The following is a 97,622-nucleotide window of genomic DNA, read 5'->3' as shown; positions in this document are numbered from 1 at the left end:
CCCGGCGCCCGCGCCGGCCCAGCAGGCCGCACCCGCCGCGCCGGCCGCGGCCGCCGCGCCCGCGGGCGAGGCCGCAGGCACCCCGGTGCTGCTGCCCGCGCTCGGCGAGAGCGTCCAGGAAGGCACCATCACCCGCTGGCTCAAGCAGGTCGGCGACACCGTCGCCGCCGACGAGCCGCTGCTCGAGGTGTCGACGGACAAGGTCGACACCGAGATCCCCGCGCCGGTCGGCGGCGTACTGCTGGCCATCCACGTGGCCGAGGACGAGACCGTCGAGGTCGGCGCCCAGCTCGCGGTGATCGGTGCGCCGGGTGCGGCTCCGGCCGCTGCCCCGGCTACCGCTCCGGCGGCTCCGGCTCCCGCCGCTCCGGCCCCGGCCCCCGCGCCTGCTCCGGCGCCCGCCGCGCAGGCTCCGGCTCCGGCCGCTCCCCCGGCTCCCGCGCCGGCCGCGCAGGCTCCCGCGTCGGCCGCCGCCGAGGCCGAGGGCGAAGCCGCGTACGTCACGCCGCTGGTGCGCAAGCTGGCCGCCGAGCACAACGTGGACCTGTCCACCGTGTCCGGCACCGGCATCGGCGGGCGCATCCGCAAGCAGGACGTGCTCGACGCCGCGCGCACCCAGGCCCCGGCACCCGCCGCCGCCCCGGCCGCGGCCGCCAAGCCGGCCACGGCCGTCGAGGCGTCGCCGCTGCGCGGCCAGACGGTGCCGATGACGCGCATCCGCAAGGCGATCGCCAAGCACATGGTCGACTCGCTGCAGGTGTCGGCGCAGCTGACCACCGTGGTCGAGGTGGACGTCACCAACATCATGCGGCTGCGCACCAAGGCGAAGAACGACTTCCTGGCGCGCGAGGGCGTGAAGCTCTCGCCGATGCCGTTCTTCGTCAAGGCCGCCGCCGAGGCCCTCAAGGGCCACCCGGTGCTCAACGCGCGCGTCAACGACGACGACACGATCACCTACCACGCGGTGGAGAACATCGGCGTCGCCGTGGACACCGAGCGCGGCCTGATGGTGCCGGTCATCCACGACGCGGGCGACCTGAACATCGCCGGCATCGCCAAGAAGACCGCGGACCTGGCGGCGCGCACCCGCGCCGGACAGGTCAAGCCGGACGAGCTGGCGGGCGGGACCTTCACGGTCACCAACACCGGCTCGCGCGGTGCCCTGTTCGACACGCCGATCCTCAACCAGCCGCAGGTGGGCATGCTGGGTGTCGGTGCGACGGTGCGCCGCCCGGTCGTGATCCAGTCGGCCGAGCTGGGCGAGACGATCGCGATCCGCGACATGGTCTACCTGGCCCTGTCGTACGACCACCGCATCGTCGACGGCGCGGACGCCGCACGGTTCCTGACCACGCTCAAGGCCCGCCTGGAAGAAGGCGCGTTCGAGGGCGACCTGGGTCTCTGACCCGGAACCGAGTGCGCATCGCCCGCGAGGGCGGTCCCGGCCACGCGCCGGGGCCGCCCTCGCGGCTTCCCCGCCTTCGGTGCCCGGGGGTGGCACGATGACGGCATGCGTATCGCCGTCGCCGGTTCGTCGGGGCTCATCGGTGCCCCGCTCGTCCGCGCCCTCCTCGCCGACGGCCACGAGGTCGTGCGGCTGGTCCGCCATGCCCCGCAGGCCGCCGACGAGGCCCGCTGGGACCCCAAGGGCGGCATGGTCGACGCCGCCGCCCTGAGCGGCACCGACGCGGTGGTGAACCTCGCGGGTGCGGGAGTGGGCGACCGCCGGTGGACGGCCGCCTACAAGCGCGAACTCCGCGATTCGCGGATCCTCGGGACGTCGACGCTCGCCCGCGCGATGGCGGCGATGGACGAGCCCCCGAAGGTGTTCCTGGCCGGCTCCGCGGTGGGCATCTACGGCGACACCGGCGACCGCGTGGTCGACGAGTCCGAGCCGCCCGGCTCCGGGTTCCTGGCCGACCTGTCGGTCGACTGGGAGGCCGCCGCGCGGCCCGCGGTGAAAGCCGGGGTGCGGGTGGCGCATCTGCGCACCGGGCTGGTGGTGACGGGCAAGGGCGGTGCGTTCGGGCCGCTGTTCCGGATCTTCCGGCTGGGCCTCGGCGGACGGCTCGGTTCGGGGCGCCAGTACTGGAGTTTCGTGTCACTCGCCGACGAGGTCTCCGCGATCCGGTTCCTGCTGACCGCGGACGGCGTGCGCGGCCCGGTCAACCTCACCGCCCCGCAGCCGCTGACGAACGCCGAGGCCACCAAGGCGATGGGGCGGGCGCTGCACCGTCCGGCGGTGTTCCCGGTACCGGGGTTCGCGCTCCAGGCGGCCTTGGGCGAGTTCGCCGACGACGTGCTCACCGGGCAGCGCGCCGTGCCGCATGTGCTGACCGACGCGGGCTTCACGTTCGCGCATCCGACGTTCGACCTCGCGCTCACCGCGGCCTTGGGCCCCTCGTCCTCGTCGTCCTCGTCGTCCTCGTCGTCCTGATCGCGCGGCGCGGAATCCGCGCCGCGCGCCGATGACGGTGATCGATTCCGTACGTTTTCCCGCCGCAATACCGGAGTTCACCGGGACGGACGATCAACTTCCGCTTACCGTTTGCCAATTCCTGACCGTTCCGGCGCGCTCGGCGGATACTGCGCGCTTTCCTGCGGTTGCGTTGGGTATGAGTCCAAGGCGACCGCGCGGCCGCCCGCGCCGCGCTCCGGGCACCGGGAGGGGACACCGTGGCCGAGGCACACCGCAGCGATGTGATCGTCGTAGGGGCAGGGATCGCCGGACTCAGCGCGGCCCGACGGCTGGCCGAGGCCGGGGTCGACGTGGTGGTGCTGGAAGCCGGCGACCGGCCGGGGGGCCGCGTGCGGACCGACGTGGTCGACGGCTTCCGCATCGACAACGGCCTGCAGACCCTGGCGACGGCATATCCCCAGGTCGCGGCCCGGATCGACCTGGCCCGACTGGACCTGCGGGCGTTCGCGCCGGGCGTCCGGGTGCCGGGCGGCGGGGCCGTGCTCGACGGCGTGTGGCACACGGGCGGACGGCGCATCGGAGACATCCGCCGGGTCCGCGGCGCGCTCGGGGCGCTGCGGACCGGCGGACTTCCGGCCACCGCGGACCGCGCCCGGGTCGCCGCCGCGCTCGGACGCGCGTCGGCGATGCCGGTGGCGCGGATCCTCGCCGCGGCGGACGGGCCCGCCGCGGAGGCCGGGTGGCCCCGGGCGTTGCGGCCGCTGCTCACGGCGCTCCTGCACGACCCGGAGCTGGCCTCGTCGCGGCGTTTCGCCGACCTGGAGCTGCGCTCGTATCTGCGCGGCCGCTCCGCGGTCCCGGCGCTCGGCATGGGCGCCGTCCCGGAGCAGCTCGCCGCGGCGCTGCCGCCCGGCACGGTGCGCTACGGGGTGCGCGTCACCGCGGTCGCCACCGACCGGGTGGCGACCGACGTGGCCGGCGAGATCCGGGCCCGCGCGGTGATCCTGGCGACCGACCCGGCGACCGCCGTCGAGCTGCTGCCGGGCTTGCGGCGCCCGGCGCTCCACCGGCTGACCACGCTGTGGCACGTCGTCCCGCAGGCGCCGACGACCGAGCCGGTGCTGATCGTGGACGGCGACGATCCGGGCCCGCTCAGCCACACGGCGGTGATCAGCGAGATCGCCCCGACGTACTCCCCCGACCGGCGTGCCCTGGTGTGCTCGACGGTGCTGGGGCACGACGGCACCGAGCCGGCCAAGCTCGAACTCGTGGTGCGGGAACGCCTGTCCGCGGTCTACGGCGGGACCGGCCGGGACTGGACGCACCTGACGACCCGCCACCTCCCGGCCGCGGTGCCGGTCGTGGAACCGGGCCACAACTTCCGGCGCCCGGTGCGGGTGCTCGCCGGGCTCTACGTGTGCGGCGACCACCGCGACTCCAGTTCGCTGCAAGGCGCACTGGCGTCCGGCCGCCGCGCGGCCCGCTCCGCACTCGCCGACCTGGGCGCGCTGACCGCGTTCGCGGAGGGCGCGCGCCCGGGCGGCAAGGCCCCTGCGGCCTGACCGGCTCCCGACCCGGCCTGAGGGCGGGGAGCGGCACGCCTGCCGCTCCCCCGTCCGGTCACCGGGCTGCCGGTCGCCGGACCTGTCCGGTCACCGCGCCGGACGCAGGAACTCCCGCGTGCGTTCGGTGAAGTCGCGGACCGCCGGCGAGTCCCGGTACGGCGACAACCGCAGCGAGAACTCCCGGACGTAGTCGACCGCGCGGGCCGACCGCAGACCGCCCGCCTGCTCGGTGGCGGCCGCCGACACCTCGCACGCCTGGTCGAGTTCGCCCAGCCCGAGCAGCGCGGTGGCCAGCACCGTGCCGCAGAACAGCCGGCTGCGCGCGTACTCCTCCTCCCGGAGCTTCAACGACCGCTCGGCGAACTCCTTGGCTCTGCGGTGGTCCTCCAGGTCCCGGAAGCAGTGCGCGTGCTCGTCGTGCAGCTGGGCCTCGTCCATGTGCCGTACCCATTCCGGGTCTTCGCCCGGCGGCCCGGCCTGCCCGAACGCCTGCTCGGCGCGCACCAGCGACGCCATGCAGGACCGGCTGTCGGCGAGCAGCCCGTGGCCGCGCGCCTCGACCGCGTGCAGCATGAACCGCACCCGCGGCGAGGCCGCGGCCGTGGTGCCCTGCTGCGCGACCCGGGCGAGTTGCACCGCCTCGCGGCCGTGCCCGAGGTAGATCGCCTGGCGGCTCATGGTGGCCAGCACGTAGGCACCCAACTCCCGGTCGCCCGAGGCTTGGGCGAGCCGCAGCGCCTGCACGAAGTACCGCTGGGCCATGCCGTGGATGCCGATGTCGTACGCCATCCAACCCACAAGCCGGGTCAACAGCGCCGCCGCGCCGAAGAGTTCGCACCCGACTTCGCCGGCGTACGAACCGCGCAGCATCGTCGCCACCTCGGTGTCGAGATAGCGCACGAGTGCCTGCCGCGCGTGGCCGCCGCCGTAGGTGTTGTCGAGCCGCCGGAACGCTTCGCCGACGGCTCTCACCGCGGACACGTCGCCGAGGCTGACGCGGCCTCCTTCGGCCCGGGCCGGTTGCTCGTCGCCCGCGCCGATGAGCCAGTCACGGCTCGGCACGACCAACGCGCCCGGGGTGAAAGCGGCTTCCACAAGGGCGGGCCGATGCGCGGAATCGGCCTGCCACATGCCGGAGACGATGTCGACGGCTTCGGCGGGACCGGTTGCGTACTCCAGTCCCGCATAGTCGGGACGGCACCCCGCCATGCCGAGGTCCTCGGCACTCAGTTTCCGGGAAAGCCGTTGGGTGAACACTTCCGCCAGCAGTATCGGCACGATGCCCCGTGGGTGCTGGCCGCGCAGCCAACGCGCCACGGAGGTTTTGTCGTACCGCAGGTCGAGACCTTGCTCGGCACCGAGCTGGTCGACCCGGCGGGCGAGGCCGGCGTGCGAGAAACCGGCTTCTTCCACCAGGGAAGCCAGCCGGTGGTTGGGACGCCGTTCGGCCCTGGTCGTCATTCGCTAGTACGCCTCCCGCAGAGGGGATGGGATCGCGCGAGAATTTAGCGACCAAGAACAAGCAGGAATCGCCATTTCGGCGAGAACGACCCTTTCAGGTGATGGCTCCGGTGTTGCGCGCCCAATTCGCGCCACCCAGTGCGCTGGTGCCCTCGGTACCTGCGCTGTTGTGCCATACGGCGCCGTCCGGCAACATGCGCGGCACGCGGTTCCGCCGTCTAGGCTGTGGCCCGCCGGGGGGCATTCCGAAAGCCATATCAAGTCATCATCCAGTCACGTTCAGTCGACGTTATTTCGGGCGGGGGTTGCGGCGTGGGCCGGCACGGTGACCGGGCGGCGGACGGCGGCACGAGCGGCCGGCGCGGGCGTGGGGACGGAACGGCACAAGGGGTGGCGCTGCCGCTCGTCATCGCCGCCGTGGTGTGCTTGCTGGCGACCTCCGGAGTGTGGCTTTTCCGCGGCGGGGACTCGGGCAAGGACAAGACCCCGATCGGCCTCAACGTGCCGAGCGTGACGGTGTCGCAGCCGGAGCCGACCCAAGTGCCCGGGACGGCTACGGGAAGCCCGTCGGCGGCACCGGAGACGACGGGGACGGCGAGCGCGTCCGCCAAGCCGACGAAGACGACCGCGGCGCCGACCACGAAGCCGCCCTCGACCACCGCAAAGCCGCCGACTTCGGCGCCTCCGCCGCCCACGACGGCTCCACCGAAACCTTATGCGGCATCAGGGTCCGCCAGTTACGACCGGTGGAACGACTACGTGACCCTGACGGTCACCGTGTCCAATCCCAACAGTGCGCCGCTGGGCCAGTGGACGGTCGGCGTCGGTGGCAGCCGGGTCAGCGGTGCCTGGATGCAGAGCGGACCGCCCGGCGCTCAAGGCACGCGAAAAGGCGCGACCGGCTCCGGACCGGTCGCCGGCGGCACCAGCTTCCGTCTGGTGTTCGTCGTGGAGTACCAGCGAAACCGGCCGTCGTCGATCACGGTCGACGTCAACGGCGCCACCACCAACATCGACGTCGACGACGGCTGGTAGGCCCGCGGCAGGCCCCGGCGAGCCGCGCCAAGCCCCTCGCCCGACCCCACTCCCGCCCGGCCGTACCCTTGTCCCGTGGCTGACTTGCACTTCGTTCACGCCGGCATCGGCGACCAGGCCGTTCCCTACCAGGACGCGTGGGACGAGCAGCGGCGCGTGCACGCCGCCGTCGTCGCCGGTGAACTGCCGGACACGTGCCTCCTCCTCGAACACCCTCCCGTCTACACCGCCGGGCGCCGCACCGAGGACGCCGAGCGTCCGGTCGACGGCACTCCCGTCGTCGACGTCGACCGCGGCGGCAAGATCACCTGGCACGGCCCCGGCCAGCTGGTCGGCTACCCGATCGTGCGGCTGACCGAGCCGGTCGACGTGGTCGCGCACGTGCGCCGCCTCGAAGAAGCCCTCATCCGCGCCTGCGCCGAATTCGGCCTGGAGACCACCCGGATCGAAGGCCGCAGCGGCGTGTGGGTGCTGGGCGACCCGGTGCCCGCCCCAGCCCCGTCCGGCGGTCTGAACCTGCGGCTCGACGCCCGGATCGCGGCGCCGGACCCGCGGGCCCACCCGGAGTTCGACCCGCGGCTCGCCGGGCCCGAGTACGCGCCGTCCAACGCCGGCCAGCGCGGCGACGACCGCAAGCTCGCGGCGATCGGCGTCCGGGTCTCCCGCAAGGTGACCATGCACGGCTTCGCCCTCAACTGCGACCCCGACATGACGTGGTACGACCGGATCATCCCGTGCGGCATCCGCGACGCGGGCGTCTCGTCGCTCAGCGAGGAGCTGGGCCGCCCGGTGCCGGTCGCCGAGGTGCTGCCGGTCGTGCAGCGGCACATGGCCGCGGTCTTCGCGCCGTTGGGCGTCTGACGGGAATCACCGGCCGACCCGGCACGTTGCCGGTTCCGGACGGCCGAAACCCGGGGCGTACCCTGGAGGCACCGCCCGCGCCGAGCCGAACCGGCTACCACTCCGTACAAGGGAGTTCGTGTGTCCGCTGTCGCACCCGACGGCCGCAAGATGCTTCGCCTCGAAGTCCGCAACGCCGAGACCCCCATCGAGCGCAAGCCGTCCTGGATCAAGACCCGCGCGAAGATGGGCCCGGAGTACACCGAGCTGAAGGGCTTGGTGCGCCGCGAAGGCCTGCACACGGTGTGCGAGGAAGCCGGCTGTCCGAACATCTACGAGTGCTGGGAAGACCGCGAGGCGACGTTCCTCATCGGCGGCGACCAGTGCACGCGGCGCTGCGACTTCTGCCAGATCGACACCGGCAAGCCGGCCGAGCTGGACCGCGACGAGCCGCGCCGGGTCGCCGAGTCGGTCCAGGCGATGGGCCTGAAATACGCGACGGTCACCGGCGTCGCCCGCGACGACCTGCCGGACGGCGGGGCCTGGCTGTACGCCGAGACCACCCGGCAGATCCACACGCTGAACCCGGGCACCGGCGTCGAGCTGCTGATCCCGGACTTCACCGCGCAGCCCGACCAGCTCGCCGAGGTCTTCTCGTCGCGCCCCGAGGTGCTCGCGCACAACATCGAGACCGTGCCGCGGATCTTCAAGCGGATCCGCCCCGGCTTCCGGTACGAGCGCTCGCTGCAGGTCATCACCGCGGCGCGCGAGGCCGGCCTGGTCACCAAGTCCAACCTGATCCTGGGCATGGGCGAGGAGCGGGACGAGATCAGCCAGGCGATGCAGGACCTGTTCGACGCGGGCTGCGAGCTGCTGACGATCACCCAGTACCTGCGGCCGACGGTGCGCCACCACCCGGTGGAGCGGTGGGTCAAGCCGGAGGAGTTCGTCGGGCTCAAGGAGGAGGCCGAGGACATCGGCTTCGCCGGGGTCATGTCCGGGCCGCTGGTCCGCTCGTCGTACCGCGCGGGGCGGCTGTACCGCCAGGCGCTGGACCGGCGCGAAACGGGCGCGACGGCGCACGCATGAGGCGCGCGCGAGGGCGTGCGCGGATTTCGCGCGGCGGCATCCGGCTGGTCTTCGTGAGCCGAACGACCGAATCCGCAAAGGTCGCGTTTCAGTTGTTCACGATGGTTTGACCCTTAGGTCATGCCCTGGTAACACAGGGTGGCGAGGGTGGAACGCACCGCGCCAGACGCCTTCACACACCTATCCGGACCCGGTTCCCGGGCCGGTGACAGGGGGACAGCAGCCATGCAGGTCGGCAAGGTCGGAGACGTTCCGTTCGGCCGGATCGCCCGCGGCAACGCCGCCGCGGTGCGGGATGCGATCGAGCGGGGGGCGTCGGCCCGGAAGGCCACCGTGGGGGCGGTGCTGCGTACCGTCGAGTCGTTGTTCTTGTTCCAGGGCGGCCAGCGCACCGCGCGGCGCAACGCGTGGGACGCGGTGTGCGACGACCGCCGCCGGGCCCGCGCCCGCGCCGAGGCGACGGACCTGTTGGAACGGCTCGCGAACGAGGCGCCCGCGCCCCGCGTGAGCACCGTCCGGGTCTGACCTCAGGGGCCGCCGTATCAAGGCGGCCCCGCCCCCGCCGAACCCGGGACGCGCCTGGGTATCCTGTGCGCATGGCGAGCAAGGAATCATCGGAGAAGAGCGGCCGGCTTCAGCAGATCCGGCTCGCCTACCAGATGACAAAGAAGTCCGACTCGAAGGTCGGACTGGTCGTGGCGGCGTGGGGCCTGGGCGTCCTCGGGGTGTTCCTGGCGATCGGCTTCCTGATCGACCACCCCATCATCCTCGGCATCCTCGGCTTCCTCTTCGGCATCGTCGCGGCGGCGTTCGTCTTCGGGCGGCGCGCCGAGAAGGCGGTGCTGGGGCAGATGGAAGGCACTCCCGGTGCCGCGGCGGCGGTGCTGCAGTCGCTCCGGCGCGGCTGGGCCGTGACGCCGACGGTGGCCGTCACCCGCAACCAGGACGTCGTGCACCGGGCGGTCGGCCAGGCCGGGATCGTGCTGGTCGGCGAAGGCCAGCCGAGCCGGGTGGCGAACCTGCTGGCGGCCGAGAAGCGCAAGATGTCGCGCGTCGCCGAAGGCGTCGTGGTGACCGACATCATCGTCGGCGACGACGAGGGCCAGGTGCCGCTGCGCAAGCTCCAGGGCCACATGATGAAGCTGCCGCGCACCATGTCGAAGGCCCAGGTCGGCACGGTCAACGACCGGCTGCGGGCGCTCGGCGGGCTGCTGGACAACATGCCGGTGCCAAAGGGCCCGATGCCGAAGAACGCGCGCATGCCGCGCGGTCCGCGCCGCTGACCCGGCCCTTCCGAGATTCACCCCCACCAACGCAACGGCGGTGGCGTGCGACCCCTGCGGGTCGCGGCGCCACCGCCGTTCTTCGTGGTACGTGTGGTCAGGCCCGGATCACCGCGGTGCCGACCGCCTTGTCGTGCAGGCCGCGGCCGTCGCGGTCCCATATGGCCGCCGGGAAGACCATGCAGAGCAGCAGCGTGCGCAGCACGACGGCGAGCGGGGTCAGGTACGGGCGGGTGACGGAGACCACGCGGAGGCCCATGATGCGCTTGCCGACGGTGTAGCCGAGGGTGCTGACCAGCAGCAGGTTCTCCGCGGCGAACACGGCGAGCGTGCCGAAGCTGGTGCCGGTCGCGTTGAGCTGCCCGTGGCCGAGGAACGCGAGGGCGATCACATAGGAGAGCCCCCAGTCGATCGCCAGGGCGCCGAGGCGGCGTCCGGTGGAGGCGAGCGAACCGGGGCCGTCCTCCGGAAGGCCCAGGCGCTTGCCGCTGTACCCGAAGTCGTCGGGCTCGGGGGCGGGAGTGCTCGCCGGGCGCGGCCGGGCGGGCTTCGCGCCGCCCTGGGGCGCCTGGCTCCCCTGGGCTCGGGATGCGGTGGTGCGCGCGGGCTTCGGCTCGGTGCCGGCCGGCGCGGCGGGCTTGGGTGCGGCGGTCCCGCGTCGTTTCCTGTCCACCCCACCAAGGTAGATGAGTGACGTGGGCTACATCCCCACCGGGGCAAACGTGCAGGATGCGGCAAGATCCGTCCGGTGGCAACCGTAGTGGCCCGATTGGGCGACCGCGTAACTTGTGTGAAACATTCGGGACACCGGCGGGAAACCGCCTCGTCCTACCTTCGGGACCAGTGGCCAGCGGGGAGAAGGGCCGCCCCCGAGAACGAGAAGCTACCCGAGCCCGGAGCCGGGTCGAGGAGGCATGGATGTTCAACAACGCCGACGAGGTGTCGCGGTACATCACCGACAACGACGTGAAGTTCGTCGATGTCCGGTTCTGCGACCTGCCTGGCGTCATGCAGCACTTCACGATCCCGGCCGAGATCTTCGAGCCGGCGGAGACGCTCGCGTTCGACGGCTCTTCGATCCGCGGCTTCCAGGCGATCCACGAGTCCGACATGGCCCTGCGCCCGGACCTGTCGACGGCCCGGATGGACCCGTTCCGCAAGGACAAGACGCTCAACATCAACTTCTTCATCCACGACCCGCTCACGGATGAGGAGTACAGCCGCGACCCGCGCAACGTCGCGAAGAAGGCCGAGCGCTACCTGGCCGGCACCGGCCTCGCGGACACCGCGTTCTTCGGCCCCGAGGCCGAGTTCTACGTGTTCGACGACGTGCGTTTCGAGACGAACCAGCACGAGTCGTACTACCACATCGACTCGGTCGCGGGCGCCTGGAACACCGGCCGCGTCGAGCAGGGCGGCAACCGCGGTTACAAGGTCCGCTACAAGGGCGGCTACTTCCCGGCCCCGCCGGTCGACCACTTCGCCGACCTGCGCGCCGAGATCTCCCTCGAGCTGGCCGCCGCGGGCCTCGAGGTCGAGCGCCAGCACCACGAGGTCGGCACCGCCGGCCAGGCCGAGATCAACTACAAGTTCAACACCCTGCTGGGTGCGGCCGACGACCTGATGCTCTTCAAGTACATCGTGAAGAACGTCGCGTGGCGCAACGGCAAGACCGCCACCTTCATGCCGAAGCCGATCTTCGGTGACAACGGCTCGGGCATGCACTGCCACCAGTCGCTGTGGAAGGACGGCGCGCCGCTGTTCTACGACGAGGTCGGCTACGCGGGCCTGTCGGACATGGCGCGCTACTACATCGGCGGTCTGCTGAAGCACGCCCCGTCGCTGCTCGCCTTCACGAACCCGACGATCAACTCGTACCACCGCCTGGTCCCGGGCTTCGAGGCGCCGGTCAACCTGGTCTACTCGCAGCGCAACCGCTCGGCGTGCATCCGCATCCCGATCACCGGTTCGAACCCGAAGGCCAAGCGCATCGAGTTCCGCGTGCCGGACCCGTCGTCGAACCCGTACCTGGCCTTCTCCGCGATGCTGATGGCGGGCCTGGACGGCATCAAGAACAAGATCGAGCCGCTGGAGCCGGTCGACAAGGACCTGTACGAGCTGGCGCCCGAGGAGCACTCGGCCGTTCCGCAGGTCCCGGGCTCGCTCCCCGAGGTGCTGAACGCGCTCGAGGACGACCACGAGTACCTCCTCGAAGGCGGCGTGTTCACGTCGGACCTCATCGAGACCTGGGTCGACTACAAGCGCACCAACGAGGTCGACCCGATCCGTCTGCGCCCGCACCCGCACGAGTTCGAGATGTACTTCGACCTCTGATCGGCCCGCTCACCCGCTGAGCCCGCCGCACTCGAAAGCCCCCGCCATGACTCGCTCTGGCGGGGGCTTTCGGATTTCCGACGTGCTGCGTGCGGCCGCCCGCGGCGGGACTCTTCAGCGCGCCCGGCCGCGCGGCTTCAGCGGGGTGGCCGGGAGGGACGGGGCGTCCAGGCGGGGGGCGTGGTAGCCGTGGACGGTGCCGAAGCGTTCGTCGGCCTGCCACTGCCGGCGGCCCTCCGCGATCTCGTCGTGCGTGCGGGCGACGAAGTTCCACCACATGACGATCTCTTCGTCGAACGGCTCGCCACCGATGAGGACGACGTTGGCGGCCGCGTCGGCGCGCAAGTGGAGGTCCCCGCGGCCGCAGCCGAGGTAGAGCAGCGAGCCGACCGGGAGGGCGACGCCGTCGACGACCGCGCCGGGTTCGTTGGCGATGGCGGCGTACTCGAAGTCGCGGTTCAGCGGGATGCGGACGTCGGCGCCCGCGGCGAGGGTCAGGTCGGCGCCGGCCAGCGGCGTGTAGGCGGTGCCCGGCGACGAGGCGCCGTCGAACTCGCCCATGATGACCGTGCCGTCGAGCCCGGGCGCGGAGAACGTCGGCAGTTCGGTGTGGTGCTCCCAGGCCGGCGCCGTGTTGCGGTGCGCGTCCGGCAGCGCGACCCACAGTTGGACGCCGTGCAGGAACGTCGGGTGCGGGTCCGGGGATTCCTCGGAGTGCGCGATGCCGCGGCCGGACGTCATCAGGCCGAGGTGGCCGGGCAGGACGTGGGCCAGGCTGCCGACGCTGTCGCGGTGCAGGACCTCGCCCTGGCGCAGCCACGACACGGTCTGGAGGCCCATGTGCGGGTGCGGCGCGACTTGCATGCCTTCCTGGCCCGCGACGTCGTCGGGGCCGTACTGGTCGGCGAAGCACCAGGCGCCGACCATGCGGCGGCCGAGGGTGGGCAGGACGCGCCGGACGGGGTGCCCGGTGCCCAGGCTCACCTCGCGGCCGGCGATCAGTTCGTGGACGGGCTCCGCGGAGACGCCGTCGCGGCCGCCGCAGACCCGGACGGCGGGATGGGTGTCGAGGTCGCTCATGGCGCAACCGTAACCTCGGCGGCCGGTGCGGCGGCGAACGTCTCGCCGCCGACCACGCGGAGCAGTTCGAGCTGCGCCGCGTACGGCGAGCCCGGCGGCGGCGTGAAGATCAGCAGCTGCTGGTCCTCGCTCGGCGTGAGGAGGCGTTCGAGCCCGAGGTCGACGAGTCCGACGACCGGGTGCAGGACGCGCATGCGGCTGCTGCGCCGCACTCCGACCTCGTGCCGGTCCCACAGCACGGCGAACTCCGGGCTGGCCGCGCGCAGCCGGGCGACCAGCCGGGTACTGGCCGGGTCGTAGGACCTGCGGGCGACGGCCGCGCGCAGGTCGGCGACCTGGATCCGGGCCTGGTGCTCGTGGTCCTCGGCGGGGTAGGCGGCGCGGACCGCGGGGTCGGTGAACCACCGCCACACGACGTTGCGGCCGTGCTCGGAGACCGTGCAGACGCCGCCGAACAGCTCCTGCGCGAGGGTGTTCTGGGCGAGCAGGTCGCCGAGGTCGCTGAGGATCTGCGCGGGCGTGTCCTCGATGCGGTCGAGGAGGTGCCGCAGCGCCGGGCTGATGGTCTCGCCCGCGTGCCGTCCGGCGGGCGGGCGGTGCCCGGCGAGCAGGTAGAGGTGGTCGCGCTCGTCGTCGTTGAGCCGCAGCGCGCGGGCGAGCGCGCCGAGCATCTGGGTGGACGGCTGCGGGCTGCGGGCCTGTTCGAGGCGCATGTAGTAGTCCGGGGACATGCCGGCCAGCGCGGTGACTTCTTCGCGGCGGAGCCCGGGGGTGCGGCGGCGGCTGCCTTCCGGGAGCCCGACGTCGGCGGGGCGGAGGCGTTCGCGGGAGCGGCGCAGGAAGTCGGCCAGCTCGCGGCGGTCCATGTCCATGCCCATGATGGTGCGCCCTCCCGGAGGCGGTAACCAGGGACCCGCGATCCTAGCCAGCGCGGTCCTCTCCCTCACCGGGTCAAGGGCTGGCACGGTCGTGGTGTTCCCGACAACGAAGCGGACGGGGCGATCCCGCCCCGTCCCCATGATTTAACTACACGGTTCAGTCATTTCTCAATACTGAACGGTGTGGTTCAGTCGTCGTACCCCCGAGGAGATCCCATGCCCGCCGTCGTCCGATTCGCCGCCCACGGTCCCGCCGACGTCCTCGCCGTCGCCGACGCCCCGCTCCCCTTGCCCGGCCCGCGCCAGGTCCGCATCCGGGTGCGTGCCGCGGGGGTCAATCCGCTCGACTGGAAGATCCGCGCGGGCCTGCTCGCCGCGGTGTTCCCCGTGGAGCTGCCGCACGTGCCCGGCCAAGACGTCGCGGGCGTCGTCGACGCGGTCGGCGCCGACGTGGCCGAGTGGGCCGTCGGCGACCCCGTGTTCGGCATGGGCACCGCCACGTACGCGGAGTACGCCCTGGCCGGCGCCGACCGCCTGGCCCGTAAGCCCGACACCCTCCCGTGGGACCTCGCCGGCGCGCTGCCGACCGCCGCGGACGCCGCGTTCCGTGCGCTCGCCGAGGTCAAGGCGCAGGCCGGCGACACCGTGCTGGTGCACGCCGCCGCGGGCGGCGTGGGCACCCTCGCACTCCAGTTCGCACGGGCCGAGGGCATCCGCGTCATCGGCACCGCGAGCGATGCCAACCACGCCTACGTGCGCGGGCTGGGCGCCGAGCCGGTCGTGTACGGCGCAGGCCTTGCCGACCGGGTCCGGGCCCTGGCGCCGTCCGGCGTGGACGCCGCGGTGGACCTGGTCGGCGGCGGCGTGGTCGGCGTCTCGGTCGCGCTGACCGGCGATCCGGCGCGCGTGGTGAGCATCGTCGACCCGGCGGACGCGGGCGCACACGGCGTCCGGTTCTCCAGCGGGCACGACGGCGAGGACTACCTGCGGCAGGCGCTGGAGCGCGCCGCGGAGCTGCACGCCGAGGGGCGCCTCACGGTGCCGATCGCGGGCGTCTACCCGCTCGCCGACGCGGCCGCCGCACACCGGGCGAGCGAGACGGGACACGTCCGCGGCAAGCTCGTTCTGACCGCGGCCTGACCCCCTCCGGAGGTACCGCGCACGGGGCCCGCAGCACGCCTGCGGGTCCCCGGCCTGCCGCTTCCCTCACCCGGGCTCATCTCCCGGAGGTACACGCCACGGGCGGAACCCTCCCTGCGGGTGAGGAGGGCAGGCGCCCTCTCTGGCAGACTTGGACTCTATGGGGGAAACACCGACCCAGGAGCGTCCGCTGCCCACGCCGTCCCCGAAATCGCGTGCGGCGCAGCTCCGTACGTATATGCGCACACCGCGCCGCCCGCGCTTCGTCGTCGAACTGGCGCTGGTCGCCCTCAGCTACTGGGTCTACTCCCTCATTCGCAACGCGGTGCCGAACCGCGAGTCGCTGGCGATCCAACGGGCGTGGGACCTTCTCGACTTCGAGAAGTCGCTGCACATCGACATCGAGCACACGATCAACCACGCGGTCAACAGCGTGACCTGGCTGATCGTCTGCATGAACTACTACTACGCCACGCTGCACTTCATCATCACCATCGGTGTGCTTGTGTGGTTGTTCCACTGGCATCCCGGGCGATATCGGGCAGTTCGCACCGTCCTGTTCCTCACGACCGGACTGGCGCTGTTCGGCTACTTCTTCTACGCGCTGGCTCCGCCGCGCCTGCTGCCCGGCGGCGACTTCATCGACACGGTGCTGGTGCACCACACATGGGGCTCGCTCGCGTCCGGTGACATGAAGAGCGTGTCCAACCAGTACGCCGCGATGCCGTCGATGCACATCGGCTGGTCGACGTGGTGCGCGCTCGCGATCTGGAAGTTCGCGAGGCCGATGTGGGTGCGGGTGCTCGGGCTCATCTACCCGCTGTTCACGTTGGTCGTCATCATGGCGACCGGCAACCACTTCCTGCTCGACGCCGTCGGCGGATGGATCACACTGGCCGCCGGGTTCGGCATCCAGTGCCTGGTCAACGGGCACTCCGCGTACAAGTTCCCGCGCTACCCGCCGGACGATCCGCGGTCGCGCGAGAAACACGACGAACCGCCCGGCGGTCAGCGCGAACCGGCCGGCGCCTCGTCGACCTCGCCGTAGAACACCCGGTCGACCACGGCGCGGGCATGCCGGGTGATGCGCCGGTAGTCCTCGATGACGGTGCCCGCGCCGACCGCGCCGTCGCCCGTGCCGCGGTAGCCGAGCAGGCGCCCGACTCCGGCGAGTTCCCGCACGTCCGAGGGGAACGTGTCGGACGGGCGGCCGCGCACGACCATCACCGCATTGCGCACCCGGGTGGCTTCCAGCCAGGCCTCGTCGAGGACCTTGGCGTCCTGGGCGTCCAGCACGCCGGCTTCGGCCGCCGCGGCGAGCCCGTCGCGGGTGCCCGTGGTCCGCAGTTCCGGGATGGCGTGGCCGTGCTGCATCTGGAGGAGCTGGGCGACCCATTCCACGTCGGCCAGGCCGCCGCGGCCCAGCTTGGTGTTGGTGGTCGGGTCGGCGCCGCGCGGGAGGCGTTCGGCTTCGATCCGGGCCTTCATGCGGCGGATCTCGCGGACGTCGGCGTCGGTGAGCCCGTGCTCCGGCCAGCGCAGCGGCGCGATCATCTCGAGGAAGCGGGCGCCGAGGTCGGCGTCCCCGGCGACCGGTGCGGCGCGCAGCAGCGCCTGGCTCTCCCACAGCTTCGACCAGCGCTCGTAGTAGGCGCGGTACGACGCGAGGGTGCGCACCAGCGGCCCTTGGCGGCCTTCCGGGCGCAGGTCGGCGTCGACGACCAGCGGCGGATCGGTCGCGGGGAGCTGGAGCAGGCGGCGCATCTCGTTGGCGATCGCGTGCGCCTGCTTGGCGGCGGCGGTTTCGTCGACGCCTTCCACGGGCTCGTGGACGAACAGCACGTCGGCGTCGCTCGCGTAACCCTGCTCGTGGCCGCCGAAGCGGCCCATCGCGATGACCGCGAGGCGGGTGCCGACGGCGGTGCCGGTGTCGCGGGCGTAGCCGTCGGCGGCGGCGCGCAGGGCGCCGCTGAGCGTGACCGCGGTGACGTCCGACAGGGCGCGGCCGACCGCGTCCACATCGAGGTGGCCGAGCACGTCGGCCGCGACGATCCGGAAGAGTTCGCGGCGCCGGACGCTCCGCGCGATCTGCACGGCGACCTCGGCGCTGGGCGCCCGCCCGACCGCGGCCTGGACCTCCGCTTCCAGCGCGGCGCGTGAGCGCGGCCGCAGCCCGTCCGGGTCCCCGAGCAGCGCGACCGCCTCGGGGGCGCGCAGCAGGAGGTCGGGGGCGAGGCGGCCGGAGGCGAGGACGCGCGCCATGTTCTCCGCGGCCGCGCCGCCCGCCGAGCCCGCGCCCGAGTCGCGCAGCAGCCGCAGGTACCAGTGGGTGTTGCCGAGCGCGTCGGACACCTGGCGGAACGCCAGCAGGCCCGCGTCGGGGTCGGCGGAGTCGGCGAACCAGCCGAGCATGACCGGCAGCAGGGTGCGCTGGATCGCGGCGCGGCGGCTGACGCCGGAGGCCAGCGCTTCGAGGTGGCGCAGCGCGCCGGCCGGGTCGGCGTAGCCGAGGGCTTCGAAGCGCTGCGCGGCGGCCGTCGGGGTCAGCCGGGTCTCGCCGGGCTGGAGGCGGGCGACGGCGTCGAGGAGCGGCCGGTAGAAGAGCTTCTCGTGGAGGCGCCGTACTTCGTGCTGGGTGCGCCGCCAGGTGGCCTCGAGTTCGCCGACGGGGTTGCTGCGGTACCCGAGCGACCGGCCGAGGCGGCGCATGTCGGCCGGGTCGGTGGGCAGCAGATGGGTGCGGCGCAGCCGGAACAGCTGGATGCGGTGTTCGAGCAGGCGCAGGAAGCGGTACGCCTCGTCGAGTGAAGCCCCGTCGGCGCGCCCGACGTAGCCCTCCGTGGACAGCGCGCCCAGTGCGTGGAGGGTCGAACCGCTGCGCAGCGAGGCGTCGGCGCGGCCGTGCACGAGCTGGAGGAGCTGGACGGCGAATTCGATGTCGCGCAGGCCGCCGGGCCCGAGCTTGAGTTCGCGTTCGACTTCGCCGTGCGGGATGGAGTCGACGACGCGGCGGCGCATGGCCTGGACGTCGGGCACGAAGTTGTCGCGTTGCGCGGCGGTCCACACGAGCGGGGCGATGCTGTCGGCGTAGCGCTTGCCGAGGGCGAGGTCGCCGGCCACCGGGCGGGCTTTGAGCAGGGCTTGGAACTCCCAGGTCTTGGCCCAGCGCTCGTAGTAGGCCATGTGGCTGGCGAGGGTGCGGACGAGCGGCCCGTTGCGGCCTTCCGGGCGCAGGTTGGCGTCGACCGGCCAGATGCTGCCTTCCCGGGTGGTCGCGGAGCAGGCCCGCATCAGGGCGGCGGCGAGGCGGCCGGCGGCGGCGAGGGCGGGGCCTTCGTCGACGCCGGGGGGTGCTTCGGCGACGAAGACGACGTCGACGTCGCTGACGTAGTTGAGTTCGCGGCCGCCGCATTTGCCCATGCCGATGACGGCGAGGCGGCATTGCGCGGCGTCGGCGGGGTGATCGCGGCGGGAGATGTCGAGGGCCGCGTCGAGCGTGGCGCCGGCCAGATCCGCGAGTTCCGCGGCGACCTGGGCGACGTCGGCGGTGCCGCAGACGTCGCGGGCGGCGATGGAGAGCAGGCAGCGGCGGTAGGCGACGCGCAGCGTGTCGAGCGCCTCTTCGCCGGTCGGCGCGCCGTGCGCGCGGTCTTCGAGTGCGGCGGCGAGGGTGCGCCGGAAGTACTCGGGAGTGGGGTGCGCGTCCTGGACGTCGTAGGTGACGAGGGTGCGCCAGTCCTCGGGGTGGCGCGCGAGGTGGTCGCCGAGCGCGGCGCTGACGCCGAGCACGCCGAGGAGCCGGTCGCGCAGCGGTTTCGCGGAGGCCAGCGTGGACAGCAGCACCGCGCGGTCGTCGGCGGCTTCGGCCAGCCGGACGAGGCCGAGCAGGGCCAGGTCGGGGTCGGCGGTCGCGGACAGCGCTTCGAGGAGGAGCGGGTCTTCGCGTATTCCGGCGAGGGCGGGGTCCTCGAGCCGGCGGGCGGCCGCCGCGGCGTCGGTGAAACCCAGCCTGACCAGGCGTGCGGTCGAGACGCCCCCGGATCCCGGGTCCCAAGTGGTCACCAGGCGAGCGTATCCGCGGAGCCGCCGCGACCCAACAGGCGACCCGCCGTCCGGACGCACGCACGGCCGCCGGAGGGAAGCCTCCGGCGGCCGTACGGCTCGGGCGTGTCGCCGGCCATCGAGTCCCCCGACCGCGATGTCCGGCAGTGACACGCCACCCGCCCGATGGTGTACGGCGAGCCGTCCCTTCGGGTCGTCCGTCCCACGGCCCGGGGGATCCTCCGTCTTGCCGACTCTCCATACGCCACCGTACGGGAGGTAACCCTACGTTAGCGTGTGTGCTATGCGCAACGGTGTTCCCTCGGACAATGTCCGGACCGACGGCCCTGCTCGGTCCGGCAGACGCACCCTTTCCCGCGACGACTGGGCGCGTGCCGCCCTGGAGGCGATGCGTGAAAGCGGGCTCGGCGCCATCGCGGTCGAACCGCTCGCCGAACGCCTCGGCACCACCAAGGGCAGTTTCTATTGGCACTTCAAAGACCGCGACGCGCTGATCCACGCCGCGCTGGAGCTGTGGTGCACGGAGACCGACGCGATGATGGAGGCCGCCGCCCGCATCACCGACCCGGTGGAACGCGGACGCTGGCTCACCGAATTCGCGTTCACGGGCCCGCAGGGCGCGGACGTCACCACGACGCTGCTGGTCAACTCCCAGCACCCGGTCGTCGGCCCGTTCCTGGACCGCGTCACGCGCCAGCGCCTCGAATGGGGCGCGGGCATCAACGAGGAACTCGGGCTCGCGCCCGAGGAGGCCCGGCAGCACGCGCTCGCCGCGTGGATGATGGCGATCGGCATCGCCCTGGTCCGCCGCGGCGCGCCGCAGCTGCTGCCGCAAGGCGACGAAGCGGACGCGTTCAAGCGCTTCGTCATGGAGCTGATGCGCCCGCTGCGGTGACGGCACGGACACCGGGCGCACAAAAACAGCCGCGCCGGCCGACCCGACGGGTCGGCCGGCGCGCTGCTGCGTCGGTGCGCGGTGGCCCCACCGGTCGTGGACCGGTGTCCGGCGTGTCCCGGGCTAGAGGACCGGCAGGTACTTCGCCAGCTCGAACGGCGTAACCTGCTGGCGGTACTCCTCCCACTCCTGCCGCTTGTTCCGCAGGAAGAACTCGAACACGTGCTCGCCGAGCACCTCCGGCAGCAGCTCGCTGCGCTCCATCAGCGCGATCGCCTCGGCGAGGTTCTGCGGCAGCGGCGCGATGCCGAGCGCACGGCGCTCCGCGTCGGTCAGCGCCCACACGTCGTCCTCGGCGCCGGGCGGCAGCTCGTAGCCTTCCTCGACGCCCTTGAGGCCCGCGCCCAGCAGGACCGCGAAGGCCAGGTACGGATTGCACGCCGAGTCGATCGACCGCACCTCGATGCGCGTCGACTGGCCCTTGGTCGGCTTGTACATCGGCACGCGCACCAGCGCGGACCGGTTGTTGTGGCCCCAGCAGATGTACGACGGCGCCTCGCCGCCCATCCCCGCGGTCCGCGCCGACGCGCCCCACAGCCGCTTGTAGGAGTTCACCCACTGGTTGGTGATCGCCGCCATCTCCGCGGCGTGCTTGAGCAGGCCCGCGATGAACGACCGGCCGACCTTGGACAGCTGGTACTCGGCGCCCGCCTCGTAGAAGGCGTTCCGGTCGCCCTCGAACAGCGACAGGTGGGTGTGCATGCCCGAGCCCGGGTACTGCGAGAACGGCTTCGGCATGAACGAGGCGTGCACGCCCTGCTCGAGCGCGACCTCCTTGACCACCAGCCGGAACGTCATGATGTTGTCGGCCGTGCTGAGCGCGTCCGCGTAGCGAAGGTCGATCTCCTGCTGGCCGGGCGCGCCCTCGTGGTGGCTGAACTCCACCGAGATGCCCATGTTCTCCAGCATGGTGATGGCCTGCCGCCGGAAGTCGTGGCTGACCGTCTGCGGCGTGTGGTCGAAGTACCCGCTGTGGTCGACCGGGGTCGGCGGGGTGCCGTCCAGCGGCTTGTCCTTGAACAGGAAGAACTCGATCTCGGGGTGCGTGTAGAACGTGAAGCCCCGGTCCGAGGCGCGCTCCAGGGTGCGCTTGAGGACGTACCGCGGGTCGGCGAAGGACGGCGAGCCGTCGGGCATGAGGATGTCGCAGAACATGCGCGCGGTGCCGGGCGCCTCGGCGCGCCACGGCAGTATCTGGAAGGTCGCAGGATCCGGCTTGGCGAGCATGTCGGACTCGTGCACGCGCGCGAAGCCCTCGATCGCCGAGCCGTCGAAGCCGATGCCTTCCGCGAAGGCCTGCTCCAGCTCGGCCGGGGCGACGGCGACCGACTTCAGGAAGCCGAGCACATCGGTGAACCACAGGCGCACGAACCGAATGTCGCGCTCCTCGAGAGTGCGAAGCACGAACTCCTGCTGCTTATCCATGGGTACATCTTGGCCTGTCCCGGTTGCGAACACATTACGGGCCCTCCAACAAAATCCCCGACCCGGACAACGGCGCCGCCGGAGCCCGCCGGCCTCCGACGGCACCCGCCTGACCTGCGGAAATGCCCGTGTGACTGGCATCACATCTCCGAGCGGGCGAAGCTGTCACATCCGGAGACCGCCGCCCCGTCGTTCGTGTGTCACCGCGCCCGCTCCCCCGGCGGCGCTCCGCACCAGGAAAGGCACCCCTCGTGAACCAGCGCCTGAACCTCGCCAAGACCGCCCCCGAGGGCTACCAGGCCGTCCTCGGCCTGGAGAACTACGTCCGCGCGAACGTCGACCACGGACTGCTCCATCTGATCAAGCTGCGCGCCTCGTTCCTCAACGGCTGCACCTTCTGCGTGGACATGCACAGCACCGACGCGCTCAAGGAGGGCGAGGAGGTCCGCCGGCTCTTCGCGGTCGGCGCGTGGCGCGAGTCGCCGTTCTTCACCGAGGTCGAGCGCGCCGCACTGGCGCTCACCGACGACGTCACCCGGCTCGGCGAGAACGGTGTGTCCGACGAGGTCTGGGCGGCCGCGCAGGACGCCTTCTCGGACCGCGAGCTGGCCGACCTGATCCTGGCGATCAGTACGATCAACGTGTGGAACCGGATCGGCGTCACCACCCACCTGCAGCCCCCGGCGCTCGCGCCGCGGGCGACGGCGGCCGTGTGACGGACACGCTGACCGAGGCGCGTCCCGGCGGTCGGGGACACGCCGGTGCGGACGAGGCCTTCGAGCGGCACCGCGGGGTGCTGCTCGGCCTCGCCTACCGGATGCTCGGCAGCTGGTTCGACGCCGAGGACGTCGTGCAGGACGCCTGGCTGCGCTGGCAGCGCTCCGACCCGGCGTCGATCGAGGACCCGCGCGGCTGGCTGGTCACCGCCACCACCCGGCTCGCCCTCGACCAGCTGCGGTCGGCACGCCGGCGGCGGGAGACCTACGTCGGCCCGTGGGTGCCCGAGCCCGTCCCCACCGGACGGCTCGCCCTCGACCCCGCGGAGACCGCCGAGCAGCGGGCGACCCTGTCGCTGGCCGCACTGCGGCTGATGGAGCAGCTTTCGCCGCCGGAGCGCGCGGTGTACCTGCTGCGCGAGGCCTTCGAGCTGCCGTACCAGGACATCGCCGACGCCCTGGCGATCTCCGCGGCCAACGCCCGGCAGCTGTACCACCGCGCCGCCGCGCGGCTCGGCGGGGACCGCGCCCGGTTCTCCGTGGACCGCCGCGAGCACCTCGACCTGGTCGACCGGTTCGTGGCCGCCGCGGCCACCGGCGACCGGGCCGGGCTGGAGGCGCTGCTGGCCCGCGACGTGGTGCTGTGGAACGACGGCGGCGGCCGGATCTCCGCCTCGCGCAACCCGATCTTCGGCCCCGAGAAGGTCGTCCGCTTCCTGCTGGGCATCATGCGGCGGCAAGCCCGCACCGCGGCGTACCGGATCGACGTCAACGGCGCGCCCGCGGTGCTGCTGGACTTCGGCCACCGCCGGATCCTCCTGGCTTTCGAGACCGCGGACGACGGCGTCGTCGGCGTGCAGGGGCTCACCAACCCCGACAAGCTCCGCGGCATCGGCACCCCCTCGGACGACCCGGTCTTCACGCTGGGCGAGGCCGCGTTCCCGGCCGACGGCGGGCCGAACGGCCGGGCACCGCGCTGACACCGGGCACACCACCGCAGGCCGTCCGGGACTCTTTCTTTGTAAAGATTGCGCTGTTAGCGTGCGCGCGTGGCGGACGACGACGAGGACCGGCTCCTGCGCGACACCGCGGCGCGCATCGCGAAGGCCTTCCGGCCTTCCGGAACTCGCCAGTTGGACACCGATCCCGCGCCCGCGCTCGAAGCGCTGAGCAGCGCCGGGCTGATGGCCATGCGCGGCCCGGGCGGCAGCACCGGACCCGAGGCGGAAACCGCGCAGGTGGCCGTTGTCGTCCGGGAGATCGCCCGCGCGATGGTCCCGGTGCCCTACCTCGACGGGGAGATCGCCGCGGAACGCGCCAGTGGCCGCCCCTCCGCGGCCTTCGCGCTCGCCCTCACCGCCGCTGACCTGGCCGGCACCGCCCGCGGCGCTCTCGACGACGCGCTGGAACACGCCCGCATGCGCCGCCAGTTCGGCCGCCCGGTCGGCTCCTTCCAGGCCGTCGCCCACTTGGCCGCCGACGCCGCGGTCGACCTGACCGCCGCCGACGCCATCGCCGCACACGCCGCCTGGGGTGTCGACCACCTCCCGCCCGCGGACGCCCTCGCGGTGGCCGCGGCCGCCCACACGCTGTCCGCCGAGGCGGCAATCGCGGTGTGCGAGACGGCGATTCAGATCCTCGGCGGCATCGGCATGACCTGGGAGCACCTCGCGCACATGCGGCTGCGCCGGGCGCACCGGCTCGCCGGTACGGGCACACCGGCGGCCCCGGAGCCGCTGCCGGATCTGCGCGCGCTCGACACCCCTCCCGAAGCCGTGTTCCGTGCGGGCCTCGTCGACTGGATACGCACGACGGGGCCGCGCGGCGATCCGGACGACCGTGTCGCGTGGCACCGCACGCTGCACGCCGCCGGGTACGTCGGGGTGTCGTTCCCGGCCGAAGCGGGCGGACGGGGGCTGCCCGCGGCGTACGAAGCGGTGGTCAACGACGAACTCGGCGCGCACGGCATGCCGCCCGTCCCGCCGATCGGCCATCTCGCCCACGCGCTGCGCCGCTTCGGCACACCCGCGCAACGCGCCACGCACCTCGCCGACCTGCTGTCCGGCGCCGTCGCGTGGTGCCAGGGCTTCAGCGAACCCGACGCCGGATCCGACCTCGCCGCCCTGTCCACCCGGGCCCGCCGCGACGGCGACGCCTACCGGGTGACCGGCACGAAGATCTGGACGAGCGGCGCGGTCGAGGCGGAACGCTGCCTGCTGCTGTGCCGCACCGGCGAGCCCGACGGCCGGCACCACGGCCTCTCCGTCCTGCTGGTGCCGATGGACGCGCCGGGGGTTCGCGTCGAACCGATCGTCACCGCGTTCGAGACCCGCGAGTTCGCGCAGGTGTTCTTCGACGACGTCCGGGTGCCCGCCGCCGACCTGCTGGGCGCGGAAGGCGACGGCTGGGCCATCGCGATGGCCCTGCTCGGCTACGAACGCGGCCCGGCGGACATCGGCTGGACCTCGCGCCTGGCCGCGGCCCTCGCCGAGACCCGCGCGCAGGCCGCCGCCGACGATCCGCGCGTCGCCGAGCGGCTCGGGCACGCCGAACGCTGGCTGTACGCCCTGCGCCTGCGGGTCCGCGACCGGCTCCGCGGCCGCTCCCCCGACGCCGACCCCGGGCCGGAGGGCTCCCTCGACAAGCTGCTGCTCACCCGCGTCGACCGGATCGTCGGGCGGCTGCGCCTGGACGTGCTCGGCCCCGACGCGATGACCGGCTACCTGTGGTCGCGAGCGGCCGGCATCTACGGCGGCACCGAGCAGATCCAGCGCGACATCGTCGCCCAGCGGGTGCTGGGGCTGCCGCGCGGCCGCTGAGCCGGCTCGACGGCTCGACGGCTCGACGGCTTAGCTTCGGCGACGCGGCGGTCAGAACTTCAGGTCCGCCCGCACCGGCCGGTGGTCGCTCGGCGTCTTCGCCAGCACCTTCGCGCTCACCGGGTCGAAGCCGCGCACCATCACGTGGTCGATCGCCGCCATCGGGAAGGACGACGGCCAGGTGAAGCCGAAGCCGCCGCCCGCCGCGTCCTGTGCGTCGGTGAGTCCGTCGGTCAGCGGCGCGAGACCGCGGTCGTCGACGGGGCCGTTGAGGTCGCCCATGAGCACGACGTACTCGGCCGTGTCCGCGTCGACCGCGGCGGCGAGCTTGCGCACCGTGTCGTCGCGCTGTCCGACGGCGAAGCCGCTGCCGCCGAACCGCACCGACGCGAGGTGCGCGACGTACACGGCCGCTTGGCCCTTGGGCGTCGTGACCTCGGCGCGCAGCGCGCGGGTCCAGCCCATGCCCAGGTCGACCGGCGCGACGTCGGCCAGCGGGAAGCGGCTCCACAGCGCCACGGTGCCTTCCGACACGTGGTACGGGTACTTCTTGTCGAGCACGGCCCCGTAGCGGTCGCTCTGCCCGGCGGGGATCTCCTCCAGCGCCACCAGGTCGGCGTTCTCGGCGGCCAGCGCGCGGGCGGTGCCGGCCGGGTCCGGGTTCCCGGCGTTGATGTTGTGGGTGACCACGCGCAGGTCGTACGGGCCGCTCCCGGCCGACTGGAGCACCGTCCCGCCGAACATCGCCAGCCACACGACCACCGGCAGCGCGGTCGCCACGAGCGCGGTCCACGAGCGGCGTACCGCGGCGGCGGCGAGCAGCGGCAGGACGAGCAGCCCGACCCACGGCAGGAACGTTTCCAGCAGCGACCCGACGTGTCCGGGCGTATTCGGCACCAGGGCGTGCCCGGCCATCAGCAGGGCGAGCAGCACCGCGCAGCCCGCGGCGATCCGGCCGCGGCGCCACGCCGGGCGGCGCATCAGCGGGCCGAAGCCGGGCCACCACGCGGGGCCGCGGCGGGCGGACGGCGCGGCCGGTTCGGCACGGGTCTCCGTCGCGGTGGGCCAAGTCATGGCGGTCTCCCGGGGAAGGTCGAGCACGTGCCGGGGGCACGCGCCGAATGTCGCATACGTCCTTGCAGGACGCGCACGCCGCGCCTCGGGGTTCCCCCATCGGCTCCCGGGAGCCGTTCCGGTACACGATGGTCACAAAAGTCGCCGCGGACCCCGCCGCCAAGCGCCGCAGACACACGAGCCGCCGAGCCCGGCGGCTCGCCGAGCACTACACGGTCAGCACTGCGGCCGGTCGGTGCCGATCCCCGCCAGCACCGTGTCCACGATCAGCGCGGGCAGCTCCGGCGGCAGGTCCAGTTCCTGCATCAGCTTGCGGGTGAGCATCGGCGCGGCGAGCAGGTCCTTCATCAGCTCGATGGACACGTCGTCGCGCAGTTCCCCGGAGGCGATGCCGCGGCGCAGGACGTCGCGCATCGCATCGCGGCGCTTCTCGATGACCACCTCGTGGTAGCGGCGGCCCAGTTCGGGATGCTGCTTGACCTGGCCGAGGACCGCGGACAGCAGCCCCTCGGCCCGCGCGTCGATGAGGTTGACCCGCATCGCGTCGAGCAGCAGGACCAGGTCGTCGCGCACGTTGTCGCCCGGCAATGCGGGGAGCGGTTGTTCGGCGGCCTCCAGGGCGGCGATGACCAGGGCTTCCTTGTTCGGCCACCGCCGGTAGATGGTCGCCTTGCCGACCCCCGCTTCCTGGGCGACCGCCTCGATGGACAGCCCCGCAAGGCTGCCCTGCTCGGCGACCAGGCGCATCGTGGCATCGAGGATCGCGCGCTCGGCGACGGCGCTGCGCGGGCGGCCCCGGGGCCGGGCGCCCGGCACCCGGGAGGTTCCGGGCGCGCCGTCGTCCGCGGGCGCAGGGTCGGTCAACGGCGTTGTCATCACTCAGACCTTAGCGGTCTCGCGCGCCTGCTCCCCAGCCTCCGCCGGAGTCGCGGCAGGCTTGCGCGGCATCCAGAAGAAGACCACGACCGCGCCGATCGCGGCCACGGCGGCCGAGCCGAGGGTGGTGGCGTGCATGGCGGTGATGAAGGAGTCCTTCGCCGGTTCCACCCATCCGGACCCGGCCGGGCCCGCATGGGCGGCCGCACCGAGGGTCGCTTCGATCGACTCGTCGGCGCCCTTGGGAACGCCGTTGCCGGCGATCTGGTCCCGGTAGACCGACGAGAGGACCGAGCCGAGGACCGCGACGCCGAGCGCGCCGCCGACCTGCCGGACGGTGTTGGTGACCGCCGAGCCGACGCCGGCCTTCTCCCGCGGCAGGCTCGCCATGACCGAGTTGGTCGCGGGCGGCATGACCAGCGACATGCCGACGCCCTGGAAGAAGAACACGCCGCACATGAGCCACATCGGCGTGTCCGCGTCCGCGGCCAGGAAGGCCAGGAACGTGCCGGTGACCACGAGCATGCCGGCGGTGGTCACGGCGCGGACGCCGTACTTGCGCACCAGGCCGGCGCTGCGCGGCGCGAAGAGCAGTTGCCCGATGGCGAGCGGCAGCAGGAAGAGGCCCGTCTCCAGCGGCGTGTAACCGCGCACCGACTGGAGGTAGAAGGCCATGAAGAACGTCACGCCCATGAGCGCGAAGAACACCAGGCCTATCGCGGCGGTCGCGGCGGAGAAGGTGCGCTCGCGGAACAGCCGGACGTCGAGCGCCGGGTGGTCGCTGCGCTTCTCGAACCAGACGAAGACCCCGAGGATCGCGACGCCGAGCAGCATGGTGCCGATGACCTGCGGGCTCGACCAGGAGTCCTCGCCGCCCTTGATGATGCCGTAGACGAGCGAGACCAGGCCTGCGATGGACAGCAGCACGCCGACGGGGTCGAGCTTGCCGGGCCGCGGGTCCTTGGAGTCGGGGACCATGAGGATCATCGCGGTGATGCCGACCACGACGATCGGGACGTTGATCAGGAAGACCGAGCCCCACCAGAAGTGCTCGAGCAGCGCGCCGCCGGTGATCGGGCCGATCGCGATGGCGAGGCCGACGGCGCCGGACCAGATGCCGATCGCCTTGGGGCGCTCGTGCGGTTCGAAGACGTTGCTGATGATGGACAGCGTCGCGGGCATGACGAACGCGGCGCCGAAGCCCATCACCGCGCGGGCCGCGATCAGCTGGCCGGGGCTCTGCGCCATCGACGACAGCAGCGACGCGACGCCGAACACGGCCATGCCGAACAGCAGCAGCTTCTTGCGGCCGTAGCGGTCGCCGAGGATGCCGGCGGTGAACAGCAGGCCCGCGAAGACCAGCGTGTACGAGTTGATCGCCCACTGGAGCTGGCTCTGCGACGCGCCCAGGCCCTGGTCCGGGTCGGCGATGACCTTGATGGCGACGTTGAGGATCGAGTTGTCGAGGACGACGACCAGCAGCGACAGGATCAGCACGCCCAGGATCGCCCAGCGGCGGCGGTGGATGTGCGGGTCGACGGTGGCCGGCGGTGTGCCGCGGCCGGGTATGCCGGGTGCGGCAGCGTTGTTCGGGTCAGACAAGGGGGTCCCCCAGGACTCCCGGCCTCGCGGCCGGATTTCGATACGGTTCAGTCTCGTTTCGTTATCTCACGACTGTACTCGTATTTACGAAACGGTCTAGGCTCGTATCGTAAATACTCGGCAAACCGCGGCCGTCGGCATGCCCTCGGCGTCGGCCGCAGCGGAGGCCCGCAGGCGTCTGTCGTCCTCGACCGACACGTGCCACCATGGGCGTGAGTCAGGGGACGCCGTCCGTGCGCCTCTAGATGAGGAGTCTCACCATGTCCGAACCGCAGCCCTCCGCCGTGCCGCAGCCGACCGCGCCGAAGAGCCCCGAGGGCCCCGGCCTCACGCTGTACGGCGGCACCGGCACCGGCCGCCGCGTGACCGTGCGCGACCTGGCGCGCGCCAAGGCGACCGGCGAGAAGTGGCCGATGCTCACCGCGTACGACGCGATGATCGGGTCGGTGTTCGACGAGGCCGGCATACCGGTCCTGCTCGTCGGCGACTCGTCCGGCAACAACCACCTCGGATACGAGAACACCATCCCCGTCACCGTCGACGACATCGTGATGATGACCTCGGCGGTCGTGCGCGGCACCAAGCGCGCGATGGTCGTGGCCGACATGCCGTTCGGCTCGTACCAGATCTCCCCCGCCCAGGCCCTGGAGACCGGCGCGCGCTTCATGAAGGAAGCCGGCGCCGGCGCGGTCAAGCTGGAAGGCGGCGTCGCGATGGCGCCGCAGGTCGAGGCGCTGGTCACCGCGGGTGTCCCGGTCATGGCACACATCGGCCTGACCCCGCAGTCGGTCAACGTGCTCGGCGGCTACCGCGTGCAGGGCCGCGGCGACGAGGCGGGCGCTCAGCTCATCCGCGACGCGAAGGCCATGCAGGCGGCGGGCGCGTTCGCGGTCGTCCTGGAACTGGTCCCCGAAGAGCTGGCCGCGCGGGTCACCGAGCAGCTCGACATCCCGACCGTCGGCATCGGCGCGGGCGCGGGCACCGACGCGCAGGTGCTGGTCTGGACCGACATGGCCGGGCTCACCCAGGGCAAGCTGCCCAAGTTCGTGAAGCAGTACCTCGACCTGCGGGCGCTCCTCGGCGACGCGGCGCGCGCCTACGCCGCGGACGTCGTGGGCGGCACGTACCCGGGCCCGGAGCACGCCTTCCACTGATCCGCGGACATTCCGTCGAAAACCCGTCGGAAGAACCTCGCGTCCCCGGCCCCCGCTGTGCGCGGGACCGGGGACGCGGCATACTTCCCGACATGCCGGGCCCGCCCGGCAGACCGCAGACCGCAGACCGCACGCCCGGACGGGAGAGGCCCGATCGTGACCGACGCCTGGACCCGTCCCGGCTCGCACCTCCGCCATGTGCGGCCGTCCGCGCTCTTCCTGGCCCTGATCGTGGTCTGCATCGCGTCCGGCGCCAGCGCCTGGAACGGCGGCGGCGAGCAGCGGATCGCGGTCTTCCTGTTCGTGATGAGCGCGTGGCTGATCTCGCTGTGCCTGCACGAATTCATGCACGCCTTCGTCGCGCTGCGCGCCGGCGACACGACGGTGATCGGCAAGGGCTATCTCACGCTCGACCCGATCAAGTACAGCGACCCGCTGTTCACCTTCATCCTGCCGACGATCTTCGTGCTGATGGGCGGCATCCCGCTCAGCGGCGGCGCGGTCTACATCGACCGCGGCCGCATCCGCAGCAGGGCCCAGCACAGCTGGGTCTCCGCGGCCGGACCGCTCACCAACGTGGCGATCGCCGCGGTGTGCGGGCTGCTCCTCAACACGTCGCTGTTCAACAGCGCGGGGGCGCCGTTCTACGCGGCCTTCGCGTTCTTCACCCAGCTCCAGGTCATCGCCGCGGTGCTCAACCTGCTGCCGGTCCCGGGGCTCGACGGCTACGGGATCATCGAGCCGTGGCTGTCCTACGACTTCCGCCGGGCGATCGCCCCGTACGCGCAGTTCGGCCCGCTGCTCCTCTTCGCGCTGCTGTTCACGCCGGAGATCAACCGCTGGTTCTTCGACCAGGTCGACCACATCACGGACGCGATGAACATCCCGCCGGGCTGGGCCTCACTCGGCTATCACTTGTTCCGGTTCTGGAAGTAGCGCCGCGGTCCGGACACCCGCGCGGGCTTGGCGGGCTTGCGAGGCTTGGTGTCCGCGGCCGCCAGCGGGTGCTCGTTGACCTCGTAGCGCCGCACGTACGTCGAGAGGAACGCGGTCGCCGTGGCCGTCGCCGGAATGGCGATCAGCGCCCCGGTCGGGCCCAGGAGCGCGGCGCCCGCGATGACCGAGCCGAACGCCACCGCCGGATGGATGTCCACGGTCATCGACGTGATGCGCGGCTGCAGCAGGTAGTTCTCGAACTGCTGGTACGCGGTCGCGAACACGATCACCCACAGCGCGTCCGCCGGGCTCTGGGTCAGCGCCACCAGCACCGGCAGCGCGGCCGCTATGTAGGTGCCGACGGTCGGGATGAACTGGCTCACGATGCCGACCCAGATGCCGAGCGCCAGCGCGTAGTCCACGCCCAGGACCAGGAAGAAGATGTAGTGCGCGACGGCCGACACCAGGGCCATCAGCGCCCGCGAGTACAGGTAGCCGCCGGTCTTGTCGATAGCGATCTCCCATGCGCGCAGCACCTCGGTCTGCTTCGCGGGCGGCAGCAGCGAGCACACCGCGCGGCGCAGACGCGGGCCTTCGGCGGCGAAGTAGAACGTGAACATGCCGATGGTGAACAGCTCGAACAGGCCGCCGATGACCGCCTGGCCGAAGCCGAGGGCGTTGTTCGCGACCTTCTCGGCGTAGCCCTGGACGGTGTTGGAGTCCTTGAACAGGCCGCCCTGGATCTTGTCCATCGTCAGTTCGGTGTGGAACCGGTGGTTGATCCAGTCGAGGAGCGACTGGACGTAGTGCGGCATGTTGCGGGCCAGGTTGGCGACCTGGTCGACGACCAGCGAGCCGACCGCGGCGAGGATCGCCGCGAGCACCGCCAGCACCACCACGAACACGATCCCGGTCGCCACCCCGCGCCGGACGCCGCGCCGGGCGAGCTTGTCCACGGCCGGTTCGATGGCCAGCGCCAGGAAGAGCGCTATCACCAGGTCCATGAGGAACCCGCGCAGGTGCCCGAAAGCCCAGCGCAGCAGCATGAAGCCGATGATCATGCCGAGGATCATCAGGACGGCGCGGGGCAGCCACGGAGGCATCTGCTCGCGGGGACGGGCGGCGGAATCGCCCGCGGGTTCGGACGTACGGCCGTCACCGGCCTCCGGAGCGGCGGTCGCGAGGCCGCCGTGGTCTTCGCCGGGGGGTGCGGGGGTCGTGGTCACGCCTTGCACTGTATGTGGACACCGGGGTTCCGCCGGAATCGCGCCCGGCCGGCCGCCGCCGCGCACCCGGCCGGGAACCGGGGCGCAGCCGGGATACTGGGGGCATGCGACTGACCGACTTCTGGGAACGGATGCGCGCCCACTTCGGCGAGACCTACGCCGACTCCTTCGCCCGCGACCACGTGATCGCCGAGCTGGGCGGGCGTACCGTCACGCAGGCGCTGGACGCCGGGTACGACGCCAAGGACGTGTGGCGCGCGGTGTGCGTGGCCATGGACGTCCCCGCCACGCTGCGCTGAGCCGGGCCGGCGGGCGGCGGGCGGCGGGCGGCGGGCGGCGGGCGGCGGGCGGCGGGCGGCGGGCGGAGTCAGCGCAGCGTCACGGGGCGCGTTTGTCGGTCCGGCTTGGCACGATGGATTGCCTATGCATGACCACGATGCCCCCGACATGTCCGCGGTCCTCGACGGGTTCTCCCCCGCGACCCGGGACTGGTTCACGGGTGCCTTCCACGAGCCGACGGCCGCGCAGGCCGGCGCGTGGGCGGCCATCGCCGCCGAGCGGGACGCACTGGTCGTCGCGCCGACCGGGTCCGGCAAGACGCTCGCCGCGTTCCTGTCCGCGCTCGACCGGCTGGCCGCCGAGCCGCCGCCGGTCGACCCGCGGCTGCGCTGCCGTGTGCTGTATATCTCCCCGCTCAAGGCCCTCGCGGTCGACGTCGAGCGCAACCTGCGCGGCCCGCTGACCGGGATCCGGCAGGCCGCGGTGCGGCTCGGGCTGCCGGAACCGCAGGTCGAGGTCGGGGTGCGGTCGGGGGACACGCCCGCGGCCGATCGGCGCCGGTTCGCCGCCAAGCCGCCGGACATCCTCATCACGACGCCCGAGTCGCTGTTCCTGATCCTCACCTCGCAAGCGCGCGATGCGCTGCGCGGCGTCGACACGGTGATCGTCGACGAGGTGCACGCGGTCGCCGGGACCAAGCGCGGCGCGCACCTCGCGCTCAGCCTGGAACGCCTCGACCAGCTGCTCGACAAGCCCGCGCGGCGGATCGGGCTGTCCGCGACGGTGCGGCCGGTCGACGAGGTCGCCAGGTTCCTGTGCGGGACGCGCGACGCGATCATCGTGCAGCCGCCGTCCGCGAAGACCTTCGACCTCTCCGTCGTGGTGCCGGTCGAGGACATGGGCGAGCTGGCCGGCAAGCCCGCCGAGTACGACGAGCTGGGCCAGGTGCAGCGCGCGTCGGTGTGGCCGCACGTCGAGGAGCGGATCGTCGACCTGGTGCAGGCGCACCGCTCGACCATCGTGTTCGCCAACTCGCGGCGCTTGGCCGAGCGGCTGTGCGGGCGCCTCAACGAGATCGCCTACGAGCGCGCCACCGGCGAGGCGATGCCCGAGGACTCCTCTCCCGCCGAGCTGATGGCGCAGGCGGGCAGCGCGAAGGGCGCTCCGGCGGTGCTGGCCCGGGCGCACCACGGGTCGGTGTCCAAGGAGCAGCGCGCGGTCGTCGAGGAGGACCTCAAGGCCGGGCGGCTGCCCGCGGTGGTCGCCACGTCCAGCCTGGAGCTGGGCATCGACATGGGCGCGGTCGACCTGGTGGTGCAGGTCGAGTCGCCGCCGTCGGTGGCCTCCGGGCTGCAGCGGGTCGGCCGTGCGGGACACCAGGTCGGCGCGGTGTCGCGCGGCGTGGTCTTCCCGAAGTTCCGCGGCGACCTCGTGCAGACCGCGGTGGTGACCGAGCGGATGCGGGACGGTTCGATCGAGGCGGTGCGGCCGCCGCGCAACCCGCTCGACGTGCTCGCGCAGCAGATCGTCGCGATGGTGTCGGTCGAGGACTGGGATGTCGAGGAACTCCTCGGCGTCGTGCGCCGGGCCGCGCCGTTCGCGGCACTGCCGGTGTCGGCCTACGAAGCCGTCCTCGACATGCTCGCCGGCCGTTACCCCAGCGACGCGTTCGCCGAGCTGCGGCCGCGCTTGGTGTGGGACCGGGTGGCCGGCACGGTGACCGCGCGCCCCGGGGCGCAGCGGCTCGCCGTCACCAGCGGCGGCACGATCCCGGACCGCGGCCTGTTCGGGGTCTTCCTGGCGGCGGGCGACGGCAAGTCGAAGTCGCGGGTCGGCGAACTCGACGAGGAGATGGTCTACGAGTCGCGCGTCGGCGACGTCTTCACCCTGGGCACGTCGTCGTGGCGCATCGAGGACATCACGCACGACAAGGTCCTCGTCTCCCCCGCCCCCGGCGTGCCCGGCAAGCTGCCGTTCTGGCACGGCGACGCGCTCGGCCGTCCCGTCGAACTCGGCCGCGCGCTCGGCGCGTTCCTGCGCGAGGTCGGCGCCATGCCGGAGGCCGAGGCCCGCGAGCGGGTCGCCGCGGCGGGCCTGGACCCGTGGGCGGTCGACAACCTGCTCGCCTACCTCAAGGAGCAGCGCGAAGCGTGCGGGCATGTGCCCGACGACCGGACCCTCGTCGTGGAGCGCTTCCGCGACGAACTCGGCGACTGGCGCGTCGTCGTGCACTCGCCGTTCGGCGCCCAGGTGCACGCCCCCTGGGCGTTGGCGGTGGCCGCGCGGCTGCGCGAACGCACCGGGCTCGACGTGCAGACGATGCACGGCGACGACGGCATCGTGCTGCGGCTGCCGGACACCGGCGACCCGTTCGGCCCGGACGGCGGCGGCGACCAGGACGCCGAGTTCAGCCTGCCGCCGGACTTCGCGGTGTTCGAACCCGCCGAGGTCGAGCCGCTGGTCACCGCCGAGGTCGGCGGGTCGGCGCTGTTCGCGTCCCGGTTCCGCGAGTGCGCGGCGCGTGCGCTGCTGCTGCCGCGCCGCATGCCGGGCCGCCGCACGCCGCTGTGGCAGCAGCGCCAGCGGGCCGCCCAACTGCTGTCGGTGGCGAGCGAGTACGGGTCGTTCCCGATCGTCCTCGAGACGATGCGCGAGTGCCTCCAGGACGTGTTCGACGTGCCCGGCCTGGCCGGGCTGATGGACGACATCGCGACGCGCAAGGTCCGCATCGTCGAGGTCACCACGCCCGAACCGTCGCCGTTCGCCCGGTCGCTGCTGTTCGGCTACGTCGCGCAGTTCATGTACGAAGGCGACTCGCCGCTCGCCGAACGCCGCGCCGCCGCGCTCGCGCTGGACTCGCGCCTGCTGTCCGAACTCCTCGGCCAGGCCGAGCTGCGCGAACTCCTCGACGCGGACGTGGTCGCCCGGACCGAGAACGAGCTGCAGCGCCTGACGGACGACCGCCGCGCCCGCGACCTGGAAGGCGTCGCCGACCTGCTGCGGCTGCTCGGTCCGTTGACCACCGACGAGATCGTGGCCCGCAGCCTCGGCACCGCGCCGGACACCGCCCGGTGGCTCGTCGGGCTGGAGGAGTCCCGGCGGGCCATCCGCGTGCGCATCGCGGGCACCGAGCAGTGGGCGGCCATCGAGGACGCCGGGCGGCTGCGCGACGCGCTCGGCACGCCGCTGCCGGTGGGCGTGCCCGAGGCGTTCACCGAGCCGGTCAAGGACCCGCTGGGCGATCTGCTGGCCCGCTACGCCCGCACCCGCGGGCCGTTCCACGCCGTCGACGCGGCGGCCCGGTTCGGGCTGGGCACGGCGGTGGTGACCGGGGCGTACCAGCGGCTCGCCGCGGCCGGGCGTGTGGTGTCCGGCGAGTTCCGGCCGGGCGGCGCGGGCACCGAGTGGTGCGACGCCGAGGTGTTGCGCATGCTGCGGCGGCGGTCGCTGGCCGCGCTGCGGCAGGAAGTCGAGCCGGTGCCGCCGATCGCCCTCGCCCGGTTCCTGCCGGTGTGGCAGGGCGCCGCCGCCACGGGTGCGTCCGCCGGATCGGGCGGGCTGCGCGGCGTGGACGGGCTGGTCCGGGCGATCGAGCAGCTGCAGGGCGCGTCGGTGCCCGCCTCCGCGCTGGAGAAGCTCGTGCTGCCGGGCCGCGTGCACGGCTACCAGCCGGCGCTGCTCGACGAGTTGTGCGCGACCGGCGAGGTGGTGTGGGCCGGGCACGGCGGCCTCCCGGGCAACGACGGCTGGGTGTCGCTGTATCTGGCGGACGCCGCACCGCTGCTCATGCCGCCGCCGGTGCCACTGGATCCGAGCCCGTTGCACCAGGCGGTGCTCGGCGCGCTCGACGGCGGCTACGGGCTGTTCTTCAAGCAGATCGCCGACCGGGTCGCCGCGACCCTGGCCGACGGCGCCCCGCCGAGCGAAGGCGAAGTCGTGTCGGCGCTGTGGGATCTCGCCTGGGCCGGGCACGTCACCGGCGACACGCTCGCACCGCTGCGCGCCCTGATGGGGTCCGGGCGGACCGCGGGCTCGACCGCCCACCGGGCCCGCCGCGCCACACCGCGCGGCCGGTATGCGGGGCTGAGCCGCGGCCGCCCGGTGATGCCGATGCGCTCCGCGCCGCCGACGGCAGTAGGCCGCTGGTCGCTGGTGCCGGACCGGGAGACCGATCCGACGCGGCGCGCGCATGCGCTCGCCGAGACGCTGCTCGACCGGCACGGTGTCGTCACCCGCGGCGCGGTGGTCGCGGAGGGCAGCCCGGGCGGGTTCTCGGCCGCGTACCGGGTGCTGTCGGTGTTCGAGGAGACCGGGCGGGTGCGCCGCGGCTACTTCGTGGAAGGCCTCGGCGCCGCGCAGTTCGCCGCGGACGGCGCGGTGGACCGGCTGCGGGCGCTGCACCAGGCGGCGGAGCGGCGGGCCGAGTCGGCGGCCGCGGGCGGCGACGGATTCGGCGGGCCGGGCGCGTTCGGGGCGGGCGGTTTCGGCGCGGGCGCCCTCGGACCGGGCGGCTTCGCACCGCGCGGCGGGGCCGCGGGGGCGCGCGAGGACGCCGGGCCCCGGGCGCTGCTGCTGGCCGCGGCCGATCCGGCGAACCCGTACGGTGCCGCACTCCCGTGGCCGGAACGCCCCGGCGACGCGGGAAGCGGGCACCGGGCGGGCCGCAAGGCCGGGGCCCTGGTCGTGCTCGTCGACGGCGAACTCGTGCTCTACATCGAACGCGGCGGCCGTTCGCTGCTGAGCTGGACCGAGGACCCGGTGCGGCTGCAGCCCGCGGTGGACGCGCTCGCGCTGGCCGTCCGGGAGGGCGCGCTGGGCAAGCTGACCGTGGAACGCGCGGACGGCGAGGGCATTCTGACGTCGTCGCTCGGCCGGGCGCTGGAAGCCGCCGGGTTCCACGCGACGCCGCGCGGCCTCCGGCTGCGCGGGTGAGACCTGTTCGTTACGTCCCCGCCTGCCGCACGAAACACCCCGGTCACGTCCGTCGCGCAGTATCGAGGGCAACGGAGGCCACGCGCCGATCCGTTCCTCCCTCCGGGGAGGCGAGCCTCGCCCGTGACGAACCTGCACGCGCCACGGTAGGGGCAGGCAGAACGGCAACCGGTGCCGCGCACGTGTTCCTGGCCGCGCGGGTGCGGTACCGGTTGCGGTCTGCGACCGCGGTCGCAGCCCGGCCTTCGCGGGGCTGCCCGCCGCGGAGGGCGTCCGGTCCCGGACAATGGGGTCATGCCCGAAGGTGACACGGTGTTCCTGGCCGCCATGCAGCTGCGCGGCGCGCTGGACGGGCGGATGCTCACCCGCACCGACTTCCGGGTCCCGCGCTACGCGACCGTCGATCTGCGCGGCCGGACCGTGGTCGGCATCGAACCCCGCGGCAAGCACCTGCTGACCCGCTTCGACGGCGAGCTGACCCTGCACACGCACTTCCGCATGGACGGTGTGTGGCGCGTGCAGGCCCCCGACGCCCGGATCCCGGGCGGCCGCGACCAGGTGCGGGTCGTGCTGACCAACGAGGACTACTCCGCCGTCGGACTGCGCATGCCGGTCGTCGACCTGCTGCCCACCGCGTACGAAGCCCGCGTCGTCGGCCACTTGGGCCCCGACCTGCTCGGCCCGGACTGGGACGCGGACGAGGCCGCGCGCCGGCTCGCCGCGCAGCCCGCGCGGCCGATCGGCGAAGCCCTGCTCGACCAGCGCAACCTGGCGGGCATCGGCAACGTGTACCGGGCCGAACTGTGCTTTCTGCGCGGTGTGTCCCCGTTCGCCCCGGTCGCCGACGCGGGCGACCTGCACGCTTGGGCCGACCTGGCGCAGCGCGCCCTTGCCGCGAACCGCACGCGGCACGGCCACGTCACCACCGGAGACACCCGGCCCGGGCGGCAGCACTGGGTCTACGGCCGTGCGGGACGGCCGTGCCGCCGCTGCCGGACGCCGATCCGCCGGGTCGACGCGGGGCAGCCGCCGCGCGTGGTGTTCTGGTGCCCGCGGTGCCAGCCGGACCCGCGGTGACCTGGAGATTTCCGCCGCTTTCCGGTCGTTTCCGGTCGGTCCTGGTGAGACTTTTCGGTCACCCGACCGGCGGATGATCGAACGCTGTCAACTGTTCGGGGGATTCGCGGTGACTCCGCCGCCTCCGGGTCGTCGTACAGGGCGTTCGGCGTGCGCGACCCGGAGGAGCCTCCCTGTGACCGCTGTGACCCATGTGACCGCCCCTGTGAACCCTGTTGCCGTGCGCCGTCCGCCGCTGCGACGTCTCGTCCCCCTGCTGTGCCTGCCGTTCCTGGCCGGCTGCGTCTCCGCCGCCCCGCAGGCGCTCGCCCCGGACCCCCTCGGGCCGTTGCCCGCGGTCGTGCCGCTGCCGCCACTGCCGGGCCCGGTCGCCACGGCCGGCCTGCGGCACACCGCGTGGAACACGCCGCAGCCGTCCGCGACCGCCTCCCCCACCGCCTCCCCCACCGCCGAACCGCCGCGGCAGCCGCCGCGCCGCCCGGGGCCGGAGCACGGCGGCGTCCCGTCGCGCCGCCCGCTGCCCGCGTCGACTCCCGGCAGCGGGTCCGGACTTCCCGACAACGTCTGCGACGGGCTGGCCGACTCCGGCCTGATCTCCGTCGGCAGCACCGCACACCGCTGGTGCCTGGCCCAGCAGTCCGGCTCCTGACCGGGCGCGGATCCGCCGCGGACGAGGTGACGAGCGCCCCGGTCAACGATTATTGACTGTTCGTCAGATCCTGCCTACGGTCCCGATGGGCCCGGGATCCCGGCCCTGAACTCCGTGGGAGGGGAACCCGTGTTGCGCACAGCCCTCGATCTGTCCGGCCGCGTGGCCGTCATCACCGGTGCCGCCAGCGGAATCGGCCGCAGCAGCGCGCAGGTCCTCGCCGAACTCGGCGCGGCCGTGGTGTGCGCGGACATCAACGAGGGCGGTGCCGAGGCGACCGCGAAGCTGATCGCGGAGGCCGGCGGCACGGCGTCCGCGGCGCGCGTCGACACGTCCTCGGCGGCGTCCGTCGACGAACTGGTGGCCTCCGCCGTCGCCGCGCACGGGCGCCTCGACGTGATGGCCAATGTGGCGGGCATCATGCACACGAGCACCGTGATCGAGACGACCGACGAGGACCTCGACCGGGTGCTGTCGGTGAACTTCAAGGGCGTCTTCTACGGCTGCCGCGCCGCCGCGCGCGTCATGGTCGAGCAGGGATCCGGCAGCATCGTCAACATGGCGTCCAGCGCCATCGACACGACCAACGCGGGCCTGGTCTGCTACAGCACCGCCAAGACCGCCGTCGTGCAGCTCACCAAGACGCTGGCCACCGAGGTCGGCCCGAACGGCGTCCGGGTCAACGCGGTCGCGCCGGGTTGGACGGTCACCGGCATGACGGGCCGCCACTGGACGGCCGAGGACGGCACCGAGGACGAGGCCCGCAAGGCCGCGGTCGCCGCCCCGATGCTCAAGATGTCGCCGCTCAAGCGCGTCGGCGAGCCCGAGGACATCGCCTACGCGGTGGCGTACCTGGCGTCGGACGCGGCGAAGTTCATGACGGGCCAGATCCTCCGCCCCAACGGCGGCGTGACGATGCCGTGGTAGCCGCGCGCTGACCCGCACGACGGGCCCGGCACTCCTCGGGGGGTGCCGGGCCCGCCCGCGTTCGAGGTGGTCGGGCGGCGAGTCGGGGCGGTGGCCCCGGGTCACCCCGCCCGGGGCAGCCCCTCCGCCTGCTCTGCGTCGTCGGCGTGCGCCCCGCCGCGGTTCGGCGGAAGCGGGCGGCGCAGTGGACCGGCAGGAGGCTGAGGCTCCAGCCGCCGCACAGGGCCGCGCCGGTGGCCGGGCCCGCGGTGTCGAGGCCGGCGAGCCAGCCGAAGGCCGCCCACCACGCCAGGGTCAGGACGGCTGCGACGGCCCACGTCGCCGCGTCGCGGTCGCGGACGCCGCCGTCCAGCAGGGCCCGCAGAGTGCGGGCCGGGAAGCCGCCCTCGGGCCGCGGGCGCGTGCCGCGGGCCGGGGCGGTGGTGCCAAGGTGCTGCCCAACCGGGTTCATGGTCGGCCTCCCTCGGTTCCCCTCACGGGGGACCTCCAGCCTTGCCCGCGAACAACCCGTCGGGCCAGGCCAGGCACCGCCAATCACTCGATCGGCGCACCACTTGGTGACGATCCGTGACAAACCTGGCGAAGTCGTCGACAAAGCGTGAGGGCGGTGCCGGGCCTCGTCGGCCCGCACCGCCCTCGCTCACGCCGCGCCCCGTTCAGGCCGCGGCGACCACCTCGACCTGGTTGGCGGTCTTGACCTGGTTCGGCGCGCCGGCACCCGCCAGGCGGTCGCCCGGCACGCGCTCGCTCTGCGCCGACCCCACCGGCTCGAGCACCGGACGGGACGTCAGACCCTCGTTGTGCGCCAGCTCGGCGAGCGCGAGTTCGTCGCTCACCTCGCGCAGCACGATCGACATGCGCACGTCCAACGCCTCGCAGATGGCGGAGAGCAGTTCGGACGACGCTTCTTTCTGGCCGCGCTCGACCTCCGAGAGGTACCCGAGCGAGACCCGGGCCGCCGACGACACCTCGCGCAGGGTGCGGCCCTGGCGCTGGCGCTGCCGACGCAGCACGTCACCCAGCAGGCGACGAAGCAGAATCATCGGTCGCTCCCTCCTAGGACCGCGGCTGCAACGGACACAGCCCCACCGTACCCGGCCGATCCCGACTCCGTACCCGGTCTGACGTCCTGTTCACTGAGGGCGTGCAGCCTTGACATTCGGAGCGGCGTTTTACCACGTTCGTCCCGTACATTCCCCATCGACGGCACAACCCCCCTCTCAGCCCGTGCATTCCCGGGCCTGCTTCTGCGGCAGGCCGAGCAGTGTGCGCCGCAGCAGTTCCAACGCCCGCACCACGGTCAGCGCCCGGATCCGGTCCCGGTCGCCCCACAGTTGCGCGGTGTCCGAAGCCGTTCCGTCCGGGCCCGCGACCGCGATGTGGATCTCGCCGACCGGGCGCCCGTCCTGGGGATCCGGGCCGGCCACTCCGGTCGTGGCCACCCCGTACGTACCCGACAGGAGGGATCGCACACCCTCGGCCATCTCCCGTGCCACGCGCGGGTGTACGGCGCCCTCGGCGGCCAGGAGTTCGGCGTCGACGCCGAGCACCGACCGCTTCACCTCGGTCGCGTACGCGGTCACCGAGCCGCGGAACACCGCGGAGACGCCCGGCACCGTCACCATCGTCGAGGCGAGCAGCCCGCCGGTGAGGGATTCCGCCGCGGCGAGCGTCGCGCCGCGCTTGGCCAGCAGCCGCGCGACGACGGCCACCAGGGTCTCGTCGCCTTCGGCGTAGACGCAGTCGCCCAGCAGTTCGTAGGCGCGCATCGCTGCCGCGTCGACCGCCTCGCCGCCGCCCGGGCCGGTGGAGGTGAGCTTCACGCGCGTCTCGCCCGGCTCCGCGAGGTAGGCGACCTCGACCGCACCGGCCTCGGCGACCTGCTTCTCCAGCGGTTCGAGGTACTGCGCGACGACTCCTTCGCCGACGCCCACGGTGCGCAGCACGCGCTGGGCGCGCGGGGCGGGCGAGCCGGAGCGGCGCAGCAGGTCGGGCAGGACCTGGTCGCCGACCATCGCGGCCATTTCGTGCGGGACGCCCGGCGTCGCGTAGACGGCGGTGCCGGCGATGTCGATCGCCAGGCCGGGCGCGCTGCCGCGGTCGTTGGGCAGCACCCGGCCGCCTTCCGGGACGTCGGCTTGCTGGAGGCCGAGCCCGGTGAGGGTGCGGTTGCTGTCCCGGTAGCGGTCGCGCAGCCACTGTTCGACATCGGGGTCGCGGCGGAGCGGGACGTCCGCGACCCGGGCCACGGCCTCGCGGGTGCGGTCGTCGGAGGTGGGGCCGAGTCCGCCGGTGATCAGCACCGCGTCGGCGCGGCCGACGGCGATGCGCAGCACGTCGACGAGGCTGTCGAGGCCGTCGCCGACCGTCGAGATACCGGTGACGTGGATGCCGGCGTCGGTGAGCATCTGCCCGAGCACGGTCGCGTTGGTGTTGACGACGTCGCCGATGAGGAGTTCGTCGCCGACCGCGACGAGTTCGATGTCCACGCGTGCCCCCTGGTGCTCGTGGTGTGCTCGGGTGTGCGCTAGTCGGTGCGCCGGGCGTCGGCGGGTTCGCGGCCGTCGGTGCCAGGGGCGGTGTCGTGCCGGTCCCCGTCCGCTTCGCCGCCGGTGTCGCCCGGGTCGTCGGTTTCGGTGTCGGTTTCGGTGTCGGTGTCGCCTGTGCCGTTGCCGTCGGTGCCGTCCGTGCTGCCGTCCGTGCCGTCGTTGCCGCCGCGCATCGCCTTGACGACGTAGTCGAGGCCGGTCACCACGGTCGCGATGACCGCGACCGCCATGACCCACGCGCGGAAGGACGCGAGCGGGCCGGTGATGACCAGGACGTACATCCCGATGGCGGTGCCCTGGAGCAGCGTCTTGAGCTTGCCCCCGCGGCTCGCCGGAATCACCCCGCGTTTGATCACCCAGAACCGCATGAGGGTGATGCCGATTTCGCGGAACAGCACGATGCCGGTGACCCACCACGGCAGGTCGCCGAGCGCCGACAGGCCGATGAGGGCAGCGCCCATGAGCGCCTTGTCGGCGATCGGGTCGACGAGTTTGCCGAAGTCGGTGACCAGGCCGTGGCGGCGGGCGAGCATGCCGTCGAAGCGGTCGCTGATGCTGGCGATGGCGAAGGCCGCCCAGGCCCATGCGCGCCAGACGGGGTCGTGACCGCCGTCCTGCACCAGCAGCCACACGAACAGCGGGACGATAGCGATGCGCAGCATGGTCAGCCCGTTGGCGGCGTTCCACACGCTGACCGACGTCGTCGGATCGCCCAGCCGGTCCGGCTTGGGCGGGTGGTTGGCGGCCGCGGTGCGGACCGCCTCGGCCGGGTGTGCGGCGGCGGCGCGCATCGCCTCGGCGCGGTGCGCGGCGGCGATCCGCATGGCCTCCGCGCGCTGGGCAGCCGCGGCGCGCGCGGCTTCGGCGCGCTGCGCGGACTTCTGCGCCGCGTTGCGCGCGGCGTCCGACGGGCGGCGGCGGGCGGGCGGCGTCGGGTCTTCGGTCACCGGACCGGTCCCGCGGCGGCCGCGGCACCGGCAGCGGCCCGGTCGGGGGCGTCCGCCACGAGGTCCGCGTACAGGTCCACGCCCTCGCTGCCGACCACGATCGCCGGAACGATCGTGCCGACTTCCAGGCCCTGGCCGCGGACCACGGTCAGGCCGTCGATCTCCGGCGCCTGGTGGGCCGCGCGGCCTTCCGCGGTGACGGTGCCGTCGTCGGCGATGTCGACGATCTCCTCGACGAGGACGTCGACGCGCGTGCCGATCCGCTCTTCGGCGCGCTGCGCGGTGAGTTCCTCGGCGAGGCGGCTGACGCGTTCGAGGCGTTCGGCGATGACGTCGTCGGGCAGCTTGCCGTCGTAGCCGGCGGCTTCGGTGCCTTCTTCGTCGGAGTAGCCGAATACGCCGATCGCGTCGAGGCGGGCCGCGGTGAGGAACCGGACGAGTTCCTCGACGTCGTCCTCGGTCTCGCCGGGGAAGCCGACGATGAAGTTCGAGCGGGCGCCGGCCTCGGGGGCCTTGGCGCGGACCTGCTCGAGCAGGCCGAGGAACGCCTCGCGGGAGCCGAAGCGGCGCATCCGGCGCAGCACCGGCTCGCTGGCGTGCTGGAAGGACAGGTCGAAGTACGGGGTGACGCCGTCGGTCCCGGTGAGCACGTCGACGAGGCCGGGGCGCATCTCGGCGGGCTGGAGGTAGTTGACCCGGACCCGGTCGAGGCCGTCGACGGAAGCGAGTTCGGGCAGCAGGGCTTCGAGGAGCCGGATGTCGCCGAGGTCCTTGCCGTACGACGTGGAGTTCTCGCTGACCAAAACGATTTCCCGGACGCCTTCGGCGGCGAGCCAGCGGGCTTCGCCGACCAGGTCGGTGGGGCGGCGGGAGAGGAACGAGCCGCGGAACGACGGGATCGCGCAGAACGAGCAGCGCCGGTCGCAGCCGGACGCGAGCTTGACGGACGCGACCGGGCCGCCGCCGAGGCGGCGGCGCAGCGGGCGCGGGCCGGACGCGGGGGCGACGCCCTCGGGCAGGTCGGCGGGCACGCTCGCGGTCTCGTCGCCGCCGTGGCCGGGGACCGCGACGTCGGCGGCCTGGCGTTCGACCGGGCTGAGCGGGAGCAGCGTGCGGCGGTCGCGGGGCACGTGCGAGGTGTGCTTCTCGCCGGCGAGGATGCCGCGGAGGCGGGCGGCGATGTCCTGGTAGTCGTCGAAGCCGAGGACGGCGTCGGCCTCGGGCAGCGCGCCGGCGAGCTGGTCGCCGTAGCGCTCGGCCATGCAGCCGACCGCGACGACGGCCTGGGTCAGGCCCTCTTTCTTGAGGTCGGCGGCTTCCAGCACGGTGTCGATGGAGTCCTTCTTGGCGGACTCGACGAAACCGCAGGTGTTGACGAGGACGACGGAAGCGTCGGCGGCGTCTTCGGTGAGCCGCCAGCCGTCGGCTTCCAGTCGGCCCGCCAGCTCTTCGGAGTCGACCTCGTTGCGGGCGCAGCCGAGGGTGACCAGCGCCACGGTGCGGCCGCCGCCCGCGGTCACGGGCGCGGCGGCGCTGCCGGCTTCGGCGGTTTCCGGGATACGGACGGCGGGATCGGCCGCGGCCGTCGGCGCGGAACCGGCAGGCGCGGACTCGGGGCGGGGGGCGGGCATGCCGGAAAGCCTACGTCAGGACACGGCCCGGACCGGACGCGGGAACCGGTTGCACCCGAACGAGCACCCGGATCCCGCCCCGCGCGGCGGCGGTTTCCGGGACGTCGCCCCCGGCTGTCCGGGTTTCCGGTCCCCCGGCTCCCCGGTTTCCGTTTCCGATTTCCGGCCTCCGGTTTCCGTCTCCCGGCTCGTCCAAGGCCGCCGGCTCCGGGCTTCCCCGGTCTCCCGGTTCGCCCCGCCCGTCCGCCGGGCGGGGCGTCAGCCCTGCTGCGGGTCGCCCGGCTTGAAGGAGAGCCGGACCACGGAGTTCTTGGTGCTGGCCGGGCCGAGGTCCTTGCCGTTGACGTTGAGGCGGACGCCGTCGGCGTTGCCGATGACCAGCTTCAGCTCGGTCGGGTCGACGAATTCCTTGCTGGCGCCCTTCTCCAGGTTGCCTTCGAAGTAGACCTGCTTGCCGGTGGTGTCGGTGGCGCGCACCCAGCTCTTGCCGTTCACCGCGTCGAGCCGGACCTTGACCTGCGGCGGCGCCTGCGCGACGACGGAGCTGGGCGGCGCGGCGGGCACCGGGGCGGCCTGCGGAGCGGTGGGCTGCGCGGGGCCGGTCGGGGACGGCGCGGCGACCGGCTTGTCGTCGTCGCCCTTGCCGTCGACGAGGTGGAAGACCACGAAGGAGAGCACCACGACGACCGCGGCGGCCATGGCGGCCGTCCAGTTGGGCGTCAACCGCCGTTCGGGCTTGATGCGTTCCGGTTCGAAAATGGCCGTGGGGCTGGGGGCCGGGGTGACGCCGTGCGCCTGGTCGAACTCGGCGACCAGCGGCTCGGGGTCGATCCCGACCGCGCGGGCGATCGTGCGGATGTGGCCGCGTGCGTAGAAGTCGCCGCCGCAGCCCGCGAAGTCGTCGTGCTCGATGCCTTCCACGATCGGCTGTCTGATACGAGTGGCCTCGCTTACCTGGTCGACGGTGAGCCCCGCCTTGGTGCGGGCGTGGGCAAGGGTCTGACCGATGGACACGAGTGCGCCTCCGAGCGTACGGACACGAGACGGGAGTCACAGGAGTCTAAGGGCGGCCGGATCGGTGTGTTCCCCTGCCGAACCCCGGCGCGCGGCGCCGAGATTCGGACAGATCGCGAACGCGATGCAAACCGTCACCAGTGAATCAGGTTGCGACCGGATTTCCGATCAGACTTGCCTATTCCCCGCGGATTGTTGACAACACCTGATCAAGTTCATCCGGCTTGATGAGGACGTCGCGTGCCTTGGACCCTTCGCTCGGGCCGACGATGCCGCGCGACTCCATGAGGTCCATCAGCCGTCCCGCCTTCGCGAACCCGACGCGCAGCTTGCGCTGCAGCATCGACGTCGACCCGAACTGCGTGGACACCACCAGCTCGGCGGCCTGGCACAGCAGATCGAGATCGTCGCCGATCTCCTCGTCGATCTGCTTCTTCTGCCCGCCGGACGCGGCCACGTCCTCGCGGTACTCCGGCTGCAGCTGTTCCTTGCAGTGCCGGACGACCGCTTCGATCTCCGCCTCGGTGACGAACGCGCCCTGCATCCGGACGGGCTTGTTCGCCCCCATCGGCAGGAACAGCCCGTCGCCCTTGCCGATGAGCTTCTCGGCACCCGGCTGGTCGAGGATGACCCGGCTGTCCGCCAGCGAACTGGTCGCGAACGCCAGCCGTGAAGGCACGTTGGCCTTGATCAGACCGGTCACCACGTCCACGCTCGGCCGCTGGGTGGCCAGCACCAGGTGAATGCCTGCGGCGCGCGCGAGCTGCGTGATGCGCACGATCGAGTCCTCGACGTCGCGCGGCGCCACCATCATCAGGTCGGCCAACTCGTCGACGATCACCAGCAGATACGGGTACGGCGCGAGTTCCCGCTCGCTCCCGGGCGGCGTCGTCAGCTTGCCGGTGCGCAGCGCCTTGTTGAAGTCGTCGACGTGCCGGTAGCCGAAGTTGGCGAGGTCGTCGTACCGCATGTCCATCTCGCGGACGACCCACTGCAACGCCTCGGCGGCCCGCTTCGGGTTGGTGATGATCGGCGTGATCAGGTGCGGGATGCCCTCGTACGCGGTCAGCTCGACGCGCTTGGGGTCGACGAGCACCAGCCGCACCTCGTCGGGGGTGGCGCGCATCATGACCGACGTGATCAGGCCGTTGATGCAGCTCGACTTGCCCGCGCCGGTGGCGCCGGCCACCAGGATGTGCGGCATCTTGGCGAGGTTCGCGACGACGAACCCGCCCTCGACGTCCTTGCCGAGGGCGACCAGCATCGGGTGCTGGTCGGAGACCGCCTCGTCGGCCCGCAGGACGTCGCCGAGGTTGACCATCTCGCGGTCCGCGTTGGGGATCTCGATGCCGACCGCGGACTTGCCCGGGATCGGGCTGATGATCCGCACGTCCGGGCTGGCGACCGCGTAGGCGATGTTCTTCGCCAGCGCGGTGATCCGCTCGACCTTGACCGCGGGGCCCAGCTCGACCACGTAGCGGGTGACGGTCGGGCCGCGGGTGAAGCCGGTGACCCGCGCGTCGACGTTGAACTGCTCGAACACGTGGGTGAGCGCGGCGACCACGTCGTCGTTCGCCTGGCTGCGCGCCTTGCCCGGCCCGCCGCGCTTGAGCAGGTCGCTCGCCGGCAGGTGGTAGGTGATGTCGCCGGACAGCCTGAGCTGCTCGCTGCGCGGCGGCAGGGGGTTGGCGGGCGGCGCGCTGCGGGTCTCGTCCACGACCGCCGGGGCGGCCTTGCGGGTGCGAGCGCCGGGGACCGGCAGCGCGGTGCCGTCGAGTGCGGCGGCCGCGGCGGCGGCGACCTCGATCGGGTCGGAGCCGGACTTGCGGCCGCGCGGGCGCGGCGCGGCGGGGGCTTCCTTCGCCGGGGCGGCGGGGGCGCGCTTGCGCTTCGGCGGCGGGGTCTCCTCGGGCACGTCGTCGTAGTCGTCGGCGTAGTCGTCCGGATAGTCGCCCGGGTAGTCGCTGTACGGCTCGTCGTCGGGGTAGTCGCCGCCCGGGAAGCCGAGGTAGGTGCGCAGCCGGTCGGGCACCGCGGCGACCGGGGTGGCGGTGACGACGAGCAGGCCGAAGAACACCACGATCAGCAGAAGCGGTATGGCCGCCCACTTCGTGACCGCGTCGACCAGCGGGCCGGCGAACGCGTACCCGACGAGGCCTCCGCCGCCGCGCATCGCGGTCGCGCCGTCCGACGGGTGCGGGGTCCCGGAGCCGATGTGGATCATGCCGAGGACGCCGACCACGAGGGCGACGCTGCCGATGACGATGCGGCCGGTCGCGTCGCCTTGGTCGGGGTGCCGGATGACCCGGACCGCGAGCGCGGCGACGAGGAACGGCACGAGCACGTCCAGGCGGCCGACGGAGCCGGCCACCACGGCGGTCACCGCGTCGCCGACCGGGCCCTGGACGTCGCCCCACGCCGCCGCGGCGACCACGATCGACAGCCCGAGCAGGGCCAGGCCGACGCCGTCGCGGCGGTGTTCGGGGTGGATGCCGCGGGCGCCGTGGCCGATGCTGCGGAACACGCCGCCGACGGCGTGCGCGAGGCCGAGCCACACGCCTTTGACCACGCGGAAGACGATGTCGCCGATGCGTTCGAAGATGCCGGGCGGGGGCGGCGGAGGCGGAGGTGCGGGCGCGGCTTTCTTCGCCGGAGCCTTCTTCTTCGCGGCGCCGCCGGTCCGGGCGCCGCCGCCGGACGTACGCGTGGCCATAGGGGTGAGGTTACCCGGCGGACCCGCGTGTCTCACGTGTCACTCGGAACTCGGCCGCACGTGTCGTTCACCGCATTCGCCAGGGCACGCGCCACCGCTTCCGTCACGGTGGTTTCCGAGTGGTCGCACAACGGCTCCGGCGGCCGTCCCTGACTACGCCTCCGGAGGGCGCCGGGCCGCGGGCGGTGCCGGCGGGCGGGTTTCCGCGGCCGGGCCGGGGTGCCCGGCGGGTGCCGGGACGAGGGCGTCGAGGGCGGCGCGGAGCCGGGCGATCTTGCCGAGGACGCCGTTCGCGGTGGCCGCGAGCGCCGGGTCGTCGGACATCTCGACCTGCTTGGCGAGGTCGTCGGCGCTCTCCTCGAGGCTGCCGAGCCGGGCGAACAGCTCGCCGAGCATGTCGCCGGCGCGGTTCTCCCCCGCGCCCGCGTCGATGCGGCCGCGCAGCAGGGCGGCCTGCTCGCGCAGCTGGCAGTTCTTCTTGTACAGGTCGACGAAGACGGCGACCTTGGCGCGCAGCACCCACGGGTCGAACGGCTTGGAGATGTAGTCGACCGCGCCCGCCGCGTAGCCGCGGAAGGTGTGGTGCGGGCCGTGGTTGATCGCGGTGAGGAAGATGATCGGGATGTCGCGGGTCTTCTCGCGGCGCTTGATGTGCGCGGCGGTCTCGAAGCCGTCCATGCCGGGCATCTGCACGTCCAGCAGGATGACCGCGAAGTCGTCGCTGAGCAGCGCCTTCAGGGCTTCCTCGCCGGAGTGGGCGCGCACGAGGGTCTGGTCGAGTGCGGACAGGATCGCCTCGAGGGCGAGCAGGTTCTCCTGACGGTCATCGACCAGGAGGATCTTGGCCTTCTCCGTCATGGCCCACCCTCTTCGATCCGGCGACCCGGGCATGCCCGCGTCCCGGTCGGCTCCGCTCGTCTCTGGATCAGTGCTCTGCCGCTTCGTGCCCGTACCCGGTCGGGTGCCGGTGCGTCCCGGTCATGCTAGTGCTCCGGACGGACCGGGGCAGGCAGTTCCCGAACCGCCGGTCGCGTGGTGTGACCACCGACGCACGTACGGTACCGACAGCCCCGTCTCGCACCCTCCCACGGATCCAACGGAACCGACAGCCCCGGAGTTCCCGCGAATCCGGCAATCCCGGGGTCGGACCGGGCATTTCCCGCGGCGGACGGCGACGGCCGCCCGGCGGGGCCGCGGACCGGGTCCGCGACCCCGCGAGGCGCCGGGTGTGGAGTCGCTCACTCCTCTAGCCAGGTACGGATCAGGCTGAGGAGATGTCCGGTGTCGACCGGCTTGGCCACGTAGTCCGACATGCCGGACGCGATGCTCTTGTCGCGGTCGCCCTTCATGGCCTTCGCGGTGAGGGCGATGATCGGCAGGCCGACGTACTGGGGCATGCGGCGGATGGCGGCGGTCGTGGCGTAGCCGTCCATTTCCGGCATCATCACGTCCATGAGGACGATCGCGATGTCGTCCTGGGCCTGGAGCTTCTCGATGCCCTCGCGGCCGTTCTCGGCGTAACTGACCACCAGGCCGTACTGCTCGAGGACGCTGGTCAGGGCGAAGACGTTGCGCACGTCGTCGTCGACGATCAGCACCTTCTCGCCCTGGAAGCGCCCTTCGAAGGGCCGCGCTGCGGGCGCCGGGCGCGGCGGGCGGGTGTCCTCGCGGGCGGCGTCGGCGACGAAGTCGGCCAGCGCGTCCGGGGTGGACACCCGGTGCAGGGCGCCGATGCGCCGCCGGTAGCCGCGCAGCCGGGCCGCCTCGGAGCGGGTCGGCCGCATCGGCACGTGCACCACCACGGGCACGTCCTGGAGGTCGGCGCGGCCGGCGAGGACGTCGAGCAGCCGCCAGGCGCCTTCGTCGGCGAGGCGGACGTCGACGACGATGCAGGCCGGGTGGAACAGGTCGAGGGCGTCGACGGCGGCGTCGGGGGTCGGCGCGGTGGCCACCTCGACGAGGTCGCCGAGCCCGGCGAGCGTGGTGACGATCGGTCCGCCCTCGGCCTGCGGCTCCTCCACCGCGAGGACGCGGCGCAGCGGGGCGGCGGCCTGCGCGGCGCCTTCCGGGCGGTCGGGCGCGGCGGAAGGCGCCTGCGCGGACAGCAGCGCAAGCGGGCCGGTCTCGCCGGGGAGGGCGAGCGGGGCTCCGGACTGGGCGGGCTCGTCGTCGGCGAGCATGCTGTCGAGCGGCACGTACAGGGTGAACGTGCTGCCGCGGCCGGGTTCGCTGACCGCGTGGATCTCGCCGCCGAGGAGCCAGGCGATCTCGCGGCTGATGGACAGGCCGAGGCCGGTGCCGCCGTAGCGCCTGCTGGTGGTGCCGTCGGCCTGCTGGAACGCCTCGAAGATGACCTTGAGCTTCTCCTCGGCGATGCCGATGCCGGTGTCGACGACGGAGAAGGCGATGGCCTGGTCGGCGTCGTCGAGGTCGCCGATGGCGGGCGGGATGTCGTCGGTGAGCCGGATGACGACTTCCACGGAGCCGTTGTCGGTGAACTTGACGGCGTTGGACAGCAGGTTGCGCAGGACCTGCTGGAGGCGCTGTTCGTCGGTGTAGAGGGTGGCCGGGACTTCGGGCGAGACGTGGACGGTGAAGTCCAGGCCCTTCTCGGCGGTGAGCGGCCGGATGGTGGCCTCGACGTAGTCCATGAGCTGGACGAGGGCGATCCGCGCGGGGCGGACGTCCATCTTGCCCGCCTGGACCTTCGACAGGTCGAGGATGTCGTTGATGAGCTGGAGCAGGTCGGATCCGGCGGCGTGGATGGTCTCGGCGAACTCGACCTGCTTGCGGGTCAGGTTGCCGTCGACGTTGTCGGCCAGCAGCTTGGCGAGGATGAGGAGGCTGTTGAGCGGGGTCCGCAGTTCGTGCGACATGTTCGCGAGGAACTCGGACTTGTAGCGGGACGACAGGGCGAGCTGTTCGGCGCGTTCTTCGAGGGCCTTGCGGGCCTGTTCGATCTCGCTGTTCTTGATCTCGATGTCGCGGTTCTGCCGGGCGAGCAGCGCGGCCTTGTCTTCGAGTTCGGCGTTGGAGTGGCGCAGTTCGCCTTGCTGCCGCTGGAGTTCCTCGGAGCGTTCCTGGAGTTCCTCGGTCAGCCGCTGCGATTCGGCGAGCAGCATCTCGGTGCGGGAGTTCGCCATGATCGTGTTGACCGTGACGCCGATCTGCTCGTTGAGCTGTTCGAGGAAGTTGCGGTGCACCGAGGTGAACGGGCTGAACGAGGCCAGTTCGAGGACGCCGAGCAGCTGGTCTTCGAAGAGCACCGGCAGCACGACGACGTTGACCGGCGGGGCCTCCCCGAGGCCGGACGAGATCTTGATGTAGCCCGGCGGCGCGTGTTCGACGACGATCGACCGCTTCTCCAGCGCGGCTTGGCCGACCAGCGACTGACCGAGGCGGAACCGGGTCGGGGCGCCGCCGTTCTGGTAGCCGTAGCTGGCGATGAGCCGCAGTTCGACGTGGTCTTCGTGGGTGAGTTCGGCGAGGAAGAACGCGCCGTGCTGGGCGGAGACCACGGGGGTCAGTTCGCTCATGATGAGCGCGGCGACCGCCATCAGGTCGCGGCGGCCCTGCATGAGGCCGGAGATGCGGGCCAGGTTGGTCTTGAGCCAGTCCTGTTCGCGGTTGGCCAGGGTGGTCTCGCCGAGGTTGGCGATCATCTGGTTGATGTTGTCGCGGAGTTCGAGGATCTCGCCGCGGGCGTCGACGTCGATCTGCAGCGTCAGGTCGCCGCGGGTCACCGCGGTGGCGACCTCGGCGATCGCGCGGACCTGCCGGGTCAGGTTGCCGGCCAGCTCGTTCACGTTCTCGGTGAGCTGCTTCCAGGTGCCGGAGACGCCTTCCACCTCGGCTTGGCCGCCGAGGATGCCGTCGGTGCCCACTTCCCGTGCCACGCGGGTGACTTCCCCGGCGAACGCGGACAGCTGGTCGACCATCGTGTTGATGGTGGTCTTGAGTTCGAGGATCTCGCCGCGGGCGTCGACGTCGATCTTGCGGGTCAGGTCGCCGAGCGCGACCGCGGTGGTCACTTCGGCGATGCTGCGGACCTGGCCGGTCAGGTTGTCGGCCATCGAGTTGACGTTGTCGGTGAGGTCCTTCCACGTGCCGGACACGCCCGGGACGTGCGCCTGGCCGCCCAGGCGGCCTTCGGTGCCCACGTCGCGGGCCACCCGGGTCACCTCGTCGGCGAAGGCGCGCAGCGTGTCGACCATCGTGTTGATGGTCGTCTTGAGCTGGAGCACCTCGCCCTGGGCGTCCACGGTGATCTTCTGCGACAGGTCGCCGGAGGCGACCGCGGAGGACACCTGCGCGATGTTGCGGACCTGGCCGGTGAGGTTGGCCGCCATCGAGTTGACGTTGTCGGTGAGGTCCTTCCACGTGCCCGACACACCTCGGACGCGGGCTTGGCCGCCGAGGATGCCTTCGGTGCCCACCTCGCGGGCCACGCGCGTGACCTCGTCGGCGAACGCGGACAGCTGGTCGACCATCGTGTTGATGGTGTCCTTGAGTTCGAGGATCTCGCCGCGCGCGTCGACGGTGATCTTCTGGGTGAGGTCGCCGCCCGCGACCGCGGTGGTCACCTCGGCGATGCTGCGCACCTGGCCGGTCAGGTTGCCCGCCATGACGTTGACGGACTCGGTGAGGTCGCGCCACGTGCCGGACACGCCCTTGACGTCGGCTTGCCCGCCGAGGCGGCCTTCGGTACCCACCTCGCGGGCCACACGCGTGACTTCCTGCGCGAAGCCGGACAGCTGGTCGACCATCGTGTTGATGGTCGTCTTGAGTTCGAGGATCTCGCCGCGGGCGTCCACGGAGATCTTCTGCGACAGGTCGCCCTTGGCGACCGCGGTGGCGACCTGGGCGATGCTGCGCACCTGGCCCGTCAGGTTGCCCGCCATGAAGTTCACCGAGTACGTCAGGTCGCGCCACACGCCGCCCAGGCCGAGCACCTGGGCCTGCCCGCCGAGGATGCCTTCGGTGCCCACCTCGCGGGCCACGCGGGTCACTTCGGAGGCGAAGGCGGAAAGCTGGTCGACCATCGTGTTCACGGTGGTCTTGAGTTCGAGGATCTCCCCGCGGGCGTCGACGGTGATGGTCTTCGACAGGTCGCCGCGTGCCACTGCCGTGGTGACGTCGGCGATGTTGCGGACCTGCGCGGTCAGGTTGCCCGCCATGAAGTTCACGGAGTCGGTCAGGTCGAGCCACACGCCGGCGACGCCGGGCACCACGCGCGCTTGCCCGCCCAGGCGGCCTTCGCTGCCCACCTCGCGGGCCACGCGCGTGACTTCGCTGGCGAACGCGGAGAGCTGGTCGACCATGGTGTTGACGGTGTTCTTCAGCTCCAGCATCTCGCCGGACACGTCCACCGTGATCTTCTGCGACAGGTCGCCGCGCGCGACGGCCGTCGACACCTGGGCGATGTTGCGGACCTGGCCGGTCAGGTTGCTCGCCATCAGGTTGACGGAGTCGGTCAGGTCCTTCCACGTGCCCGCGACGCCCGGCACCGCGGCCTGGCCGCCGAGCGTGCCGTCGCTGCCCACCTCGCGCGCCACCCGCGTCACTTCGGACGCGAAGCCGGACAACTGGCCGACCATGGTGTTGACGGTGTTCTTCAGCTCCAGCATCTCGCCGGACACGTCCACCGTGATCTTCTGCGACAGGTCGCCGCGCGCGACCGCGGTCGTCACCTGCGCGATGTCCCGGACCTGCGCGGTCAGGTTGTAGAAGGCGGTGTTCACCGAGTCGGTGAGGTCCTTCCACGTGCCCGACACGCCGTCCACGCGCGCCTGCCCGCCCAGGCGGCCCTCGAAGCCGACTTCACTCGCCACACGCGTCACTTCGGACGCGAACGTGCGCAGCGTGCCCGTCATCGAGTTGATCGTCTCGGCGAGCTGCGCCATTTCGCCGCGCGCCGACACGGTGATGGTCTGCGTCAGGTCGCCGTACGCGACCGCGGTGGTCACCTGGGCGATGTCCCGGACCTGCGCCGTCAGATTCCCCGCCATGACGTTGACGGAGTCCGTCAGGTCCTTCCAGGTGCCCGACACGCCTTCGACGCGCGCCTGCCCGCCCAGACGGCCTTCCGTGCCCACCTCGCGCGCCACCCGGGTGACTTCCTGCGCGAACCCGGACAGCTGGTCGACCATCGTGTTCACGGTGTTCTTCAAGGCGAGCATCTCGCCCTCGACCTCGACGGTCACCTTGCGCGACAGGTCGCCCTTCGCGACCGCGGTCGTCACCAGCGCGATGTCGCGGACCTGCGCGGTCAGCCGGCTGGCCATCGTGTTGACGGAGTCGGTGAGGTCCTTCCAGCTGCCCGACACGCCGCGGACCTGCGCCTGACCGCCGAGCTTGCCTTCGGTGCCGACCTCGCGCGCCACCCGGGTCACCTCGTCGGCGAACGCGGACAGCTGGTCGACGAGCCCGTTGACGGTGCGGCCCATCTTGTTGAACTCGCCGCGCAGCGGCTGCCCGGACATCCGCTGGTCGAGCCGCTGCGACAGATCGCCCTCGGCGACCGCGGACAGAATCCGGTTGATCTCGGTGATCGGCCGGACGAGGTCCTCGACGAGCGCGTTCGCCGCGTCGATACCGGCCGCCCACGACCCCTCGCCGGGGCCGGGATGCAGGCGCTCGCCCAGCTTGCCGTCCCGACCCATCACGCGGCGCACCCGGGCCAGCTCGCCGGCCAAGTGCTGGTTGCGGTCCTGGACGTCGTTGAAGACCGCGGCGATCTCGCTCATCACGCCGTTGCCGGAGACCGTCAGCCGGCGTCGGAAGTTGCCGTCGCGCACCGCGGTCAACGCCGCGAGCAGCATCCGCAGCTCCCGCTCGTCGTCCCGGTCGCGACGGGCGCGCGCGCCGCCGGACCCGGCCTTGCTCGCCGTCTTCGCCATGCTGAGATTCCTCCACCGGACTCCGCCGGACACCGACCTCGGCACCCGCCCCGGTCCGGTCGGCCGCCGGGCGTGTGTGCCGCCCTCCGGCTGCCGGCCGCGGCGTGCGCCGCCTGCTATCGGCAGTCTTCCACCATCGCGCGGGGCGTACGGCCGACTCCGCAGGTCGGACCGGCCGATACCGTGCGTGGCGGCGCGGTGGCGGGCGTACGCCGGCGGTCAATGTTCACCAAGGAGCTGCGCCCCCGCCGGAGGGACGCGGTAGTGTGCGGAGCTGCCGCGGGACCGTCCCGTGGCAGGGCGGCCGCGCCGGAAACACCGAGGTGGCCGAGACGTACGTCACATATGCAGGCCGGATTGGACGGGGCTTCCGGCGGCGCATGAATCAGACGTAGCCGCCCAGTCGCCCTTCGATTACACGTACGGGAGCAGTAAGGCCGCGCCACCGCAACCACCGCACGACGCAGGATGCGGGAGTGTATGGACCCGGAAGCCGAGATGGTCGTCACCGCGAAAGTGAGTGCCACGTTCGCCCCTGAGGGTCGATCCGTGGCCGCCGCCCGATCCTTCGTGCGCCAAACGCTCACCGAATGGGACGCCTCCGGCGTCGTCGACGATGCGGTGCTGCTGGTCAGCGAGCTGGTCACCAACGCGATCGTGCACGCCGGGACGGCGACCGAGGTGTCGTGCGTCCGCTACGACGACGCGGTGCAGATCGAAGTCGTCGACCGCTACCCCACCCGTGAACTTCCCACGCCCGTCGGCGCCTTCGATGCGGACGACGAGAGCGGGCGCGGCTTGTTCCTGTCCGCGTCGATCGCGTCGGCGTGGGGCGTCGAGTACACCAAGAGCGTCAAGCAGGTGTGGTTCCGCCTCGACCTGCCCGACGGCGGATCGGCGACGAGCCTGGCCGGGCCTACGCTGCCCACCCATGTGCTCCCCGGCACCGACACGCCGGTGCGCGTGGCGGTGGTGCATGCCGACGTCAACCAGCGCGTCACGCACTGGAACGTGGACGCCGCCGACCTGTTCGGCCGGCCCGCCGTCGAAGCGGTCGGCATGCGGCTGCCCGAGTTGGTCGACTGGCCGCATACGCCGGAGAGTTCCGAGAACGACATGCCGTTCGCGGCAATGCTGGAACTGTCGCGCTGGCAAGGCATGTACGACATCCGGCATGCCGAAGGCCGGCCCGTGCGGGTGTTCGCCTCGCACGTGCGGCTGCGCGACGCGTCGGACAATCCGTCGCTCGTGCTGCTCGCGGTCCCGGCCCGGGCGCGCGCGGTGCTGGAGAACCGGGCGGCCGCGGCGGCAGGGCGGACTCCCGTACCGCCGCCCACGGACAGCGAATGGGACGGCCTCGAAGGCCACAACCGCCCCGGGCTCGACGAGCTGCTCCAGCGCGCGATCGAACGCGCCCGCGATCTCCTGGACGGCGACGCGGCGTTCGTGCTGATCGCCACCGACGACGAAAGCGAAATGGAAGTCCGCGCGACGACCGGCCTTGCGGGGGCGCTGCACCAGCGGCATGCCCGCGTTCCGGTCGCGGGATCCGCGGGCCGGTTCGGCACGGCACGCATGCCCGCGGTGCACCACGACGCGGAAGGGGTGCGGGAGGCCGTCCCGGTGCTCGGGGACAGCCTCATGCAGTCGGCGGTGACCGCGCCGCTCAAGGTCGAAGGCCGCCTGACCGGAACGCTCGGCGTGGCGTCCGAACGCCGCGCCCGGTTCGACAACGACGACGCGGCGAGGCTGCAGCGCGCCGCCGACCGGATCTCGCTGTCGGTGGAGAGCGCCCGCCTGTCCGAACTCGAACGGGTGCGCCGCGGCTCGCTGTCGTTCCTCGCCGAAGCGTCGGACTTGCTCGCGGGAACGCTCGACCCGGAGATGACGCTCGCGATGGTCGCGCAGATCGTGGTGCCGCGACTGGCCACGTGGTGCGCCGTCCACACGCTGGCGGAAGGCCACGAGCCGGCGCTGAGCTGCGTCTGGCACACGGACGAGACCCGCATCGACGACCTGCGCGCGCTGCTCGACCGCGCGGAACGGCCGCGGGCCCACCCGACGGTCGGGGCGCGGCCGTGGCGAGGTCTGCGTGTATTGGACACCGAGACGACGGTCGGGCACGAGGATTTGGTGACGGGTGACGCGGTCACCCTGCCGTTGGTGGCGCGCGGGCGCGGCATCGGCATGCTGACCCTCGGCAACGTCGCGGGCGAACGCTTCCGCCGCGAGACCCTGGAACTCGCCGAAGACCTGTCCCGGCGCGCGGCATTGGCGATGGACAACGCCCGCCTGTACTCCGAACGCACCGCCACGAGCCAGGCCTTGCAACGCAGCCTGCTGCCGCCGGAACTGCCGCGAGTGCCGGGCCTCGACGTCGAGGTGGTGTACCAGGCCTCCGGCGAGAGCAACGAAGTCGGCGGCGACTTCTACGACTTGTTCACCATCGGCCCCGACCTGTGGGGCTTCGCCATCGGCGACGTCTGCGGCACGGGCCCGGAGGCGGCGGCCGTCACGGGCTTGGCACGGCAGGCACTGCGCCTGCTCGCCCGTGAAGGCATGCCGGTTCCGTCGGTGTTGCAGCGGCTGAACGCGGCGATTCTGGACGAGGGACCGCGCAGCCGGTTCCTGACCCTGCTCCACGGGCACATCACGCACCGCCCGGAGGGCGGCATCCGCCTCACCCTGGTCTCGGCAGGCCACCCGCTGCCGCTGCGGCTGACCCCGGACGGACACGTCGAACAGGTGGCGACGCCGCAGCCGCTGCTCGGCGTCCTCGACGAACTGGACTTGGTCGCCGAGACCGTCGACCTCGAGCCCGGCGACGTCCTGCTGTGCGTCACCGACGGGGTGACGGAACGGCGCGAGGGGCCCCGGATGCTGGGCGAGGACGGGCTGATGACCGTCCTCGCGGCCTGCAAGGGCCTGACGGCGGGGGCGGTGGCGGCCCGGATCCACCGGGCGGTGGAGACGTTCGCGGCGGAGCCTGCTCGGGACGACATGGCGATTCTGGTGTTGCGGGTGGGGGAGGCGGCGGGGTTGTAGGGGTGGGTTGGGGGGTGGCGGCCGGCTTGCGGGGCGGTTGCCGCTTTCGGGGGGACGTTCTCCCTCCCTGGCGCCGGGAAACCGCCATCGGGTTGCCGCTCGCCGTCCGCTCCGCCCGTTCCGTCCGCCCCACCTCGCCCCGCCCCGCTACGCCTGCAGTTTTGGTCTGACATCACGGCGTGTTGAGGGTCTGTTTTGCGGCACCCGGGGGGCGGATCGGAGCGGGTCAGGGGCGTGGCCTGCGACACCGACTGGCCCAAATCCGGGCAATCTCCTCTTTTTGCGTGACATCTCCTGGGCGCCCGTCCCCCCACATGCCGCACCTCTTTTCGGATGATCCGACGGCTCCTGACCCTGCGCCAACTCGCCCTAGCGTCGGCCGTGTTCTCGAAGACCCGCTTCGGGACACGGCCCTCCAGGAGGAGTCATGCGCAGCGCCATCAAGACCACCCGAGTCCGCGGCCTCGTCGCGGGCGGCGGCCGGACCCGCCGACGCGCGGCCGCGGTGCTGATCTCCGGCGCGGTCGCGGTCGGCGCCGGCCTCGCCGGACCGGCCGCACCCGCGGCCGTGGCGGCGGCACCGGTCTGCAACCACATCGACAAGAACGACCGCCCGCTGCTGAACGAGAGTTCGCACGGCGACGCGGTCGCGCAGGCGCAGTGCCTCATCGGCACCCGGTCCGGCTACGGCACCAAGCTCGACGTCTCCGGGATGTACGGTCCCGAGACCACGGCCGCGGTGCGCTGGGTGCAGAAGTGCAACCAGGTCGCGGAATCGGGGGAAACCGACGAGGCCACGTGGAAGGTGCTGTACCGCGCCAAGAAGGGCTGCGGGAAGCCGCGTTCGTCGGGGGAGGCGGAGCCGGGGCAGCCGGGGCAGCCGGGGCAGCCGGGGCAGCCGGGGCAGCCGGGGCAGCCGGGCAAGCCTGACAAGCCCGGGAAGCCGGCCGGGGACAAGCCGGCGGAGCCCGGGAAACCGTCGGGCCCCGGAAAGCCCGGGAAGCCGGCCGAGTCCGGCAAGCCCGCCAAGCCCGGGTCCGGCAAGCCCACGAAGCCTCCGAAGCCCGCCCATGCCGCGGAACACGCCCGGAGCGCCGACGGGGTCACGCAGCTCGGGACCGCTCAGGAAGTACCGCCGGGCGAGCACGCGTCCACCCCGGTCTGATGAAAACACCGCTGGGCGCGGGCTGTGGACGGCGGAGAGCACCGCCGTCCACGGCGCCCCACACTGAGCGCATGGTTCACGATCCGGCACTGGCAGCCCTGCTGTCCGCGCCGTTCACCCTGGCCATGGCGGCGGACCGCGGGATCACCCGTTCCGCGGTCCGCCGCCGGCTGGAGGACGGCGATCTCCGGCGGGTGACCCACGGTGTCTACATCGGCGCCCACGTCCCCGACACGCTCGCGCTGCGCGCAGCCGCGACCGTGCTCGCGATCGGCCACGGGGCGATCGCGTGCGGGCGAACGGCGGCCTGGCTATGGGGTGTTCCCACGGGTCCGGCGGTGGTGGCGCGCCACCGTCCCGTGGAGATCGCCGTGCCCCCGGGTGTAGCCGTGCCACGCCGCCAAGGCTGCCGGGCACGCTCGACGGCCTGGCGACCCGACGAGGTCGGGCGGGTGGCGGGCATCCCCGCCACCAACCCGCTGCGCACGGCGGTGGACATCGCCCGACACGACGACCACGCCACCGCGGTCACGGTCCTGGACGGCATGCTCCACCGCCGGCACCTCACCCACCGGCAACTCGAGGAGGCAGTCACGCACTACGCCCCACGCCCGGGCGGTCCCGCCCTGGCCACGGCCGTCGCCGCGGCGAACGCAGCCGCCGCGTCGTGGGTCGAGACGACGATCCGGCTCGCCTTGGCCGACGCGGGCGTGCCGGCGCCCGTACCCGGTTGGACCCTGCAGTCGGCATTGGGCCGGGTCATGCTCAGGTTCGCCTTCGCGTGGCCGGAGCTCCGGCTGGCCGTGGACATGACGGGGCCGACACGGCCGACACCGGGCTATGGCGTCATCGTGGAGCCCGGTCGCACTCCGGGGCCGGGACCGGTCATCGGGCGTGATTCCGGCCCTGCGCCACGCGTCGGCCGCGGTTCCGGGCCAGTGCGGGTTGCCGAGCGGGAATCCGAGTGGGTGCCGCTCGTCGGCCGCCGTGCGTCACGGCCACTGCGGGTTGCGGAGCACGATGCCGGACCGATTCCGGCCGTCGGTCGAGCATCTCGGCCCCTGCCGTTGGCCGACCGCGTTCCCGGCCCGGTGCCGGCCATCAGCCACGCGTCGGGACCGTTCCCGGCAGCCGGTCGACCGGCATCGTCCACACACATGCCCAGGAACGCGACCGCACAGTCGGCGCAGCCGCCGACGCCACGACATGCGGCGCCGGCCCTTGCATCACCACGCCGCCGCAACGTCGCCGGCAGCCCGTGGCTGGTCCTCGAATGCGACGCGGCCGTCGTGGCCGCGGACCCGGCGGCACTCGTCGCCGTCATCCGCCGCGAGCTCGACGCACGCGGCGAGCATCGGCCTGCGGCCGCTTGACCCCCGCCCGGGGGCAGCGGCACAGACGGCGGTGGAGGGGGTGGGGGGTGGGGCCCCGGAGTCCGCCGCGGCTTGTTCTCTTCCGCAGCAGCCTCCGGCCCCCCACCCCCGACCTCCTCGGGCGTCGGACCTCAGACCTCCACGACCACCGGCAGGATCATCGGCCGGCGCCGGAAGGTGTCGCTGACCCACTTGCCCACGACCCGGCGCACCTGCTGCTGCAGCTGGTACGGGTCCGCCACGCCGTCCGCGGCGGCGCGGGTGAGGACGTCCTCGATGCGCGGGATCACGTCGTCGAACTTGGCGTCGTCGATGCCCGACCCGCGTGCCGTGATCTGCGGCCCGCCGACGACCTTGCCGGTCGACGAGTCGACGACCAGGAACACCGACACGAAGCCCTCGTCTCCGAGGATCCGCCGGTCCTTCAGCGACGACTCGGTGACGTCGCCGACCGACAGGCCGTCCACGTACACGTACCCGGCCTGCACCTTGCCGGTGATCCGCGCGACGCCGTCGACGAGGTCCACGACCACGCCGTCCTCGGCGATGACGATCCGGTCGCGCCGGACTCCGGTGGCCGCCGCCAGATCGGCGGACGCCCGCAGGTGGCGCCACTCGCCGTGCACCGGCATGAAGTTGCGCGGCTTCGTGAGGTTGAAGAAGTACAGCAGCTCGCCCGCCGACGCGTGGCCGGACACGTGCACCTTGGCGTTGCCCTTGTGCACGACGTTCGCGCCCCACCGGGTCAGCCCGTTGATGACCCGGTAGACCGCGGTCTCGTTGCCCGGGATCAGCGACGAGGCCAGCACCACGGTGTCGCCCTCGACGATGCGGATCTGCTGGTGGTCGCGGTTCGCCATCCGCGACAGCGCCGCCATCGGCTCGCCCTGCGATCCCGTGCAGACCAGCACGACCTCGTCGGGCCGCAGATCGTCGAGCGTCTTGACGTCCACGATCAGCCCCGCCGGCACCTTCAGGTACCCCAGCTCCCGCGCCACGCCCATGTTGCGCACCATCGACCGCCCGATGAAGGCGACCTTGCGCTCGTAGGCGTACGCGGTGTCCAGCACCTGCTGGATGCGGTGCACGTGGCTGGCGAAGCTGGCCACGATGATGCGCTGGTCGGCGTCCGCGAATACCCGGTCGAGGACGCCGGCGATGTCGCGCTCCGGCGGCACGAACCCCGGGACCTCGGCGTTCGTCGAGTCCGCGAGCAGCAGGTCGATGCCCTCGGTGCCCAGGCGGGCGAACGCGGGGAGGTCGGTCAGCCGGCCGTCGAGCGGCAGCTGGTCCATCTTGAAGTCGCCGGTGTGGACGACCATGCCCGCGGGGGTGCGGATCGCGACGGCGAGCGCGTCCGGGATGGAGTGGTTGACCGCGATGAACTCGCAGTCGAAGGGGCCCAGCCGTTCGCGGTCGCCTTCGCCGACCTCGAGCGTGTACGGGCGGATGCGGTGCTCGTTGAGTTTGGCCTCGATGAGCGCGAGCGTCAGCTTCGACCCGATGAGCGGGATGTCGGCCTTCTCGCGCAGCAAGTACGGCACGGCGCCGATGTGGTCCTCGTGCGCGTGCGTGAGCACGATCGCCTCGATGTCGTCCAGCCGGTCCCGGATCGCGGTGAAGTCCGGCAGGATGAGATCGATGCCGGGCTGCTCCTCTTCGGGGAAGAGGACCCCGCAGTCGACGATCAGCAGCCGCCCGGCGTACTCGAAGACCGTCATGTTCCGGCCGATCTCGCCGAGACCGCCGAGCGGGATGACGCGAAGTCCGCCCTCGGGCAGTTCCGGGGGCGGTCCGAGTTCCGGATGCGGATGACTCAAGTTCTCTCCTCGCCACGCGGGCACGCCCGTCGTCCGGACGGCCCGCGCATGTGATGGTTCAAACCCGGACAGGGTCGACCCCGGTCCGGGCACTTTCTACAGCTCTACCCCGCCCGCCGCGAGATCCTGCCTCAGCACGGCCATCTGCTCCGCCGTCGCCTCGACGAGCGGCAGACGCAGTGTGCCGGTGATCAGGCCCTGTGCGGCGAGGGCGGCCTTGCTCAAAATCACACCCTGGGTGCGGAAGATTCCGGTGTACACGGGCAGCAGGCGCAGGTGGATCTCGCGCGCCTTGGCGATGTCGCCGGACAGGTACGCGTCCACGAGTGCCCGCAGCTCGGGCGCCACCACGTGTCCGACGACGCTCACGAATCCGGCCGCGCCGATGGACAGCATCGGCAGGTTGAGGATGTCGTCGCCGCAGTAGTACGCCAGGTCGGTGCGGGCCATGACCCAGGACGCCGCGCCGAGGTCGGCCTTGGCGTCCTTGTTCGCGATGATCCGCGGGTGCTCGGCGAGCCGGACGATCGTCTCGGTCTCCAGCGCGACGGCCGTGCGCCCCGGGATGTCGTACAGCATCACCGGCAGTTCGGTGGCGTCCGCGACGGCCACGGTGTGCCGGTACAGGCCCTCCTGCGGCGGCTTGCTGTAGTACGGCGTGACGAGCAGCAGCCCGTGCGCGCCGGCCGCGGCCGCTTCGCGCGCCAGTTCGATGCTGTGTGCCGTGTCGTTGGTCCCCGCGCCCGCGATCACGAACGCCCGGTCGCCGACGGCCTCCACCACGGCCCGGACCAGCTGCGCTTTCTCGGTGTCGCTCGTGGTCGGCGATTCGCCGGTGGTGCCGTTGACCACCAGGCCCTCGTTGCCGGCGTCCACAAGGTGCGCGGCAAGCCGTTGGGCCGCGTCGAGATCAAGCGCGCCTTCGGCGGTGAACGGGGTCACCATCGCGGTGAGAACCCTGCCGAAAGGGGTCTGGGGGGCGGAGGTCGGAGCCATGCCCCAAACGGTACCGGGCCAGGTGGCAGGGTAGCTGTAGCGGCCCACATTCCGGTCTCCGGACGCCGCTCCGCGGGACCCGTCCCGCACCGGACGTGCGAGGACCCCGGCGCTGCCTGCTCGGGGGTTCAAGCAGCGCCGGGGTCTTCTTCAGTATCAGGCACGTGGCCGAAAAATGCCGGGCAATGACGCGAAAAAAGTTCCATGTCACCCTTTGTGCCGATTTGACCACGCGGGGCAGCTTCGCAGCCGCTACCCTCCGCCCCCGACACCCCTCCGCACGCCTACGGCGCGACGCGCCCGTTCGCGTTGAACGCCGCGTACGTCAACGGCATCAGCTCCGCCCACGCGGCTTCCATCCGCTCCGCCACCATCTCGATCTCGCGCTGCGGGAACGACGGGTACGCGGCGTCGTCGTGACGGGTGCGCAGCCCCAGGAAGTGCATCAGCGAACGCGCATTGCAGGTCGCGTACATCGACGAGTACAGCCCGACCGGCAGCACCGCCCGGGCCACCTCGCGGGCGACACCGGCCGCCAGCATCTCCTGGTACGCCGCGTACGACTTCCGGTACGCCTCGCGGGCCGACTCCCCGACGATCTTGAACTGCTCCGGCGTCCCGTCGACGAAGTCGTACGCCCCCGGCTTCCCCTGCTGCACCAGCTTCCGCTCCTGCGCGGGCACGTAGAACACCGGCTCCAGCTCGCGGTAGCGGCCGGACTCCTCGTTGTACGACCACCCGACCCGGTGCCGGTGGAATTCCCGGAACACGAAGATCGGCGCGCTCACGAAGAACGTCATCGAGTTGTGCTCGAACGGGCTCCCGTGCTTGTCCCGCATCAGGAAGTTGATGAGCCCCTTCGACCGCCCCGGGTCCTTCGCCAACTCGTCCAGCGACTTCTCCCCCGCCGTGGACACCCGCGCGGCCCACAACACGTCCTGGTCCCCGGCGCTCTGCTTCACCAACTCGACGGTGACATCACTCCGAAATCGAATCTCGGACTCGGCGGACACATCACTCACGCGGGGCACTCCTCGGACGGGCTCAAGTGAACATCCGCAAGCCTAGTCAGCAATCCGACAGGGAATCGCCACGCCATAGAGGCGGGCTCTCCACTCAGGAGTAGGCGAACGTTGCGTGCGCGGTGTTGTACTTGATCTCGACACGAGCAAGCCTCAGCGGGTCCGCCCCCGGCACACCGAAGTACCGCACCACATCCGCCGTTGTTCCGGCAGCGATCGCCGATGGTTCCTTGCGATCCGGTCCGTCGCCGGGCGTTCCGCAACTGCCCGTGGGCGAGGGGCAAGCCTCCAATGTCACGAGCATTCCGTACGGATGAAGATCGCCGGAAGAACCGTTCACCACCTGCAGATGCACGGCGACACGGCGCCGCCCGGGAACACCGGACGAGATCGCGCCTTCGTCCGTGATGGCGGTCACGCTCACCTTCATCGAGGACGCGAACTCGAAGGCGTCCCCGCCTACGGAGTAGATCTTCGGCGGCGCCGACGGGCTTGCAGACGCAATCGCAGACCCGTTCGGACTCGTCTGAGTCGTTGGCAGGTTCGGCGCGTTCGGAGGTCCAGATGCTGTCGGGAACGTGGTTGCAGGAGCTGTCGCCGCGGCGGGCTTCTTTTCGTCGGTGATGGTTGGCCCCGCGACGCAGGACGTGGTGGTCAGGGCTACCGCCGCGAGCGTGGTGGCCAGGTGCCAGGGGCGGGCGGGCATGGGCTGCGTCCTCTCGGAGGGGGTGGCCGAGGCGTCGGGGACAGCGTGGCACGGTCGAGGCCAACCCCGCGCCGCGGTCCGCGTGTCGATCCCCCGTGTCGCTGCGAGAGAGACCGAGAACCCCGGCCGACAGGCATCCGTTCCCTTGGGCGACGCGAGTCGCGGGGAGCCAGTCGCTCCAGGTCCGGAACGCACCCCGGATATCCGCGAGCGACGTCCCAGGGACGGCGCCCACCGCCGCGCGCCCGCCGTCCGTACGCACCGCGCGCCCCCGCCGCGCACCCTGAGCCCCCGGCCTCCCCCGTCTCACCACCCCCGCCCCACCCCGCCCCGGTGGCCTTCGTCGATTTGGGCGCGGGGTCTGCTCGTTCGCGGGACAATTCCCCCGCGGGGTCTGGCGTTGAGGGAGTCGGGATGGCGGATGTGAGTGTGCGGGGTGGGCGGGCCGGGGATGGCGGAGCGTTGGGGGTAGTGCAGGCGGCGGCGTGGCGGGCGGCGTATGAGGGGGTGCTGCCGGAGGCTGCGTTGGAGCCGTTCGATCCCGAGGTGTTGGCCGCCGGGTGGGGGCATGCGATCGAGCATCCGCCGACGGAGCGGCATGCGGTGTTGGTGGCGTGTGCCGGGCCGGAGCCGGTGGGGTTTGCCGCGGTGGTGCCCGCGCAGGATCCGGATCTGGTGGAGTCGGATGTCGAGTTGAGCATCCTGGTGGTGAGTCCCGCGGAGCAGCGGCACGGGCACGGGTCGCGGCTGCTGGCCGCGGCGGTGGAGCATGCGCGGGAGGCCGGTGCGGGGACGGTGGTGATGTGGGTGTTGGAGCCGGACCGGCCGTTGCGGGAGTTTCTGGAGTCGGCGGGTTGGGCCGCGGACGGTGCGCGCCGGGAGTTGGAGTTGGACGAGCGCGGCGAGCAGCGGGTGCGCCAGTTTCGGCTGCACACCGACACGGGGGCGGGCGCGCCGGACGCGTGAGCGGCCGAGCGTACGCGAAGGGCAAAGTCCCGGTGATCACGCATTGAAGTGCTAAGACACTCGTCTTAACGTTGGCGCGTGACGCCGACCTCCGCTTCCCACGCGGCTTCGACGCGGGAACGTTTGCTCTTGACCGCCGAGCGCCTGTTCGCCGTGCACGGCATCGACGCGGTGTCGTTGCGGCAGATCAGCGTCGCCGCGGGGCAGCGCAACAACTCGGCGGCGCAGTACCACTTCGGGACGAAGGAAGAGCTGATCCGGGCGATCTTCGCGTTCCGTCTGGAGACGATCAACCGGCGCCGCGAGGATCTCGTGGACGCGCTGGTGGCGGCCGGCCGTGCGACCGATCTGCGGGCGTTGACCGATGCGATGGTGCGTCCGCTCGCCGAGCAGATCGATGCCGGCGGGAGTTTCTACGTGCGGTTCCTCGCCCGCGTGCACCAGCACGCCGGGGCGTCGGTGTACGCCCTGCCCGCGATGGGCGTGGAGGGCAGTGTGACGCGGATCGGCGGGATGATCGGCGCCGCGATGGGACACGTGCCGACGCCGATCCGCCGCAGTCGGCTGCAGCTCGGCGGGAGTCTGCTGGTGCACGCGACCGCGGACCGCGAGCAACGGGTCTACGAGGGAAGTACCGCGGACGTCCTGCCGCCGATGGCGTTCGTCGCCGACCTGGTGGACGCGGTCGTGGGGATCTTCGCGGCCCCGGCCTCACCGGAAACCCTCACAGCTCTCCACGTCCTCCCCCCGACGGCCACGACGGCCACGACGGCCACGACGAACGACGCGGAAGACCGGAGCGACACGGCCGACCCGACCGGACCGTCACGGCCCCCCACCGAGCCCACCGCCGGCATAGCCCTCGCCTGAACCCCGAACCCGGCAATCCGGACCCCAGACCCCGAACGCAGGACGCGGGACCCGAAAGCCCCTGAACGCCCCCGAACCCGAACCCGGACCCGGACCCGGACCTCAGTCCTGAGACTCCCCAGGCCCCCGGGGCTCCCCCGCCCCCGCGCCCTTCCGCTCCCCCCGGTGCAGCCGGATCGCCGTCAGCATCGCCCGGCGTCCGCGTGCGTTGTCGCGGGCGTCGGAGTAGGCGACGGCGAGCCGGTACCACGTCCGCCAGTTGTCCGGGTCGGCTTCGGTTTCCGCCTTGCGGCGGGTGAAGACCTCGTCGGCGCTGGCGCGGTCGACGCGGCCGCCGGGGGTGCGCTGGAGTTCGTCGGCGGGGAGTTCGCCCTCGGCTTCGAGTTCGCGGGCGAGCTGCTGCATCGTGAAGCCGAAGCGCAGTTCGCGCCAGATGTACCAGACGCCGACGACGGGGATGGCGAGGACCGCAATACCGAGAGTGACGACCGTCGGCCGCCCGTCGTCGATGGCGATCAGGCCGCGGCTGCCGACGAGCAGCACGTAGAAGACGAGCAGCGCGACCAGGACGAGGGCGGTGACGCGTTGTTTCACGGAACTGTCGGTCCTCACGTCCCTAGTCCAGATCCAGGTAGTGCTCGAGCCCGAGGGTCACGCCGGGCACCGAGCCGACGCGGCGGACGCCGAGGATCACACCCGGCATGAAGGACGTGCGCTGGAACGAGTCGTGCCGGATGGTGAGCATTTCGCCCGCGTCGCCGAGCAGGACTTCCTGGTGGGCGACCAGGCCGCGGAGCCGGACGGCGTGCACGGGGATGCCGTCGACCGTGGCGCCGCGGGCGCCGTCCGGGTCGTCCGTGGTGGCGTCGGGCATGGCGCCGAGTCCGGCCGCGGCGCGGGCCTCGGCGACGAGTTCGGCGGTCCGGCGGGCGGTGCCGCTGGGCGCGTCGACCTTGTTGGGGTGGTGCAGTTCGACGATCTCGGCCGATTCGTAGTACCGGGCGGCTTTGGCGGCGAACTGCATCATGAGGACCGCGCCGATGCCGAAGTTCGGGGCGATGAGCACGCCGACGCCGGGGTTGGCGTCGGTCCAGCCGCGGACCGTGTCGACGCGGTCCGGGCTGAAGCCGCTGGTGCCGACGACCGCGTGGATGCCGTGCGTGACGGCGTACTCGAGGTTGTCCATGACCACGCCGGGGTGGGTGAAGTCGACGACGACCTGGGCTCCGGCGTCGGCGAGCGCGTCGAGCGAGTCGCCCTGGTCGACCTGCGCCACCAGTTCGAGGCCGTCGGCGGCCTCGACGGCGCGGCAGACTTCGGCCCCCATGCGGCCCTTGGCCCCGGTGACGGCGACCCGCAGCGCGGTCATGTGCGTGCTCCTCGTGTGCGAAGTGCTCGATGTGCTCGATGTTCCCGAACGTCCTGGTGGACGTTCGCGTGCGGTGGCCCGGAAGCGGCGTGCCCGGCGGTCAGGAGGCGGTCACGCCACCGCTCCCGCGAACGCGCCGGGGTCCGGGAACGGTCCGACCAAGGCCAGCGTAGGACGTTGTCCGAGGATGTCCCGCGCCACCTCCCGGACCTGCTCCGCGGTGACCGCTCCGATGATGGCGAGCTGGTCGTCGACGGACAGGTGTTCGCCGTACACCAGCTCGCTCTTGCCGATGCGGCTCATCCGGGATCCGGAGTCCTCCAGGCCGAGCACGAGCGAGCCGTGCAGCTGGCCGATGGCCCGCTGGAGTTCCTCGTCGTCTATGCCGTCGGCGGCGACCTTGGCGAGTTCCGCGCGGCAGATCCGCAGGACTTCGTGGACCTTGCCGGGCAGGCAGCCGGCGTAGATGCCGAACATGCCCAGGTCGGCGAAGCCGGAGGTGTACGAGTACACCGAGTACGCCAGACCGCGCTTTTCCCGGATCTCCTGGAACAGCCGCGAACTCATGCCGCCGCCGAGCGCCGCGTTGAGCACGGCGAGGGCGAAGCGGCGGTCGTCGCTGCGGGAGACGCCGGGCATGCCGAGGACCAGGTGGGCCTGCTCGGTGGGGCGTTCCAGGACGCGCACGGTGCCGCCGCCGCGGATGGCACGGTGGCCGCCGCGGGGTGCGGCGGGCTCGGCGTCCGCGTCGACGGGGACGTCCGCGAACGCCTTCTTGACCAGCCGGACGACCTTGGCGTGGTCGACGTTGCCGGCCGCCGCGACGACCATGTGCGGGGGCCGGTAGCGGCGCCGGTAATAGCCGGCGATCTGGTTGCGGGTGAGCGCGTTGATCGAGTCGACGGTGCCCAGGACGGGGCGGCCGAGCGGCTGGTCGCCGAGGAGGGCCTCGGTGAACAGCTCGTGGACCAGGTCGCCCGGGTCGTCCTCGTTCATGGCGATCTCTTCGAGGATGACGCCGCGCTCGCTGTCCACGTCCTCGGCGCGGATGAGCGACGCGGTCACCATGTCGGAGACGACGTCGATCGCCAGCGGCAGGTCGGTGTCGAGGACACGCGCGTAGTAGCACGTGTACTCCTTGGCGGTGAACGCGTTCATCTCGCCGCCGACCGCGTCGAGCGCGGCGGAGATCTCCAGGGCGTCGCGCTTGGCGGTGCCCTTGAAGAGCAGGTGCTCCAGGTAGTGGGTGGCGCCCGCGAGGGCCGGGGCCTCGTCGCGGGAGCCGATGCCGACCCAGATGCCGAAGGTCGCCGAGCGGACGCCGGGCATGGCCTCGGTGAGGACCCGCAGGCCGCCGGGGAGGACGGTCCGTCGGACTATGCCGCCGTCGTCGCCCTTGAGGATGGTCTTGGTCGAGCCCGACCGCTGCGCGTAGGCAGCGGCCGGGCTCCCGACGGACTTCTTCGTCACTTGGCGGAGTCGTCCCCGGCCTGCTCTTCGCCCTCGACCACCGGGACGAGGGACAGCTTGCCGCGCTGGTCGATCTCGGCGATCTCGACCTGGACCTTGTCGCCGACCTTGACGACGTCCTCGACGTTCTCGACGCGCTTGCCGCCGGCCATCTTGCGCAGCTGCGAGACGTGCAGCAGGCCGTCCTTGCCGGGCATGAGCGAGACGAACGCGCCGAACGTCGTGGTCTTGACGACGGTGCCGAGGTAACGCTCGCCGACCTCCGGCATCGTCGGGTTCGCGATCTGGTTGATCACGTTCCGCGCGGCCTCGGCGGACGGGCCGTCGGTGGCGCCGATGTAAATCGTGCCGTCGTCCTCGATCGTGATGTCCGCGCCGGTGTCGTCCTGGATCTGGTTGATCATCTTGCCCTTCGGGCCGATGACCTCGCCGATCTTCTCCACCGGGATCTTGACGGTGATGATGCGCGGCGCGAACTCGGACATCTCGTCCGGGCGGTCGATCGCTTCCATCATCACGTCGAGGATGTGCAGGCGGGCGTCCTTGGCCTGCTTGAGCGCGGCGGCGAGCACCGAGGCGGGGATGCCGTCGAGCTTGGTGTCCAGCTGCAGCGCGGTGACGAATTCCTTCGTGCCGGCGACCTTGAAGTCCATGTCGCCGTACGCGTCCTCGGCGCCGAGGATGTCGGTCAGCGTCACGTACTCGGTGGCGCCGTCGACCTGGTCCGAGATGAGGCCCATCGCGATGCCCGCGACCGGCGACTTCAGCGGCACGCCGGCGTTGAGCAGCGACATCGTGGACGCGCAGACCGAGCCCATCGAGGTCGAGCCGTTGGAGCCGAGGGCCTCGGACACCTGGCGGATCGCGTAGGGGAACTCCTCGCGCGTCGGCAGCACCGGCAGCAGCGCGCGCTCGGCGAGCGCGCCGTGGCCGATCTCGCGGCGCTTCGGCGAACCGACGCGGCCGGTCTCGCCGGTGGAGTACGGCGGGAAGTTGTAGTTGTGCATGTAGCGCTTGCGCGTCTCGGGGTTCAGCGTGTCGATCATCTGCTCCATGCGGAGCATGTTGAGCGTCGTGACACCGAGGATCTGCGTCTCGCCGCGCTCGAACAGCGCCGAGCCGTGCACGCGGGGCACAACCTCGACCTCGGCGGAGAGGGTGCGGATGTCGCTGAGGCCGCGGCCGTCGATGCGGACCTTGTCGCGGAGCACGCGCTGGCGGACCAGCTTCTTGGTCAGCGCGCGGAACGCGCCGCCGATCTCCTTCTCGCGGCCTTCGAACTGCGGGAGCAGCTTGTCGGCGGCGATGTCCTTGACGCGGTCGATCTCGTTCTCGCGGTCCTGCTTGCCCGCGATGGTGAGGGCGGCGGCCAGCTCGTCGGAGACGGCGGCGGCGAGGGCCTCGAACACGTCGTCCTGGTAGTCCAGGAACACCGGGTAGTCGGCGGTCTCCTTGGCGGCCTTCTCGGCGACCTGCGACTGCGCGGCGCACAGCACCTTGATGTGCGGCTTGGCGGCCTCGAGGCCTTCCGCGACGACCTCCTCGGTCGGCGCGACGGCGCCGCCCTTGACCAGCTCGATCGTGCTGGTGGTGGCCTCGGCCTCGACCATCATGATCGCGACGTCGCCGTCCGGGAGGACGCGGCCCGCGACGACCATGTCGAAGACGGCGCGCTCCAGCTCGCTGTGCGTCGGGAAGCCGACCCACTGGCCGTCGATCAGCGCGACGCGGACGCCGCCGATCGGGCCGGAGAACGGCAGGCCCGCGAGCTGCGTGGACATCGACGCGGCGTTGATCGCGACGACGTCGTACAGGTGGTCGGGGTTGAGCGCCATGATCGTCTCGACGATCTGGATCTCGTTGCGCAGGCCCTTCTTGAAGGACGGGCGCAGCGGGCGGTCGATCAGGCGGCAGGTGAGGATCGCGTCCTCGGACGGCCGGCCTTCACGGCGGAAGAACGAGCCGGGGATCTTGCCGGCCGCGTACATGCGCTCTTCGACGTCCACCGTGAGGGGGAAGAAGTCGAGCTGGTCCTTGGGCCGCTTGGAAGCGGTGGTGGCCGACAGCACCATGGTGTCGTCGTCCAGGTAAGCCACTGCGGAACCGGCGGCCTGGCGGGCCAGGCGGCCGGTCTCGAAGCGGATGGTGCGGGTGCCGAAGCTGCCGTTGTCGATGACGGCTTCGGCGAAGGTCACGTCGGTACCCTCCACGGGGCACCCTCCTCGTCGCGTCGTGGGAGTCCGCGGTGTGCGCGACGGTTCAGGGACGGCCGGGCCGGTCTTCGATCGAAGCCTCCGGGGGCGTTTCCGGCGGACCGGATTCCCGGGGGCCACTACCGAGGACCGGCGCCGTGGGCCGGCGCCTGTGCCGTACGGGCGGCACTCCCGATGGTGGTGCTCGCCCCGGCCGTGTGCCGGGAGGAGCGGATCGTGCTTGGTGATGCTGCGGCAGGCGGGGCGCCGTTGTCGGGCGCCGTCGCTACCGGTCGGTCGGTGGCGCGGTGTGACCCACAGCGCCGCTGTGTCACAGCCTACAAAAACCGACCCGGGATACGGCGAAGGAGCGGCTCGGAATAAGCCGCTCCTTCCCGGTGGTGCTTAGCGGACGCCCGTCGAACCGGCGCGGATGCCCAGGCGCGCGATCAGCGAGCGGTAGCGCTCGATGTCGACCTTGGCCAGGTACTTCAGCAGGCGGCGCCGCTGGCCGACGAGCAGCAGCAGGCCGCGGCGGCTGTGGTGGTCGTGCTTGTGCTGCTTGAGGTGCTCGGTGAGGTCGTTGATGCGGCGAGAGAGCATCGCGATCTGGACCTCGGGGGAGCCGGTGTCGCCGTCCTTCGTGGCGTACTCCGTCATGATCTGCTTCTTCGTTGCGGCGTCGAGCGACACTGCGTGCTCCATTCGAGTGAAGTGTGAGTGCCCCCGGTCTGCTTCACGGGGGGACTTCCGTACTCACTGTGCGCCGCCCGGATCCGCCGGAGCTTCCCGGGCAGCACGCAATCCGGGCCTGATGGTCCGGAGGTTGTCCCCACAGTAGCAGTCGCGGGCGGCGCGGCGGTCGGGCCGCAGCCGGGCCGGGGTCAGGCGGTGATGTTGCGCAGGGTCCCATAGACGCCGAGAGCCGCAAGGCAGAGCGGGACGACGGCGGTCAGCAGCATGCCTTCCAGGATGTCGAGGCCGCGGCCCCAGAAGGGGGACAGGCCGCGGGCCGGGACGGTGGCCGCGATCAGCGCGAAGACCAGGCCGAGGGCGGTGGGCAGCCCGTACAGCCAGGCCTGCGCTTCGGCCTGGTGGAAGTCCGTGTGCAGGGCGATGCCGGTGAAGAGGAAGACGAGCGCGGCGGCGCCGGCCGCGAGCAGCAGGGTGACCTGCGGGGTGTGCCGGAACAGGCGGGCGCGGGCGAGCACGGCGATGCCGAGGGCGCCGGTGAGGATGCGCGACCAGGTGTCGGTCGAGTAGCCGGTGACCAGGGCGGCGGAGGCGACGACGAGGGCGCAGGCGCCGACGAGGCCGGTGAGCATCTGGTGTCCGGCGCGGGCCCGGGCGGCGAGGGCTTCGTGGTCGACGGGGTCGTCGGCGGTCGCGCGGGCGGCGGCGGGGGCGTCGGGCGGCAGGAAGCCGATGGGGAGCCGGGCGAGGCGTACCGACCAGGCGGGGAGGAAGGCGACGAGGGCGAGCCCGGTCACTCCGGCGACGGCGGCGGCGCGGCCGGGGGTGGTGTCGGCGGCGAGCAGGCCGAGGGCGGTGAGCAGGCCGCCCGCGCCGGCTCCGGCGCCGGCGACGTAGGCGGCGTTGCGGGCGGGCACGAGGACCGCGACGAGGGTGGCGGCGATCATGGCGGCGGCGCAGGCGGCGAGGAATTGGACGCGGCCGGGGCCTTCGCCGGTGTGGGGGGCGATCGCGCCGAGGCCGGCGTAGAAGGCGTTGGGCAGGGCGCCGAGGCCGAGGACGGCGCCGCCGGCGGGGTCGTCGTAGACGCGGGCGCGGACGCCGGCGACGGCGGCGAGCAGCAGGGCGAGGACGGCGGCGGCGATGCCCGCGGCGGAGTGCGGCGCGGCGGTGCGCCAGAGCGCGACCGGGGCCAGGCTCAGGAAGAGCGCGGCGCCGGACAGGGCGGCACGGCGCAGGAGTTCGGGCGACCAGAGGCGGTGGTCGGCGGTGACCGAGGCGGCGACGGAGTCGACGACGTCGTCGTAGACGGGCGGCGGGAGGGTGTCGGCGAGCGGCGTGAAGCGCAGGAGGGCGCCGTCGTGGACGGCCTGGGCGGCGAGGCCGCGGGCGCTGTCGAGGACGCCGCCGTCCATGCGGCGCAGGTGGAATCCGGTGGGTGCGCCGTCGGTCTGGGTCTGTCCGGAGAGGCGCAGGATCTCCGGGTAGAGGTCGGCGAGCGGCACGTCTTCGGGCAGGGCGACGTCGACGCGGCAGTCCGGTGCGACGACGGTGACCCGGACGAGTCCGGTGGCGATGGTGACGGTGGACGCGGCGCTGCCCGCAGTTCCGACCGTGCCGACTGCTGTACTCACCCGGCGGCTCCCCCGTTGGCTTCCGGTGTGGCTGTTTGGCTGGCGGCACTGTAACGGACGCCAACGGGTCCGTGGGGTACGGCACTGCGTGCGGGGAACGCGCGGTGTGTGTTGCGGTGGCGTCCCCGGCGCCAACCAGTAGTATCGGCCATCGCCTTGCGGTGCCCGGGAGTTCCGGCCGTCACCGTGGGCCTTCGCTGGAGACCGCCCTGACGGGGTGGGTGGGTCCCTGGTCCATCCCTCCTTGTCCGGGTGCGGTTTCCGCGGCGCCGGTGCGGCCGGCGGTCGGAAGTGACGCGGATGGGGGCCGAATTCACATGACCGTGGTGATCGTCAAGCGACCGCCGAGGGTGTATCCGCCCGCGGTGCCTGCGGACGAAGTCGTGTTGCAGGCCCCGCCGGAGCTGGAGCGCCGGCAGGAGCAGGGCTGGATGAACAGCCTGCTGCCGATGATGACCACGCTGGGTTCGGCGGGTTTCCTGTTCATGCCGGGCGCGAACAAGATGATGTTCGTGATGGGCGGCATGATGATGATGTCGTCGCTGGGCATGGTGATCGCCAACATCGCTCGGGCGCGCCGCGGCAATTCTCCGGCGATGCTGGACGCGCGCCGCGACTATCTGAAGTACCTGGACCAGCAGCGCGGCAAGGTGCGCCGGACGGCGCGCCGGCAGCGGGGCGCGCAGTTGTGGACGCATCCCGCGCCGGACCAGCTGTGGTCGGTGGTGGCGGGCGGCCGGCGGATATGGGAACGCCGGGCGGGCGACGCGGATTTCGCGCAGATCCGGGTGGGCACGGGGCAACAGCAGTTGGCGACGCCGCTGGTGGCGCCGCAGACGGCGCCGCTGGACGACCTGGAGCCGTTGTGCGCGGAGGCGATGCGGCGGTTCCTGCTGACCCAGTCGATGCTGGACGACTTGCCGATGGCGGTATCGCTGCGGTCGTTCTACCACCTGACGGTCTCGGGTGACCCGGACACGGTGTACGGGGTCGCGCGGGCGATGCTCGCGCAGCTGGCGGTGCTGCACTCCCCCGACGACGTGGTGATCGCCGCGGCCGTGCATCCGTCGAAGGCGCCGCAGTGGGACTGGGCGAAGTGGCTGCCGCACGCGCAGCATCCGACGGAGACCGACGGCGCGGGTTCGCTGCGGTTGATCGTGGCGGATCTGGGCGAGGTCGAGCGGCTGCTGGGCGAACGGATCGGCAATCGGCCGCGGTTCGCGCCGGGTGGTGCGCCGGTGTTGGACCAGCCGCATCTGGTCGTGGTGCTGGACGGCGGGACGGTGCCGTCGGGGTCGGTGCTCGCGGCGTCCGAGGGCCTGCAGGGCGTGACGATCATCGAGGTGGTGGCCGGTCCGCTGGACGAGTTGCGCGGCGGGCTCGCGGTGGTGGCGGAGCCGGATCGGCTGGTGCTGGATTCGGCGTCGGGGACTGCGTACGAGGGCCGGCCCGACGTCCTGAGCGTGCACGATGCGGAGGCGCTGGCGCGCGCGTTGGCGCCGCTGCGGCTGTCGAACGCGGACGGCGACGAACCGCTGCTGGCGAACCTGGACTTCACCGAGCTGATGGGCGTCGGCGACGCGGCGTCGGTGGATGTCGCGCAGACGTGGCGGCCGCGGGCCCCGCACGACCGGCTGCGGGTGCCGATCGGTTTGGGCGAGGGCGGCGAGCCGGTGTTCCTGGACTTGAAGGAGTCCGCGCTCGAGGGCATGGGCCCGCACGGGCTGTGCGTCGGGGCGACGGGTTCGGGCAAGTCGGAGCTGCTGCGCACGCTCGTGCTGGGGCTGGCGATGACGCACAGCTCGGAGATCCTCAACTTCGTGCTCGCCGACTTCAAGGGCGGTGCGACGTTCTCCGGGATGTCGGACATGCCGCACGTCGCCGCGGTGATCACGAACCTGGCGGACGACCTGACGCTGGTGGACCGCATGCGGGACGCGATCACCGGCGAGCTGACCCGCCGCCAGGAGCTGCTGCGGGCGGCGGGCAACTACCCCAACATCCACGAGTACGAGCGGGCACGGGCTGCGGGCGCTCCCCTGGAGCCATTGTCGTCTCTGGTCATCATCATCGACGAGTTCAGCGAACTCCTGACCGCGAAACCCGACTTCATCGACATGTTCATCCAGATCGGGCGGATCGGCCGGTCGCTCGGCGTGCACCTGCTGCTGGCGTCACAGCGCCTGGAGGAGGGGCGGCTGCGGGGGCTGGACACCTATCTGTCGTACCGGATCGGTCTGCGGACGTTCTCCGCGGCGGAGTCCCGTGCGGTGCTCGGGGTTCCGGACGCCTACCAGTTGCCGCCGGTGCCGGGTTCGGGCCTGCTGAAGTTCGACACCGAGTCGATGTCGCGGTTCAAGGCGGCCTACGTGTCAGGTGCCTACCGCAGCGCGAGTCTGGCGGCGAACCGCTCGGGCGGGGCGCCGCGGCCGGTGCTGTTCGGCAACGCGTGGACCCCGGAGGCGGCGTTCGTGCCCGCACAGCAGTCCGCGGCCGTGTCGGCCGCAGTCCCGGAGCCGGATCCCGAGCCGGGGGCGCCCGGGGGCCCGGGCAACCCGGCGCTCGCCGAAACGGTGCTCGACGTGATCGTGCGGCGGATGGCCGGGCAGGGCCCGCCCGCGCACCAGGTGTGGCTGCCGCCGCTGGAGGAGTCTCCCTCGCTGGACGCGGTGTTCGCCTCCGTGGCGCCGCTGGCCGCGACGCCGGACCGGGGTCTGGCGGCCGCGGGCTGGGCGGGCAACGGGCGGCTGGCCGCGCCTCTGGGCATCGTCGACAAGCCGTTCGAGCAGCGCCGCGACATGCTGTTCGTCGACCTCGCGGGTGCCGCCGGGCATGTGCTGATCGTCGGCGGGCCGCGCAGCGGCAAGAGCACGCTGGCCCGCACTCTGGTGGCGTCGCTGGCACTCACCCACACCCCGGCCGAAGCGCAGTTCTACTGCCTGGACTTCGGCGGCGGCGGTCTCGCGTCGCTCGGCGAGCTGCCGCACGTGGGCGGCGTGGCCGGGCGCATGGACGGCGAGATGGTGCGCCGGATCGTGAGCGAGGTCGCGGGCATCCTGGAACGGCGCGAGACGATGTTCCGCGCACAGGGCATCGACTCGATCGCCACGTTCCGGCAGCGCCGGGCGGCCGGGCTGCTGCCCGGCGAGGAGTGGGGCGACGTCTTCCTCGTCGTGGACGGCTGGCTCACCGTCCGGAACGACTACGAGGCGTTGGAAGCCGCGATCACCGACATCGCCACGCGCGGCCTCGGCTACGGCGTGCACGTGGTGGTGACCGCGGGCCGCTGGCCGGAGGTGCGTCCCGCGCTGAAGGACCAGTTGCAGACCCGGCTGGAACTGCGGCTCGGCGAGCCGATGGAGTCGGAAGTCGACCGGCGCATCGCGGTGAACGTGCCGACCGGCGCGCCGGGCCGCGGCCTCACCCCGGACGGCCTGCACTTCCTTGCCGCGCTCCCCCGCGTCGACGGCTCCGGCGACCCGCTCGACCTGGCGGACGGCGCTTCCGACCTGGTGGCGCGCGTGAAGGCGGCGTGGCCGGGCGCTCCGGCACCGCGGGTGCGGATGCTGCCGCGGCTGCTCGCCTACGACCGGCTGCCGACGCCGGACGCGGTGCCCGGGCAGGCGGTGCCGATCGGCATCGACGAAGCGGCGCTCGAACCGGTGTTCCTGGACTTCCGGGTCGAGCCCAGCTTCGTGCTCTTCGGCGAGAACGAGTCCGGCAAGAGTGCCTTCCTGCGCACGGTCGCCCGCGGGATCTGCGACCGCTACACGCCGGCGCAGGCCCGCATCATCACCGTTGACTACCGCCGTTCCCTGCTCGGCGCCGTCCCGGAGGCGCACTTGCTGCACTACGTGGCGGCGGGCCCGGCACTCGGCCCGGTGGTGGAGCAGGTGTGCGACTCGCTGAGCCGCCGCATTCCGGGCCCGGAGGTGACGCAGGAGCAGCTGCGGAACCGCAGTTGGTGGTCGGCGCCGGACGTGTTCTTCCTCATCGACGACTACGACCTGGTGGCCTCGTCGTCGGGCAACCCGCTGGCACCGCTGATCGAATACCTGCCGCTGGCCCGCGACGTGGGCCTGCACCTGGTGATCGCCCGCGGTTCGGGCGGCGCGGCCCGCGCACTGTACGAGCCGGTGCTGCAGAAGCTCCTCGACCTGGGCACCGGCGGCCTGCTGCTGTCCGGCAGCCGCGACGAAGGCCCGCTGATCGGCGGCGTGCGCCCGGCCCAACTCCCGCCGGGCCGCGGCCAGCTCGTCTCGCGGCGTCGCGGCGTGTCGACGATTCAGACGGCGTGGCTGCAGAACTGACCCGCACGAGGTGAAGGCGGTCGGGCGATCGGCTCAGGAGATCGCCTTCACCTTGTCGATCTGCTTCGCCACCAGCATCGAGGCGGGCAGGCCGCCGGGGCCGCCGTTCGTGTCCGCGAGCACCACGTCGACCAGGGTGTCCCCGACCCGGGCCACGATGTACTGCGCGGTGATGCTCTCGCCTTGCGAGGTCGTCACGAGTTTCACGGTCGCCGACTGGTCGCCGTACGACGATGCCTGCACTTTCGCCGCGGCGTACTCCGCCTTGCCGCCCCCGGCGATCGGCCCGGTGAACGTCGGGCAGGACGCCAGCGCGGCGATCCCGCGGTCCATGATCTTCTGCGCGTCGCCGTTCGGGTAGGACACCAGCACAATCGCCGTGAGTTCGGCGGTCTTCGGGGGATTGGCGGCCGTGGCCGCCACCAACCCGGAGGCCGGCGTGCCGACCGCTCGGGCCGACAACAGGTCCAGGACCGGCTGGCATGCGGCGTTGTCCGCGGCCGGGACGGCGTCCGCGCCGGTATTCGACTCCGCGACGGTGAGCCCGGTGGCGGCGATGTCGGCGGTCGTGACGAGAGCCCGCCGCAGCCGTTCGGCCGTGGACGCGCCCGCGGCGTCGTCGGATCCGCCGCAGCCGGTGCTCAGCAGGACGGCAGGCAGAAAGGCGCATGCGGCGGCTTTGGCCGCGGCCCGGTTCGGGCGCATGGGTGGTCCCCCCAGGGAGTCTCCGGAACATCCGCTGCCACCCCCGGCAGCGCGATGCCGCGACTGTAGGCCAAGCGTCTCAGGTCTGCCGCCGGTTCCGGGCATCCCGCACCACGACCGCGCTGCCGGCCAGCAGCAGCACCGCGGCAACGGCGATGCCCGCCACGACCGTTCCGGTCTGGCGGTCGCGGTCGGCGCGGGTCGGTCCGAGGGTGAGCGGGGCCACGCGGATGGGGGCGGCCTGCGGCGGGCGGGCCGCGTCGGCCACGGGCTGGGTGCCCGGTTCGCCGCTGAACGCGACGGCGCGCAGCGGGTCGACGACGCCCCAGCCGATGCCGTCCAAGTGGCCGGGCTGACCGCGTTGCGCGGTCTGCTCGATCACGGTGACGACCTGGCGCGCGGTCCAGGACGGGTGCAGCGAGCGGATCAGCGCGGCGACCGCGGACGCGTACGGGGCGGCGAACGACGTGCCGTCGCCGCGGCAGTGGCCGCCCTTGGGCACCGTGGACCACATGTCGACGCCCGGGGCGAGCACACCGACGTAGGGCTTGTTCTGGGAGAACGCCGCGCGGTCGTTGTTGCGGTCCGAGGCGCCGACGGCGAGGACGCCTTCGTAGTCGGCGGGGTACGTGTCGAGGTTGTCCTTGTCCCCGGAGTTTCCGGCCGCCGCGACCACGACGACGTCTTTGACGTCGACGGCGTAGCGGATGGCGCTCTCCAGCAGCGGGCCGGGTTTGCTGCCGCCGGGGCCGCTGGTCTCCTGCGAGATGTTGATGACCTGGGCGCCGTTGTCGGCGGCGAACCGGATCGCGACGGCCAAGCCCTCGACGTTGCCCTTCTCGGTGTCGGTGCCGCCGTTCTGCCGGATCGGCATGATCATCGCGTCGTAGGCGAGGCCGACGAAGCCGGTGCCCGGGTCGGGGCGGGCCGCGATGATCCCGGCGGCCATGGTGCCGTGCCCGTTCTCGTCGACCGCGCCCTTGGTGTCCGGCGTGAAGAAGTCCATGCCGGGCATCCCGGCCAGGGCCGGGGCCAGTTGCGGATTACCCGGGTCGACGCCCGAGTCGATCACGCCGACGAGGACGCCGCTGCCGGTGGACTTGAGCCACACCTGGTCGAGCATCACCCGCTGGAGCGACCAGGGCTTGCCTTCCAGAGGCTTGGCCGGGTAGCGGCAGTCGCTGTCGGCGGCCAGGCGCACGGCGCCGCCCGGTGCCGCGCGGCTGCCGGACAGGTCGGCCGCGGGCGCCGCGGCCAGGGCGGCGAGCAGCGCGAGCGCGGCCGCGGACGCCCCCGCGCGCAGCCGGGAAGGGGAAGGCACGGTCGCAGGGGTCCTTCGCGATCGGCGGAACCGGAGACGGCAAAAGGGCGGGAAGGCAGGGCACGACGGCACGGCGTACCGCCCGAAGCGCGCCGGGGCGGGCGTCTCGGGCGGTACGCGGCGCGCTTCCGGGCGGAAGTTCAGCCCCACATCTTGGCGTTCGCGGACTCGGTCTCCTGGTAGACCTGGGCGGTCTTCTCAAGGGCTACCGCGATCTGGTCGAGCAGCGCGCAGAGTTCGGTCTGGGCGCTGTTCCACTGGCCCTGGCGCACGAGGTACTGCTGGTGCGCGTCACCGTCCCAGCTCTCCGCGACCTGGGCCACCTTGGCCTTGAGGTCGTCGAGGCGGGACTTGATGTCGTTGTTGATGCCGCGGATCTGCGACGCGCCGCCGGTGATGGTGGCGTACGTGACGACGATGGGCGAACCCATGATTTCTCCCCGATTTTGTGTGACGAGTCGGCCGGACGGCCGGCGGCTCAGCCGAGTGCGGCGGTGATGCTGCTCATCTGCTGCTTGACCTCGGCCTCGTTCTGCGCGTACGCGATCGAGCCCTTCGTCATCAGCTCGCCGATGTCGTCCAGCTGCTTGTTGATGTTCGTCAGGAGCTGGTTGACGCGCTGCTGGAGGGCGTCGTAAGCCGCGAACGCGTCGCCCTTCCAGCCCGCCTGCAGGTCGTCGACGATGCCGTTGAAGCGCGTGATCTGCGTCGCGATCTGGGCCTGCTCGGTGTCGATGTGCTTGCCGAGAGCGTCGAGTTGCTCCGGTGTCGCCTTGAAACCCGCCATGATCCACCATCCCCCATGAGTGGCTAATCGGTTGGCGCCGACTCTAACGGGTCCGCGCGGCGCGTCCCAAGGCGCACCACGCGGCCGGTTACTCAACCTTTACGTCGATCTTGCCGACCCGGCCTTGCGCAACGTCCGGGTCATCGGCAGCTCAGGAGCGCGCCCGACGCGTGCCTGGCATGCGCCCGAACGGATCACGAACTCTGCGGCTGCTTGGCGTCCTTGACGCTCAGCCGCACACCTGCGGGCACCAAGGCCGCCCAGGCCCGCGGCACCGGGGTCGGCACGATGCCCTGGTAGCCGAGCCGGACCTTCGCTTCGCCGTCCGCCCCGGCCGGAGCCGAACCTCCCTGCTCCGGGGGGTCGTTGACGATCTGGTAGCGCAGCCCGGAGTCGGTCACCAGGAAGAGCGTGCCGGTCTGGTCGTCGCCGCGGCCGGTGACCTCGCGGATCAGGGCGCCCGTGCCGGGCTCGACCCATACGCCGCCCATGCCGTCCACGAGCCGTTCCGCCAGCGCCGGCCAGGCGGACTGCCGGGTCTGCGCGAACCCGCCCGCGTAGGTTCCGCTGTAGGTGTTGCACAGTGTCGTCCGCGCGACGTCGCCCTGCGCCTCGATCCGGTTGACCACCTGCGGCAGCCGCTCCGGCCAGCCCTTCTCGGCGGCGAACATGCGGCCCGGCCGGATCGCGTCGCCCAGGTCGCCGACGTTGACCGGCAGGGCCTGGGGCGTGCGGCCCGCGCCGTAGGCGGTGCGCGCGTCGGCGCGGGCGAGCAGCAGTTCCGCGGCCAGCCGGCTCACCGGGTAGACGCCGTCGCGGAGCACGACGTAGTACTGGCCGCTGCCTTCGGCGCGGAGCACGAGCCCGACGGTGGCGTACTGCGAGCGCAGCGCCACGGCGGCGGGCTTCCCGTAGTCCGGCACGTCGGGGAAGTCGATGTCCGCGCCCGGCTCCAGCGTGTCCAGCCACTCGCGGGTGACCGGCTGCGGCTGGATCGCGTCGAGCACCAGCGCGGAACGCACGCCGCCGCTCTTGATCAGGTACGCATGGCCGCCCTCGACGACGTACATCGGCTCCTGGTCGCCGGCCTTCTCCGCTTTCTGCTGCACGAAGATCGCCTCGTCCGGCCCGAGTTCGCCCTGCTTCGGGGGCGCGCCGACGAACACGCTGCGCTGCGGCGAGCCCGGATCGGGCCGGCCGTCCTTGCCCGTCGCCGGGCGTTCGCACACCGTCCACGACTTGGTCTTGCCCACCTCCTTGGCGGTGGGCAGCCGGTCGGGCGCGTTGGGGATGCCCAGCGGCGCGCCGTGGTCGACGCTGTTGAGGACCTTCTCCGGCACCAAGTTGACCTTGAACTGGCCGGGGTCGAGCAGCAGTCGGCCGGAGGCGATGTTGAGGACCGGGTGCAGTTTGCCGTCGAGGTAGACGTAGCGGCTGGCGGAGTCGCGGCCGACGATCAGACTGCCCTTGTTCTTCCAGCCCGGCGGCGTGCCGGGCTGGACCAGCCCGTAGACGCCGAAGCCGGTGAGGATCAGCGCGCCGACCACGATGCCGGGCAGCACCGAGCGGAAAGGCCTGGGTGCTTTCTCCTCGGTCCCCCCGCCGGGTTCCGGCTGGAGGAATCCGGCCACCATGCGGCGACGTGCGAACACGTACGCCTCGAGCTGCTCGCGTCGCGATGCCATCGATCTCCCCGTCTCGACGATCGGCGTGCGGCAGCGTACCCGCAACCAGCCGGTCGGGCGTGCGGGCCTAGGCTCTTCCCGGCGACGGATTCGCGCCGTACCGTACGGTGTTCGTCACGGCCCGCGTCGGCGGACCGCAGCGCGGCAGTACTCGGGGGGATGTACCAAGGTGGCTGTTTCCGCACCTCAGCGCACGCGTCGAAGGACCTCGCCCGGCACGTCCCGGGCGCCCGCCGCCCGCGCCCCCGGGTCCGCCCCGGCCGCCGCGGCGCCGCGCTTCCAGCCCCGCCCGGGCCGGATGGGCGCGGTGCTGGTCCAGCATCTGGTGGTCGTCGAACTCGCCGTCGCCCTCGTGGCGTTCCCGCTCGCCCGGCACAGCGCGTGGGTGGTGCCGGGCGCCGCGCTCGCGGTGCTCCTGGTGGCCGGCGTGCTGCCCCGGTACCGGGGGCGGCGGCTGGCGCTGTGGCCGGGGATCGTCCTGGCGTTCCGGCGCCGCCGCGGCACACGGCGCCCGGCCGCCGCGCCCGCCGCCTCGGACGGGCACACGCCGGAAGCCGACCTCGCCCCCGTCCGCGAATGCCTGCCCGGCCTGACGGTCGCCTCGGCGACCGACCGCGGCGGCCGACCGGTCGGGATGGCCGGGGACGGCACGTTCCTCACCGCGGTGCTGCTCGTCGAGGCCCGCGACGAACCGCTGCGGCCGCGCCGCGACCGGCGTCCGCTGCCGCTCGCCGCTCTCGCAAACGCGCTGCGGGTCGACGACGTGGTGCTGGCGTCCGCGCAGATCGCGCAGCACAGCCAGCCGGCCCCCGCACCGCATCTGCCGCCGGAAGCGCTGGCCACCCGCGCCTACACCGAACTCCGGTCCCGGGAAGGCGGCGACGTGCCCGCGGTCCGGCAGACCTGGATCGCCCTGCGCCTCGAACCCGAGCTGTGCGCCACCGCGATCGCGGCGCGCGGCGGCGGTGCCGAAGGCGCCCGCCGCACGCTGCTGCGCGCGGTCAACAGCCTGGCCGCGGCGTTGGCCGACGCCGGTCTCGCCTGCCGACCGCTCGACGAACACGCCCTGACCCAGGCGCTCTTCACCGCCATCGGCGCCAATCGTGCGGTACGCCGGAACAGTCGCGGAGGCACGCGGACGGCGGAGGCACGGCACCTGTGGCGGTGCGACGACCGCTGGCACACCACGTACTGGATCGGCCGCTGGCCGCGCGTGACCGCGGGCACGTCCCCCGACATCGTCGGCGCGCTCACCGCCACACCCGGCCTGGCCACGACCTTCTCCCTGACCGCCGAATCGGGCGGCGGCGGCTCGGTCGGACTCACCGGCCACCTGCGCATCTCCGCCCGCTCGGCCGACGAACTCGCCCGATCCTCACAGCAGTTGGAACAGCAGGCACGGCAGCTGCAGATGGGGCTCGTGCGGCTGGACTGGGAGCAGCAGCCGGCCCTGCTGGCGACCCTGCCGTTGGGCGGCCGCTCGTGAGGACTTTCGTGCGCACGTGGCAGGACACGAGGCGGGAAGGGGAGCACCGGTGATCGGCATGTTCGGGACGGCGGGGCCGCGCGTGGAACGGCACGCCCTGACCGTCGACCAACTCGGCTCGCTGGCCGTGCCGGTGAGCGACGACGGCATCGTGATCGGCGTGGACCAGGACCGGGTCCCCGCCGTGCTGGGGCTCTTTCGCCCGGAACCGTACGAGATCTCGTTCGTGGGCGGCGCGTACCTGATCCAGATCATCGCGCTGCGTGCAGCCGCGATCGGCGCCCGGGTGGCGATCGAATCGGGGCGCCCGCACTTGTGGTCGGCGATGGCGCAGCAGGCGGGCGGCGCGCAGCCGTGCGTCACCGTGCAGCCGGTCGGCCGCCTCGGCCCGCAGGGGCCGTCCGCGACCAGCCCGGTGCTGGTGATCCGGGACTGCGGCGCGCGTCCGCCGCGCAACCGGCTCGCGGCGACACCGTGGCAGACCACGCTCACCCTGCTGCCGTTCCTCGACCCGCGCTTGGCCCCGCGGCTGGCGGATGCGGACCTGGTGGGCCTTCAGCGGGTTTCACCGACCGAGGCACAGGCGGCCGCCCCCGTGCTGCGCTTGGCCGAGGCCGACACCGCGGCCCTGCCGTCGCTCGCCGACGAGCTGACGCTGTGGAGTGCGGGCGGCACGCGCCGCTACGTCCTGCTCGCCCCGACCGGCGTCGAGTCCGCTTTCCTCGGCCCGCCGCGCCGGTTGGACTGACGCACGGCCCCCGGCTCCCGGGTGAACGCCCGGAAAACGCGGTCCTGTGCACAGCGCACGCGGCAGATCGACCCGGGACACCGCCACCCGGGTTGAATAGTCTGGGGTCTCCCAGCACGGGGACATGGCCCGGAACTCCGGAAGCCTGCCGCGGGACGACACCCGGGCGCGCGCCGGGTGATCGGAAGGACCAGCGGTGAACAGCGAGCAGGACGGGACCCACGTCGACAACCCCGGACCGGACGAGGAAGAGGAGTGGTCCGGGCCCGACTTCACGATGCCTTCGTGGTACGGCCAGCCGGCGGCTCCGGCTGCCCCGGCGCCCGCGGACCGGCACGGCGCGGGGGCGCTGCCGGGCGGCGGACCCGCCGAGCCGGTTCCGGCCGCCGACCCGACACCCCGTCAGGATTCGTCCGCTCCCGGGCATTTTGCCGGATATGCCGATGCGCCGTCGTGGACGCCGCCCGGAATTCCCGCCCCGCCCGGCCAGGTTCCCGACCCGGCGGCACCCCCGGCTCCGGCACCCGAGGCCGACTATCCCGCGACCCGGCTGATGCCGCGGATCACCGACGACATGCCGCCGCCGTCCGGTTGGGAACCGCCGCGCGCGGCGGCCCCGCCGCGCCCGGCCCAGCCGCCGGTGATCCCGCCGCAGCCGTCGGCTCCGCCGCCCACCCCGTCGTGGCATCCGCAGGCCGCGGAGTCCGGCGAGAGCGCATGGTCGGCACCGTACCCGTCGAACGCGGCGCCGCAGGGATGGCAGCAGCAGGCGCCGGGGGCGTACGCGCAACCGGGCGCACCGGCGGCGTCGGGGGCGGCGTATCCCGAGCAGCCGTACCCCGGGGCGCAGCACTACCAGCCGACGTACCCGCGCCCGTACGAGCCGCCGGCGCGGCCCGAATCTCGGTCGGCGCCCGGCACCCAGCTCGGCAACCCGGACGCCGCGGGCGGCGCCTCCGCCGCGGCCATAGCGGCCGCCGCGGCGGCGCTGCCGGAGCAGCCGGCCGCGGACGCCGTGGATCCGGGGTGGCAGCCCCCGACCGCGCCGGAACGGTCGACCGACGCGGGGGCACCGCTGTGGCGTCCGGAGGGGACGCCGGAGTGGTCGCCTGGTGGCGCCGCGTCCGGTTCTGCCTCGGCGGGGATGCCGGGGTGGCAGGGTCCGGGCGCGCACGGTGGATTCGGTGCGGACGTGGCCGGAACGCCCGGGTGGCAGGGCGCGGACGCGCCCGACGCGAGCGGTCTCGCCGGCCGCTTCGGATCGGACCCGGCCGGAACACCCGGGTGGCAGCGGGGCATCGTCCCGGACCCGACCGCGCCGGGCGGCCCGGCGTCGGCACCCGGACAGGGAGCCGGCACCACCGCCGAAACCCCGGATGCGGCCGCGGGAGCACCCCGGTGGGCCGCCGACGGCTCGCGCGAGGCAGCGTTCGGCGGGGCCGCGGCAGGCGCACCTGGTTGGAGCGCCGCCCCCGCGCCCGGAACGGGAGCGTCCGACGCCACTGCCGGCCACGCCGAGCCGCGGGACGCGGCCGGCCTCCCCGGCGTCGGCGCGGCCGCCGACCGGCCCGGCAGCGCCTCCGCGGGAATCATGCCCCCGCCGTCCACGCCCGCCTGGGCCGCCGCTTTGGGCCCGGCCGGCGCCACGGCGCAGCCGCGCCCGGGCTCCGCAACGGGCGACGGACAGGGGACGGTAGCGGAGCAGGAAGCTTCCGGCGCGGCGGGGGCACCTGCCGACTCGGTGTCCGCCGACGCGGCCTTCGGCACGACCGCGGCCGGCACACCCTTCGGCGCGGCACCCGCAGTCGGTGAACCCGGCACGGAGCACGACGCGCCCGCCGACGCCTCAGCCGCGGAGACCTCCGGCACGCCGCCGTGGGGACCTGCCGACCCGGCCACCACGACCGACGACGCCGAGTCCGACCGCGGTGCGACCGACTCGGGCCGCCCGACAGAGCCGCAAGCACCCACGGGACAAGGCGATTTCGGCGGCACGACCGCAGCCCCCGGCGTGCCCTTCGCGGTGGCCCCCACCGGCGGCGAGCCTGGCGGCCTCGGCGCCACCTCCCACGCCGCACGTGCGGAAGCCCCCGGCACGCCGCCGTGGAGCCCCACCGGCGACGCCGGCCAGGCCACGCCCGCCGAGACTCCCAGCGCGCCGCTGTGGACCCCCTCCGGCCCGGCCACCACCGACTCCGCCGACGCCGATCGACCTGCTGCCGATATCCCTGGCACGGCCAACCAGTCGGAGCCGCAAGCAACCGCCGACCGAGCCGACTTCGCCGACACGGCAGCATCCGCCGACGCACCCGTCGCTGCATCTCCGACCGGCGGTGAACCGAACGGCAGCGCCACCGGCCTCGGCGCTCCCACCGATGCCACGCCCGAGGAGACGTCCGGCACGTCGCCGTGGAGCCCCACGGGCGCGGCCGACCAGCCCGCGCCGGAAGGCCCGGGCGCCCCGTCCGCGCCGCGGACGGACGCCGCCTCCGCGGCAGCTCGCTCCGCGGCAGCCGACAACGCCCAGCCCAACGCGATGACTTCACCGCAGCCCGCCGAGGCACCCGCGCAGGTCGAGGCCGCCATCGCGGGCCCCGAAGCAACCTCGCCTGCCGCCACCCCCGATCCCGAAAGCGCCCCCGTCGGCGCGGCGCCCTCGTGGACCCCCCACAGCCAACCGGCCGACGCCCACCACCCCGCCACGCCCAGCGAGTCGGCCACCGCCGGCACCGATGCCGCGTGGTCCGGTTCCGGCGATCCGGCCGCCGAGCCCCAGTCCGCCGAGCCCGTCCGGGCTCCGGGGAGCGTCGGCGAATCACCCGCCGCCGACGGCGCGTTCGCCGCACCGCCCGCCACGTCCCAACCGCCGACGCCGTCTTGGGCGGCGGGTCCGGGCCCGCAGTCGACCACGGCCGGGGCACCCGACCCGGCGGCGCACTCGACAGGCGCCGGCGCCACACCGCTCGGCCAAGGCCCGAACGCCGCACAGCCCACAGCCGCAGGCACCTCGCCGCACCCGTCGGCCACCGGCTCCCCGTCCGACACCGGACCCGCCGCAGTCGGCCCCGGCGCCGAACCCACCACGCCCCACCCCGTCACCGCGGAGTCGACCGGCATGACCCCGGACAACGCCCCGCAGGTGCCCGCCGACGGCTCACAGCCCGGCTTCGCCGCGCCAACCGGCCCCCACACGGCCGACTCCCCCGCACCCGCCCCGGGACCTGCCCCGCAGCCAGGCGCCTACACCCCCGCCCCTGGCCCGGCCGCCCAGCCCTACCCCCAGCCCGCCGACCCTCGCGCGTACCCGCCTCCCACCGCGGAGCCCGTGGGCCGGCCCGGATCCGCCCCGGGCAACCAGCCCTACCCCCAGCCGGGTTCGGCCCCTGGTGACCCCCAGGCCTATCCGCCCCCGGCCGCCGCGGCCCACGGCTACTCCCCCACCCACCCCGGCGTGTGGTCCGCGCCGCAGACCCCCGACGCCGCTGCCTACCCCGCCCCGCAGGGCGGTCCGGCGCAGCCTTACCCCGCCGCCGCGAACCCGGCCTGGGGCGCGCCGCAGGACGGCGGGCCCGCGCGTGCCGTCGGCGGTGCCCCGCTCGGCTACACCGCCGCCGTCGAGCTGACCTCCGACCGGCTGCTCCGCCGCCAGCCGCAGGCGAAGCGCACGACGTCGCGGTTCCGACTGGGCGGCCGCGCCGCCGAGGAAAAGCGCGCGCGCATGCTGGCCAGCATCCGTACCCCGGTCCTGGACGGCTACCGCATCGCCGTCATCTCCCTCAAGGGCGGTGTCGGAAAGACCACCACCACGACGGCGCTCGGCGCGACGCTCGCCAGCGAGCGCCAGGACCGCGTCATCGCCATCGACGCCAACCCGGACGCCGGCACCCTCGGCCGCCGCGTGCGCCGCGAAACCGGTGCGACGATCCGCGACCTGGTCACCGCCATGCCGCGGCTGCGCAGCTACATGGACATACGGCGCTTCACCTCGCAGGCCCCCAGCGGTCTGGAGATCCTGGCGAACGACGTCGACCCCGCGGTCTCCACCACGTTCGACGACGCCGACTACCGGGCGGTGATCGGCCTGCTCGGCACGCAGTATCCGATCATCCTCACGGACTCCGGCACCGGTCTCCTCTACAGCGCGATGCGCGGCGTGCTCGACCTCGCACACCAGCTGATCGTCATCAGCACGCCGAGCGTGGACGGTGCGACCAGCGCCAGTACGACCCTCGACTGGCTGGTCGCGCACGGCTATTCGGACCTGGTGTCGCGCAGCATCACGGTGATCTCCGGGGTGCGCGAGTCCGGCAAGCTGGTCAAGACCGAGGACATCGTGGCGCACTTCGAGACCCGGTGCCGCGCGGTCGTGGTCGTACCGTTCGACGAACACCTGGCCGCGGGCGCCGAAGTGGACCTGGAGCAGCTGCGGCCGAAGACCCGGCAGGCGTACTTCGAACTGGCCGCGCTGGTCGCCGAGGACTTCGGCCGTACCGCGCCCGCCGGCGAGCCGTGGCAGCAGAACGCGTGGGCGCCCGAGCAGCAGCAACAACAGCAGTACCAGCCGCCGGCCTACGGCGGTCAGCCCGCGGCCTACCCGCCGCCCACCGGCTCCCAGCCCGGCGCCCCAGCACAAGGCCACCAACCCCCGGCGGGCCAACCCTGGTCGCAGGCTCCGCGCAACCCGCAGGCCCCGCACAACCCGCAGTCGCCGCACAGCCCGCACGCCCCGCAGCCCCCGCAGTCGCAGCAGCCCCCGCAGGGCTGACCCGACAACGAGCGAGGGGCTCCTCACCCACCCGGGTGAGGAGCCCCTCGTTCATGTCATCAGGGCGCAAGCGCCGCAACCGCGCCGGAACTACTGCGCCGCGTCGTACGCGTCCACCAGCTCGCGCGCCCGCTTCACGTCGTCCGCCATGCGCTCCAGCAGCGCCTCGATGGAGTCGAACCGCTCCATGCCGCGCAGCCACGCCAGGAATTCGACGCTCACGTGCACGCCGTACAGGTCGAGGTCGGTGCGGTCGAGCGCGTGCGCCTCGACGCGCCGCTCGGTCCCGTCGAACGTCGGGTTCGTGCCCACCGAGATCGCCGCCGGAAGCCGCTCCTCGCCCAGCACGAGCCACCCCGCGTACACCCCGTCGCCCGGGATCGCCGTGTACGGCAGCGTCTCCAAGTTCGCCGTCGGGTAGCCGAGTTCGCGGCCGCGCTGGTCGCCGCGCACCACCACGCCCTCGACCCGGTGCGGCCGCCCGAGCACGGCGTGCGCGCCGTCGACGTCGCCTTCCGCGACCCGGCCGCGCACCACGGTGGACGAGAACACGGTGTCGCCGTCCGCGAACAGTTCCGGCTCGACGACCACGAAGTCGTTCTCCGCGCCCATGCGTTCGAGGAGTTCGACGTTGCCGGTGGCCTTGTGGCCGAAGCGGAAGTTGCGGCCTTCGACGACGATCTGCGCGCGCAGGGTCTCGACGAGGACCTGGCGCACGAAGTCCGCCGCGTCCATCCGCGAGAACTCCAGCGTGAACGGCAGGATGAGCACCGCGTCGACGCCGAGGCCGGCCATCAGCTGCGCGCGCCGGTTGTGCGGCGTCAGCAGTGGCGGGTGGCTGCCCGGGCGGACGACCTCGCTGGGGTGCGGGTCGAAGGTGACGACGACCGAGGGAAGGCCGCGCTCGCGCGCGATGTCCACGGCCTGGCCGATGACGCGCTGGTGCCCGCGGTGCACACCGTCGTAGGACCCGATGGTGACGACGGAGCGCCCCCAGTCCGTGGGGACGTCCTCCAAGCCCCGCCAGCGTTGCACTGACCGCTCCTTGCTCTTGCGTCCGCTCTCAACGACGGTTTCCACGACATCGCCCGGGCGGATGTCGCAGACCAAGCCTGCCATGCGCCGGGCCCCGGGCATGAGCGGGCCTGCCCGCGACGTGCGGCACACTCGCCGACGCCCGGGAGGGTCCGCTCAGCCGACGAACACCGCGATCGGCTTGGCTTGGCCGTTCTTCTCCTCCACGAGGGCCAGGAACGCCCCGTCCGGGCCGAACACGGCCACCGGCCCGCCCTCCTGCCCGGCACCTGCCAGACGGCCGCCGTGCGCGACCAGGCGGGCCTCCTCGGCGGTCACGTCGCGGCGCGGGAACGCGGCCGCGGCCGCATCGGCGATGGGCAGCACCGCGAAGGACTCCTCAAGCTGCTCCAGGGTGCGGGCCCGGTCGATCGTGTACGGCCCGACCGCGGTCCGCCGCAGCATCGTCAGGTGGCCGCCGACGCCGAGCCCGGCGCCCAGGTCGCGGGCCAGCGCCCGGATGTAGGTGCCCGAGGAGCAGGTGACCGTGACGTCCAGGTCGAGCAGCTCGCCCTCGTGGCGCACGTCGTGCACGTCGAAGCGGGACACCGTGACCGGCCGCGCGGCCAGCTCGACGTCCTCGCCCTCGCGCACCCGCGCGTAGGACCGCTTGCCGTCCACCTTGATCGCGGACACCTTCGAAGGCACCTGCATGATCGCGCCGGTCAGCGCGGCAATGCCCTTGTCGAGGTCCTCCCGCGGCACCCCGGACGCCGACGCGGTCGCGGTGACCTCGCCCTCGGCGTCGTCGGTGACGGTGGACTGCCCGAGGCGGATCGTCGCCTCGTACGTCTTCTCGGTGAGCGCGAGGTGCCCCAGCAGCCGGGTGGCCTTCTCGACGCCGATCACCAGGGCGCCCGTCGCCATCGGGTCGAGCGTGCCCGCGTGCCCGACTTTGCGCGTCCCCGCGATGCGGCGCATCCGGCCGACCACGTCGTGGGAGGTCAGTCCGGCGGGCTTGTCGACGATCACGAGACCGTCGGGGGGCGGGGGGCCGGTACGGCGTGGCTTGCTCATCGCTGCTTTCCACGGAGAGAACGGGGAGACGTCGGGATCGACGCAACGGAGTGGACCCGGCGTCGCCGGAGCGGCCGGGACGGAAAGATCACCCGGCGGCATCCGCCGGATCGGCCGGCGACGGAAGCCGGGCATCGGCCAGCAGCGCCCGGAACCGGGCCACCACCTGCCCCGGAGTCTCGTCGCGCGCCGTGTACCCGGCGGCGAACGCATGCCCGCCGCCGCCCAACGCGGCACACACCTTGCCCAGGTCGACACGGCCTTTGGACCGCGCCGACGCCTGCAGGCGGCCGTCGTCGTCTTCCTTCAGCACGAGGGCCACTTCGGCCTCGGCGGCCTTGCGGACCACGTCGATGATCCCCTCGATCTCGTCGAGGGCGATGCCGTGCGCGTGCCGGTCGGTGCGCGTCACCACCGTCCACACCAGCCCCAGGCCGCCCGCCGCGGCCGCGTCCAGGCGGGCCTCGGCCAGCGCCCCGGACAGCACCTTGAGGTATCCGAAGCGGCAGGTGTCCCAGATGGCGCGCGAGATGTCCGCGTGCGGAATGCCGGTGGCCAGCAGGCGCGCGGCCATCGCATGGGTCTCCGGCGTGGTCGCCGGGTACTTGAACGAACCCGTGTCGGTGACCAGACCGGTGTAGAGCGCGGTGGCGATGTCCGCGGTCAGCGTGCCGCCGAGCCGGTACACCAGCTCTTCGGCGAGCACCGCCGTCGCGGGCGCGGCCACGTCGATGATGTGGTGGGTGCCGAAACGCGTGTTCGACGCGTGGTGGTCGACCACCACCAGCGCCCGGGCCGCCTTGGCCTTGGCCTCCAGCAGCCCCAGCCGGGAACTGCCCGCGGCGTCGAACACCATCACCAGATCGGGGGCGTCCGGCACCTCGTGCGGCGGCACCAGCAGGTCCTGCCCGGGCAGGAACCGCAGCGACGTGGGCACGACGAGCGGATCGTCGCCGTACGAAACGTGCACGTCCCGGCCCAGCGCCCGCAGCGCCAGCCCGACGGCCAACGCCGAGCCCAGCGCGTCCCCGTCCGGGTTGACGTGCGCGAACAAATCGATGCGGGACGCGGCACCGACCAGGTCGGCCACCGCGTCCCAATCGCGATCGTGCGGCGGTGTCGGCTGCGCGGGCACGGCGGCACCGGCGGACGAACCGCCGCCCGACACGCCCGCCGCGGCGCCCTTGCGGGCGTCCGTCAGGGAGTCCTGAGCCTTCGCGGGTCCGGGGATCGCAGGGATCCCAGCCGCCGACACCGTGGGGTTCACCGCTGCTCCTCCTCCTTCGGGGAGTCCCCGCCGCCCTCCTCGTCGCCCTCGTCCTCGTTCGAGGTGCGGTACGGGTCCGCGTCGCCGGCGTAGGTGGCGCCCGCGGCGGAGAAGCGTACCGCCGCGTCGGCCTCTTGCGCCTTGGCAAGCAGCTCGTCGATGTTGCGCGCGGTGTCCGGCACGGCGTCGGCGACGAACGTCAGCGTAGGCGTATAACGCACGCCCGTCTGCCGTCCGACCTCGCTGCGCAGCACGCCCTTGGCGCTCTCCAGCGCCGCTCGGCTCGCCTCACGCTCGGTCTCGTCGCCGAAGACCGTGTAGAACACGGTGGCGTCCCGCAGGTCCCCGGTCACCCGGGCGTCCGTAATCGTGACGAAGCCCAGGCGGGGATCCTTGATCCGCCGGTCCAATGTCTCCGCGACCACGACCTTGATGCGGTCGGCCAGTTTGCGCGCCCGCGCGGTGTCGGTCACTGATCCTCCAACTGCTTTCAATCGTCCTCGCTGAACACCCGGCGGCGGGCGGACAGCAGCTCCAGTTCAGGTCGCCCGGCGACCTGCCGCTCACATTCGTCCAGCACCTCGGCGCACCGATCGACGGTCGCGGAAACCACCGCGATCCCGATGCGGCTGCGCCGGTGCAGGTCCTGGTAGTCGACCTCCGCCGCGGCGACGGCGTTCTTGCGCTGCAGATCGGCCAGAATCGGCCGGAGCAGCGAGCGCTTCTCCTTGAGGGAGTGCACGTCGCCGAACAGCAGGTCCAGTGTGATCGTTCCGACGAACACAGGCATCACGGGCCAGGCGCCCGGGGGCCATCAGGGGATGTTGCGTTGTTTCTACCGGTGCCGTGCCGGACCGCGCAGGCCATTTTTCGTGGCTTGCCGTCGGCCGCCGCCGGAACACCGGGCCGGGCCCCGCCGGGGGCCCGCAACGGAGAACCCTCCGCGCCGCCATGGGCGACGCGGAGGGCACCGTCGTTACTGCGTTCAGCTGCGCGGCTTCTCGCGGATCTCGTACGTCTCGATGCGGTCGTCGATCTTGATGTCGTTGTACGACCCAAGGTTGATACCGCACTCGAAGCCCTCGCGGACCTCGGTGACGTCGTCCTTCTCGCGGCGGAGCCCCTCGATCGTGACGCTCTCCGCCACCACGACGCCGTCCCGGATGAGACGGGCCTTGGCGTTGCGGCGCATCTGGCCCGAGGTGACCATGCAGCCCGCGATGTTGCCCAGCTTGGACGAGCGGAAGACCGCACGGATCTCCGCGGTGCCCAGCTGAACTTCCTCGTACTCGGGCTTGAGCATGCCCTTGAGCGCGGCCTCGATCTCCTCGATGGCCTGGTAGATGACCGAGTAGTACCGGACATCCACGCCTTCGCGCTCGGCCATCGTCCGCGCCCGGCCTTCCGGCCGGACGTTGAAGCCGATGATGATCGCCTGCGAGGCCACCGCGAGGGTGACGTTCGACTCGGTGATCGCACCGACGCCGCGGTCGATGATCCGCAGCTCGACGTCCTCGCCGACGTCCAGGTTGAGCAGGGCGTCTTCCAACGCCTCGACCGAACCGGACACGTCGCCCTTGAGGATGAGGTTGAGCTGCTGGATCTGGCCTTCCTTGAGGGCCTTGTCCAGGTCCTCCAGGGAGATCAGCTTGTTGCGGCGGGCGAGCATCGCGTTGCGCTCGCGCGCCGCGCGCTTCTCGGCGACCTGGCGCGCGGTGCGCTCTTCCTCGACCACGAGGAAGTTGTCGCCGGCCCGCGGCACCGTGGTGAGACCGAGCACCTGGACCGGACGGGACGGGCCCGCCTCGGCGACCTGGGCGCCGTTCTCGTCGAGCATCGCGCGGACGCGGCCGTAGGCCTCGCCCACCACGATCGAGTCGCCGACGCGCAGCGTGCCGCGCTGCACCAGGACGGTCGCGACGGCGCCGCGGCCCTTGTCCAGGTGGGCTTCGATCGCGATGCCCTGTGCTTCCTGCTCCGGGTTGGCGTGCAGTTCGAGGGCCGCGTCCGCGGTCAGGATGACCGCTTCGAGCAGCTCGTCGATGCCCATGCCCTGCTTGGCGGAGATGTCGACGAACATCGTGTCGCCGCCGTACTCCTCGGCCACCAGCCCGTACTCGGTGAGCTGGCCGCGGACCTTGGTCGGGTCCGCGCCTTCCTTGTCGATCTTGTTGACCGCGACCACGATCGGCACGTCAGCCGCCTGGGCGTGGTTGAGCGCCTCGATGGTCTGCGGCTTCACGCCGTCGTCCGCCGCGACCACGAGGATCGCGATGTCCGTCGACTTGGCACCACGGGCACGCATGGCGGTGAACGCCTCGTGACCCGGGGTGTCGATGAGCGTGATCTTGCGCTCGTTGCCGTTGACCTCGGTGGCCACCTGGTAGGCACCGATGTGCTGGGTAATGCCGCCGGCCTCGCCCGCGACCACGTTCGACTTGCGGATCGCGTCGAGGAGGCGGGTCTTGCCGTGGTCGACGTGGCCCATGACGGTGACGACCGGCGGCCGCGGCCGCATGTCTTCCTCGTCGCCCTCGTCCTCGCCCCATTCCAGGTCGAAGGACTCGAGCAGCTCGCGGTCCTCCTCCTCGGGGCTGACGATCTGGACGTCCCAGTCCAGCTCGACACCCAGCGCGAGCAGGTCCTCGTCGGACACCGACTGCGTCGCGGTGACCATCTTGCCGAGGTGGAACATGATCTGGACGAGCGAGCCGGGGATCGCGTTGATCTTGTCCGCGAAGTCGGTCAGCGAGGCGCCACGCGACAGGCGGATGGCCTTGCCGTTGCCGCGAGGAGCCTGCACGCCGCCGATCGCGGGTGCCGACATGTTGTCGAACTCTTGACGGCGCTGGCGCTTCGACTTGCGCGCGCGGCCCGGACGTCCACCCGGACGACCGAACGCACCCTGCGTGCCGCCGCGGCCACCGGGGCCGCCACGGCCGCCGCCGCCGGGACGGCCGGCGAAGCCGCCGCCACCGCCCGGACCGCCCGGACGACCGCCGCCGACCGCACCGCCGACTCGCGGACCGCCGCCGGGACCCGCCGGACGACCGGCGAAACCGGGACGACCGCCGCCGCCGCCCGCACCACCCGGACGGGCACCGCCCGGACCGGGACGACCGCCGCCGGGACCCGGGCGCGGGCCCGGAGCCGGACGGTTGGGCATCATGCCCGGGTTCGGACGCGGACCGCCCGGACGGGGACCGCCGGGACCGCCGGTGCCGCCGGGACGAGGACCCGCGGCGCCGCCCGGCGCCGCCGGACGCGGACCGCCGGGACCGCCGCTGCCGCCGGGACGCGGACCCGCCGCGCCACCCGGCGCCTGCGGACGCGGCATGCCGGTGCTGCCCGAGGTGAAGGGGTTGTTGCCGGGACGCGGACCCGCCGGACGCGGACCCGGACGCGGCGCGGAGCCGCCGGGACCGCCCGCCGGACGCGGTGCGCCCGCACCGCGGTCGGGACGCTGCTGCCGGTCGCCCTGGCCGGGGCGACCGGGAGCGCCGCCGCGGGTGTCGCCGGGACGGCCGCCCGGACGCGGCGCGGAGCCGCC

Annotated in this window: 70 protein-coding genes; 31 read left to right on the top strand and 39 right to left on the bottom strand. The window is 72.7% G+C overall.

Annotated elements, in window-relative coordinates:
• From sucB to ABEA93_RS32090, 3 genes are all read left to right on the top strand, one after another.
• Positions 1 to 1,405, top strand: a 1,405-nt coding sequence (sucB, locus tag ABEA93_RS32100; protein ID WP_345679382.1) for a 2-oxoglutarate dehydrogenase, E2 component, dihydrolipoamide succinyltransferase, incomplete at its 5' end; no start/stop codon positions are given.
• 105 nt (positions 1,406 to 1,510) lie between these two features.
• Positions 1,511 to 2,437 (top strand): TIGR01777 family oxidoreductase, encoded by a 927-nt coding sequence (locus tag ABEA93_RS32095; RefSeq protein ID WP_345679381.1) that lies wholly within the window; start codon positions 1,511 to 1,513, stop codon positions 2,435 to 2,437.
• Positions 2,438 to 2,676: 239 nt separating this feature from the next.
• A complete protein-coding gene (locus tag ABEA93_RS32090) occupies positions 2,677 to 3,981 on the top strand; it encodes an NAD(P)/FAD-dependent oxidoreductase (RefSeq protein ID WP_345679380.1) in 1,305 nt (434 codons plus the stop codon).
• 90 nt (positions 3,982 to 4,071) lie between these two features.
• Here ABEA93_RS32090 and ABEA93_RS32085 read toward each other — a convergent pair whose 3' ends face one another.
• Positions 4,072 to 5,445: an NsdA family TPR-like regulatory protein gene (locus ABEA93_RS32085; protein ID WP_345679379.1), complete on the bottom strand. Its 1,374-nt coding sequence runs from the start codon at positions 5,443 to 5,445 to the stop codon at positions 4,072 to 4,074.
• A 390-nt stretch (positions 5,446 to 5,835) separates the two neighbouring features.
• Here ABEA93_RS32085 and ABEA93_RS32080 point away from each other — a divergent pair, with 390 nt between their 5' ends.
• The 5 genes from ABEA93_RS32080 to ABEA93_RS32060 all read left to right on the top strand — a co-directional run bounded on the left by ABEA93_RS32080 (position 5,836) and on the right by ABEA93_RS32060 (position 9,692).
• Entirely contained in the window at positions 5,836 to 6,480 is a 645-nt protein-coding gene (locus ABEA93_RS32080; protein ID WP_345679378.1) for a hypothetical protein, read from the top strand.
• Positions 6,481 to 6,555: 75 nt separating this feature from the next.
• Positions 6,556 to 7,341: a lipoyl(octanoyl) transferase LipB gene (gene lipB, locus ABEA93_RS32075; RefSeq protein ID WP_345679377.1), complete on the top strand. Its 786-nt coding sequence runs from the start codon at positions 6,556 to 6,558 to the stop codon at positions 7,339 to 7,341.
• Positions 7,342 to 7,461: 120 nt separating this feature from the next.
• Positions 7,462 to 8,409 carry a lipoyl synthase gene (gene lipA / locus ABEA93_RS32070; protein ID WP_345679376.1) on the top strand — a complete coding sequence of 316 codons (948 nt, stop codon included), beginning with the start codon at positions 7,462 to 7,464 and terminating at the stop codon, positions 8,407 to 8,409.
• A 300-nt stretch (positions 8,410 to 8,709) separates the two neighbouring features.
• Positions 8,710 to 8,934, top strand: a complete 225-nt coding sequence (locus tag ABEA93_RS32065; protein WP_345679390.1) for a hypothetical protein — start codon at positions 8,710 to 8,712, stop codon at positions 8,932 to 8,934.
• A 71-nt stretch (positions 8,935 to 9,005) separates the two neighbouring features.
• Positions 9,006 to 9,692 carry a DUF4191 domain-containing protein gene (locus ABEA93_RS32060; RefSeq protein WP_345679375.1) on the top strand — a complete coding sequence of 229 codons (687 nt, stop codon included), beginning with the start codon at positions 9,006 to 9,008 and terminating at the stop codon, positions 9,690 to 9,692.
• Between the two features lie 97 nt (positions 9,693 to 9,789).
• Here ABEA93_RS32060 and ABEA93_RS32055 read toward each other — a convergent pair whose 3' ends face one another.
• Positions 9,790 to 10,365, bottom strand: coding sequence for an RDD family protein (locus ABEA93_RS32055; RefSeq protein WP_345679374.1), 576 nt, complete (start codon positions 10,363 to 10,365; stop codon positions 9,790 to 9,792).
• A gap of 245 nt (positions 10,366 to 10,610) precedes the next feature.
• On the opposite strand from ABEA93_RS32055, the gene glnA reads away from it, so the two are divergent.
• On the top strand, positions 10,611 to 12,026 hold the full coding sequence (glnA, locus tag ABEA93_RS32050; RefSeq protein ID WP_345679373.1) for a type I glutamate--ammonia ligase: 1,416 nt from the start codon (positions 10,611 to 10,613) through the stop codon (positions 12,024 to 12,026).
• Positions 12,027 to 12,140: 114 nt separating this feature from the next.
• Here the strand turns inward: glnA and ABEA93_RS32045 are convergent, their stop codons facing one another.
• The gene (locus ABEA93_RS32045; protein WP_345679372.1) at positions 12,141 to 13,106 is read right to left on the bottom strand and encodes a pirin family protein; all 966 of its coding nucleotides are present in this window, start codon (positions 13,104 to 13,106) and stop codon (positions 12,141 to 12,143) included.
• Positions 13,103 to 13,978, bottom strand: a complete 876-nt coding sequence (locus ABEA93_RS32040) for a helix-turn-helix transcriptional regulator (protein ID WP_345679371.1) — start codon at positions 13,976 to 13,978, stop codon at positions 13,103 to 13,105. Before ABEA93_RS32040 ends, ABEA93_RS32045 begins: the two co-directional genes overlap by 4 nt.
• Before the next feature lie 222 nt (positions 13,979 to 14,200).
• Here ABEA93_RS32040 and ABEA93_RS32035 point away from each other — a divergent pair, with 222 nt between their 5' ends.
• Together ABEA93_RS32035 and ABEA93_RS32030 are read left to right on the top strand one after the other, a co-directional pair.
• Positions 14,201 to 15,124, top strand: coding sequence for an NADP-dependent oxidoreductase (locus ABEA93_RS32035; RefSeq protein WP_345679370.1), 924 nt, complete (start codon positions 14,201 to 14,203; stop codon positions 15,122 to 15,124).
• A 238-nt stretch (positions 15,125 to 15,362) separates the two neighbouring features.
• Positions 15,363 to 16,172 carry a phosphatase PAP2 family protein gene (locus ABEA93_RS32030; protein WP_345679369.1) on the top strand — a complete coding sequence of 270 codons (810 nt, stop codon included), beginning with the start codon at positions 15,363 to 15,365 and terminating at the stop codon, positions 16,170 to 16,172.
• On the opposite strand, the gene ABEA93_RS32025 is transcribed toward ABEA93_RS32030, so the two are convergent.
• Positions 16,133 to 19,186, bottom strand: a complete 3,054-nt coding sequence (locus tag ABEA93_RS32025; RefSeq protein WP_345679368.1) for a bifunctional [glutamine synthetase] adenylyltransferase/[glutamine synthetase]-adenylyl-L-tyrosine phosphorylase — start codon at positions 19,184 to 19,186, stop codon at positions 16,133 to 16,135. The genes ABEA93_RS32030 and ABEA93_RS32025 overlap by 40 nt on opposite strands.
• Positions 19,187 to 19,469: 283 nt before the next feature.
• Here ABEA93_RS32025 and ABEA93_RS32020 point away from each other — a divergent pair, with 283 nt between their 5' ends.
• A complete protein-coding gene (locus ABEA93_RS32020) occupies positions 19,470 to 20,081 on the top strand; it encodes a TetR/AcrR family transcriptional regulator (RefSeq protein ID WP_345679367.1) in 612 nt (203 codons plus the stop codon).
• A gap of 123 nt (positions 20,082 to 20,204) precedes the next feature.
• Here the strand turns inward: ABEA93_RS32020 and ABEA93_RS32015 are convergent, their stop codons facing one another.
• Positions 20,205 to 21,566, bottom strand: coding sequence for a glutamine synthetase family protein (locus ABEA93_RS32015; RefSeq protein WP_345679366.1), 1,362 nt, complete (start codon positions 21,564 to 21,566; stop codon positions 20,205 to 20,207).
• 251 nt (positions 21,567 to 21,817) lie between these two features.
• On the opposite strand from ABEA93_RS32015, the gene ABEA93_RS32010 reads away from it, so the two are divergent.
• The 3 genes from ABEA93_RS32010 to ABEA93_RS32000 all read left to right on the top strand — a co-directional run bounded on the left by ABEA93_RS32010 (position 21,818) and on the right by ABEA93_RS32000 (position 25,101).
• Positions 21,818 to 22,282: a carboxymuconolactone decarboxylase family protein gene (locus tag ABEA93_RS32010; protein ID WP_345679365.1), complete on the top strand. Its 465-nt coding sequence runs from the start codon at positions 21,818 to 21,820 to the stop codon at positions 22,280 to 22,282.
• Positions 22,279 to 23,262, top strand: coding sequence for an RNA polymerase sigma factor SigJ (sigJ, locus tag ABEA93_RS32005; protein WP_345679364.1), 984 nt, complete (start codon positions 22,279 to 22,281; stop codon positions 23,260 to 23,262). Before ABEA93_RS32010 ends, sigJ begins: the two co-directional genes overlap by 4 nt.
• Positions 23,263 to 23,331: 69 nt before the next feature.
• Positions 23,332 to 25,101: an acyl-CoA dehydrogenase family protein gene (locus ABEA93_RS32000; protein ID WP_345679363.1), complete on the top strand. Its 1,770-nt coding sequence runs from the start codon at positions 23,332 to 23,334 to the stop codon at positions 25,099 to 25,101.
• Positions 25,102 to 25,152: 51 nt separating this feature from the next.
• On the opposite strand, the gene ABEA93_RS31995 is transcribed toward ABEA93_RS32000, so the two are convergent.
• The 3 genes from ABEA93_RS31995 to ABEA93_RS31985 form a co-directional block, all read right to left on the bottom strand.
• Positions 25,153 to 26,175, bottom strand: a complete 1,023-nt coding sequence (locus ABEA93_RS31995) for an endonuclease/exonuclease/phosphatase family protein (protein WP_345679362.1) — start codon at positions 26,173 to 26,175, stop codon at positions 25,153 to 25,155.
• 216 nt (positions 26,176 to 26,391) lie between these two features.
• Positions 26,392 to 27,051, bottom strand: a complete 660-nt coding sequence (locus ABEA93_RS31990) for a TetR/AcrR family transcriptional regulator (protein WP_345679361.1) — start codon at positions 27,049 to 27,051, stop codon at positions 26,392 to 26,394.
• 3 nt (positions 27,052 to 27,054) lie between these two features.
• Positions 27,055 to 28,653 (bottom strand): MFS transporter, encoded by a 1,599-nt coding sequence (locus ABEA93_RS31985; RefSeq protein ID WP_345679360.1) that lies wholly within the window; start codon positions 28,651 to 28,653, stop codon positions 27,055 to 27,057.
• Positions 28,654 to 28,913: 260 nt separating this feature from the next.
• Here ABEA93_RS31985 and panB point away from each other — a divergent pair, with 260 nt between their 5' ends.
• Positions 28,914 to 29,807 (top strand): 3-methyl-2-oxobutanoate hydroxymethyltransferase, encoded by an 894-nt coding sequence (gene panB / locus ABEA93_RS31980; RefSeq protein WP_345679359.1) that lies wholly within the window; start codon positions 28,914 to 28,916, stop codon positions 29,805 to 29,807.
• A gap of 156 nt (positions 29,808 to 29,963) precedes the next feature.
• Positions 29,964 to 30,743, top strand: coding sequence for a site-2 protease family protein (locus ABEA93_RS31975; protein ID WP_345679358.1), 780 nt, complete (start codon positions 29,964 to 29,966; stop codon positions 30,741 to 30,743).
• Here the strand turns inward: ABEA93_RS31975 and ABEA93_RS31970 are convergent.
• Positions 30,719 to 31,969 (bottom strand): AI-2E family transporter, encoded by a 1,251-nt coding sequence (locus tag ABEA93_RS31970; protein ID WP_345679357.1) that lies wholly within the window; start codon positions 31,967 to 31,969, stop codon positions 30,719 to 30,721. The two genes, ABEA93_RS31975 and ABEA93_RS31970, sit on opposite strands and share 25 nt — an antisense overlap.
• A gap of 104 nt (positions 31,970 to 32,073) precedes the next feature.
• Between ABEA93_RS31970 and ABEA93_RS31965 the strand changes: the two genes are divergently transcribed.
• The 5 genes from ABEA93_RS31965 to ABEA93_RS31945 all read left to right on the top strand — a co-directional run bounded on the left by ABEA93_RS31965 (position 32,074) and on the right by ABEA93_RS31945 (position 39,833).
• Positions 32,074 to 32,268, top strand: a complete 195-nt coding sequence (locus ABEA93_RS31965; RefSeq protein ID WP_345679356.1) for a DUF3046 domain-containing protein — start codon at positions 32,074 to 32,076, stop codon at positions 32,266 to 32,268.
• Between the two features lie 124 nt (positions 32,269 to 32,392).
• Positions 32,393 to 37,180: an ATP-dependent helicase gene (locus tag ABEA93_RS31960; protein ID WP_345679355.1), complete on the top strand. Its 4,788-nt coding sequence runs from the start codon at positions 32,393 to 32,395 to the stop codon at positions 37,178 to 37,180.
• A gap of 294 nt (positions 37,181 to 37,474) precedes the next feature.
• Positions 37,475 to 38,257, top strand: coding sequence for a DNA-formamidopyrimidine glycosylase family protein (locus ABEA93_RS31955; protein ID WP_345679354.1), 783 nt, complete (start codon positions 37,475 to 37,477; stop codon positions 38,255 to 38,257).
• A 175-nt stretch (positions 38,258 to 38,432) separates the two neighbouring features.
• Positions 38,433 to 38,906, top strand: coding sequence for a hypothetical protein (locus ABEA93_RS31950; protein ID WP_345679353.1), 474 nt, complete (start codon positions 38,433 to 38,435; stop codon positions 38,904 to 38,906).
• 129 nt (positions 38,907 to 39,035) lie between these two features.
• On the top strand, positions 39,036 to 39,833 hold the full coding sequence (locus ABEA93_RS31945) for an SDR family NAD(P)-dependent oxidoreductase (protein ID WP_345679352.1): 798 nt from the start codon (positions 39,036 to 39,038) through the stop codon (positions 39,831 to 39,833).
• 656 nt (positions 39,834 to 40,489) lie between these two features.
• Here ABEA93_RS31945 and ABEA93_RS31940 read toward each other — a convergent pair.
• From ABEA93_RS31940 to ABEA93_RS31905, 8 genes are all read right to left on the bottom strand, one after another.
• Complete coding sequence (locus ABEA93_RS31940; RefSeq protein WP_345679351.1) at positions 40,490 to 40,876, bottom strand: helix-turn-helix domain-containing protein; 387 nt, start codon at positions 40,874 to 40,876, stop codon at positions 40,490 to 40,492.
• A 177-nt stretch (positions 40,877 to 41,053) separates the two neighbouring features.
• A complete protein-coding gene (locus tag ABEA93_RS31935) occupies positions 41,054 to 42,322 on the bottom strand; it encodes a CinA family nicotinamide mononucleotide deamidase-related protein (protein ID WP_345679350.1) in 1,269 nt (422 codons plus the stop codon).
• 38 nt (positions 42,323 to 42,360) lie between these two features.
• Positions 42,361 to 43,173, bottom strand: a complete 813-nt coding sequence (gene pgsA, locus ABEA93_RS31930; RefSeq protein ID WP_345679389.1) for a CDP-diacylglycerol--glycerol-3-phosphate 3-phosphatidyltransferase — start codon at positions 43,171 to 43,173, stop codon at positions 42,361 to 42,363.
• Positions 43,174 to 43,325: 152 nt separating this feature from the next.
• Entirely contained in the window at positions 43,326 to 44,960 is a 1,635-nt protein-coding gene (gene rimO, locus ABEA93_RS31925; RefSeq protein ID WP_345679349.1) for a 30S ribosomal protein S12 methylthiotransferase RimO, read from the bottom strand.
• Positions 44,961 to 45,218: 258 nt separating this feature from the next.
• Positions 45,219 to 45,974 (bottom strand): helix-turn-helix domain-containing protein, encoded by a 756-nt coding sequence (locus tag ABEA93_RS31920; protein ID WP_345679348.1) that lies wholly within the window; start codon positions 45,972 to 45,974, stop codon positions 45,219 to 45,221.
• Positions 45,975 to 46,152: 178 nt separating this feature from the next.
• The gene (locus tag ABEA93_RS31915) at positions 46,153 to 48,687 is read right to left on the bottom strand and encodes an FtsK/SpoIIIE family DNA translocase (protein ID WP_345679347.1); all 2,535 of its coding nucleotides are present in this window, start codon (positions 48,685 to 48,687) and stop codon (positions 46,153 to 46,155) included.
• A 153-nt stretch (positions 48,688 to 48,840) separates the two neighbouring features.
• Positions 48,841 to 49,545 carry a response regulator gene (locus ABEA93_RS31910; RefSeq protein WP_345679346.1) on the bottom strand — a complete coding sequence of 235 codons (705 nt, stop codon included), beginning with the start codon at positions 49,543 to 49,545 and terminating at the stop codon, positions 48,841 to 48,843.
• Between the two features lie 380 nt (positions 49,546 to 49,925).
• The gene (locus ABEA93_RS31905) at positions 49,926 to 55,508 is read right to left on the bottom strand and encodes a HAMP domain-containing protein (RefSeq protein WP_345679388.1); all 5,583 of its coding nucleotides are present in this window, start codon (positions 55,506 to 55,508) and stop codon (positions 49,926 to 49,928) included.
• 576 nt (positions 55,509 to 56,084) lie between these two features.
• Here ABEA93_RS31905 and ABEA93_RS31900 point away from each other — a divergent pair.
• From ABEA93_RS31900 to ABEA93_RS31890, 3 genes are all read left to right on the top strand, one after another.
• Positions 56,085 to 58,631, top strand: coding sequence for a SpoIIE family protein phosphatase (locus ABEA93_RS31900; protein WP_345679387.1), 2,547 nt, complete (start codon positions 56,085 to 56,087; stop codon positions 58,629 to 58,631).
• A gap of 427 nt (positions 58,632 to 59,058) precedes the next feature.
• Complete coding sequence (locus ABEA93_RS31895) at positions 59,059 to 59,796, top strand: peptidoglycan-binding domain-containing protein (RefSeq protein ID WP_345679345.1); 738 nt, start codon at positions 59,059 to 59,061, stop codon at positions 59,794 to 59,796.
• 71 nt (positions 59,797 to 59,867) lie between these two features.
• A complete protein-coding gene (locus ABEA93_RS31890; RefSeq protein WP_345679344.1) occupies positions 59,868 to 61,169 on the top strand; it encodes a type IV toxin-antitoxin system AbiEi family antitoxin domain-containing protein in 1,302 nt (433 codons plus the stop codon).
• A gap of 131 nt (positions 61,170 to 61,300) precedes the next feature.
• Here ABEA93_RS31890 and ABEA93_RS31885 read toward each other — a convergent pair whose 3' ends face one another.
• From ABEA93_RS31885 to ABEA93_RS31870, 4 genes are all read right to left on the bottom strand, one after another.
• On the bottom strand, positions 61,301 to 62,989 hold the full coding sequence (locus ABEA93_RS31885; protein WP_345679343.1) for a ribonuclease J: 1,689 nt from the start codon (positions 62,987 to 62,989) through the stop codon (positions 61,301 to 61,303).
• A gap of 96 nt (positions 62,990 to 63,085) precedes the next feature.
• Entirely contained in the window at positions 63,086 to 63,985 is a 900-nt protein-coding gene (gene dapA / locus ABEA93_RS31880; protein WP_345679342.1) for a 4-hydroxy-tetrahydrodipicolinate synthase, read from the bottom strand.
• Positions 63,986 to 64,269: 284 nt separating this feature from the next.
• The gene (thyX, locus tag ABEA93_RS31875; RefSeq protein ID WP_345679341.1) at positions 64,270 to 65,007 is read right to left on the bottom strand and encodes an FAD-dependent thymidylate synthase; all 738 of its coding nucleotides are present in this window, start codon (positions 65,005 to 65,007) and stop codon (positions 64,270 to 64,272) included.
• Between the two features lie 94 nt (positions 65,008 to 65,101).
• Positions 65,102 to 65,713 (bottom strand): hypothetical protein, encoded by a 612-nt coding sequence (locus ABEA93_RS31870; protein WP_345679340.1) that lies wholly within the window; start codon positions 65,711 to 65,713, stop codon positions 65,102 to 65,104.
• A 471-nt stretch (positions 65,714 to 66,184) separates the two neighbouring features.
• Here ABEA93_RS31870 and ABEA93_RS31865 point away from each other — a divergent pair, with 471 nt between their 5' ends.
• Positions 66,185 to 66,679 (top strand): GNAT family N-acetyltransferase, encoded by a 495-nt coding sequence (locus tag ABEA93_RS31865; RefSeq protein WP_345679386.1) that lies wholly within the window; start codon positions 66,185 to 66,187, stop codon positions 66,677 to 66,679.
• Between the two features lie 129 nt (positions 66,680 to 66,808).
• Complete coding sequence (locus tag ABEA93_RS31860; RefSeq protein WP_345679339.1) at positions 66,809 to 67,549, top strand: TetR/AcrR family transcriptional regulator; 741 nt, start codon at positions 66,809 to 66,811, stop codon at positions 67,547 to 67,549.
• A gap of 102 nt (positions 67,550 to 67,651) precedes the next feature.
• Here ABEA93_RS31860 and ABEA93_RS31855 read toward each other — a convergent pair whose 3' ends face one another.
• From ABEA93_RS31855 to eccD, 6 genes are all read right to left on the bottom strand, one after another.
• Positions 67,652 to 68,143, bottom strand: a complete 492-nt coding sequence (locus ABEA93_RS31855) for a hypothetical protein (protein ID WP_345679338.1) — start codon at positions 68,141 to 68,143, stop codon at positions 67,652 to 67,654.
• Positions 68,144 to 68,165: 22 nt separating this feature from the next.
• Positions 68,166 to 68,918 (bottom strand): 4-hydroxy-tetrahydrodipicolinate reductase, encoded by a 753-nt coding sequence (gene dapB, locus ABEA93_RS31850; protein WP_345679337.1) that lies wholly within the window; start codon positions 68,916 to 68,918, stop codon positions 68,166 to 68,168.
• A 111-nt stretch (positions 68,919 to 69,029) separates the two neighbouring features.
• A complete protein-coding gene (locus tag ABEA93_RS31845) occupies positions 69,030 to 70,388 on the bottom strand; it encodes a M16 family metallopeptidase (RefSeq protein WP_345679336.1) in 1,359 nt (452 codons plus the stop codon).
• Positions 70,385 to 72,598, bottom strand: coding sequence for a polyribonucleotide nucleotidyltransferase (locus ABEA93_RS31840; RefSeq protein WP_345679335.1), 2,214 nt, complete (start codon positions 72,596 to 72,598; stop codon positions 70,385 to 70,387). The genes ABEA93_RS31845 and ABEA93_RS31840 overlap by 4 nt, the downstream gene beginning before the upstream one ends.
• 387 nt (positions 72,599 to 72,985) lie before the next feature.
• Positions 72,986 to 73,273: a 30S ribosomal protein S15 gene (gene rpsO / locus ABEA93_RS31835; RefSeq protein ID WP_235058440.1), complete on the bottom strand. Its 288-nt coding sequence runs from the start codon at positions 73,271 to 73,273 to the stop codon at positions 72,986 to 72,988.
• A 191-nt stretch (positions 73,274 to 73,464) separates the two neighbouring features.
• Positions 73,465 to 74,907, bottom strand: coding sequence for a type VII secretion integral membrane protein EccD (eccD, locus tag ABEA93_RS31830; protein WP_345679334.1), 1,443 nt, complete (start codon positions 74,905 to 74,907; stop codon positions 73,465 to 73,467).
• A 317-nt stretch (positions 74,908 to 75,224) separates the two neighbouring features.
• On the opposite strand from eccD, the gene eccCa reads away from it, so the two are divergent.
• Positions 75,225 to 79,217, top strand: coding sequence for a type VII secretion protein EccCa (gene eccCa / locus ABEA93_RS31825; RefSeq protein WP_345679333.1), 3,993 nt, complete (start codon positions 75,225 to 75,227; stop codon positions 79,215 to 79,217).
• Positions 79,218 to 79,250: 33 nt separating this feature from the next.
• Here eccCa and ABEA93_RS31820 read toward each other — a convergent pair whose 3' ends face one another.
• The 5 genes from ABEA93_RS31820 to eccB form a co-directional block, all read right to left on the bottom strand.
• A complete protein-coding gene (locus tag ABEA93_RS31820) occupies positions 79,251 to 79,922 on the bottom strand; it encodes a hypothetical protein (protein ID WP_345679332.1) in 672 nt (223 codons plus the stop codon).
• A 79-nt stretch (positions 79,923 to 80,001) separates the two neighbouring features.
• Complete coding sequence (mycP, locus tag ABEA93_RS31815) at positions 80,002 to 81,243, bottom strand: type VII secretion-associated serine protease mycosin (RefSeq protein ID WP_345679331.1); 1,242 nt, start codon at positions 81,241 to 81,243, stop codon at positions 80,002 to 80,004.
• A gap of 140 nt (positions 81,244 to 81,383) precedes the next feature.
• Positions 81,384 to 81,674 carry a WXG100 family type VII secretion target gene (locus tag ABEA93_RS31810; protein WP_345679330.1) on the bottom strand — a complete coding sequence of 97 codons (291 nt, stop codon included), beginning with the start codon at positions 81,672 to 81,674 and terminating at the stop codon, positions 81,384 to 81,386.
• Between the two features lie 47 nt (positions 81,675 to 81,721).
• Positions 81,722 to 82,030 (bottom strand): WXG100 family type VII secretion target, encoded by a 309-nt coding sequence (locus tag ABEA93_RS31805; protein WP_345679329.1) that lies wholly within the window; start codon positions 82,028 to 82,030, stop codon positions 81,722 to 81,724.
• A gap of 194 nt (positions 82,031 to 82,224) precedes the next feature.
• Positions 82,225 to 83,715, bottom strand: a complete 1,491-nt coding sequence (gene eccB / locus ABEA93_RS31800; RefSeq protein WP_345679328.1) for a type VII secretion protein EccB — start codon at positions 83,713 to 83,715, stop codon at positions 82,225 to 82,227.
• Positions 83,716 to 84,013: 298 nt separating this feature from the next.
• Between eccB and eccE the strand changes: the two genes are divergently transcribed.
• The 3 genes from eccE (at position 84,014) to ABEA93_RS31785 (ending at position 90,714) form a co-directional block, all read left to right on the top strand.
• Positions 84,014 to 85,201 carry a type VII secretion protein EccE gene (gene eccE, locus ABEA93_RS31795; RefSeq protein WP_345679385.1) on the top strand — a complete coding sequence of 396 codons (1,188 nt, stop codon included), beginning with the start codon at positions 84,014 to 84,016 and terminating at the stop codon, positions 85,199 to 85,201.
• Positions 85,202 to 85,259: 58 nt separating this feature from the next.
• Complete coding sequence (locus ABEA93_RS31790; protein ID WP_345679384.1) at positions 85,260 to 85,949, top strand: hypothetical protein; 690 nt, start codon at positions 85,260 to 85,262, stop codon at positions 85,947 to 85,949.
• Positions 85,950 to 86,145: 196 nt separating this feature from the next.
• Positions 86,146 to 90,714 carry a nucleotide-binding protein gene (locus ABEA93_RS31785; RefSeq protein ID WP_345679327.1) on the top strand — a complete coding sequence of 1,523 codons (4,569 nt, stop codon included), beginning with the start codon at positions 86,146 to 86,148 and terminating at the stop codon, positions 90,712 to 90,714.
• 90 nt (positions 90,715 to 90,804) lie between these two features.
• Here ABEA93_RS31785 and ABEA93_RS31780 read toward each other — a convergent pair whose 3' ends face one another.
• The 6 genes from ABEA93_RS31780 to infB all read right to left on the bottom strand — a co-directional run.
• Complete coding sequence (locus ABEA93_RS31780; RefSeq protein WP_345679326.1) at positions 90,805 to 91,749, bottom strand: bifunctional riboflavin kinase/FAD synthetase; 945 nt, start codon at positions 91,747 to 91,749, stop codon at positions 90,805 to 90,807.
• A gap of 156 nt (positions 91,750 to 91,905) precedes the next feature.
• The gene (gene truB, locus ABEA93_RS31775; protein ID WP_345679325.1) at positions 91,906 to 92,805 is read right to left on the bottom strand and encodes a tRNA pseudouridine(55) synthase TruB; all 900 of its coding nucleotides are present in this window, start codon (positions 92,803 to 92,805) and stop codon (positions 91,906 to 91,908) included.
• Positions 92,806 to 92,893: 88 nt separating this feature from the next.
• Entirely contained in the window at positions 92,894 to 94,072 is a 1,179-nt protein-coding gene (locus ABEA93_RS31770) for a DHH family phosphoesterase (RefSeq protein WP_345679324.1), read from the bottom strand.
• On the bottom strand, positions 94,069 to 94,545 hold the full coding sequence (gene rbfA, locus ABEA93_RS31765) for a 30S ribosome-binding factor RbfA (RefSeq protein ID WP_345679323.1): 477 nt from the start codon (positions 94,543 to 94,545) through the stop codon (positions 94,069 to 94,071). The genes ABEA93_RS31770 and rbfA overlap by 4 nt, the downstream gene beginning before the upstream one ends.
• A gap of 17 nt (positions 94,546 to 94,562) precedes the next feature.
• On the bottom strand, positions 94,563 to 94,856 hold the full coding sequence (locus ABEA93_RS31760) for a DUF503 domain-containing protein (RefSeq protein ID WP_345679383.1): 294 nt from the start codon (positions 94,854 to 94,856) through the stop codon (positions 94,563 to 94,565).
• Positions 94,857 to 95,057: 201 nt separating this feature from the next.
• Positions 95,058 to 97,622: translation initiation factor IF-2 (infB, locus tag ABEA93_RS31755; protein WP_345679322.1), on the bottom strand; the 2,565-nt coding region annotated here is incomplete at its 5' end.

Source organism: Yinghuangia aomiensis (assembly GCF_039542225.1).
Classification (GTDB): domain Bacteria; phylum Actinomycetota; class Actinomycetes; order Streptomycetales; family Streptomycetaceae; genus Yinghuangia; species Yinghuangia aomiensis.
This window is presented reverse-complemented; position numbering and strand designations above follow the sequence as displayed.

Bases quoted from the DNA above. Each gene is read 5' to 3' on its own strand.
- ABEA93_RS31820 (WP_345679332.1), bottom strand. From the start codon at position 79,922: ATGCGCCCGAACCGGGCCGCGGCCAAAGCCGCCGCATGCGCCTTTCTG.
- ABEA93_RS31910 (WP_345679346.1), bottom strand. From the start codon at position 49,545: ATGACGGAGAAGGCCAAGATCCTCCTGGTCGATGACCGTCAGGAGAAC.
- ABEA93_RS31810 (WP_345679330.1), bottom strand. From the start codon at position 81,674: ATGGGTTCGCCCATCGTCGTCACGTACGCCACCATCACCGGCGGCGCG.
- eccB (WP_345679328.1), bottom strand. From the start codon at position 83,715: ATGGCATCGCGACGCGAGCAGCTCGAGGCGTACGTGTTCGCACGTCGC.
- panB (WP_345679359.1), top strand. From the start codon at position 28,914: ATGTCCGAACCGCAGCCCTCCGCCGTGCCGCAGCCGACCGCGCCGAAG.
- ABEA93_RS31900 (WP_345679387.1), top strand. From the start codon at position 56,085: ATGGTCGTCACCGCGAAAGTGAGTGCCACGTTCGCCCCTGAGGGTCGA.
- ABEA93_RS31955 (WP_345679354.1), top strand. From the start codon at position 37,475: ATGCCCGAAGGTGACACGGTGTTCCTGGCCGCCATGCAGCTGCGCGGC.
- ABEA93_RS31790 (WP_345679384.1), top strand. From the start codon at position 85,260: ATGTTCGGGACGGCGGGGCCGCGCGTGGAACGGCACGCCCTGACCGTC.
- eccE (WP_345679385.1), top strand. From the start codon at position 84,014: ATGGGCGCGGTGCTGGTCCAGCATCTGGTGGTCGTCGAACTCGCCGTC.
- ABEA93_RS32030 (WP_345679369.1), top strand. From the start codon at position 15,363: ATGCGCACACCGCGCCGCCCGCGCTTCGTCGTCGAACTGGCGCTGGTC.
- ABEA93_RS31940 (WP_345679351.1), bottom strand. From the start codon at position 40,876: ATGATTCTGCTTCGTCGCCTGCTGGGTGACGTGCTGCGTCGGCAGCGC.
- ABEA93_RS32020 (WP_345679367.1), top strand. From the start codon at position 19,470: ATGCGCAACGGTGTTCCCTCGGACAATGTCCGGACCGACGGCCCTGCT.
- ABEA93_RS31990 (WP_345679361.1), bottom strand. From the start codon at position 27,051: ATGACAACGCCGTTGACCGACCCTGCGCCCGCGGACGACGGCGCGCCC.
- dapA (WP_345679342.1), bottom strand. From the start codon at position 63,985: ATGGCTCCGACCTCCGCCCCCCAGACCCCTTTCGGCAGGGTTCTCACC.
- glnA (WP_345679373.1), top strand. From the start codon at position 10,611: ATGTTCAACAACGCCGACGAGGTGTCGCGGTACATCACCGACAACGAC.
- ABEA93_RS31870 (WP_345679340.1), bottom strand. From the start codon at position 65,713: ATGCCCGCCCGCCCCTGGCACCTGGCCACCACGCTCGCGGCGGTAGCC.
- ABEA93_RS31995 (WP_345679362.1), bottom strand. From the start codon at position 26,175: ATGACTTGGCCCACCGCGACGGAGACCCGTGCCGAACCGGCCGCGCCG.
- ABEA93_RS32045 (WP_345679372.1), bottom strand. From the start codon at position 13,106: ATGAGCGACCTCGACACCCATCCCGCCGTCCGGGTCTGCGGCGGCCGC.
- ABEA93_RS31915 (WP_345679347.1), bottom strand. From the start codon at position 48,687: ATGGCCACGCGTACGTCCGGCGGCGGCGCCCGGACCGGCGGCGCCGCG.
- dapB (WP_345679337.1), bottom strand. From the start codon at position 68,918: ATGACCGCGCTGCGGGTCGCCGTCACCGGGGCCAAGGGCCGCATGGGG.
- truB (WP_345679325.1), bottom strand. From the start codon at position 92,805: ATGAGCAAGCCACGCCGTACCGGCCCCCCGCCCCCCGACGGTCTCGTG.
- eccCa (WP_345679333.1), top strand. From the start codon at position 75,225: ATGACCGTGGTGATCGTCAAGCGACCGCCGAGGGTGTATCCGCCCGCG.
- ABEA93_RS32095 (WP_345679381.1), top strand. From the start codon at position 1,511: ATGCGTATCGCCGTCGCCGGTTCGTCGGGGCTCATCGGTGCCCCGCTC.
- ABEA93_RS31965 (WP_345679356.1), top strand. From the start codon at position 32,074: ATGCGACTGACCGACTTCTGGGAACGGATGCGCGCCCACTTCGGCGAG.
- ABEA93_RS32015 (WP_345679366.1), bottom strand. From the start codon at position 21,566: ATGGATAAGCAGCAGGAGTTCGTGCTTCGCACTCTCGAGGAGCGCGAC.
- ABEA93_RS31895 (WP_345679345.1), top strand. From the start codon at position 59,059: ATGCGCAGCGCCATCAAGACCACCCGAGTCCGCGGCCTCGTCGCGGGC.
- pgsA (WP_345679389.1), bottom strand. From the start codon at position 43,173: ATGCGCGCCGCCGCCGCACACCCGGCCGAGGCGGTCCGCACCGCGGCC.
- rimO (WP_345679349.1), bottom strand. From the start codon at position 44,960: ATGCCCGCCCCCCGCCCCGAGTCCGCGCCTGCCGGTTCCGCGCCGACG.
- ABEA93_RS32035 (WP_345679370.1), top strand. From the start codon at position 14,201: ATGCCCGCCGTCGTCCGATTCGCCGCCCACGGTCCCGCCGACGTCCTC.
- ABEA93_RS31960 (WP_345679355.1), top strand. From the start codon at position 32,393: ATGCATGACCACGATGCCCCCGACATGTCCGCGGTCCTCGACGGGTTC.
- ABEA93_RS32040 (WP_345679371.1), bottom strand. From the start codon at position 13,978: ATGGACATGGACCGCCGCGAGCTGGCCGACTTCCTGCGCCGCTCCCGC.
- ABEA93_RS31890 (WP_345679344.1), top strand. From the start codon at position 59,868: ATGGTTCACGATCCGGCACTGGCAGCCCTGCTGTCCGCGCCGTTCACC.
- ABEA93_RS31805 (WP_345679329.1), bottom strand. From the start codon at position 82,030: ATGGCGGGTTTCAAGGCGACACCGGAGCAACTCGACGCTCTCGGCAAG.
- ABEA93_RS32085 (WP_345679379.1), bottom strand. From the start codon at position 5,445: ATGACGACCAGGGCCGAACGGCGTCCCAACCACCGGCTGGCTTCCCTG.
- ABEA93_RS32060 (WP_345679375.1), top strand. From the start codon at position 9,006: ATGGCGAGCAAGGAATCATCGGAGAAGAGCGGCCGGCTTCAGCAGATC.
- ABEA93_RS31905 (WP_345679388.1), bottom strand. From the start codon at position 55,508: ATGCTGCTCGCGGCGTTGACCGCGGTGCGCGACGGCAACTTCCGACGC.